General features: G+C 57.6%; 107 protein-coding genes, 1 tRNA gene and 6 pseudogenes (2 of these 114 only partly in view). 49 read left to right on the forward strand and 65 right to left on the reverse strand.

What is annotated here, in order from left to right; translation table 11 throughout:
• From ACOERD_RS23870 to ACOERD_RS23920, 11 genes and pseudogenes are all read right to left on the reverse strand, one after another.
• Positions 1-564 carry the 5' portion of a bifunctional DNA primase/polymerase gene (locus ACOERD_RS23870; RefSeq protein ID WP_419740709.1) on the reverse strand. The gene continues 1,794 nt to the left of window position 1, outside the view, so only the first 564 of its 2,358 coding nucleotides appear in the window; its start codon is at positions 562-564; its stop codon lies off the left edge, out of view.
• Positions 565-752: 188 nt separating this feature from the next.
• Entirely contained in the window at positions 753-1,484 is a 732-nt protein-coding gene (istB, locus tag ACOERD_RS23875; RefSeq protein ID WP_419737606.1) for an IS21-like element helper ATPase IstB, read from the reverse strand.
• Entirely contained in the window at positions 1,471-2,979 is a 1,509-nt protein-coding gene (istA, locus tag ACOERD_RS23880) for an IS21 family transposase (protein WP_419737605.1), read from the reverse strand. Before istA (ACOERD_RS23880) ends, istB (ACOERD_RS23875) begins: the two co-directional genes overlap by 14 nt.
• Positions 2,980-3,091: 112 nt before the next feature.
• Positions 3,092-3,295 (reverse strand): annotated as a pseudogene (locus tag ACOERD_RS23885) (SulP family inorganic anion transporter); the annotation flags it as partial.
• Positions 3,296-3,318: 23 nt separating this feature from the next.
• Positions 3,319-4,998 carry a TIGR01244 family sulfur transferase gene (locus tag ACOERD_RS23890; RefSeq protein WP_419740710.1) on the reverse strand — a complete coding sequence of 560 codons (1,680 nt, stop codon included), beginning with the start codon at positions 4,996-4,998 and terminating at the stop codon, positions 3,319-3,321.
• Between the two features lie 21 nt (positions 4,999-5,019).
• Complete coding sequence (locus ACOERD_RS23895; protein ID WP_419740711.1) at positions 5,020-5,904, reverse strand: MBL fold metallo-hydrolase; 885 nt, start codon at positions 5,902-5,904, stop codon at positions 5,020-5,022.
• A 24-nt stretch (positions 5,905-5,928) separates the two neighbouring features.
• Positions 5,929-6,366: a DUF6691 family protein gene (locus tag ACOERD_RS23900; protein WP_419740712.1), complete on the reverse strand. Its 438-nt coding sequence runs from the start codon at positions 6,364-6,366 to the stop codon at positions 5,929-5,931.
• Positions 6,367-6,369: 3 nt separating this feature from the next.
• Positions 6,370-6,804, reverse strand: coding sequence for a YeeE/YedE family protein (locus tag ACOERD_RS23905; RefSeq protein WP_419740713.1), 435 nt, complete (start codon positions 6,802-6,804; stop codon positions 6,370-6,372).
• Complete coding sequence (locus tag ACOERD_RS23910; RefSeq protein ID WP_419740714.1) at positions 6,804-7,013, reverse strand: YgaP family membrane protein; 210 nt, start codon at positions 7,011-7,013, stop codon at positions 6,804-6,806. The genes ACOERD_RS23905 and ACOERD_RS23910 overlap by 1 nt, the downstream gene beginning before the upstream one ends.
• Positions 7,014-7,115: 102 nt before the next feature.
• Complete coding sequence (locus ACOERD_RS23915) at positions 7,116-7,790, reverse strand: Crp/Fnr family transcriptional regulator (protein WP_170681106.1); 675 nt, start codon at positions 7,788-7,790, stop codon at positions 7,116-7,118.
• A gap of 72 nt (positions 7,791-7,862) precedes the next feature.
• Complete coding sequence (locus ACOERD_RS23920; RefSeq protein ID WP_419738674.1) at positions 7,863-8,435, reverse strand: recombinase family protein; 573 nt, start codon at positions 8,433-8,435, stop codon at positions 7,863-7,865.
• 195 nt (positions 8,436-8,630) lie between these two features.
• On the opposite strand from ACOERD_RS23920, the gene ACOERD_RS23925 reads away from it, so the two are divergent.
• Entirely contained in the window at positions 8,631-11,537 is a 2,907-nt protein-coding gene (locus ACOERD_RS23925) for a Tn3 family transposase (RefSeq protein ID WP_419739318.1), read from the forward strand.
• A 307-nt stretch (positions 11,538-11,844) separates the two neighbouring features.
• Here the strand turns inward: ACOERD_RS23925 and ACOERD_RS23930 are convergent, their stop codons facing one another.
• A complete protein-coding gene (locus tag ACOERD_RS23930) occupies positions 11,845-13,587 on the reverse strand; it encodes an IS1634 family transposase (protein ID WP_419737624.1) in 1,743 nt (580 codons plus the stop codon).
• Positions 13,588-13,720: 133 nt separating this feature from the next.
• Between ACOERD_RS23930 and ACOERD_RS23935 the strand changes: the two are divergent.
• A pseudogene (locus ACOERD_RS23935) lies at positions 13,721-14,422 on the forward strand (Tn3 family transposase); the annotation flags it as partial.
• Between the two features lie 323 nt (positions 14,423-14,745).
• Here the strand turns inward: ACOERD_RS23935 and ACOERD_RS23940 are convergent.
• The 5 genes from ACOERD_RS23940 to ACOERD_RS23960 all read right to left on the reverse strand — a co-directional run bounded on the left by ACOERD_RS23940 (position 14,746) and on the right by ACOERD_RS23960 (position 21,007).
• Positions 14,746-15,114 carry a hypothetical protein gene (locus tag ACOERD_RS23940; RefSeq protein WP_419740715.1) on the reverse strand — a complete coding sequence of 123 codons (369 nt, stop codon included), beginning with the start codon at positions 15,112-15,114 and terminating at the stop codon, positions 14,746-14,748.
• Positions 15,115-15,688: 574 nt separating this feature from the next.
• Positions 15,689-16,420, reverse strand: a complete 732-nt coding sequence (istB, locus tag ACOERD_RS23945; RefSeq protein ID WP_419737606.1) for an IS21-like element helper ATPase IstB — start codon at positions 16,418-16,420, stop codon at positions 15,689-15,691.
• Positions 16,407-17,915 (reverse strand): IS21 family transposase, encoded by a 1,509-nt coding sequence (istA, locus tag ACOERD_RS23950; protein ID WP_419737605.1) that lies wholly within the window; start codon positions 17,913-17,915, stop codon positions 16,407-16,409. The genes istB (ACOERD_RS23945) and istA (ACOERD_RS23950) overlap by 14 nt, the downstream gene beginning before the upstream one ends.
• Before the next feature lie 271 nt (positions 17,916-18,186).
• The gene (locus ACOERD_RS23955) at positions 18,187-18,303 is read right to left on the reverse strand and encodes a hypothetical protein (protein ID WP_419740716.1); all 117 of its coding nucleotides are present in this window, start codon (positions 18,301-18,303) and stop codon (positions 18,187-18,189) included.
• 304 nt (positions 18,304-18,607) lie between these two features.
• Positions 18,608-21,007 (reverse strand): GcvT family protein, encoded by a 2,400-nt coding sequence (locus tag ACOERD_RS23960; RefSeq protein ID WP_419740837.1) that lies wholly within the window; start codon positions 21,005-21,007, stop codon positions 18,608-18,610.
• Positions 21,008-21,143: 136 nt separating this feature from the next.
• Here ACOERD_RS23960 and ACOERD_RS23965 point away from each other — a divergent pair, with 136 nt between their 5' ends.
• The 4 genes from ACOERD_RS23965 (at position 21,144) to ACOERD_RS23980 (ending at position 26,185) form a co-directional block, all read left to right on the forward strand.
• Positions 21,144-22,037: a MurR/RpiR family transcriptional regulator gene (locus ACOERD_RS23965; RefSeq protein ID WP_419740717.1), complete on the forward strand. Its 894-nt coding sequence runs from the start codon at positions 21,144-21,146 to the stop codon at positions 22,035-22,037.
• Between the two features lie 89 nt (positions 22,038-22,126).
• On the forward strand, positions 22,127-23,098 hold the full coding sequence (locus ACOERD_RS23970) for a TAXI family TRAP transporter solute-binding subunit (RefSeq protein WP_419740718.1): 972 nt from the start codon (positions 22,127-22,129) through the stop codon (positions 23,096-23,098).
• Between the two features lie 76 nt (positions 23,099-23,174).
• A complete protein-coding gene (locus tag ACOERD_RS23975; RefSeq protein ID WP_419740719.1) occupies positions 23,175-25,760 on the forward strand; it encodes a TRAP transporter permease in 2,586 nt (861 codons plus the stop codon).
• Entirely contained in the window at positions 25,757-26,185 is a 429-nt protein-coding gene (locus ACOERD_RS23980) for a universal stress protein (RefSeq protein WP_419740720.1), read from the forward strand. Before ACOERD_RS23975 ends, ACOERD_RS23980 begins: the two co-directional genes overlap by 4 nt.
• Positions 26,186-26,408: 223 nt before the next feature.
• Here ACOERD_RS23980 and ACOERD_RS23985 read toward each other — a convergent pair whose 3' ends face one another.
• Complete coding sequence (locus ACOERD_RS23985; RefSeq protein WP_419737963.1) at positions 26,409-26,558, reverse strand: hypothetical protein; 150 nt, start codon at positions 26,556-26,558, stop codon at positions 26,409-26,411.
• Here ACOERD_RS23985 and ACOERD_RS23990 point away from each other — a divergent pair.
• Positions 26,551-28,293, forward strand: coding sequence for an IS1634 family transposase (locus ACOERD_RS23990; protein WP_419737624.1), 1,743 nt, complete (start codon positions 26,551-26,553; stop codon positions 28,291-28,293). The genes ACOERD_RS23985 and ACOERD_RS23990 overlap by 8 nt on opposite strands.
• A gap of 277 nt (positions 28,294-28,570) precedes the next feature.
• Here the strand turns inward: ACOERD_RS23990 and ACOERD_RS23995 are convergent, their stop codons facing one another.
• The 15 genes and pseudogenes from ACOERD_RS23995 to ACOERD_RS24065 form a co-directional block, all read right to left on the reverse strand.
• A complete protein-coding gene (locus ACOERD_RS23995; protein ID WP_419740721.1) occupies positions 28,571-29,209 on the reverse strand; it encodes a TetR/AcrR family transcriptional regulator in 639 nt (212 codons plus the stop codon).
• Positions 29,209-30,201, reverse strand: a complete 993-nt coding sequence (locus ACOERD_RS24000; RefSeq protein WP_419740722.1) for a 3-hydroxyacyl-CoA dehydrogenase NAD-binding domain-containing protein — start codon at positions 30,199-30,201, stop codon at positions 29,209-29,211. The genes ACOERD_RS23995 and ACOERD_RS24000 overlap by 1 nt, the downstream gene beginning before the upstream one ends.
• Positions 30,202-30,211: 10 nt before the next feature.
• Positions 30,212-30,673, reverse strand: a complete 462-nt coding sequence (locus ACOERD_RS24005; RefSeq protein WP_419740723.1) for a thioesterase family protein — start codon at positions 30,671-30,673, stop codon at positions 30,212-30,214.
• Positions 30,670-31,566 carry a 3-keto-5-aminohexanoate cleavage protein gene (locus ACOERD_RS24010; protein ID WP_419740724.1) on the reverse strand — a complete coding sequence of 299 codons (897 nt, stop codon included), beginning with the start codon at positions 31,564-31,566 and terminating at the stop codon, positions 30,670-30,672. Before ACOERD_RS24010 ends, ACOERD_RS24005 begins: the two co-directional genes overlap by 4 nt.
• Positions 31,567-31,582: 16 nt before the next feature.
• Positions 31,583-32,359 carry an enoyl-CoA hydratase-related protein gene (locus tag ACOERD_RS24015; RefSeq protein ID WP_419740725.1) on the reverse strand — a complete coding sequence of 259 codons (777 nt, stop codon included), beginning with the start codon at positions 32,357-32,359 and terminating at the stop codon, positions 31,583-31,585.
• A complete protein-coding gene (locus ACOERD_RS24020) occupies positions 32,356-34,398 on the reverse strand; it encodes an acetate--CoA ligase family protein (protein ID WP_419740726.1) in 2,043 nt (680 codons plus the stop codon). The genes ACOERD_RS24015 and ACOERD_RS24020 overlap by 4 nt, the downstream gene beginning before the upstream one ends.
• A gap of 2 nt (positions 34,399-34,400) precedes the next feature.
• Positions 34,401-34,583: pseudogene (locus ACOERD_RS24025) on the reverse strand (acyl-CoA dehydrogenase family protein); the annotation flags it as partial.
• 196 nt (positions 34,584-34,779) lie between these two features.
• On the reverse strand, positions 34,780-35,511 hold the full coding sequence (gene istB, locus ACOERD_RS24030) for an IS21-like element helper ATPase IstB (protein ID WP_419737606.1): 732 nt from the start codon (positions 35,509-35,511) through the stop codon (positions 34,780-34,782).
• Positions 35,498-37,006, reverse strand: a complete 1,509-nt coding sequence (gene istA, locus ACOERD_RS24035) for an IS21 family transposase (RefSeq protein ID WP_419737605.1) — start codon at positions 37,004-37,006, stop codon at positions 35,498-35,500. Before istA (ACOERD_RS24035) ends, istB (ACOERD_RS24030) begins: the two co-directional genes overlap by 14 nt.
• 260 nt (positions 37,007-37,266) lie before the next feature.
• On the reverse strand, positions 37,267-38,229 hold the full coding sequence (locus ACOERD_RS24040; protein ID WP_419740727.1) for a DNA-primase RepB domain-containing protein: 963 nt from the start codon (positions 38,227-38,229) through the stop codon (positions 37,267-37,269).
• Positions 38,230-38,302: 73 nt separating this feature from the next.
• Positions 38,303-38,818 carry a hypothetical protein gene (locus ACOERD_RS24045; RefSeq protein ID WP_419740728.1) on the reverse strand — a complete coding sequence of 172 codons (516 nt, stop codon included), beginning with the start codon at positions 38,816-38,818 and terminating at the stop codon, positions 38,303-38,305.
• On the reverse strand, positions 38,815-39,033 hold the full coding sequence (locus tag ACOERD_RS24050) for a helix-turn-helix transcriptional regulator (protein WP_419740729.1): 219 nt from the start codon (positions 39,031-39,033) through the stop codon (positions 38,815-38,817). The genes ACOERD_RS24045 and ACOERD_RS24050 overlap by 4 nt, the downstream gene beginning before the upstream one ends.
• A 206-nt stretch (positions 39,034-39,239) precedes the next feature.
• Entirely contained in the window at positions 39,240-40,127 is an 888-nt protein-coding gene (locus tag ACOERD_RS24055; RefSeq protein WP_419740730.1) for a tyrosine-type recombinase/integrase, read from the reverse strand.
• A gap of 221 nt (positions 40,128-40,348) precedes the next feature.
• Positions 40,349-40,425: transfer RNA gene (locus ACOERD_RS24060), tRNA-Pro, on the reverse strand.
• Positions 40,426-40,529: 104 nt separating this feature from the next.
• Positions 40,530-41,645, reverse strand: a complete 1,116-nt coding sequence (locus ACOERD_RS24065; RefSeq protein WP_419740731.1) for a THUMP domain-containing class I SAM-dependent RNA methyltransferase — start codon at positions 41,643-41,645, stop codon at positions 40,530-40,532.
• 296 nt (positions 41,646-41,941) lie between these two features.
• On the opposite strand from ACOERD_RS24065, the gene ACOERD_RS24070 reads away from it, so the two are divergent.
• The 6 genes from ACOERD_RS24070 to nqrF are packed head-to-tail and all read left to right on the forward strand — an operon-like array spanning position 41,942 to position 47,814.
• The gene (locus ACOERD_RS24070) at positions 41,942-43,285 is read left to right on the forward strand and encodes a Na(+)-translocating NADH-quinone reductase subunit A (protein WP_419740732.1); all 1,344 of its coding nucleotides are present in this window, start codon (positions 41,942-41,944) and stop codon (positions 43,283-43,285) included.
• Positions 43,286-43,290: 5 nt separating this feature from the next.
• On the forward strand, positions 43,291-44,499 hold the full coding sequence (locus ACOERD_RS24075) for an NADH:ubiquinone reductase (Na(+)-transporting) subunit B (protein WP_419740733.1): 1,209 nt from the start codon (positions 43,291-43,293) through the stop codon (positions 44,497-44,499).
• Positions 44,492-45,319 (forward strand): Na(+)-translocating NADH-quinone reductase subunit C, encoded by an 828-nt coding sequence (locus tag ACOERD_RS24080; protein ID WP_419740734.1) that lies wholly within the window; start codon positions 44,492-44,494, stop codon positions 45,317-45,319. The genes ACOERD_RS24075 and ACOERD_RS24080 overlap by 8 nt, the downstream gene beginning before the upstream one ends.
• Positions 45,319-45,972: an NADH:ubiquinone reductase (Na(+)-transporting) subunit D gene (locus ACOERD_RS24085; protein WP_152460184.1), complete on the forward strand. Its 654-nt coding sequence runs from the start codon at positions 45,319-45,321 to the stop codon at positions 45,970-45,972. Before ACOERD_RS24080 ends, ACOERD_RS24085 begins: the two co-directional genes overlap by 1 nt.
• Entirely contained in the window at positions 45,972-46,580 is a 609-nt protein-coding gene (gene nqrE, locus ACOERD_RS24090) for an NADH:ubiquinone reductase (Na(+)-transporting) subunit E (RefSeq protein WP_170377273.1), read from the forward strand. Before ACOERD_RS24085 ends, nqrE begins: the two co-directional genes overlap by 1 nt.
• A 10-nt stretch (positions 46,581-46,590) precedes the next feature.
• On the forward strand, positions 46,591-47,814 hold the full coding sequence (gene nqrF, locus ACOERD_RS24095; protein WP_170659344.1) for an NADH:ubiquinone reductase (Na(+)-transporting) subunit F: 1,224 nt from the start codon (positions 46,591-46,593) through the stop codon (positions 47,812-47,814).
• A gap of 55 nt (positions 47,815-47,869) precedes the next feature.
• Here nqrF and tviB read toward each other — a convergent pair whose 3' ends face one another.
• Positions 47,870-49,153, reverse strand: a complete 1,284-nt coding sequence (gene tviB / locus ACOERD_RS24100) for a Vi polysaccharide biosynthesis UDP-N-acetylglucosamine C-6 dehydrogenase TviB (protein WP_419740735.1) — start codon at positions 49,151-49,153, stop codon at positions 47,870-47,872.
• Positions 49,154-49,168: 15 nt separating this feature from the next.
• On the reverse strand, positions 49,169-50,182 hold the full coding sequence (locus tag ACOERD_RS24105; RefSeq protein ID WP_419740736.1) for a GDP-mannose 4,6-dehydratase: 1,014 nt from the start codon (positions 50,180-50,182) through the stop codon (positions 49,169-49,171).
• Between the two features lie 167 nt (positions 50,183-50,349).
• Here ACOERD_RS24105 and ACOERD_RS24110 point away from each other — a divergent pair, with 167 nt between their 5' ends.
• Positions 50,350-51,051, forward strand: coding sequence for a metallophosphoesterase family protein (locus ACOERD_RS24110; protein ID WP_419740737.1), 702 nt, complete (start codon positions 50,350-50,352; stop codon positions 51,049-51,051).
• A 43-nt stretch (positions 51,052-51,094) separates the two neighbouring features.
• Here ACOERD_RS24110 and ACOERD_RS24115 read toward each other — a convergent pair whose 3' ends face one another.
• Complete coding sequence (locus tag ACOERD_RS24115; protein WP_170481434.1) at positions 51,095-51,619, reverse strand: CBS domain-containing protein; 525 nt, start codon at positions 51,617-51,619, stop codon at positions 51,095-51,097.
• Positions 51,620-51,731: 112 nt separating this feature from the next.
• Between ACOERD_RS24115 and ACOERD_RS24120 the strand changes: the two genes are divergently transcribed.
• The 4 genes from ACOERD_RS24120 to ACOERD_RS24135 all read left to right on the forward strand — a co-directional run bounded on the left by ACOERD_RS24120 (position 51,732) and on the right by ACOERD_RS24135 (position 54,995).
• The gene (locus ACOERD_RS24120; RefSeq protein WP_170377287.1) at positions 51,732-51,917 is read left to right on the forward strand and encodes a hypothetical protein; all 186 of its coding nucleotides are present in this window, start codon (positions 51,732-51,734) and stop codon (positions 51,915-51,917) included.
• Between the two features lie 66 nt (positions 51,918-51,983).
• Complete coding sequence (locus tag ACOERD_RS24125; RefSeq protein WP_419740738.1) at positions 51,984-53,009, forward strand: FAD:protein FMN transferase; 1,026 nt, start codon at positions 51,984-51,986, stop codon at positions 53,007-53,009.
• A 15-nt stretch (positions 53,010-53,024) separates the two neighbouring features.
• Complete coding sequence (gene nqrM, locus ACOERD_RS24130) at positions 53,025-53,261, forward strand: (Na+)-NQR maturation NqrM (RefSeq protein WP_170377292.1); 237 nt, start codon at positions 53,025-53,027, stop codon at positions 53,259-53,261.
• Between the two features lie 93 nt (positions 53,262-53,354).
• Positions 53,355-54,995 carry a sulfatase-like hydrolase/transferase gene (locus ACOERD_RS24135; RefSeq protein WP_419740838.1) on the forward strand — a complete coding sequence of 547 codons (1,641 nt, stop codon included), beginning with the start codon at positions 53,355-53,357 and terminating at the stop codon, positions 54,993-54,995.
• Here the strand turns inward: ACOERD_RS24135 and ACOERD_RS24140 are convergent.
• Both ACOERD_RS24140 and ACOERD_RS24145 read right to left on the reverse strand, forming a co-directional pair.
• Positions 54,992-56,413 carry a pyridoxal phosphate-dependent decarboxylase family protein gene (locus ACOERD_RS24140; protein WP_419740739.1) on the reverse strand — a complete coding sequence of 474 codons (1,422 nt, stop codon included), beginning with the start codon at positions 56,411-56,413 and terminating at the stop codon, positions 54,992-54,994. The genes ACOERD_RS24135 and ACOERD_RS24140 overlap by 4 nt on opposite strands.
• A gap of 3 nt (positions 56,414-56,416) precedes the next feature.
• Positions 56,417-57,550 carry a DUF819 family protein gene (locus tag ACOERD_RS24145; RefSeq protein ID WP_419740740.1) on the reverse strand — a complete coding sequence of 378 codons (1,134 nt, stop codon included), beginning with the start codon at positions 57,548-57,550 and terminating at the stop codon, positions 56,417-56,419.
• Positions 57,551-57,763: 213 nt separating this feature from the next.
• Between ACOERD_RS24145 and gpmI the strand changes: the two genes are divergently transcribed.
• Genes gpmI through ACOERD_RS24160 form a run of 3 tightly spaced genes read left to right on the forward strand, consistent with a single transcriptional unit; the run spans position 57,764 to position 61,749 of the window.
• The gene (gene gpmI, locus ACOERD_RS24150; RefSeq protein WP_419740741.1) at positions 57,764-59,278 is read left to right on the forward strand and encodes a 2,3-bisphosphoglycerate-independent phosphoglycerate mutase; all 1,515 of its coding nucleotides are present in this window, start codon (positions 57,764-57,766) and stop codon (positions 59,276-59,278) included.
• Positions 59,275-60,405, forward strand: coding sequence for a murein hydrolase activator EnvC family protein (locus ACOERD_RS24155; protein WP_419740742.1), 1,131 nt, complete (start codon positions 59,275-59,277; stop codon positions 60,403-60,405). The genes gpmI and ACOERD_RS24155 overlap by 4 nt, the downstream gene beginning before the upstream one ends.
• Before the next feature lie 6 nt (positions 60,406-60,411).
• Positions 60,412-61,749: a S41 family peptidase gene (locus ACOERD_RS24160; RefSeq protein WP_170377303.1), complete on the forward strand. Its 1,338-nt coding sequence runs from the start codon at positions 60,412-60,414 to the stop codon at positions 61,747-61,749.
• 47 nt (positions 61,750-61,796) lie between these two features.
• On the opposite strand, the gene ACOERD_RS24165 is transcribed toward ACOERD_RS24160, so the two are convergent.
• From ACOERD_RS24165 to ACOERD_RS24175, 3 genes are all read right to left on the reverse strand, one after another.
• A complete protein-coding gene (locus ACOERD_RS24165) occupies positions 61,797-63,323 on the reverse strand; it encodes an MFS transporter (RefSeq protein ID WP_419740743.1) in 1,527 nt (508 codons plus the stop codon).
• Between the two features lie 77 nt (positions 63,324-63,400).
• Positions 63,401-63,760 (reverse strand): hypothetical protein, encoded by a 360-nt coding sequence (locus tag ACOERD_RS24170; RefSeq protein ID WP_419740744.1) that lies wholly within the window; start codon positions 63,758-63,760, stop codon positions 63,401-63,403.
• Positions 63,761-63,771: 11 nt separating this feature from the next.
• The gene (locus ACOERD_RS24175; RefSeq protein WP_419740745.1) at positions 63,772-64,533 is read right to left on the reverse strand and encodes a DUF6478 family protein; all 762 of its coding nucleotides are present in this window, start codon (positions 64,531-64,533) and stop codon (positions 63,772-63,774) included.
• A 204-nt stretch (positions 64,534-64,737) separates the two neighbouring features.
• Between ACOERD_RS24175 and ACOERD_RS24180 the strand changes: the two genes are divergently transcribed.
• From ACOERD_RS24180 to ACOERD_RS24195, 4 genes are read left to right on the forward strand one after another with little or no spacing between them, the layout of a single operon-like run.
• On the forward strand, positions 64,738-67,845 hold the full coding sequence (locus ACOERD_RS24180; protein ID WP_419740746.1) for an ABC transporter transmembrane domain-containing protein: 3,108 nt from the start codon (positions 64,738-64,740) through the stop codon (positions 67,843-67,845).
• Entirely contained in the window at positions 67,832-68,728 is an 897-nt protein-coding gene (locus ACOERD_RS24185) for a CPBP family intramembrane glutamic endopeptidase (protein ID WP_419740747.1), read from the forward strand. Before ACOERD_RS24180 ends, ACOERD_RS24185 begins: the two co-directional genes overlap by 14 nt.
• 60 nt (positions 68,729-68,788) lie before the next feature.
• Positions 68,789-69,721 carry an acetyl-CoA carboxylase, carboxyltransferase subunit beta gene (gene accD, locus ACOERD_RS24190; protein ID WP_170377315.1) on the forward strand — a complete coding sequence of 311 codons (933 nt, stop codon included), beginning with the start codon at positions 68,789-68,791 and terminating at the stop codon, positions 69,719-69,721.
• On the forward strand, positions 69,718-70,992 hold the full coding sequence (locus ACOERD_RS24195) for a bifunctional folylpolyglutamate synthase/dihydrofolate synthase (RefSeq protein ID WP_419740748.1): 1,275 nt from the start codon (positions 69,718-69,720) through the stop codon (positions 70,990-70,992). The genes accD and ACOERD_RS24195 overlap by 4 nt, the downstream gene beginning before the upstream one ends.
• A gap of 73 nt (positions 70,993-71,065) precedes the next feature.
• Here the strand turns inward: ACOERD_RS24195 and zapE are convergent, their stop codons facing one another.
• The gene (gene zapE, locus ACOERD_RS24200) at positions 71,066-72,124 is read right to left on the reverse strand and encodes a cell division protein ZapE (RefSeq protein WP_170554999.1); all 1,059 of its coding nucleotides are present in this window, start codon (positions 72,122-72,124) and stop codon (positions 71,066-71,068) included.
• Positions 72,125-72,273: 149 nt separating this feature from the next.
• On the opposite strand from zapE, the gene ACOERD_RS24205 reads away from it, so the two are divergent.
• Complete coding sequence (locus ACOERD_RS24205; protein WP_419740749.1) at positions 72,274-73,515, forward strand: MFS transporter; 1,242 nt, start codon at positions 72,274-72,276, stop codon at positions 73,513-73,515.
• Positions 73,516-73,599: 84 nt separating this feature from the next.
• On the opposite strand, the gene ACOERD_RS24210 is transcribed toward ACOERD_RS24205, so the two are convergent.
• The 5 genes from ACOERD_RS24210 to ACOERD_RS24230 form a co-directional block, all read right to left on the reverse strand.
• The gene (locus tag ACOERD_RS24210) at positions 73,600-74,055 is read right to left on the reverse strand and encodes a YaiI/YqxD family protein (RefSeq protein WP_170640178.1); all 456 of its coding nucleotides are present in this window, start codon (positions 74,053-74,055) and stop codon (positions 73,600-73,602) included.
• Positions 74,052-75,509, reverse strand: a complete 1,458-nt coding sequence (gene sthA / locus ACOERD_RS24215; protein ID WP_419740750.1) for a Si-specific NAD(P)(+) transhydrogenase — start codon at positions 75,507-75,509, stop codon at positions 74,052-74,054. The genes ACOERD_RS24210 and sthA overlap by 4 nt, the downstream gene beginning before the upstream one ends.
• Before the next feature lie 3 nt (positions 75,510-75,512).
• Positions 75,513-76,346, reverse strand: coding sequence for an S-formylglutathione hydrolase (gene fghA, locus ACOERD_RS24220; protein ID WP_419740751.1), 834 nt, complete (start codon positions 76,344-76,346; stop codon positions 75,513-75,515).
• Positions 76,347-76,451: 105 nt separating this feature from the next.
• Positions 76,452-77,381: an AEC family transporter gene (locus ACOERD_RS24225; protein WP_419740752.1), complete on the reverse strand. Its 930-nt coding sequence runs from the start codon at positions 77,379-77,381 to the stop codon at positions 76,452-76,454.
• 229 nt (positions 77,382-77,610) lie between these two features.
• On the reverse strand, positions 77,611-78,792 hold the full coding sequence (locus ACOERD_RS24230) for an ISNCY family transposase (RefSeq protein ID WP_419737631.1): 1,182 nt from the start codon (positions 78,790-78,792) through the stop codon (positions 77,611-77,613).
• Positions 78,793-78,943: 151 nt separating this feature from the next.
• Between ACOERD_RS24230 and ACOERD_RS24235 the strand changes: the two genes are divergently transcribed.
• Complete coding sequence (locus tag ACOERD_RS24235) at positions 78,944-79,561, forward strand: TetR/AcrR family transcriptional regulator (RefSeq protein WP_419740753.1); 618 nt, start codon at positions 78,944-78,946, stop codon at positions 79,559-79,561.
• Between the two features lie 77 nt (positions 79,562-79,638).
• Here the strand turns inward: ACOERD_RS24235 and ACOERD_RS24240 are convergent, their stop codons facing one another.
• Positions 79,639-80,613 carry an HlyD family type I secretion periplasmic adaptor subunit gene (locus ACOERD_RS24240; protein ID WP_419740754.1) on the reverse strand — a complete coding sequence of 325 codons (975 nt, stop codon included), beginning with the start codon at positions 80,611-80,613 and terminating at the stop codon, positions 79,639-79,641.
• Positions 80,614-80,900: 287 nt separating this feature from the next.
• Positions 80,901-82,643 carry an IS1634 family transposase gene (locus ACOERD_RS24245; protein ID WP_419737624.1) on the reverse strand — a complete coding sequence of 581 codons (1,743 nt, stop codon included), beginning with the start codon at positions 82,641-82,643 and terminating at the stop codon, positions 80,901-80,903.
• On the opposite strand from ACOERD_RS24245, the gene ACOERD_RS24250 reads away from it, so the two are divergent.
• From ACOERD_RS24250 to ACOERD_RS24265, 4 genes and pseudogenes are all read left to right on the forward strand, one after another.
• Positions 82,636-82,848 (forward strand): hypothetical protein, encoded by a 213-nt coding sequence (locus tag ACOERD_RS24250; RefSeq protein ID WP_419740755.1) that lies wholly within the window; start codon positions 82,636-82,638, stop codon positions 82,846-82,848. The two genes, ACOERD_RS24245 and ACOERD_RS24250, sit on opposite strands and share 8 nt — an antisense overlap.
• Before the next feature lie 85 nt (positions 82,849-82,933).
• Positions 82,934-84,442, forward strand: a complete 1,509-nt coding sequence (gene istA, locus ACOERD_RS24255; RefSeq protein WP_419737605.1) for an IS21 family transposase — start codon at positions 82,934-82,936, stop codon at positions 84,440-84,442.
• Positions 84,429-85,160 (forward strand): IS21-like element helper ATPase IstB, encoded by a 732-nt coding sequence (gene istB, locus ACOERD_RS24260; RefSeq protein ID WP_419737606.1) that lies wholly within the window; start codon positions 84,429-84,431, stop codon positions 85,158-85,160. The genes istA (ACOERD_RS24255) and istB (ACOERD_RS24260) overlap by 14 nt, the downstream gene beginning before the upstream one ends.
• A 196-nt stretch (positions 85,161-85,356) precedes the next feature.
• A pseudogene (locus ACOERD_RS24265) lies at positions 85,357-86,337 on the forward strand (aldehyde dehydrogenase family protein); the annotation flags it as partial.
• Between the two features lie 565 nt (positions 86,338-86,902).
• On the opposite strand, the gene ACOERD_RS24270 reads toward ACOERD_RS24265, so the two are convergent.
• Genes ACOERD_RS24270 through ACOERD_RS24290 form a run of 5 tightly spaced genes read right to left on the reverse strand, consistent with a single transcriptional unit; the run spans position 86,903 to position 91,565 of the window.
• The gene (locus ACOERD_RS24270) at positions 86,903-89,053 is read right to left on the reverse strand and encodes a hypothetical protein (protein WP_419740756.1); all 2,151 of its coding nucleotides are present in this window, start codon (positions 89,051-89,053) and stop codon (positions 86,903-86,905) included.
• Positions 89,050-89,919 (reverse strand): flagellar motor stator protein MotA, encoded by an 870-nt coding sequence (gene motA, locus ACOERD_RS24275; protein ID WP_419740839.1) that lies wholly within the window; start codon positions 89,917-89,919, stop codon positions 89,050-89,052. The genes ACOERD_RS24270 and motA overlap by 4 nt, the downstream gene beginning before the upstream one ends.
• Before the next feature lie 45 nt (positions 89,920-89,964).
• On the reverse strand, positions 89,965-90,549 hold the full coding sequence (locus ACOERD_RS24280; RefSeq protein ID WP_419740757.1) for a MotE family protein: 585 nt from the start codon (positions 90,547-90,549) through the stop codon (positions 89,965-89,967).
• Positions 90,546-91,058, reverse strand: coding sequence for a hypothetical protein (locus tag ACOERD_RS24285; RefSeq protein WP_419740758.1), 513 nt, complete (start codon positions 91,056-91,058; stop codon positions 90,546-90,548). The genes ACOERD_RS24280 and ACOERD_RS24285 overlap by 4 nt, the downstream gene beginning before the upstream one ends.
• A 9-nt stretch (positions 91,059-91,067) precedes the next feature.
• Positions 91,068-91,565: a flagellar basal body-associated FliL family protein gene (locus tag ACOERD_RS24290; protein ID WP_419740759.1), complete on the reverse strand. Its 498-nt coding sequence runs from the start codon at positions 91,563-91,565 to the stop codon at positions 91,068-91,070.
• A 119-nt stretch (positions 91,566-91,684) separates the two neighbouring features.
• Here ACOERD_RS24290 and ACOERD_RS24295 point away from each other — a divergent pair.
• Positions 91,685-92,308: pseudogene (locus ACOERD_RS24295) on the forward strand (flagellar M-ring protein FliF); the annotation flags it as partial.
• On the opposite strand, the gene ACOERD_RS24300 reads toward ACOERD_RS24295, so the two are convergent.
• Positions 92,253-92,453 carry a hypothetical protein gene (locus tag ACOERD_RS24300; RefSeq protein ID WP_419740760.1) on the reverse strand — a complete coding sequence of 67 codons (201 nt, stop codon included), beginning with the start codon at positions 92,451-92,453 and terminating at the stop codon, positions 92,253-92,255. The pseudogene ACOERD_RS24295 and the gene ACOERD_RS24300 sit on opposite strands and share 56 nt — an antisense overlap.
• On the opposite strand from ACOERD_RS24300, the gene ACOERD_RS24305 reads away from it, so the two are divergent.
• From ACOERD_RS24305 to fliP, 5 genes are all read left to right on the forward strand, one after another.
• Positions 92,446-94,188 (forward strand): IS1634 family transposase, encoded by a 1,743-nt coding sequence (locus tag ACOERD_RS24305; protein ID WP_419737624.1) that lies wholly within the window; start codon positions 92,446-92,448, stop codon positions 94,186-94,188. The two genes, ACOERD_RS24300 and ACOERD_RS24305, sit on opposite strands and share 8 nt — an antisense overlap.
• Positions 94,189-94,285: 97 nt before the next feature.
• Positions 94,286-95,323, forward strand: a complete 1,038-nt coding sequence (locus ACOERD_RS24310; protein WP_419740761.1) for a flagellar M-ring protein FliF C-terminal domain-containing protein — start codon at positions 94,286-94,288, stop codon at positions 95,321-95,323.
• The gene (locus tag ACOERD_RS24315; RefSeq protein ID WP_419740762.1) at positions 95,323-95,919 is read left to right on the forward strand and encodes an ABC transporter ATP-binding protein; all 597 of its coding nucleotides are present in this window, start codon (positions 95,323-95,325) and stop codon (positions 95,917-95,919) included. Before ACOERD_RS24310 ends, ACOERD_RS24315 begins: the two co-directional genes overlap by 1 nt.
• Entirely contained in the window at positions 95,912-96,190 is a 279-nt protein-coding gene (locus ACOERD_RS24320) for a FliM/FliN family flagellar motor switch protein (RefSeq protein ID WP_419740763.1), read from the forward strand. The genes ACOERD_RS24315 and ACOERD_RS24320 overlap by 8 nt, the downstream gene beginning before the upstream one ends.
• Positions 96,190-96,921, forward strand: a complete 732-nt coding sequence (gene fliP / locus ACOERD_RS24325) for a flagellar type III secretion system pore protein FliP (RefSeq protein WP_419740764.1) — start codon at positions 96,190-96,192, stop codon at positions 96,919-96,921. Before ACOERD_RS24320 ends, fliP begins: the two co-directional genes overlap by 1 nt.
• 183 nt (positions 96,922-97,104) lie before the next feature.
• On the opposite strand, the gene ACOERD_RS24330 is transcribed toward fliP, so the two are convergent.
• Both ACOERD_RS24330 and ACOERD_RS24335 read right to left on the reverse strand, forming a co-directional pair.
• A complete protein-coding gene (locus ACOERD_RS24330) occupies positions 97,105-97,713 on the reverse strand; it encodes an ABC transporter substrate-binding protein (RefSeq protein ID WP_170379430.1) in 609 nt (202 codons plus the stop codon).
• Complete coding sequence (locus tag ACOERD_RS24335) at positions 97,703-98,473, reverse strand: VacJ family lipoprotein (RefSeq protein WP_170473255.1); 771 nt, start codon at positions 98,471-98,473, stop codon at positions 97,703-97,705. The genes ACOERD_RS24330 and ACOERD_RS24335 overlap by 11 nt, the downstream gene beginning before the upstream one ends.
• A 333-nt stretch (positions 98,474-98,806) precedes the next feature.
• On the opposite strand from ACOERD_RS24335, the gene ACOERD_RS24340 reads away from it, so the two are divergent.
• From ACOERD_RS24340 to ACOERD_RS24355, 4 genes are read left to right on the forward strand one after another with little or no spacing between them, the layout of a single operon-like run.
• On the forward strand, positions 98,807-99,262 hold the full coding sequence (locus ACOERD_RS24340; protein WP_170459597.1) for a RidA family protein: 456 nt from the start codon (positions 98,807-98,809) through the stop codon (positions 99,260-99,262).
• Positions 99,259-100,026, forward strand: coding sequence for a glycerophosphodiester phosphodiesterase family protein (locus tag ACOERD_RS24345; protein WP_419740765.1), 768 nt, complete (start codon positions 99,259-99,261; stop codon positions 100,024-100,026). Before ACOERD_RS24340 ends, ACOERD_RS24345 begins: the two co-directional genes overlap by 4 nt.
• A gap of 45 nt (positions 100,027-100,071) precedes the next feature.
• Complete coding sequence (locus tag ACOERD_RS24350) at positions 100,072-101,259, forward strand: GNAT family N-acetyltransferase (protein ID WP_419740766.1); 1,188 nt, start codon at positions 100,072-100,074, stop codon at positions 101,257-101,259.
• Positions 101,256-101,549 (forward strand): 4a-hydroxytetrahydrobiopterin dehydratase, encoded by a 294-nt coding sequence (locus ACOERD_RS24355; protein WP_170379422.1) that lies wholly within the window; start codon positions 101,256-101,258, stop codon positions 101,547-101,549. The genes ACOERD_RS24350 and ACOERD_RS24355 overlap by 4 nt, the downstream gene beginning before the upstream one ends.
• Here the strand turns inward: ACOERD_RS24355 and ACOERD_RS24360 are convergent.
• The 3 genes from ACOERD_RS24360 to ACOERD_RS24370 all read right to left on the reverse strand — a co-directional run bounded on the left by ACOERD_RS24360 (position 101,546) and on the right by ACOERD_RS24370 (position 103,061).
• Complete coding sequence (locus ACOERD_RS24360; protein WP_419740767.1) at positions 101,546-101,857, reverse strand: hypothetical protein; 312 nt, start codon at positions 101,855-101,857, stop codon at positions 101,546-101,548. The genes ACOERD_RS24355 and ACOERD_RS24360 overlap by 4 nt on opposite strands.
• Before the next feature lie 14 nt (positions 101,858-101,871).
• Complete coding sequence (locus tag ACOERD_RS24365) at positions 101,872-102,216, reverse strand: hypothetical protein (protein WP_419740768.1); 345 nt, start codon at positions 102,214-102,216, stop codon at positions 101,872-101,874.
• 359 nt (positions 102,217-102,575) lie between these two features.
• On the reverse strand, positions 102,576-103,061 hold the full coding sequence (locus tag ACOERD_RS24370; protein WP_170379412.1) for a peroxiredoxin: 486 nt from the start codon (positions 103,059-103,061) through the stop codon (positions 102,576-102,578).
• Positions 103,062-103,160: 99 nt separating this feature from the next.
• Between ACOERD_RS24370 and ACOERD_RS24375 the strand changes: the two genes are divergently transcribed.
• Genes ACOERD_RS24375 through ACOERD_RS24390 form a run of 4 tightly spaced genes read left to right on the forward strand, consistent with a single transcriptional unit; the run spans position 103,161 to position 105,635 of the window.
• Positions 103,161-104,372, forward strand: a complete 1,212-nt coding sequence (locus ACOERD_RS24375) for an NAD(P)/FAD-dependent oxidoreductase (protein ID WP_419740769.1) — start codon at positions 103,161-103,163, stop codon at positions 104,370-104,372.
• Entirely contained in the window at positions 104,369-104,935 is a 567-nt protein-coding gene (rsmD, locus tag ACOERD_RS24380; RefSeq protein ID WP_419740770.1) for a 16S rRNA (guanine(966)-N(2))-methyltransferase RsmD, read from the forward strand. The genes ACOERD_RS24375 and rsmD overlap by 4 nt, the downstream gene beginning before the upstream one ends.
• A 49-nt stretch (positions 104,936-104,984) precedes the next feature.
• Positions 104,985-105,413: a hypothetical protein gene (locus tag ACOERD_RS24385; protein WP_419740771.1), complete on the forward strand. Its 429-nt coding sequence runs from the start codon at positions 104,985-104,987 to the stop codon at positions 105,411-105,413.
• A 42-nt stretch (positions 105,414-105,455) separates the two neighbouring features.
• Complete coding sequence (locus tag ACOERD_RS24390) at positions 105,456-105,635, forward strand: hypothetical protein (protein ID WP_419740772.1); 180 nt, start codon at positions 105,456-105,458, stop codon at positions 105,633-105,635.
• Here the strand turns inward: ACOERD_RS24390 and ACOERD_RS24395 are convergent.
• A pseudogene (locus tag ACOERD_RS24395) lies at positions 105,623-105,790 on the reverse strand (type I methionyl aminopeptidase); the annotation flags it as partial. The gene ACOERD_RS24390 and the pseudogene ACOERD_RS24395 overlap by 13 nt on opposite strands.
• Positions 105,791-105,902: 112 nt before the next feature.
• On the reverse strand, positions 105,903-107,645 hold the full coding sequence (locus ACOERD_RS24400; protein WP_419737624.1) for an IS1634 family transposase: 1,743 nt from the start codon (positions 107,643-107,645) through the stop codon (positions 105,903-105,905).
• On the opposite strand from ACOERD_RS24400, the gene ACOERD_RS24405 reads away from it, so the two are divergent.
• The 3 genes from ACOERD_RS24405 (at position 107,638) to ACOERD_RS24415 (ending at position 108,594) form a co-directional block, all read left to right on the forward strand.
• Positions 107,638-107,865, forward strand: a complete 228-nt coding sequence (locus tag ACOERD_RS24405) for a hypothetical protein (RefSeq protein WP_419740773.1) — start codon at positions 107,638-107,640, stop codon at positions 107,863-107,865. The genes ACOERD_RS24400 and ACOERD_RS24405 overlap by 8 nt on opposite strands.
• 78 nt (positions 107,866-107,943) lie before the next feature.
• Positions 107,944-108,372, forward strand: a complete 429-nt coding sequence (locus tag ACOERD_RS24410; RefSeq protein WP_419740771.1) for a hypothetical protein — start codon at positions 107,944-107,946, stop codon at positions 108,370-108,372.
• Positions 108,373-108,414: 42 nt separating this feature from the next.
• Positions 108,415-108,594 (forward strand): hypothetical protein, encoded by a 180-nt coding sequence (locus ACOERD_RS24415; protein WP_419740772.1) that lies wholly within the window; start codon positions 108,415-108,417, stop codon positions 108,592-108,594.
• Here the strand turns inward: ACOERD_RS24415 and map are convergent.
• A complete protein-coding gene (gene map / locus ACOERD_RS24420) occupies positions 108,582-109,394 on the reverse strand; it encodes a type I methionyl aminopeptidase (RefSeq protein ID WP_419740774.1) in 813 nt (270 codons plus the stop codon). The two genes, ACOERD_RS24415 and map, sit on opposite strands and share 13 nt — an antisense overlap.
• A gap of 190 nt (positions 109,395-109,584) precedes the next feature.
• Here map and ACOERD_RS24425 point away from each other — a divergent pair, with 190 nt between their 5' ends.
• Positions 109,585-110,412 (forward strand): tetratricopeptide repeat protein, encoded by an 828-nt coding sequence (locus ACOERD_RS24425; protein ID WP_419740775.1) that lies wholly within the window; start codon positions 109,585-109,587, stop codon positions 110,410-110,412.
• Between the two features lie 132 nt (positions 110,413-110,544).
• Here ACOERD_RS24425 and istB (ACOERD_RS24430) read toward each other — a convergent pair whose 3' ends face one another.
• Positions 110,545-111,276: an IS21-like element helper ATPase IstB gene (istB, locus tag ACOERD_RS24430; protein WP_419737606.1), complete on the reverse strand. Its 732-nt coding sequence runs from the start codon at positions 111,274-111,276 to the stop codon at positions 110,545-110,547.
• A protein-coding gene (gene istA, locus ACOERD_RS24435) for an IS21 family transposase (protein ID WP_419737605.1) crosses the window boundary here: on the reverse strand, positions 111,263-112,109 show its 3' portion. The gene runs 662 nt beyond the window's last position; only the last 847 of its 1,509 coding nucleotides appear in the window; the start codon falls outside the window, past its right edge; the stop codon is at positions 111,263-111,265. Before istA (ACOERD_RS24435) ends, istB (ACOERD_RS24430) begins: the two co-directional genes overlap by 14 nt.

Genomic DNA, 112,109 nt, shown 5'->3' on the forward strand with positions numbered 1-112,109 from the left:
ACCTGCCCGAACAAGTACTCCGGACAAGATGAGGCAAACTTCATCGCGCTGACCGGCAACCTTTGGATATGCCAGTGCGATTGCAGATAGAGATGCGATCAATCCACAGCGGCGGATCAATTCGTCACCGTCGAGAATTGGAAGCGTTCCTGCCCCTTTGTGCCACTGAACCTTTTCACCACTGGGATGAATGGAAGGCGGAAACATTGTTTGGTGACCGGTTCCGCGAACTTCCAGAAGCATTGCGCGCTCCACGGCTAGGAATTGTGCAACCTTGGTCGGTAGCTCGAAATTGTAGCGTCCCTTTTCCAACTCGGCCAGCACCAGACGGTGACTGCGCGGAGACGAAGCGCGGCCAAAGCTGGGAAGACCACCAAGAATTAGGTCTGCCAGTTCCGCAGCTTCGCGGCAGTCGAAGTCTATATCAATCAAGCCGCCAGAGCGTTTTCCAAGGGCTACACCCAGATTGTCGTTTGATTTGAATTCGGATTGAATTTCGTTTTTAGTCCAGGACCTTGCTTCTCCCCACTTAACGGCTGGCGACTTTTTCGAAGGGGGTGTCAATCGGCATTGAATAATGACCCCCCATCGGCGTCCAAATTTGCCCCCCTTGGAGCTAAGAGGGGCGTTGAGGGGGTCGTGTTTAGGTTGATTCAGGAGGGGGTGGACAGCAGGTCAAACCGAAAAGAGAGCGTAGCTCGACTGAAGGTTTGACCTGCTGTCTGTTTTGAATTTATTCCCCGATTTCGAGGTTAGTCGCGGTGGTTAATTCGCCAGCTTTCGTTCCCGGTTTCGATGATATCGCAATGGTGTGTCAGTCGATCCAGGAGAGCAGTGGTCATTTTGGCATCTGTGAACACACTCGGCCATTCAGCAAATGCGAGGTTGGTTGTTAGCAGAATAGACGTTCGCTCGTACAGTTTGCTGATGAGATGGAAGAGTAATCGTCCACCAGACTCTGCGAACGGCAGATAACCGAGTTCGTCTATAATCACGAGGTCGACGCGGATCAGCTGCTCGCTGAGCCGCCCGGCGTTGCCTTCGCGATGTTCAGCCTCCAGCTTGTTCGCGAGATCCACAGCGCTGAAGAACCTGACCCGCCGGCGGTTATTGACCGCGTGGCCCCCGATCGCTGTTGCGAGATGCGTTTTGCCCGATCCGGTTCCACCGACCAGCACGCCATTCCTGGCCTGGTCCATAAAATCGCCGTCATGAAGATTGCGCACGACTTCCTCGTTGACGGGGCTGACCGTGAAGTCGAACTCAGGTAAGGACTTGCAGACCGGGAACTTTGCGGCACCCATCTGATACCGGATCGAGCGCGCAGTCTTTTCGGCCAGTTCGGCCGTGAGGAGTTCGGCCACGACCTGTTGGGGCCGCCAGTTGTTTTTGGCTGCGGCCTGCATCACTTCGTCAAAGCAGTTGACGATGCCTGGCAACTTCAGTTGACGGGCAAGTTCGAGAATTTCCTTACGCAGTTGCATGGGAGCCTCCAAGCCTGTCATAGCGAGCGCAATCCGCGATCGGTGCCATTTTCAGCTGCAGGTGGGCAGGCGGCTCAATCGCCTTTGGCGGCGGGGGATTGGTGCGCCGAGAGACAATGTTCAGGATCGCATCGGCCTTGCGCAGGCCAGATTTTAGAGCTTCTTCGCAGGCAGCCTCGACCACATCAATGTCGTGCTGGTAAGCAGCGAAAAGAATATCGGCAAGTTGCCGGTCTCCGTCGGATGTGCCCCGCAGATGGGTCCAGATCTGCGTCATTGCCGGTGGTAGGTCCCAGTCACGGAACGGTGCTCCATTGCGCAGAGCGCCAGGCTTGCGCTTGAGGACGGGCACATAGTGCCAAGGGTTGAAGATCGTTTTTCCTCGGCCGAAGCACCGTTCGTGCTCTCCGACAATCTCACCGTCTTGGCGCAGGACAATCCGCGTGGCGTAGACCTGCAACTGGACCTGACGTCCAACAGCTCTTGCCTCAACGCTGTATTTGTTTCTTTCGAAGTTGATCAGGCAGGTTCGGCTCACGGCGACCGTCTTTTCACGGAACCCGACGAAGGGCTTCTGCAGATGCGTCAGCAGCGGCTTTTCCTGCTGGAACTCCTCCCAGACCGTCACCTCCAGGTTTTCCGGATGCCGCAGTTCTTTTGCGCGTTTGATCGCGTCTTTTTGCAGCCGGGCATTCAATTCATCGAAGTCGGCCACCTCCAGACGCGGTGTAAAACTATAGGCGCGGCTCTCCTTGACCAGATTCTCAACCTGACCCTTCTCCCAACCGGCCGCGCGCGTACAGGCGATCGGGTTCACCAGATGATGAGAACACATCCGGGAGAATGCCTTGTTGAACTTTCTTTCCTTGCCCGACAGGATCGCATCGACGGCGGTCGTCATGTTATCGTAGATCCCGTTGATGCAGCCTCCACCAAAGAATTTGAAGGCCTCGTCGTGGGCATCAAAGACCATCTCCTGCGTCTCGCGCGGATAGGCAATGGAGAATGGCATGCGGCTATGGCAAAGTTTGAAATGGGCAACCTTCACGGTCGTGAGTGCACCGTCCATCAAAACCGTCTCCACACTCCAGTCGAACTGGTACGCCTCCCCAGGATCAAAGATCAGCGGGATGAACGCCTGCGCCTGTTGTCGGCCGTGCGCAATGCGCCAATTCTTTGTGTAGCGTCGAACACTGTCATACCCGCCGCCAAAACCATCATCGGAGAGTTCCTTCCAGATTTTGGTCATCCGCTTGCGGTGTTTCTTCGGAAGCGCCTCGTTCTCCTCAAGCGTTTCATCCAGACGCGCGCGCCAAGGCCCGAGCACCGGGTATGGCTGCGATTTGCGCTCATATTTGAACTCCGTCACTCCCGATCGGATTATCTTTCGAACCGTTGCACGGCTCAAATTGAGCGAACGGCAAATTTCCTTGATGCTCTTTTTTTCGATCAGGTGTAAGCGACGCACTTTTCTAATAGTTTCCACGCAAATCATCCCGCTTGCCTCTCCATCGACTGCTCAATGAAAAGGATGTCTACAACCATAGGGAGGGGTCAAATTTGGACGCCGATTTCCCCGCTTAGGGGGTCAAAATTGCACGCTTTTCTACAGCATAAAGCACAATCGGAACAATCGACGCGTAGATGCCAGCCTCGGGCGGCAATCCCGCCAACAGAGCGTAGGCAAGCGATTGCGGGATCAACATAATCGTCACGATCAAGGCCGCAATCAGGTCGTTGGAAAATGAGCCGCGCGTATAATTCCGGCCCCAATCCAGAACGGGGACCAATCGGCGAAGGTGGTTGATCATCTGAGGTCTTCCGATGCGCAGGACTATTCCGGGACCACGCTCAGTTTTTCAGGATGCGCCATCCATTCCTTGCCACGCAGCATTGCCTTCCAATAGACCGGCGGCAGCACGCTTTCCTTCAGAAACCACGCCAAACGACTGGGTTTTGTGCCATCTAACAGAAAGCGGGGAAAACTAGGCTTGAGTGCTCCGCCATAACCGAACTCTGCCAAAACGATCTTGCCGCGCTCGACGGTCAGCGGGCACGAGCCATAGCCGTCATATTGCGCCATAGCAGACCGACCTGCGATGTCAGCCACGATGTTATCCGCCACGGTGGGCGCCTGCTTACGTGCTGCCGCCGCTGTTTTAGCGTTCGGTGCATTCATCACATCGCCCAGGGACCAGATATTGTCATAGCTTTTGTGCCTTAGCGTGGCCTGATCGACATCGACCCACCCAGCCGCATCTGCAAGCGGTGACACCCGCACGAAATCCGGAGCGGTCTGCGGTGGACAGACATGGATCATGTCGAATCCCACTTCGACCCTGCGCGGCTCATTGTCTGGTTGGGTCACCTCGAACACCGCCGTCTTTGCGGGTCCGTCGATGGCAAAGAGATTGTGGAAGAAGTTCAGCGAGGCGTCGTATTTTTTAACATAGTCCTCCAGCGCCGGGACATAGTCCTTGACGCCGAACAGCACTCCGCCCGCGTTCATGAACTGGATGTCAATGTCGTTCAAAACGCCCCGCCGAGACCAGGCGTCGCCGGATAGGTACATGGCCTTTTGCGGCGCACCGGCACATTTGATTGGCATCGGAGGCTGGGTAAAAATTGCCCTGCCCTTTTGCATCTCACGCACTAACTGCCACGTATATGGGGCAAGATCATAGCGATAGTTCGAGGTTACGCCGTTGCGGCCAAGAGTTTCCTCTAACCCCTCGACCTTGCCCCAATCCAGCTTCAGACCCGGGCAGACGACAAGTCGGTCATACTTCACCACTCGGCAAGCATCCAAAACGACTGCGTTGCTTTCCGGCTCAAACGCGGCGACAGCCGCCTTGATCCAATGCACGCCTTTGGGGATCAGACTGCCCATGGTCTTGGCCGTCGTCTGGGCATCAAAGATACCGCCGCCCACCATGGTCCAACCGGGCTGATAGTAGTGAACATCTGCTGGATCAATGACGGCAATATCCAGATCGGGTTGCCGCGATTTTAGACTGGCAGCGACCGAGATACCCCCTGCCCCCGCGCCGACAATAACAACCTGAAAATGGGCGTCGCCCGTATCTGTTGGGGTCTTGCCGCCATTTGCGATCCGGCGGGCCACGCCGTTCATGTCGTAGCCCGCTGTCTTGGTGGCTGTCAGGATTTCGGCAATCGGTCGTTTTATAGCCTCATGAAAAGACCATAGCGTGGCCGAGCGTGTCCCGGTGCGACAATAGGCAAACACCGGGCGTTGCAGGTCCTCAAGCGCTGTGCCAAACGCCTCTACATCCCCATCTTTCACCATTCCTGATTGCACGGGAACATAGCGGGCCTCGATCCCTGCGGCCTTGGCTGCGGCGGCGATTTCTTTGAATGAGGGTTGATCCACCCCTTCGCCATCCGGCCGGTTACAGATTATCGCGCGGAAACCCTGCGCAGCGATTGTCCCGACATCCTCGACCGAGATCTGAGGGCTGACGGCGAATTTGGGTGATAACGTGCGAAACTCCATCTCTGTTCTCCTTCTGGCCTGTCAGAGGGCGTTTACAGGCACTTTGAGCATCGGGTTGCCGTCGGGATCCTTGGGCACCTCGCCTGCTCTCATATTGACCTGCAGTGAAGGGATAATGAGGTTTGGCATTGCCAGCGTTGCATCACGTTCGGTGCGGAACTTGACGAATTCTTCTTTCGTCTTGCCGCCGCCAACATGGATATTGTGGGTCTTTTCCTCGGCTACGCTGGTTTCCCAGGCAATGTCGCGCCCGTTCGGCCCATAGTCGTGGCACATGAACAAACGCGTTTCATCCGGCAATGCCAGGACTTTCTGGATCGAGTCATATAGAACACCCGCGTCGCCGCCCGGAAAATCGGCCCGGGCAGAGCCGCCGTCGGGCATGAACAACGTATCCCCAACAAAGGCCGCATCACCCATGACATGAACCATGCAGGCTGGCGTGTGTCCGGGCGTGTACATGGCGTAGGCCTGCATATTCCCAATCATATAGGTGTCGCCATCTTCGAACAGCGCATCGAATTGCGAGCCGTCACGTTGAAACTCGGTCCCTTCGTTGAAGACCTTGCCGAACGTGTCCTGCACCACGGTGATCTTGGAGCCGACCCCGATCTTGCCCCCAAGTTTTTCCTGAATATACGGCGCGGCGGACAGATGATCGGCATGCACATGGGTTTCGATAATCCACTCCAGCTGCAGGCCCTTGTCGATCACAGTCCGGATCAGTTCATCCGCGTGGTCGAAAGTGATACGCCCGGCCGCGTAGTCGATATCCATGACACTGTCGACGATCGCGCAAGCGCTCGAATCCGGGTCTTTCACGATGTAGCTGATCGTGTTCGTTGCAGCGTCAAAGAACGCAAATACGTCTGGCTTGATCGCCATGTTTACGGGGTAAGTGGCCATATCTTGTCTCCTCCGGGTCTAATTTCAGGTACGTGTTTGCCAATCAGGAGCCAGCGCCGCCTGCAGGGCTTTGGCGAGGGCAATGCCCACAACCAAGGCACCGACGAAGGCGAAGACCTCCCAGCGACCCGTGCCCAGTGCGGGCAATGCGCCACCCGGGCAGAATCCGGCGATGCCCCAACCGACACCGAACAAGGCAGACCCACCGACGAGCTTGGCGTCGATCTTTCGCGCCGATGGCAAATCAAACGCAGGTTCAAGCACGGGCGCGGCGCGGCCGAAGACCATCTTGTAGCCGACAAAGGTTGTTATCAGCGCGCCTCCCATGACAAAGATCAGGGACGGGTCCCAGGCACCAAACAGGTCGAAGAAATTCAGCACCTTGGCTGGGTTCGCCATGCCGGAAAGCGAGATTCCGACACCGAAGACCAGACCGATCAGATAGGTTGCGATAAGTTTCAAGCTTTATCCTCCGAAAACGTGGCGTGTGACGAAAACGGTGGCAAAGGCGAACAGCATGAACGTTGCTGTGGCTGCGATCGAGCGAACGCTTAGCCTGGCCATTCCACACACGCCATGGCCCGAGGTGCAGCCCCCACCCAGGGTCACGCCGACACCGACAATCACTCCGCCCAGAACAAACGCGGCAGTGGAGACTGGCACCTGTACCTGAGGCATCTGCCCAGACATCAACCACACCACCAAGGGGCTGGTCGCCATGCCGGCCAGCAACGCAGCGCGCCAAGCAAAATCACTGGACGATGCCGGCCGCAATAGCCCGGCCAAAACACCGGTTGCCCCCATCATGCGCCCAATCAGCAACATCAGCAGAACCGAGGCCGCTCCAATCAGAACGCCGCCTGTCAGCGACGCCCAAGGGGTAAAAGCCGTCTCGATCATCAGCAGTCCTGACAGGTATTGAGGCCAATGATGCGGTAAAGGGGACAGTTGCCGACAAAGGCCGTGAGGGTGAACACACCCGCCACGATCAATGCCAGCCAGAACAGGAGTCCGGCCCCCAGCACGCTCGTGCCCAAAGCCATGTATAGAAGCATAGCAGCAATCAGAATGCGCAATGCGCAGTCAAGTTTGCCCATATTTGTGGTCATGTCACACTCCATCGGGAATCGATGAAATGACAATTGCACAGCGCAGCTCACAGCTTTGGTGACATGGTCACCAAACTGCCGAAGCAAATACAAAGTTTGTATTCAGACCTCGGGCGTCGCCGATCTTGCCAAGCGTTCCAGCCCCTCGCGGTCGGTCAGGCAGACTTCGCCACGCGATTGTTCCACCCAGCCACGGCGTTGGAATTCAGCCAAAGTACGCGAGATCACTTCGCGCGCCGTGCCAAGCTCTGTACCCAACACTGCATGCGTTGCGTGTACGGTTTCGCCTACCCCTGCCAGCTCTAGCAACCGAGAAGCCAGCCGTACGTCCATACGCTTGAACACGATATCGTCGATCAAAGTAAAGAGATCGGTGATCCGGCGTGAGTAAGCTGAAAAGACGAACTCGCGAAACACAGGGGATTTTGCAACCAGATCGTCGAACGTTTGGCGCGGGATAGCCACCGCTGAAACGTCTGTCTCGGCAATGCCGTCGGCGGAATAGTCTTCAAAAGCCAGCATACATGCCGTGGTCAGCACACAGCTTTCACCGGCGTGAACACGGTAGAGGAACACCTCGCGCCCGGTCTCAGATTTCTGCTGAACCCGGACGGTTCCCTCCAGCAGAAGCAATAGGTTGTCAGCCGTTTGGCCAGGCGCGAATATCTGCGTGCCAGCGGGAACGTTGACGATCTGACTGCCGCTGATGAGGTCGGCGCGCACAGTATCCGGTAAGCGGCTGAGACCTTTGAACTTATCAATCCAAGAGTGTTGCATAGCCGAAAATCCTACCATTTTGCTTGCCGCAGCAATTGTGGGGTCGATTACGGCTCAGTGATAAATCGTACGCTAAGCGCTCTGGTCTCTCTGCAATGTGCGATAGACGGTAGCCCTTGAAACGGAGAATATCTCGGCGAGATCGCTGATCGAATGGTCTCCGGTTTTGTGCATCTTGTGAAGCTCTTTCTGTTGTTTTTCAGTTAGTTTTGGCTTCTTTCCTCGCATTTTCCCCTTTGCCTTGGCGATGGCCATGCCTTCACGGGTGCGCATTTTGAGCAGATCTGCCTCGAACTCGGCGAATGTGGCGACGATGTTGAAAAACATCTTCCCCATCGGGTCACTGGGATCGTAGATAGCTGCTCCCAGGGCAAGTTTCACGCCTTTAGCTTCGAGTTGATCGCTGATGGCCCGAACATCCGGAACAGATCGGGCAAGACGATCGAGCTTCGTCACGACCAGAGTGTCGCCTTTTCGCACGGCGGCCAGCGCTTGTTCAAGTCCGGGCCGCTCCCGATTGGTGCCGGTCAATCCGTGATCCGTGTAGATGCGGTCCTTGCGAACCCCGAGGTCACTCAACGCTTGCCGCTGCGCGGTCAAGTCCTGACTGTAGGTCGAGCAGCGCGCATATCCGATTTTTTCCATTGCTCGACTGTACGTTTGAACCCCCTTCACTGCAACTTTTATCGGACGGGTTATTTGCGACACTCTGAGACCTTGTTTTCATGGGTGCGGATTCCGAGGTCTGAGTTGTGCGCTGAAGGTAGGTCTATCGAACAGGCAAAAACATAACGAAGGCCCGGGATCTGACCCTCAACACTCTCTCTGAAAAGGTAACACATGGCCCATAGAACTGTTCTGACGAAACGTCAGCGTGATACTCTCTTCGACCTGCCCACTGACCGGGCATCGCTGGAATACCACTACACGCTCGCAGACGATGACATCGCGTACATCAAAACGCGCAGGCGCGCGCAAAACCAGATCGGCTTTGCGCTCCAGCTTTGCGCGTTGCGATATCCTGGACGTCTTCTGAAACCGGGAGAGGTGATCCCGGAAGCCGTATCCAATTACATCGCAGCCCAACTCGGGCTGAAACCTGAAGATCTCTTGCCCTACGCTGTCCGCGATGTAACCCGTCGAGAACATCTCGGTGCCTTGCGCAAAATCTACGGCTACAAGCCGTTCGCTGGCAAGCGCGCGAAGCAGATGCAGTCCTGGCTCGGTCAGCAGGCCGAGGCCGCCGAAACCGGCGAAGGGCTGGTGCGGGTCTTTGTGGAGGAATGCCGAAACCGGCAGATCATTCTGCCGGGGATCACGACCATTGAGCGGCTGTGCGCCGATGCCCTTGTGGCGGCCGAGCGGCGGATTGAGGGCCGGATTGCCGCGCGCCTGGACAGCCGGATGCGCCGCCGCCTAAATGATCTGCTGGGCGCGGCGGAGAACGGCTGGCAGAGTGTGTTCTTGTGGCTGCGCGGTTTCGAGGTTGGCAAGAACACGGCCGATATGAACCGCCTGCTTGATCGGGTGGACGCCCTCAAGGCAATTGAGCTATCGCCTGACGTCCTCAATGACATCCCGCCACACCGGATCAAAATCCTGCGCCGCCAGGGCGAGCGGTACTTCACGGGCGGCCTGCAGGACATCAGCGGCAATCGTCGCCTTGCCATTCTGGCCACCTGCGTGGTGGAGTGGTCGGCCTCCATCGCAGATACCGTTGTCGACACCCATGACCGGATCGTAGTCAAGATGTGGCGGGAGGCGAAGAAACTCAGCACGCTACACTTCGAACAGGCGCAGGCAGATATCGCCAACACACTGGTCGGGTTCCAATCATTGGGAACGACCTTGCTGATGGCCCGGGGCGATGAGGCGGCCCTGCGCGGTGCCGTCGATGCATCCTGCTCATGGGATGGATTGGAAACACTCGTGGCGATGGCGACCCAGTTGATCAAGCCCGCCATGGCCGAGCCAATGGATCACATCGAAAAGGCTATTCACTGTTTCAAACTCTATGGCAAACGCATGTTGAGAGCGCTGGATATCAGGGGTGCCACCGTGGCCCAACCGCTGCTCGACGCTGCGACGGTCATCCGGGAAGACGCAGATATCCCGACCAAATCCCGGGCCTTTCTTCCAGCCCGCTCAAAGTGGGACAAACAGCTGCGCAAGCCGGAAACCAACGAGCAGCGGCTTTGGATCGTGGCGGTGATGTGCCGCTTGCAAGAAGCCTTCCGGTCCAACGATATCTGGCTGGATCATGCCCGCCGATATGCCGATGACAGGAAAGTCCTGGTGCCGCTGGAAGCGGCGAAGACGATGCCAGGTCTTGATCTTCCGCTGGATCCCGAGGTCTGGCTTGAGGATCGCAAGCATCGGTTGCAGGTTGGTCTGGAGCGGCTTGCGGAGGCTGTCAGGGACGGCACCCTTCCCAACGGCCTCATCGAAGCCGGTGAGTTGCGCATTGAACGCCTCAAGGCGGATGTTCCGGCGGAAGCTGCCGATCTGGTTCTCGATCTCTATCGGCGCCTGCCCCCTGCGAAAATCACCGATATCCTTCAGGACGTGGCCGAAGCCACAGGCTTCACGGACGCGTTCACCCATCTGCGCACAGGCGCACCGTGCAAGGACATCATCGGACTGCTGACCGTGCTTCTCGGTGAGGGCTTGAACGTTGGTCTGAGCAAGATGGCCGCCGCGACCGCCGACCATGAGTATTCCCAGCTCTCCCGTCTGTCGCGTTGGCATGTCGAAAGCGATGCGATCAACGAGGCGCTGGCCATCGTTCTCGACGCGCAGTCCAGGCTTCCCATGGCCCAATACTGGGGTTCGGGTCAGACCTCATCCAGCGACGGGCAGTTCTTCCCGACCACGCGCCAGGGCGAAGCAATGAATCTCATCAACGCCAAGTACGACACGCATGTTCCGGGGCTGAAAGCCTACGCCCATGTGTCCGACCTGTACGGGCCGTACTGGATCAATTCGATCCCGGCCACTGTGAACGAGGCACCATATATTCTGGACGGATTGTGCCTGAGCGAGATCGGCAAGAAGATCAAGGAGCACTACGCCGACACGGGTGGGTTCACTGATCTCGTATTCGCCGCCTGCGCGCTGCTGGGCTATCGCTTCATTCCCCGGATCCGCGATCTGAAATCCAAGCGGTTCTACGTCTTCGATCGTAAAAGCGTTCCCAAGGAACTCAAGTGCCTGGTCGGGGGCAAGGTCCGGGAACAAACCTTCATCGACAACTGGGGCGATGTGCTGAGATGCACGGCCACGATGCGGTCCGGGAAGGTACCGCCAAGCCAGCTGCTGAAGCGATTGTCAGCCCGGCCGCGCAAGAACGATTTGGCCATCGCGATGCGGGAAATCGGACAGATCGAACGGACACTGTTCATCATCGAATGGACCCTTGATATGGACATGCAGCGCCGCTCTACTGTCGGGCTCAATAAAGGCGAAGCGCACCATGCGCTGAAGAATGCCTTGTGGATCGGCCGTCGGGGCGAGATCCGCGATCGGACCACGGAAAGCCAGCATTTCCGCCTGGCTTGCCTCAATCTGCTCACGGCGATCATCATATTCTGGAATACGGACCAGATCGGCAAAGCCATCCTGCAGCGGCAAAGCGAAGGCCTGGACACGCCCGAACACCTGCTCAGGCACATATCGCCCTTGGGATGGGAGCACATTCTGCTCATAGGTCAGTACATCTGGCGAGAAATGAGGCACAAAATCGCTTAGCGTACGATTTATCACTGTCCCGTAATCGACCCCTTGATCGCGAGTTGGGCCTGCATACGACGGTTGTCGGTAGCCCAACACGATCAAGCCCCGTGACATCCGCGATACGCGTGATGCCAAAAACTGGAAACAGGTCCCGCAAAAGCTCAACCGTCTGCTTGGGCGAGCGAATGCGATGTGTCCCATCAAAGTATTCCTGACTTCCGACATTTTTTCGTATAAGTCATTGATATTATTATGCCTTGGTTGCCAAAAGGCACTACACGGACTTTTTTCGCCAGCGATTGTTTCGGAGTGTTGAGGGAGCTCAGGCTTTGGTCTGGCCAGTTTTTCGGGTGCGCCCGGGGGGTATCTTGAAAGGGGCTTCGTTCCAGGTCAGGCCGACGCAGGTGAGGATGCGTCTGGCATCGACCGTGGCATGGCTTGGCATGCCGTAGCGGTCAGGGGTGCCTTTGTGGCGCAGGATCGAGAGCTGCAATGCGTTCAACTCGTTGCGGATACGAGCCGGGCTCATCGGGTGTCCGAGCAGGTCCAGATGCTTGCGCAGGTGCTGCAGGCAGCAGAAGGCCATGTAGCAGATGGCGATATGGGCCCGGACCCGACGCGGCGACCAGTGATAGATGGGCCGGATTTTCAGATCGTGCTTGTTGGTGCGGAAGCAGGCTTCGATCTCCCACAACTGGTGATAGCGGGCAATGACGTCCTGTGCCTCCAGTTCGTCCGCACCATGAACAACAATGGCATGCAGCCCGTCCCATTGTGCCGCTGCCTTGATCTTTGCATCATCCAGCGTGACGTCCCCGCTGTCGGGGAAGGCCAGGAAGCGGCCATATCCCCGGCTGCTGAAGCTGCCGGGTTTGCGAGAGCGCTTGAGCTTCTTGTGCAGCTTTTCGATTGCCTTGTCGCGCTTGTGGGCATCATTGCGTGCCCGGGTGGGTGACCAGGTCACAATGACCCGCGCTCCCTCCTGGTCGATCACCTTGTACCAGCCCTTCTCGGTTGCCTCTTCAGAACCGTGTCCAGCCCAAGGCTGGCGTCCCTCCGGGCTCAAAATGTTCGCCTTCACGGCGGCCGGGGCGGACTTCATGCGATAGCCGAGGATGTAGGGCAGACCCTTGTTCTGCAACATCTGCTGGTTGTCCTTGCTGAGCATGGCGGCATCGGCCACGAACGTGACCCTGGCCACGTCGAAGCGTCCCTCCAACGCCTTCAGCGCAGCTTCCAGCGTATGACCTTCCCAGGTGTTTCCCGGGAAGAGTTCATAGCCCACAGGCAGCCCATCGGAGGTGACGATCAGCGCCAGCATGACCTGAGCGCGGTGATGCTTGCCATCCTTGCTGAAGCCCTTGGCCAGAAGATGATCCTGCTCGACCCCGTCCGCATCCTCGGCCGGGTCCTCGCGCTCGGTGTCAAAGGCCAGGGTCGTGCAATCGTAGAACAGCACGGTCACTGGCCCGCCCAGCAACTTCTCTGCCGCCGCGTGAGAGGTTTTGCAAATCCCGTCTATCACCGGCGTATTGATGTAATCCATGCTCCGATAGACCACGTCCAGATTGAGCGTGATGCCTGCCTGGTTCTCCAACGCCTCCACGGTCGCGCGCTTGCTCTCGGGCTGTGCGATCCGCGCCATAACCAGCTCTTTCACAATGCGATTGGCACTTTTACGCGCCGCCCCCAGAAGGGCCCCCCAACCCAGTTGGTCATACATCGTCCCCATGACATCCCGCAGACCCAGAGAGACCCGCGCCTCCTCACGGCACTCGGCAAGATCAACGCCAAGCTTGTCCGGCCGCGGAGCGCGGCGCACCAGCGCCTGCAGATCGGCATATTCCGTGGGCGTGAACAGTTCCATTTGCGGCGAGCGATCAATGCGTAATTGCTCCATCAAGCGGCCCGCCAGACGCTTGATATCCTCAATCTCGCTGTCGTTATGGGCCACACCCACATGGCGCAGGATCTTCTGGCGTACCTTGGAGCCGGTGCGGACGGATTCAACGATCTGGATCCGTGTGCGGTTGAGCTTTGCGTCATGTTTGGTGCGGATGAACATGGGCGAAGAGGTTAGCCATCTGAAGGCCCATGTCAATACTTTTTATAATAATGGGGCACTACAACGCGCCTCTGAGCAACCACACCTGAAAACAAACCAAAAACCCAGTCAGATCAACAAAAAGGTCGGAAGTCAGGAGAAGATCAAGGAGCACTACGCCGACACGGGTGGGTTCACTGATCTCGTATTCGCCGCCTGCGCGCTGCTGGGCTATCGCTTCATTCCCCGGATCCGCGATCTGAAATCCAAGCGGTTCTACGTCTTCGATCGTAAAAGCGTTCCCAAGGAACTCAAGTGCCTGGTCGGGGGCAAGGTCCGGGAACAAACCTTCATCGACAACTGGGGCGATGTGCTGAGATGCACGGCCACGATGCGGTCCGGGAAGGTACCGCCAAGCCAGCTGCTGAAGCGATTGTCAGCCCGGCCGCGCAAGAACGATTTGGCCATCGCGATGCGGGAAATCGGACAGATCGAACGGACACTGTTCATCATCGAATGGACCCTTGATATGGACATGCAGCGCCGCTCTACTGTCGGGCTCAATAAAGGCGAAGCGCACCATGCGCTGAAGAATGCCTTGTGGATCGGCCGTCGGGGCGAGATCCGCGATCGGACCACGGAAAGCCAGCATTTCCGCCTGGCTTGCCTCAATCTGCTCACGGCGATCATCATATTCTGGAATACGGACCAGATCGGCAAAGCCATCCTGCAGCGGCAAAGCGAAGGCCTGGACACGCCCGAACACCTGCTCAGGCACATATCGCCCTTGGGATGGGAGCACATTCTGCTCATAGGTCAGTACATCTGGCGAGAAATGAGGCACAAAATCGCTTAGCGTACGATTTATCACTGTCCCGTAATCGACCCCTTGATCGCGAGTTGGGCCTGCATACGACGGTTGTCGGTAGCCCAACACGATCAAGCCCCGTGACATCCGCGATACGCGTGATGCCAAAAACTGGAAACAGGTCCCGCAAAAGCTCAACCGTCTGCTTGGGCGAGCGAATGCGATGTGTCCCATCAAAGTATTGTTTCAAACCAAGTTCTCACGCGACTGGGAACAACCTATCAGCGCGCGCAATGACGATTCATACTGCGCGACACGAATGTTGGCTCAAAGGCTTGAGCCAACACTCAAATACGTTGCTTGGACTGACTTTAAGCAGTTGGTTGAATCTTCGCCCCGACTTGGGCCGGATCAATCTTTGCTCCCAGTTGAGATGGGTCAATTTTAGCTCCGTGTTGGCCCGGGTCAATCTTGGCACCAATTTGGCCTGGATCGATCTTGGCCCCGATTTGGCCCGGATCAATCTTTGCACCCAGCTGAGACGGGTCAATTTTGGCTCCATACTGACCGGGGTCAATCTTGGCACCGACCTGCGAAGGGTCACCGTGGCATACGTTTTCGGCAGCGATCGCGGAGTGGCGATGTGCAGAATTGGTTTCAGGCTGAGCAAAAACTCCGGATTGATCGATAGTGATCAGACGGCCATCAGGCACACGAACAGTTCTTTTGTTTTCAAACATTTAATTTCTCCCTTTGTTGGAATCGTCGTTCTAATTTGTTTTGCACTTCAAGAACCAGAGCGCGCCTTTCACTAACATAGAATTTGCATGATCACCAAGGCGCTTGACGGGCGCCATCCCAGATGAGTTGGAATGAGAACCTACGTCCAGGCCAATAGGAAAAGCATCGGTTTGACAGACTTTGGAGCTGTAAGCCTTCTCAAACCTAAAGCAAAACTTGTTGTTTGGTGCTCCTTCATTGCGTGACGAATTTCGGCACTATCGGCCGAAACGGGGCCGTCAAAATTGGGCCGGGCGTGACCTAGTTTTCTGGCATTGGTCGCTGTCTGCGCAACTGTCGATTGACTCGCTGTCACCTCTCCAGGCACAAACTCGAATGTGTCAATCGGCATTGAATAATGACCCCCCATCGGCGTCCAAATTTGACCCCCCTTGGAGCTAAGAGGGGCGTTGAGGGGGTCGTGTTTAGGTTGATTCAGGAGGGGGTGGACAGCAGGTCAAACCGAAAAGAGAGCGTAGCTCGACTGAAGGTTTGACCTGCTGTCTGTTTTGAATTTATTCCCCGATTTCGAGGTTAGTCGCGGTGGTTAATTCGCCAGCTTTCGTTCCCGGTTTCGATGATATCGCAATGGTGTGTCAGTCGATCCAGGAGAGCAGTGGTCATTTTGGCATCTGTGAACACACTCGGCCATTCAGCAAATGCGAGGTTGGTTGTTAGCAGAATAGACGTTCGCTCGTACAGTTTGCTGATGAGATGGAAGAGTAATCGTCCACCAGACTCTGCGAACGGCAGATAACCGAGTTCGTCTATAATCACGAGGTCGACGCGGATCAGCTGCTCGCTGAGCCGCCCGGCGTTGCCTTCGCGATGTTCAGCCTCCAGCTTGTTCGCGAGATCCACAGCGCTGAAGAACCTGACCCGCCGGCGGTTATTGACCGCGTGGCCCCCGATCGCTGTTGCGAGATGCGTTTTGCCCGATCCGGTTCCACCGACCAGCACGCCATTCCTGGCCTGGTCCATAAAATCGCCGTCATGAAGATTGCGCACGACTTCCTCGTTGACGGGGCTGACCGTGAAGTCGAACTCAGGTAAGGACTTGCAGACCGGGAACTTTGCGGCACCCATCTGATACCGGATCGAGCGCGCAGTCTTTTCGGCCAGTTCGGCCGTGAGGAGTTCGGCCACGACCTGTTGGGGCCGCCAGTTGTTTTTGGCTGCGGCCTGCATCACTTCGTCAAAGCAGTTGACGATGCCTGGCAACTTCAGTTGACGGGCAAGTTCGAGAATTTCCTTACGCAGTTGCATGGGAGCCTCCAAGCCTGTCATAGCGAGCGCAATCCGCGATCGGTGCCATTTTCAGCTGCAGGTGGGCAGGCGGCTCAATCGCCTTTGGCGGCGGGGGATTGGTGCGCCGAGAGACAATGTTCAGGATCGCATCGGCCTTGCGCAGGCCAGATTTTAGAGCTTCTTCGCAGGCAGCCTCGACCACATCAATGTCGTGCTGGTAAGCAGCGAAAAGAATATCGGCAAGTTGCCGGTCTCCGTCGGATGTGCCCCGCAGATGGGTCCAGATCTGCGTCATTGCCGGTGGTAGGTCCCAGTCACGGAACGGTGCTCCATTGCGCAGAGCGCCAGGCTTGCGCTTGAGGACGGGCACATAGTGCCAAGGGTTGAAGATCGTTTTTCCTCGGCCGAAGCACCGTTCGTGCTCTCCGACAATCTCACCGTCTTGGCGCAGGACAATCCGCGTGGCGTAGACCTGCAACTGGACCTGACGTCCAACAGCTCTTGCCTCAACGCTGTATTTGTTTCTTTCGAAGTTGATCAGGCAGGTTCGGCTCACGGCGACCGTCTTTTCACGGAACCCGACGAAGGGCTTCTGCAGATGCGTCAGCAGCGGCTTTTCCTGCTGGAACTCCTCCCAGACCGTCACCTCCAGGTTTTCCGGATGCCGCAGTTCTTTTGCGCGTTTGATCGCGTCTTTTTGCAGCCGGGCATTCAATTCATCGAAGTCGGCCACCTCCAGACGCGGTGTAAAACTATAGGCGCGGCTCTCCTTGACCAGATTCTCAACCTGACCCTTCTCCCAACCGGCCGCGCGCGTACAGGCGATCGGGTTCACCAGATGATGAGAACACATCCGGGAGAATGCCTTGTTGAACTTTCTTTCCTTGCCCGACAGGATCGCATCGACGGCGGTCGTCATGTTATCGTAGATCCCGTTGATGCAGCCTCCACCAAAGAATTTGAAGGCCTCGTCGTGGGCATCAAAGACCATCTCCTGCGTCTCGCGCGGATAGGCAATGGAGAATGGCATGCGGCTATGGCAAAGTTTGAAATGGGCAACCTTCACGGTCGTGAGTGCACCGTCCATCAAAACCGTCTCCACACTCCAGTCGAACTGGTACGCCTCCCCAGGATCAAAGATCAGCGGGATGAACGCCTGCGCCTGTTGTCGGCCGTGCGCAATGCGCCAATTCTTTGTGTAGCGTCGAACACTGTCATACCCGCCGCCAAAACCATCATCGGAGAGTTCCTTCCAGATTTTGGTCATCCGCTTGCGGTGTTTCTTCGGAAGCGCCTCGTTCTCCTCAAGCGTTTCATCCAGACGCGCGCGCCAAGGCCCGAGCACCGGGTATGGCTGCGATTTGCGCTCATATTTGAACTCCGTCACTCCCGATCGGATTATCTTTCGAACCGTTGCACGGCTCAAATTGAGCGAACGGCAAATTTCCTTGATGCTCTTTTTTTCGATCAGGTGTAAGCGACGCACTTTTCTAATAGTTTCCACGCAAATCATCCCGCTTGCCTCTCCATCGACTGCTCAATGAAAAGGATGTCTACAACCATAGGGAGGGGTCAAATTTGGACGCCGATTTCCCCGCTTAGGGGGTCAAAATTGCACGCTTTTCTACAGCTCACGGCTGAAGTCACCTTCCGTTACGCGGGCGATGTAAGCATAACACGCTAAATTTGAAATCGTCGGGCCATCTCCAACCAACCAATCGTTACTAGAAAGGTGCGGCTCTGCAAGTTTATCAAAGAGCGCGACTGTTCTGGTTTTAGCGGCTTCATAGTTCATTGGACATAAGGTCGACGTTGATGGTCTCAAAATCCACACCCAAGATGCTCAATAGCGTTCGAACGCGGTGAGCGTTTCCGGAAAACGGGTGACCGTATACTTTCACTTTAGCACCTACTTGCTTGAGTTGAGAAGTTTCTTAAACGGCTTGGCAATCGAAAACCGACCACCGAGACATAGGTTTCGATCTGGTAGTGGTTGTGTCGCCAAAATTCGGAACGCCAATCATCAGCTGTGTTCAGAACACATTTTTGGGTCGAAAACTAAACGGTGCACAAATTGCTCTACGTCGCGACGCGTGCGACTGCTGAGACACTTTCTTCACTTACAAGTGTTGAAATAACAACTGACAGGGATACTGATACTTCCGCCAATCCGACCCAAGGCATCGTCTTCCGTTGCCGAACGGCCTAGGGAGCAGCTTCTTTCATACGTAGACCATGTGGGTCGAACAACGGACCACGTGTGACAGTAGCGTCATAGAGAACCCGTGCGATGTCGACTGTAACCTTTTCTCCGTCACCAACCTCGTTGGAAACATGCCCCAGCGCAATCGGTTTGCCAACGCGATAGCCAAAGGCGCAAGACGTGGTTTGGCCTATGATTTTGTCGCCCAGATATATCGGCTCATGTCCCAACGGCACGGCATTTTCGTCATCCAGAATGAGCGAAACGACATGGGGCACTGCGCCCTCCGCGCGGCGCTTCTCCATTGCTTCGAAGCCGATAAACCCACCAGTCTTGCGGGTTGCGAAGTCCAATCCGGTTTCAATCGGTGTGACATCCCCGTCCAGCTCGTGCCCCATGGCGCAGAAGCCCTTTTCGATCCGCATTGATGTCTGTGCAAACAATCCTGCCGGAACTGCCCCAGCTGCTGTCAGAGCCGAGTATATGGCACTCACGTTTTCAGCACGGCAGGTGATTTCCCATCCCGCTTCGCCCACATACGAAAGACGGGCCGCGCGGACGTGATGACCTGCGATATGCGCTTCGCCATGCTTGAAATACCCCAGATCATTCAACTCAGCTGCACCGACTTCCGTCGCAATCCGCGGGGCCTCGGGGCCCATCAGGCCGAGAACGGCATATTCCTCGGTGCTATCGGTAAGTTTGACGTCCAAGCCTTCGGAAAGGCGGCGGAACCATGTTAGGTCACGTTTGATCGCAGCTGTGCCCACAAAAAGACGATAGTGATCTTCGGTAATCCGCTGCGCCGTAATGTCGGATTCAAATGTGCCACGTTCATTGAGAACCGAGGTGTAGATAACAGAGCCGGGTTTACGCCCCATGTATCCAGCACAAGTCTTCAACATGAACGCTTCGGCATCGGGGCCCTTGACCTCGATCTTACCGAAAGGAGATGCATCAAAGATCGCGGCTTTTTCATTGGCTGCAGAGACCTCAGCTTTTACGTTCTCGAACCAGTCCGGTCGGTCAAAGCGCAGTTTCGGCTCAGAAGTCTTGCCAAAGAACAGAGGTCTTTCCCAACCGTAGAATTGACCAAAATGCGCGCCTGCCTCTCGGTATTCTTTGTCGAGAGGCAGGGCGCGCAGATTCCGGGCTGTTGAGAGCTGTTTACCCGGATAAGCAATGTCGTAATGCGTGCCGAGGATCTCGGGTGCACGAGCCATCAGGTGATCGACCGAGTTAAAAATCGGTGCAAAACGTTTGGCATCGGCTTCACCCAAATCATAGGCGGTGTGACCATGCACGATGCAATGGGCTAGGTTCATCCCTGCACCCCCACCAGAGGCGATACCGACCGAATTCATGCCGCACCCCAAGAACAGGCCTTTGGTTTCAGCCGTTTCACCCAGCATGAAGGTCCCATCCGGTGTGAAACTCTCCGGCCCGTTCAGCAACATCTTGACCTCCGCCGTCTCAAGCGCAGGCAGACGATGCAGGGCGTTCATCATCATGGGTTCGAAATGGTCCCAATCTTCGGGCAGCAGACCGAACTCAAAGCTTTCATCCAGTACGCCAGGTTTGATCGGTTTACCCATCGGCTCAAAGCAGCCGACTAGCAGGCCGCCGCTGTCGTCACGAATATAGAGGTGATTGTCATGATCGCTGAGTGTGGGGGTGTTGCCCACAATTCCGTCGATGGGCTTGGTCAGAAGATAGAAATGCTCACAGGCCAGAGCAGGAACTTCCGCGCCTGCCATCGCACCGACCTCGCGCGACCACAGACCCGTGCAAAGCGCAATCGCGTCGCATTTCACAGTGCCTTGTGTTGTCTCAACACCGACAACTTTTCCATTTTCGGTCAGGACGCCGGTTACACCGGTTTTCTCAAAAAGCTTCGCGCCCATCCCTTTGGCGGCCTTGATCAACGCCGCACATACATCACTGGGCGAAACACGCCCATCATCCGGTGACCAAACTGCACCAAGAACATCGTCACCATTCATCAGGGGCCAACGTTCTTTGGCCTCTTCCGGAGAAACCGAATACGCCTCTATCCCGTAGGCATGAGCCAGAGCCTCTTGCCGCTTCACATGGGTCAGCCGGTCGGGGGTCGTCGCAATGGAAAGTGAGCCCTTCTGAATCCACCCAACATTCTGGCCAGTCTCCTTCTCGAGTTGGCTGTATAGGTCCACTGAGTACTGGATCATGCGCGTCAGGTTCTGCGAGTGGCGCAGGGCACGCACTTGGGCAGCCGAATGCCAAGTCGTACCTGATGTAAGCTGATTACGCTCAAGCAGAATGGCATCGCTGACACCCATTTTTGCGAGGTGGTAGAGGGTTGAACACCCCATGATCCCGCCACCGATAACAACAACGGAGGCTTGTGAAGGTAGGTTTGCCATTTTTCTGAGCGCTTTCTGACCGACTGGAAAAGACTGCGAATACAATTGAGGGTTCAGCAAATTACAAAATTGGTCAATATTGTTGAAAATAAAACATTGGTTTTATTTTGTGTTGCCGGCAAAGGACGCGAATCACATGGACCCGACATTAAAAAACAAAGTAATTTCAAAGCTAAAGAGCGAACTGACGGAATACACACCGCGAATGAAAGTCGCGGCGAAGTATATCTTGGACCACCCAGGAGACTTTGGCCTAGATCAGGTTCGAGACAGTGCGAGGAAGTGTGGAGTCAGCACAAACACATTTATTCGCCTTGCCAAAATCTCAGGGTTCGACAGCTTCGAAGCGATGCGCGAACCGTTTCGGTTCGCGTTAGTTGCGACGCCACATCAAGAAGAAACGGGATGGACCAGAGAACTTCGTCAGTCCGGTTTTCTTGGAGAAATTCAGGCTGAGGCTGCAAAGAACGCCCTCGCTATTGTGCACAGGTCTTTGGAACGGCAAACACCCGAGCAATTGGAAAGAGTTGTTCGGTCACTCCTGGAGGCCCGAAACGTTTATCTGACCGCGGTCCGCGCAAGTTACTCTATCGCACACAACTTTCAGTATGTTGGTCGTATGATACTGCCATCATTGAATTTAATTCCAAGACATATGAATGGAACGCTCGACGAACTCAACTTTGCGGATGAGCATGACGTTATGGTCGCAATTACCTTCAATCCCTATTCGCTGGAAACCGTTGAAGCATGCAAATTTGCCAAGTCGAAGGGCGTAAAACTCATACTTATTTCGGATAGCGATGTTATTTCTCCTGAATTTGTCGCGGACGAGACGCTCGTGGTGTCAGTGATTTCCACACATTACTTTTGTTGCTACGCGGGCGCGACGGCTTTGGTGGAGACACTTTTGGCCATGCTCGTCAGATTGGGGGGCGATGACGCATTGCGGCGAATCAAGTCCTACGAAGATTTGCGGAAGAAAAACAAAACCTACTGGACCTCAAATAAAACAACCGTTTTTCCGTGACATGATAAATCACAGTTGTAACATTTTTCTTACGTCGAAAACGACGACGGCTGAAAGCGTGTTTGAGCGCGTTCCCAAGGGAGATGAATATGACTATCCAAAACAAACTGCTCGGGCTGCTTTCGGCAGCTGCACTTGGAGTTGCAGGTGGAGCCCTTGCAGCAGACAAGCAATTTATAACCATCGGCACGGGCGGGGTAACTGGCGTCTACTACCCAACTGGCGGTGCAATTTGCAGGCTTGTGAACAAAGATCGCAAAGAACACGGAATTCGTTGTTCTGTGGAGTCTACTGGTGGCTCGGTCTACAACACCCGAACGATCCGTCAGGGCGAGCTCGACTTCGGAGTCGTACAGTCGGACGTACAGGCAGCAGGACTTGCAGGCACCGGAGCTTTCACCGAAGATGGCCCATATCCCGAATTGAGAGCACTCTTTTCGGTTCACCCGGAACCAATGCACCTGATGGCCCGCGCGGATAGCGGCATTGAGACGGTAGAGGACCTGAAAGGTAAGAAGGTCAATATCGCGAACCCGGGTTCAGGGACACGCGTTCTCGCTGAAACTCTGATGCGCTATGCAGGATTGTCGAACGAGGACTTTTCTCTGGCCGCCGAGCTGAAGTCGTCCGAGCAAGCAGCGGCATTGTGCGACGGAAAAATCGAAGCAACAATCTGGGCGGCCGGCTTGCCAAATGGTTCTAGCCAAGAGGCTACCTCGTCATGCGACGTCAAAATCATTCCTCTGGATGGTGAACCTATTGCAAACCTTCTCGCCGAGAATACCGCCTATGCGGCCGCAACCATTCCTGGCGGTATGTATCCAGGAAACCCGGATGACATTCCATCCTGGGGCCCGAAGGCAACCTTTGTGACCTCTGCAGAAACACCAGATGAGGTCGCCTACGCCGTTGTCGCCGCAGTCTTTGAGAACTTTGATGATTTCAAGAAACTGCATCCGGCTTTTTCGCGCCTGAAAGAAGAAGAAATGATCAAGGACGGGCTAACGGCTGATCTGCATCCTGGGGCGTTGAAATACTACCAAGAACGCGGCTGGAAATAACCCTCTAGCCTAACTCAAGCAACAACTCTGGCCCATGAACGGGCCAGAGAAACTTACTGTTTTGCAGGGGGCAGGAATGTCAGAGACTCAGGATAACGCGGTTGAAGACTATATAGCTGAAAGCGATACAGGTGGAAGACAACCAAAAGACGCTTTTGGTCGGGCCGCCCTTTGGTACATCCCCCTTGTATGGTCAATTTACCAACTTTGGATCGCCTCGCCTCTGCCGTTTCTGCTTAAGATCGGGGTTTGGAATGACACCCAGACCCGGGCCATCCATCTTGGCTTCGCCGTACTTCTTGCATTCATTGCGTTTCCGGCCTTCAAATCGAGCCCCCGTAGCAGAATTCCGCTGTTTACCTGGCTGATTGCAATTGTCGGTGCACTGGCTTCCTCGTACCTGTTTTATGCATATTCCGGGGTTGCAGCCCGCTCTGGCGCGCCAAACCAATTGGACGTTATCGTATCCGTGGTTGGTATCATTTTGCTTCTCGAAGCAGCTCGCCGTAGTCTTGGCGTCCCGTTGATGTTGGTGTCGCTGTTCTTTCTCGCCTACGTCTTTTTTGGCTCATGGGGAGGCCTACCAGAAGTAGTGCAATGGAAAGGCGCTTCTCTCAGCAAAGCCATGAGTCACATGTGGCTGACCACAGAAGGTGTCTTTGGCGTGGCCTTAGGAGTTTCCTCGGGTTTTGTCTTTCTGTTCGTTCTGTTCGGAGCACTCCTGAACCAGGCAGGTGCAGGAAATTACTTTCTGAAATTGGCCTTCGCCGCATTGGGCCATCTACGTGGAGGCCCTGCCAAAGCAGCGGTCATCGCCTCTGCGGCGACGGGTTTGATCTCTGGTTCTTCCATCGCCAACGTGGTGACCACCGGGACATTCACAATCCCTCTGATGAAGAAAGTCGGCTTCCCTGCCAACAAGGCTGGGGCTGTCGAGGTATCCTCATCAATCAACGGTGTTCTAACCCCGCCTGTTATGGGGGCCGTCGCGTTTCTGATGACGGAATATGTCGGCATTTCTTACGTGGAAGTCGTCAAGACAGCCATCGTTCCAGCCGCAATCTCATACATTGCGCTTGTCTACATCGTGCATCTTGAAGCACTTAAGATGAACATGCCAGGCACCAGCCGAATGCACCCGGTGAAATTCATGCTGGGTGCCATCTTTATCATCGCAATCTCGATCGTCATCGCTGGCGGCACTCTGATGCTTTGTGGCGTAATCGTCGATACGATTGAGCGCCTGTTTGGAGCAGCCTCTGTCTGGGTTATTGTTGCGATCATGGCGGTGGTCTATTTGGCTGCGGTTCGGTTCGCAGCACAACAACCAGATCTTGAGATGAGCTTAGAATCCATGCAGCACCTGCCCCCGGCACGTGAAATTTTCAAAACCGGAATGCACTATATCCTGCCGATCCTGCTTCTGATGTATCTGCTGATGATCGAGCGAAAATCACCCGGATTGTCGGCCTTCTGGTCGTCTATCGCGATGTTGGTGATCCTGCTGACGCAAAATCCGCTGAAGGCGTTCTTTCGCAATACCGGAGATGTTAGCACACAGCTTCGCCAAGGCGTGGCAGACATCAATGAAGGTCTGATCACAGGCGCACGCAACATGATTGGTCTTGCCTGTGCGATGGGTGTTGCTGGCATAATTGTCGGTGCCGTCACTCTGACAGGCATCGGTCAGGTCATGGCCGAATTCGTCGAATTCCTGTCGGGTGGCAACCTTCTTGCCATGTTGTTCTTTGTTGCCCTGATCTCAATTGTGTTGGGAATGGGGTTGCCAACAACCGCAAACTATATCGTCGTGAGTTCACTCATGGCTGGCGTTGTTGTCGAACTGGGCGCACAGAACGGACTGATTGTTCCGCTGGTGGCAGTTCACATGTTTGTCTTCTATTTCGGCATCATGGCAGACGTGACGCCTCCAGTTGGGCTTGCCTCATTCGCGGCGGCCGCAATTTCCAAAGGCGACCCACTACGCACTGGCTTTCAGGCTTTCTTCTACTCGATCCGCACAGCGTTGTTACCGTTCCTGTTCATCTTCAATACGGATTTGTTGCTGATCGATGTAGGCCCTGTTCAAGCTGTCTTTGTCTTTGTCGTGGCTATGATCGCAATGCTGTTGTTTGCGGCCGGAACTATGAACTATTTCATGGTGCGCTCTAAGATCTGGGAAAGCGCTGCCTTACTTTTGGTCGCCTTCACTTTGTTCCAACCGGGTTTCTTCCTGAACCGATTGCAGTCCGAGTTTGAAACCCGACCGGCCGCCGATGTGTTCGAACTAGCTGAGGCTGCAGCTGAAGATGCTTCACTACGCGTTCGATTTGTAGGCGAAGACCTGAACGGAGACCCTGTCGATGCTCGCTATCTATTGCCCTTGGAGGCGGCTGGCCAGGATGGCGAAACCCGGCTGCTTGAAGGGTCTGGCATTGAGTTCCGCGACAAAGCCGGAACCCTCTATGTCGACAACCTGAATTTTGGAGGTCCGGCCGAACAATTGGGCATCGACTTTGATTGGGAACTTAAGGAACTGGAAGTAGAGGCCGATCGGCTGCCTGAGGAGGTCTTCTATATCCCGGCCTTCCTATTGTTGGGTCTGATTTTCTTGCTTCAGATGCGCCGCAAGCGAGTCCAGACAGAAGGAGTGAGCGCATGACCAAACATATCCTTTGCGCTGTTGATTTGACACATCCCGGGTCTGACGGGGACTTACTTGCTGAAGCAGGCGGTCTTGCCAAGTTTCATGGTGCAGCCTTGAGCGTCGTCACTGTTATTCCAGATTATGGAATGTCAATCGTTGGGTCCTTTTTCAAAGAGGGGACCCTGAAATCCGCAGCGGATACTGCGAATGAACAGCTCCATGCTCTTGTTAAAGAGGTGTTGCCAGATACGGCTAATGTTCAACACATTGTCGAAATTGGGTCGGTTTACGAGAGTATCCTGGAAGCTATTGAATTGTCCAAAGCCGATCTGGTCGTTGTCGGGGCCCGTAAGCCTACCTTAGCGGATAAACTTCAAGGTCCCAACTCGAGCTGGATTGCGCGCAACGCACCCTGTTCAGTATATGTTGTGCGCCCTTAGTTTAAGGTATCGATCAGAGGTTAAGCGAGCGATCAAATGCGCTTTTTTGGCACTCGCCTCTCGCTGAGAACACTAGTCACAACCGTGGATGCGTTCACCATCGTTACCCTACGACGCACTTTCTCCCCGTGCGTCGTGTTCCATGGCAGCTGCTTTCTGGGCAGCAGCCGTGGAACGAAACCTTTTTGCGTTCATCAAGCCTCGAGTTGTGTTCTACAGACTATCATTCCTGACTTCCGACCTTTTTGTTGATCTGACTGGGTTTTTGGTTTGTTTTCAGGTGTGGTTGCTCAGAGGCGCGTTGTAGTGCCCCATTATTATAAAAAGTATTGACATGGGCCTTCAGATGGCTAACCTCTTCGCCCATGTTCATCCGCACCAAACATGACGCAAAGCTCAACCGCACACGGATCCAGATCGTTGAATCCGTCCGCACCGGCTCCAAGGTACGCCAGAAGATCCTGCGCCATGTGGGTGTGGCCCATAACGACAGCGAGATTGAGGATATCAAGCGTCTGGCGGGCCGCTTGATGGAGCAATTACGCATTGATCGCTCGCCGCAAATGGAACTGTTCACGCCCACGGAATATGCCGATCTGCAGGCGCTGGTGCGCCGCGCTCCGCGGCCGGACAAGCTTGGCGTTGATCTTGCCGAGTGCCGTGAGGAGGCGCGGGTCTCTCTGGGTCTGCGGGATGTCATGGGGACGATGTATGACCAACTGGGTTGGGGGGCCCTTCTGGGGGCGGCGCGTAAAAGTGCCAATCGCATTGTGAAAGAGCTGGTTATGGCGCGGATCGCACAGCCCGAGAGCAAGCGCGCGACCGTGGAGGCGTTGGAGAACCAGGCAGGCATCACGCTCAATCTGGACGTGGTCTATCGGAGCATGGATTACATCAATACGCCGGTGATAGACGGGATTTGCAAAACCTCTCACGCGGCGGCAGAGAAGTTGCTGGGCGGGCCAGTGACCGTGCTGTTCTACGATTGCACGACCCTGGCCTTTGACACCGAGCGCGAGGACCCGGCCGAGGATGCGGACGGGGTCGAGCAGGATCATCTTCTGGCCAAGGGCTTCAGCAAGGATGGCAAGCATCACCGCGCTCAGGTCATGCTGGCGCTGATCGTCACCTCCGATGGGCTGCCTGTGGGCTATGAACTCTTCCCGGGAAACACCTGGGAAGGTCATACGCTGGAAGCTGCGCTGAAGGCGTTGGAGGGACGCTTCGACGTGGCCAGGGTCACGTTCGTGGCCGATGCCGCCATGCTCAGCAAGGACAACCAGCAGATGTTGCAGAACAAGGGTCTGCCCTACATCCTCGGCTATCGCATGAAGTCCGCCCCGGCCGCCGTGAAGGCGAACATTTTGAGCCCGGAGGGACGCCAGCCTTGGGCTGGACACGGTTCTGAAGAGGCAACCGAGAAGGGCTGGTACAAGGTGATCGACCAAGAGGGAGCGCGGGTCATTGTGACCTGGTCACCCACCCGGGCACGCAATGATGCCCACAAGCGCGACAAGGCAATCGAAAAGCTGCACAAGAAGCTCAAGCGCTCTCGCAAACCCGGCAGCTTCAGCAGCCGGGGATATGGCCGCTTCCTGGCCTTCCCCGACAGCGGGGACGTCACGCTGGATGATGCAAAGATCAAGGCAGCGGCACAATGGGACGGGCTGCATGCCATTGTTGTTCATGGTGCGGACGAACTGGAGGCACAGGACGTCATTGCCCGCTATCACCAGTTGTGGGAGATCGAAGCCTGCTTCCGCACCAACAAGCACGATCTGAAAATCCGGCCCATCTATCACTGGTCGCCGCGTCGGGTCCGGGCCCATATCGCCATCTGCTACATGGCCTTCTGCTGCCTGCAGCACCTGCGCAAGCATCTGGACCTGCTCGGACACCCGATGAGCCCGGCTCGTATCCGCAACGAGTTGAACGCATTGCAGCTCTCGATCCTGCGCCACAAAGGCACCCCTGACCGCTACGGCATGCCAAGCCATGCCACGGTCGATGCCAGACGCATCCTCACCTGCGTCGGCCTGACCTGGAACGAAGCCCCTTTCAAGATACCCCCCGGGCGCACCCGAAAAACTGGCCAGACCAAAGCCTGAGCTCCCTCAACACTCCGAAACAATCGCTGGCGAAAAAAGTCCGTGTAGTGCCTTTTGGCAACCAAGGCATAATAATATCAATGACTTATACGAAAAAATGTCGGAAGTCAGGAGTTGTGTTCTACAGACTATCATTTGGTTGCGGTCGCGAGCTGCATGCAATTCGCTGCCTCAAAGAACTTTGCGGCGGCCGGTTTGGTACAAGTGAGAGTAGGTGGACAGAGCCAGCGTTGTTCACAAGGCTACAAATGGTAACACTATGCCGATCGCCTCAGCGTCAATGGGAGTTCTGGGCGTTACGCGGGATCGCGTTCGGCTGTGCATTCGACCAATCCCGAACCAGATCCAGTTGCATGCGCAGCTGGGTGCGCAGGACTGTCTTGGGCCAAGTTGTGGGGTTGACGATGCCGCCCGCGCTGAGACCGAACAAGCAGGTTACAACCGATGTAAGCGCCGCATCGAAAACCTCGTCAGGCCATTCTGCACTTTCCGGCCAGGCCGTCAGCATGGCACGTTTGTAGGTCTGCAGCCCTTCTTTGTGCAGCGTTTGGTTCAGCTCCCGCAATTCGGGATCCGCAGAAAGCATCCCCCAAAAGTTAATCCAGACCGCCACGTCTGCCCTGTCGTCATCGGAGGAGCCGATAACGGGTTCCAGCATGGCAAAGAGATTGGTTGTCTTCTGGTCCTGTGTGCGTTCCGCAATCTTGGCTTCAATATTGCGGAATGCCAGACGCAACGCGGCGGCGATGATTTCGTCCTTTGTGTTGAAATAGTTAACGATCATGCCAGTCGTGACATTGGCCTCGGCGGCAATGTCAGCCATGCGGGTGTTGGCGACGCCTTTGGCAACCACCACTCGGCATGCGGACTGTGCGATCAGGTTCCGCTTCTCATCAACATCGACGATTTTTGGCATCAGCGCCCCTGTTTGTCTTGCATCAGTTGGGCGAAATTGTTGAGCGTCGCGCCCGAAGCCATGTCATGTTTTCTGAGAACCTTCTGGATTGCAACCAGACACTCATCCCGGATCCTCTCCATGTCGCGAATGGATTGACCCTCTGCCTGTTCGGTTGTGCCATCAACATAGCGATCAATGATTTCGTCTGACAGCTCTGGTGCTTTCAGATGGGACCAAGGCCAGTCGAGCGCCGGTGCAAACTGCTCCAGAAAGTGACCCGCACCGCCCTCTCCGCCGGCCATCATGTAAATCTGGTTCATGCCCATGATCGCCCACCGAAGCCCCGGCCCATATACAATGGAGGCGTCCAGTTCGGTCGTGGTTGCAATGTCGTCGTTCAGCGCATGCAGGATCTCGCGCCACATCGCTTCTTGCAGGCGGTCCGAGATATGGCCGGGCACTTCCTTCCGGACCATCAGCGCGTGCATGCCGATCCCGGTGTAGAATGTCTTGGCCGCCTGTTTCGCGGCATCAGAGGTTTCCTTACCGCCAACGACTTCAACCAGTGGACACAGATAGACCGGGTTGAACGGGTGGCCGACCAACAGGCGTTCGGGGTGGGTCATGCCTTCTTGCAACTCGGAGGGCATAAAGCCCGATGTGCTTGACGAGATGATCACATCGGCTGGCGCGACGTCGGCAATAGAGGCCAACGCGCTCCGTTTCAGATCCAACTGTTCAGGTACGTTTTCCTGAATGAAATCCGCAGCTTCGGCCATCTCGCGCGAGTCAGTGGTGAAGCTGAGCGTGCCCTTGGGCGGCATCGCCATCCCTTCGGTCAGATCGTCTAGTGCAGGCGCTGCGGTTTCCACAGCTCCCCGAATCCAGTCTTCCATCTTGGGGTTGAGGTCAGCGGCGACCACATCGATGCCACAATGCAAGGCGCGGGCGGCCCAGCCGCCGCCAATGACACCGGTGCCAAGTAGGCCGAGGGTTTTTATGTTTCGCATATTGTTGGTCCTATCTGCGCTTCAGGTGGAGGGTCAGGTTTGGAAGATCATTTTCAGAGGCACGGAAATCGTCCAGTCTCTCAAGGATATGCTTAGGCAGACTGGCGACTCGTGGCTCGGGTTTTTGCACGACGTGCAATTGCAGAGCCTCGCAAGTGGCCGACGGTTTTTCTGTCCCTGGCTCGAGCAGTTCTTGCAGGAGGATCGTGCGTTTATCGTCGTTTTGGGCGACGCGCGTGCGCACGATCAGCGGGCAGTCTTGCGCCGTGACCTCGCTCAGGTAGCAGCGGTGGTCCTCGACCACGTACCAGGTGCCGCCGGTTTCCTTGCGATACTGCGCGTCGATGCCGATCTCGATCATGAAGGCATCCACCGCATAGCTGAACGCCAGCCCATAATAGGCATCACGCAGATGCCCATTATAGTCGATCCAATCCGGCTTAACCGCGCATTCGTGCAGATGCGCGCTCACAGGGCAAGCCGCTCGCGGGCATAGTCGGCACCCCGTACCGTGGCGCCCATGTTTTCAATGATGGACCGCGCTTTTTCAACGAGTTCCGCATTGGTCGCATAAACGCCGCGCGACAGGTAAAGATTGTCCTCCAGCCCAACGCGGACATTGCCACCCAGGAGCACCGCTCCCGCAACCATGGGCATCTGCATGCGACCGATGGCGAACATGGACCAGAAGCTGTTTTGGGGCAACATCGATATCAAGCTGGATTGTAGCGCCATATTCATCGGCATGCCCCAGGGGATATTGGTGCATATCTGCGACATCATCGGGTCCTTGATCAGCCCCTCGCGGTGCATCTCGAGGCAATGCCAGAGGTTGCCGGTATCAAACATCTCAAGCTCAATACGCACGCCAAGGTCGCGTGCAATCTCTAGCCCCTGACGCAGATAACCGGGCGGTGAAATGTAAGTGCGGTTCTCGTTCCCAAAGTTCAGGCTGCCGCAATCCAAAGTGGCGATTTCCGGCGCGTAGACGCCCTCTTCATAAAGCTCAATGATATGCTTCATTCGGGTTCTTTGGCTCACAAAGTCGGTGCCTTCTCCAAGGCCGCTTTCTATACCGTCATCGTTGAGGCACATATAGCCGCCCATACCAGCGGTGAGGTTGATCACCGGGTTCACGTCGCTTTCGCGGATGCGCTTGACCACCTCGCGGTAATATTTGGTCTCGGGGCTGAAGTCTCCGGTCTCGGGATCGCGCACATGGATGTGCACGATTGCAGCCCCCGCCCGTGCCGCCTCGATCGCGCTGTTGGCAATCTCTTCCGGCGTCACCGGGCACTTTGGGTTGTTCTTGACCTTGCGGTCATCGCCTGTAATGGCGCAAGTGATGACGACATCCTTGTTCATGTTCATGCTCCTGTGTTCAACGGCCAGTCCAAACTGGCTTGCGTTTTTCAGTGAAGGCCTGCGTTCCTTCTTTGAGGTCCTCGGACTCAAAACACCTCTGCGTGCTGTGAAGTGCGCGTGCGAATTCGAGTGCCTGCTGCTCCGGCATGGTTTCGACCCGCCGGGCAATGTCTTTGATCGCAGCAAAAGCCAGTGGTGGCCCGTCGGCCAACAGCCCCGCAAGTTCGCGGGCGCGTGACATCAGATCGGCAAGAGGCAACACCTCATTCACGAGGCCATGATGCCGGGCCTCTTCGGCAGACATCCTGCGGCCGGTCAGCATGAATTCCATCCCCACGGCCCAGGGAACACGGCGCATCAGCGAAACGACTGCAATGTTTGGCACGACGCCGATGTTGATTTCAGGCAAGGCGAAGGTCGCGTGGTCGGCCGCCAGAACGATATCTGCGCCGATCATGACCTCGAAGCCCCCGCCAAAGCAGAGTCCGTTCACGGCGCAGATGACCGGCTTGTTCAGATTGGGTAGCTCGATAAATCCGCCCCAACCGCCGACACCGTAATCGGAATCCGCATCTTCACCCTCGTTGGCGGCTTTCAGATCCCAGCCCGGGCAGAAAAACTTTTCTCCCGCCGCCGAAATGATGGCGACGCGCAGGCTGTCATCGTCGCGAAACTCGCGAAAGACCTCGCCCATGGCGCGGGACGTGGCAGCGTCGATGGCGTTTGCCTTTGGCCGGTCCAGGATAATCTCCAGAACCGCACCATTGCGTGTAACTTTCAGGGGATGGGTCATGTTGGATCACCTTCGTTCAGTTTCCGGATCAGAGCATCGGCAGCAAAGGCGCCGCTCCCCTTAGGCCGTACTATCAGGGGATTGATGTCGAGTTCGCAAAGGTCGGCGCGCTCCAGCGCAAAGCGACCCAGCGCCACAACTATGTCGACCACGGCCGAAACATCAGCAGCGGGCTGCCCACGAAATCCTTTCAGGATCTGGCTGACCTTTAGGGTTTCCAGCGCGTTTTCGACATCTCGACGCGTAAAGGGTGGTAACAGAACGGCGCTGTCGTCCAGCAGTTCGGCCAGGACGCCACCGGCACCGATCAGGACCACGGGGCCAAAACTGGCATCCACATCAACGCCAAGGATCAATTCGGCCACCGCGTCAGGGATCATCTCTTCGATCAGGACGCGGTCGGCGATCTGTCCCAGCTCCTGCGCGGCGCTTTCGACAGCCGTCGCGTCTTTCAGGTTGAGCCGCACTCCCCCCACTTCGGTCTTATGGGCCAGTTCAACGGAAGAGGCCTTCATCACCAGCGGAAAGCCAATCTGTCTGGCGGTATCAGCCGCCAGTGATACTGGCACTTCCGTGCCGCGCGGCACCGGAATACCGGCTTTGGACAGGAGGTCTTTGGCCGCATGTTCGCTCATGGTCTGAGACACGCCACCAAGATCACGAGCCCGGAGTTCCGGAAGCGCGGCGCTTTCTCCCGCACGCCCAACTCGAGAGGCTTGGGCAATCGCCTGAAACGCCTCCGACATCCCTTGCAACGGTGCAATTCCATGCTCCAGCGCCAACTCTCGCATGGCTGATCGGTTGGATTCAGGTAGCGAACTAATGGTGACCGCCGTCGCACCGGTGTCCTGCGCAGCAAGACAGAAGGCGCGCGTTGCGCCCTCAAAAAGCTCGCCGTCAATCACATCCGGATCGGGATGATCGGCCAGAAAGGCAAAGGTTGCGTTGCTGTCCTGCATCACAGCTGCAAACATGGCGCGCATTGCCACGGGATCGTGCCAGTTGAAGGTCTGGAAGTCGAAAGGATTGGAGAGGACAACCTGATCACCCATCTGTTCACGCAGCCTGACGCAGGTTTCTTCCGGAAGCGGTGGCAGCGACAGATCCATCGGGTTCATCACATCCGCCGCCATTGCCATATCGCCGCCCGACGCCCCCATGAGCACAACCTGATTGGTGGGCAGAGCGCCTTTGATGTGCAGAAGTTTCAGCGTTTCCAGCAGCTCTGCCAACGTCTCGCAGCGTGCGACGCCGGTACGGCGAAACATCTCGTCGAAATACCGTTCTTCCCCAGCCAGCGCGCCAGTATGGCTGAGAGCTGTGCGCTTTGCTGCCGCCGAACGCCCCGATTTGAAGATCGCAATCGGGATGCCCTTGCGCCGCGCGGCGACCGCCGCCGCGGCAAATTCAGGAAGCTGCGTGATGCTTTCGGCATAGATGCCAATGGCCGAAACTCGAGGATCGTCAATAGCGGCAAGGATCAGATCGTGAATGCGTAGGCCAAGCTCATTCCCGACGGTCCACAGATAACCGATGGGCAGCGACCGGTTGGCGTACATCATGTTGCAGGCAATTGTGCCGGATTGCGAAATCGCCGCAATGCCGCGCTCCGGTTTGTCCGGCATAACCTGGTCGGGGAAGAGTGCGACGCCATCAAAGAAATTCGCCATGCCATAGCAGTTTGGCCCCAAAAAGGGCACGTCGCTTGCCGCTTCAGACAACTGCGCCGACAAGGTATGTCCTTCTTCAGTGCCCTGTTCAAAAAACCCCGAAGCCATACAGACCGCGCCGCCTGCGCCAACCTCGACCATTTCGGCCAGAACGTCGATTGTGGCCCTACGGTTGACGCCGACAAAAACAGCATCCGGCGCTTCAGGCAGATCGCTGAGACTGCGATAGGCTCCGTCGCGCTTGGGATGAACCCGGTAAATGGCGCCTCCAAAGCCCAGCCGGTGGCACTGGTCGGTCACTGTGTCAGCCCAGGCGCCACCCAGAACGGCGACGGATTTTGGGCGTATCAGTCTGCTCAAGTCAGGCATTGTCAGGCTCCATGAGGGCGCAGCATCGCGCGCGAAATGATGTGTCGCTGGATTTCGCTGGTGCCGTCCCAGATCCGTTCGATCCGCGCGTCACGCCAGATACGTTCCAATGGCATATCGGTCATCAACCCCATACCACCAGCGATCTGCAGCGCCTGGTCCGCGACGCGCCCCAAAGCTTCGGAGTGTCAATCGGCATTGAATAATGACCCCCCATCGGCGTCCAAATTTGACCCCCCTTGGAGCTAAGAGGGGCGTTGAGGGGGTCGTGTTTAGGTTGATTCAGGAGGGGGTGGACAGCAGGTCAAACCGAAAAGAGAGCGTAGCTCGACTGAAGGTTTGACCTGCTGTCTGTTTTGAATTTATTCCCCGATTTCGAGGTTAGTCGCGGTGGTTAATTCGCCAGCTTTCGTTCCCGGTTTCGATGATATCGCAATGGTGTGTCAGTCGATCCAGGAGAGCAGTGGTCATTTTGGCATCTGTGAACACACTCGGCCATTCAGCAAATGCGAGGTTGGTTGTTAGCAGAATAGACGTTCGCTCGTACAGTTTGCTGATGAGATGGAAGAGTAATCGTCCACCAGACTCTGCGAACGGCAGATAACCGAGTTCGTCTATAATCACGAGGTCGACGCGGATCAGCTGCTCGCTGAGCCGCCCGGCGTTGCCTTCGCGATGTTCAGCCTCCAGCTTGTTCGCGAGATCCACAGCGCTGAAGAACCTGACCCGCCGGCGGTTATTGACCGCGTGGCCCCCGATCGCTGTTGCGAGATGCGTTTTGCCCGATCCGGTTCCACCGACCAGCACGCCATTCCTGGCCTGGTCCATAAAATCGCCGTCATGAAGATTGCGCACGACTTCCTCGTTGACGGGGCTGACCGTGAAGTCGAACTCAGGTAAGGACTTGCAGACCGGGAACTTTGCGGCACCCATCTGATACCGGATCGAGCGCGCAGTCTTTTCGGCCAGTTCGGCCGTGAGGAGTTCGGCCACGACCTGTTGGGGCCGCCAGTTGTTTTTGGCTGCGGCCTGCATCACTTCGTCAAAGCAGTTGACGATGCCTGGCAACTTCAGTTGACGGGCAAGTTCGAGAATTTCCTTACGCAGTTGCATGGGAGCCTCCAAGCCTGTCATAGCGAGCGCAATCCGCGATCGGTGCCATTTTCAGCTGCAGGTGGGCAGGCGGCTCAATCGCCTTTGGCGGCGGGGGATTGGTGCGCCGAGAGACAATGTTCAGGATCGCATCGGCCTTGCGCAGGCCAGATTTTAGAGCTTCTTCGCAGGCAGCCTCGACCACATCAATGTCGTGCTGGTAAGCAGCGAAAAGAATATCGGCAAGTTGCCGGTCTCCGTCGGATGTGCCCCGCAGATGGGTCCAGATCTGCGTCATTGCCGGTGGTAGGTCCCAGTCACGGAACGGTGCTCCATTGCGCAGAGCGCCAGGCTTGCGCTTGAGGACGGGCACATAGTGCCAAGGGTTGAAGATCGTTTTTCCTCGGCCGAAGCACCGTTCGTGCTCTCCGACAATCTCACCGTCTTGGCGCAGGACAATCCGCGTGGCGTAGACCTGCAACTGGACCTGACGTCCAACAGCTCTTGCCTCAACGCTGTATTTGTTTCTTTCGAAGTTGATCAGGCAGGTTCGGCTCACGGCGACCGTCTTTTCACGGAACCCGACGAAGGGCTTCTGCAGATGCGTCAGCAGCGGCTTTTCCTGCTGGAACTCCTCCCAGACCGTCACCTCCAGGTTTTCCGGATGCCGCAGTTCTTTTGCGCGTTTGATCGCGTCTTTTTGCAGCCGGGCATTCAATTCATCGAAGTCGGCCACCTCCAGACGCGGTGTAAAACTATAGGCGCGGCTCTCCTTGACCAGATTCTCAACCTGACCCTTCTCCCAACCGGCCGCGCGCGTACAGGCGATCGGGTTCACCAGATGATGAGAACACATCCGGGAGAATGCCTTGTTGAACTTTCTTTCCTTGCCCGACAGGATCGCATCGACGGCGGTCGTCATGTTATCGTAGATCCCGTTGATGCAGCCTCCACCAAAGAATTTGAAGGCCTCGTCGTGGGCATCAAAGACCATCTCCTGCGTCTCGCGCGGATAGGCAATGGAGAATGGCATGCGGCTATGGCAAAGTTTGAAATGGGCAACCTTCACGGTCGTGAGTGCACCGTCCATCAAAACCGTCTCCACACTCCAGTCGAACTGGTACGCCTCCCCAGGATCAAAGATCAGCGGGATGAACGCCTGCGCCTGTTGTCGGCCGTGCGCAATGCGCCAATTCTTTGTGTAGCGTCGAACACTGTCATACCCGCCGCCAAAACCATCATCGGAGAGTTCCTTCCAGATTTTGGTCATCCGCTTGCGGTGTTTCTTCGGAAGCGCCTCGTTCTCCTCAAGCGTTTCATCCAGACGCGCGCGCCAAGGCCCGAGCACCGGGTATGGCTGCGATTTGCGCTCATATTTGAACTCCGTCACTCCCGATCGGATTATCTTTCGAACCGTTGCACGGCTCAAATTGAGCGAACGGCAAATTTCCTTGATGCTCTTTTTTTCGATCAGGTGTAAGCGACGCACTTTTCTAATAGTTTCCACGCAAATCATCCCGCTTGCCTCTCCATCGACTGCTCAATGAAAAGGATGTCTACAACCATAGGGAGGGGTCAAATTTGGACGCCGATTTCCCCGCTTAGGGGGTCAAAATTGCACGCTTTTCTACACTTCAGGCGATAGAACCCCGGCACTAGCCCTGGCATCGCTCTCTGCGGCATCGGCCATCTTCCGTAGCCAAGCGGCCTGTTTGCTATTCTTGGGCAGCTGGTCCAAGTACGAACGAACCTTGCCGCACAATCGTCCTGCCGGCCTCATAAGCTTGCCTCCTTCTGACCTATTGCCCGATAGGCAGCATCGACAGTTGCAAATACATACCCCGGTCGCCCCATTGCCTTGTCGCTTAGCGCGCCTAGCCATGCTTCGACGGACGACCTTGGCTCGCGCGCTCGCAGCAACGTGCAACAGAACGCGAAGTCAGCGACGGAGCGATCCTCAGCGTGCTCATCCATCAACTCAGAGTGCAGCATGCGGACGGCTTGCGGCATTTGATCGGCTGTTATGCCGCTCTCTATCTTCAATCCCGTTCGTTGGACGGTAGGTGCAGCTTCGGACTTGCCGACAGCGCTCGTAGCGAGTTCGAGCAACGCTCTACAAGCTGTGAACTTGGCATGGCGCTGGATCACCAACGGGGGAGGCGTGGTGAACCGCCAAGGCTTCGAGCACGTGGTCGCAGGCATATGTAAGCTTGCGCCTACGTGTGCGCTGCCAGTATCGCCGCAGACGCGATCGGCCAACCAACGGGCAGCAGCCTTGTGCACTTCAGGTGGGTGGTTCCGACCGGGCAATGTGAACATCAAGTGATGCCGACCGGGCGACGTCTCGTGGATTACAGCAGGTCGGACACGGTCGAGAGCCAATAAGTTCAGCGCTTCGTCCAGCGGCGTGTCGTCCAAGTCCAGCAGCACGTGTGTTATCGCGCCGATAGGCTGCATTAGCACCTCGCGCCCATAGCGAGACTGTTCGGTTATGGTTGAGAGTAATGACCGTTTGGCTCGCTTGCCCTGAGGGTGCGTGTTCACCACCATCTTGTGCAGGAGATCGTGCGAAGAGACGGTATCGTCGAAGTGGCATCGACTCCGATTAGCACTGTATGTTGTACGGCCTTGCTTGTCGGTCTGTTCTTCAGTCCAGCGGCCGATTACACGGATACGCCATGCATCGGCGGGTAGTGCCTTGAAGAGTTGGTCAAGCAGGTAAGTGTGGTGACGCGCCATTAGACGACCCGCCTGTGGTAATGCGCCTGCATCCAATCCCCAAGGGGCGGCTTCTTCTGTGCACTTGGTTGCATCATGTCATCTCGTCGTACACGTGCCGCCAAGTGACGCCGTTCAAGATGTTGCTGATGGTCGTTGTGCTGACCCGGAACCGGTCTGCAATGCGCGCCTGCTTCATACTGCTGGCAAGTCGATGCACCTCTCGCACATCGTCATGGGTCAATCGGGCGTTGGGGGCACGTTCGCCAATCGGAGCGGTTCCCTGTGCGTATCGGTCGAGCGCGTTGTCTTGTCTGGTTCCCGACAAGAGGTGGTCCGGGTTCACGCATGCTCGAACGTTGCACGTATGTCGCGTGTCCCACTCACCAAGCATGTCGAGTTCATCGCGTACGGCCACAATGAAGCGAGCGATGCGCATCTTGGTATAGTTTACACCGATTTGTGGCCTGCCGTTGCTGTGATTGCCGCCAGTCACGAACAGGCAACCACGCGCATCTGAGTGCGAGTATCGCGAGGCAATCTTGTCTAGCAACTTACGGTCTTCGGGGTGGGCTTCAAACGTAGCCAAGCGGGTTGCAAGCGGGTTCACTGGCGATCCTCCGGGTCGGCTGACTCATATGCTCGATTGTTGATCCATGCCTCGACGTCGCTGACACGGAACCGCCATGTGCGTTCGCTAATCTTGTGTACTCGTGGACCGCGTCCTTGGCGCACGAGACGACCGAGTGAGCCGCGCGCGATGCCGATCCGGGCTGCGGCTTGGGCCGTCGTTAACCAAGTGCTGTTGATAGACGAAATGGACACTGTACCGCGCCTCCTTCTCGGGTAGCGCGGCCACGGCAGATGCCGTCTCGGTCCGACTTCTCATGATACAAGGGGCCGATGGCGCCTCAGATCAATCTTGGCACATTGGAGACTATGGGTCAAGCTAATCCGCACCATATATTGTGCATTGAGGTTCGGATTGCCCTGCAATGCACAACATGCAGTGCATGCGCATGTGCACTACATCACTCAGTTGCGTGCATCCGCTTGACGACATCCGATGCTCGCAGTCTTGCGTAGCGTTCGAGCAGCACACCCGCATCGCGGTGTCCCGTCAACACTTGTACCTCCGCCACCGACCAGCCCGCCAGCAGCTTGTCTGTGGCTGCTTGAGCACGTAGATCGTGCAACCTGATATCCTCGACCTGTGCCCGTGTACGCAGCCGCTGCCAATTGAGCCTCACCGCGTTCGTGGTAGTGGGCAGAACTCGGTCATCGGTGCGCGGCAACTGGTGCAGCACTTCAACGGCGGTGGGTGACAGCGGCACGAACCGTGCATGTCCGTTCTTCGTCTTCGGTAGCAGGATCGTGCAGGCTTCTAGATCGACATCTCGCCACTTCATCGACAGCAACTCGCCACGTCGCATCGCGGTCTCACGGGCCAACAACAACAGCGGTCGCATCAGTGGGTTCAAGCACTCTCCTGCGGCCCACAACAGGCGCTGCCACTCATCGTCTGTCAGCCTGCGTTCGCGTCTGTGGTCAATACGTGGCCGCTTCACGTGCCGCAGTGGGTTCGCTTCGCTGCTTGCGTTGTTGCCACGCGCTCGGTCGATTGCGGTCTGCATAAGCGACAACTCACGCACGACCGTAGATGGCTTCGCACCTTGAAGCCTCTTGTCGCGCCACTTCGACACATCATCCACCGTAATTGCTTCGATGCGCAACTTCGCCACCTTCGACCGACCGAGTGCCAACAATCGCCAACGCTCAACTGTCATCTCGTCAGCCAACTGGCGTAAGGCATCAGCAAGTGTCATCGCTTGTAGCGCATCGGCTTGCTGCTGTGCGCGTGATGGCAATGCACCGCCAACCGCATCTGCCTGTGCCTCGACTGAGTTCCCCCACTTCACAGCATCTCCACGCCTGCCGAACGACTTGCTTGCCGTCCTGCCGTCACGTCTGACGATGCACTGCCACTTGCTTCCACGCTTCCTAATTGTCGCCATCTCGCTTGCTCCATTGATGGGGCAACGCGGTGTTGTGAGTGACGAGAGAGTGACAGACACGTGCACGCCAGTGCGTGCTCTTGTGAGCAACTGCAGAAGATGTGTGTCACATCAAGCAGTTGATCTGGTCGGAGTGAGAGGATTCGAACCTCCGACCCCTGCCTCCCGAAGACAGTGCTCTACCAGGCTGAGCTACACTCCGACCGTGGCGTCGGGTCTATACGCGTGGGTTGGGATGCGCAAGGGGGTTCTTGTGCGTGAAATTGGAAAAGTCTTGGCGCGCTCAGCCGGGTTGCACTGAATGCACTATTGTAGAATCTCGGTTCTATAAAGACGAATTTTCGTGCCGCCGTGATCGACGAACGGACCAGTCGGCAGAAAAGGCAGGCGCGTCGCGCGGGCGAGGGCAGGGGCGCTGGTGATGACGCCGACGCGCCACCCCTGAAAGCGGTTCATCAGCGTTTTGCCAAGGCTGCCATATAGCGAACGTAGTCGTTTTTCATCGCCAATCCGTGCGCCGTATGGGGGGTTCACGATGACCAGGCCAGCGGGCCCATAGGGTGGTTTGATATCGCTTACGGCGCGATGCTGAAAACGGGTATGCTCTGCCACACCAGCCTGTTCGGCGTTGGCAGAGGCGGCCTCGACGGCGCCTGTGTTTCGGTCGGAGCCGTAGAACTGAAGGGGGCTTTCGGATGGGTGGCAGGCACTCTGCATTGCCTGCCATGCCGCTTTGTCGAACCCGGACAGCTGCTCGAAAGCGAAGGATCGCGAACGTCCCGGTGCCAGCCCAAGGGCGATCTCGGCCGCCTCAATCACAAACGTCCCCGAGCCGCACATAGGGTCAAGAACCGGCTCTGTCCCCTCGAACCCGCAGTCTCGCAGAAACATCGCGGCCATGGTCTCGCGCATGGGGGCCTTGGCGACAGCGGTTTTGTGGCCGCGCTTGTGCAGCGGCTCGCCTGAGCTGTCGATCGACAGCGTGCAGAGATCCTTTTCGATGCGCAGCAGAACGCGCAGATCAGCCTCGGAAGAAATCGCTGCGCCCAAGGTGTCAGAGATTGCGCCCTCAATGCGCTGGCGCGCAGCCCCGGCATGGTAAATGCGAGACTTGCGACTGGTGGCTTCGACCTTGACGGGAACGTCGGGGCGAAGAAAGTCCGACCAGGGAAACTTGCGCGCGCGTTTATCCAGTTGGGCCAGATGGACGGCAGGAAAGCTGCCGATGCGCACCAGAACCTTGTTGGCACCGCGTAGGACAAGATTGGCCCGCCAGACCTCTGACCAATCACCCGTACAGCTGACGCCGCCGGGCACGACGCGTGCGCCTGCGAATCCGTGCTGCGTGGCCTCGGCGCAGAGCGGGGTTTCGAGGCCCGGTGTTGCCACCAAGAAGATATCAAACTCGTGGGTCATGCTCATTTTTGTTGCTTACACCGGATGCGGCAGAGGTGCGACCGGCAAAATATCGGTGTGTTAGCGCCAATATGAACATTCGATTAAGACAAAGTGACAAACAATAGATAATTTCGAGCCTAACGGGTTTGCGTTTCTGGTCGTCGGCGCGTAAAGGACCGACATCAGACACACGCCTGCGGATTCCGACCAGCAAATAGCTCTTTGCGACCCGGTCGGTTTATCATCCGCGCTATCAGATGCCTCTTCCAATTGGGCGATGATAGCTGGCGCAGGAGAGAGGCTTGGAAGACAGTAGCGAGATGCAAACTTTCAAACTGAAAAAAGGGCTGGAATTGCCGATCGAGGGTGCCCCGGATCAAACGATCCAGCCAGGGCCGGAATTCAGCCAGGTTGCGGCTTTGGGCGGCGACTATTTGGGGTTGAAGCCCCGCATGCTGGTGCAGGAAGGCGATGAGGTGCAGCGTGGCACTCCGCTGTTCTGCCACAAGGACGTCCCCGAGGCGATGATGGTTGCCCCGATGACCGGCAAGGTCATTCAGATCAACCGGGGTGCGCGCCGCGTTTTGCAAAGCGTTGTGATCGAAATCTCCGACCCAAATGACGCGGGTGTTGATTTCTCGGGCGTGGGCAATGGCGACACGGCCGAGGGCGTGGCAGAAAAACTCTGCGCGGCGGGTCTTTGGACGGCGTTCCGCACACGGCCCTATTCGAAGATGCCGGCGCCCGACACCAAACCTGCGGCGATCTTTGAAACGGCGATGGACAGCGAGCCTCTGGCCGCTGATGCCGCCGTAATCATCGCCGATGCAGGGGACGCCTTTGCCGCCGGTCTGGCGGCGGTTGCCAAGCTTTCCGATGGCAAGACCTACCTGTGCCACAAAGATGGCGACGCAGTTCCAGGCGCAGATGTTGCCGGAGTGGAAGCGGCGGCCTTCGCAGGCCCGCACCCTGCCGGTCTGGCGGGTACTCACATTCATTTCCTGGAGCCGCTCGCAGGCGACAAACAGGTTTGGACCATCGGATATCAGGACGTCATCGCGATTGGCCGCCTACTGCAGTCCGGCCATCTGGACCCGAACGTCGTGATCGCTCTGTCCGGACCAGGCGCACGTCAGCCGCGTTTGATCCGCACCGCCATGGGTGCCTCGACAGATGAGCTGACGAAGGATGAGATCAACTTGGACGGAACACCCCGGATTATTTCGGGCTCGGTTCTATCGGGTACTCAGGCTGAAGGGCCGACGGCCTATCTTAGCCGGTTCGCACGTCAGATCACCATCATCCGGGAAGACCACGATCAGATTCCGATGGGCTGGATTCGTCCGATGCCGTCGAAATACTCGGTCCAACCGGTTCTGGGTTCGGCATTGTCCAACAAACTGTATAATCTGACCAGCAACCTCAACGGTGGCCGTCGCGCGATGGTGCCGACAGGTGTGTTCGAACGGCTAATGCCGCAGGACTACTTGCCCACGCAGCTGCTGCGGGCCTTGCTGGTGATGGACACCGATACCGCTCAGGCACTGGGTGCACTGGAGCTGGACGAAGAGGACCTGGGCCTTGTGGGCTTTGCCTGTCCGGCGAAATATGAATATGGGCTGGCGCTTCGCGACTGCCTCGCCAAGATTGAAAAGGAGGGCTGATCCAAATGGGTTTGCGCAGCTTCTTTGATCGGATCGAGCCAAACTTTACCAAGGGTGGCAAGTACGAGAAGTACTTCCCCATCTACGAGATGGTGGAAAGCTTCATCTACACTCCGAAAACTGTAACCACCGCCGCGCCGCATGCTCGGTCGTATATCGACATGAAGCGGATCATGACCTACGTCGTGATCGCGACGATCCCATGTATCCTGTGGGGGATGTACAATACCGGCTATCAGGCGAACTCGGCCATTGCGCTGCTGGGGCCTGAATCGGCGACCGGATGGCGTATTGCTCTGCTGCAGATGTTTGGTATCTCGCTGGACCCCTCAAGCGTCTTTGCCAACGTGATGCACGGGCTCACTTATTTCCTGCCGATCTACATCGTGACACTTGTCGCGGGTGGTATCTTTGAGGTCATCTTTGCCACTGTGCGCGGCCACGAAGTAAACGAGGGTTTCCTTGTTACTTCAATGCTTTATACGCTGATCATGCCCGCAACCGCGCCTCTTTGGCAGGTGGCGTTGGGCATCATCTTCGGCGTTGTAATCGGGAAAGAAGTTTTTGGCGGCACCGGCAAGAACTTCCTGAACCCGGCTCTGGTTGGTCGTGCGTTCCTGTACTTCGCCTATCCGGCGAGCATGTCCGGTGACACGGTTTGGACACCGGTTGATGGCTACTCGGGCGCAACCGCTCTGTCCGTCTCGGCGTCGCAGGGCTTTCAGGCGCTGGCCGCTGATGGCATCACTTGGTGGAACGCGTTCTTCGGCTCGATCCAAGGCAGTTTCGGTGAGACTTCGACCCTTGCCTGTATGATCGGTCTGGCCTTCCTGCTGGCCACTCGGATCGCCAACTACCGCCTGATTGTAGGCTGTTTGGCTGGCACGATTGGCTTTACCCTGCTGCTAAACCTGATCGGTTCGGAAACAAACCCAATGTTTGCGATGCCTTGGTACTGGCATGTGGTAATTGGTGGGTATGCCTTCGGTCTGGCCTTCATGGTGACCGAGCCTGTTTCGGCCAGCCACACCAACATGGGTCGCTACATCTATGGCGCGCTGATCGGTATCATGGTTGTGATGATCCGTGTCATCAACCCGGCTTTCCCAGAAGGCATGATGCTGGCCATTCTGTTCGGTAACGTCTTTGCTCCGCTGATCGACTACTTCGTCGTCCAAGCCAACATCAAACGGAGGGCGCGTCGCCATGTCTGATACGCAATCCCCAGATCAAAACGAGGCACCAAAAGGCGCGATTGCCAAGTTTCTGGCAGCTTCGCCGGACTCTGTCGGCAAGACGATTATCATCGCGGTTGCTGTCTGTCTGGTCGCCTCGATGGTCGTGTCCGCAGCCGCCGTTAGCTTGCGCCCGGTGCAGGAGACCAACCGCCTGAAGGACAAGCAGGTCAACGTTTTGCAGGTGGCGGGCGTTTATGAGCCCGGCATCGACGTGACCGAAGCTTTCGCAGCGTTTGAACCTCATGTGCTGGAGTTGGCGACCGGTGAGTTTGTCGACGATCGGTTTGACCCGGCCACATTCGACGATATCGCAGCCGCTAGCGACCCTGAGCTGAGCGTCGCGCTGGATGATGATCCGGCGGGCATTGGCCGCAAGTCGAACTACCGCGTGATCTACCTGCTGCGTGACGCTGCAGGTGATCTGGACAAGGTGATCCTGCCTCTGCACGGCTATGGCCTGTGGTCCACGCTCTATGGCTTTATCGCGCTGGAAAATAACGGCAACGATATCTATGGCCTGCAATTCTATCAGCACGGCGAAACCCCGGGCCTTGGGGCCGAGGTGGACAACCCACGCTGGAAGGCTCTGTGGAACGGTAAGAAGCTGCGCGACGACAATGGTGATCTGCAAATCACCGTGTCGAAATCCCAGCCGGCCGCCGGACCCGACTTCTATATCGACGCGCTGGCGGGGGCCACTTTGACCTCGGTCGGTGTCGATAACCTGGTGAAATTCTGGATGGGCGATGCGGGTTACGCACCGTTTCTGGCCAAACTGCAAGCAGGAGAGCTCTGATGTCCCAGACCAAGAAAGAGATGCTGGTCGACCCGCTTGTCGACAATAACCCGATTACCTTGCAGGTGCTGGGCATTTGTTCCGCGCTGGCGGTGACCTCGTCGCTGCAGGTGTCGATGGTGATGGCGCTGGCGGTGATCTTCGTGACCTCGTTCTCGTCCTTCTTTATCTCATGCCTGCGCAACCAAATCCCCGGTTCGATCCGGATCATCGTGCAGATGGTGATCATCGCCTCGCTGGTGATCCTGGTGGACCAGATCCTCAAGGCTTATGCGTTTGAGATATCGAAAACCCTGTCGGTTTTCGTTGGCCTGATCATCACCAACTGTATCGTGATGGGCCGCGCCGAGGCGTTTGCTATGAAGAACCCTCCGGTTGCGTCCTTTATCGACGGCATGGGCAACGGTATGGGCTACGGCCTGATCCTGCTGCTGGTGGGCTTCATTCGTGAGCTGTTCGGTGCCGGGTCGCTGTTCGGTGTCACCATTCTGGAGACCGTCAACAACGGTGGTTGGTACGTGCCCAACGGCATGCTGCTTCTGCCCCCGTCGGCGTTCTTCATCATCGGTCTGATCATCTGGGCCTTCCGCACATGGAAGCCGAACCAGGTGGAAGAGCGTGAATACAAAATTCAGCAGGTAGAGGCCCACTGATGGAAGGTCTGATCTCACTAGCCGTAAAGGCCATCTTTGTCGAAAACCTTGCGCTCAGCTTCTTTCTGGGGATGTGTACGTTCATCGCCGTGTCGAAGAAGATCTCGACCGCGCTGGGTCTGGGAATTTCGGTCATGGTCGTGCAGGCCATCACCGTTCCTGCCAACAACCTGCTGCTGAACTACCTGCTGAAACCGGGTGCGCTGTCCTGGGCCGGGTTCCCGAATGTGGACCTGACCTTCCTTGGCCTAATCTCGTATATCGGGGTGATTGCGGCGATGGTTCAGATCCTCGAGATGGTTTTGGATAAGTATTTCCCGCCGCTCTACAACGCGCTGGGGATCTTCCTGCCGCTGATCACGGTGAACTGCGCCATCCTGGGTGGTTCGCTGTTCATGGTGGAACGTGATTACAACTTTGCAGAGGCGACCACTTATGGCCTGTCTTCGGGCTTTGGTTGGGCACTGGCGATCACCGCAATGGCGGGCGTTCGTGAAAAGCTGAAATACTCGGACATTCCCGACGGCCTGCAAGGTCTGGGGATCACCTTCATCACCGCGGGTCTGATGGCGATGGCCTTCATGTCCTTCTCTGGCGTGAAACTGTAAGGAGGGCAAAATGGAAACTTTTGGTTTAGGCGTTGCCCTTTTTACAGTAATTGTCATCGCGCTGGTGACGATCATTCTGGCGGCCCGTTCGAAACTGGTCTCGACCGGTGACGTGAACATCACGATCAACGGCGAAAAGACCATCTCGGTCCCTGCCGGCGGCAAGCTGCTTCAGACCTTGGCGGCCGAGAAGCTCTTCGTTCCGTCTGCTTGTGGTGGCGGTGGTACCTGCGCGCAGTGTCGGGTGAAGGTACATTCGGGCGGTGGGTCGATCTTGCCGACCGAGGAAAGCCACATCACCAAGCGTGAAGCGGCCTGTGGCGACCGTCTGTCCTGTCAGGTTGCGGTCAAGCAGGACATGGACATCGAAGTCCCGGAAGAGGTCTTTGGTGTCAAGAAATGGGAATGCACGGTTCGTTCTAACGAGAACGTGGCGACCTTCATCAAGGCTCTGACCCTGGACCTTCCCGAAGGCGAGGACGTGAACTTCCGCGCTGGTGGCTACATCCAGATCGAGGCCCCTGCGCACCAGTTGAAATACACTGATTTCGACGTGGAAGAGGAATATCGCGAGGACTGGGATCGCTTCAATCTGTGGCAGTACGAGTCTGTCGTCGCTGAACCGATTGAGCGTGCCTATTCCATGGCTAACTATCCGGACGAAAAGGGCATGATCATGCTGAACGTCCGTGTGGCCTCGCCCCCTCCGGGATCCGATGGCATCCCTCCGGGTCAGATGTCGTCCTACATCTTCAACCTGAAACCGGGTGACAAGGTCACCATCTCGGGTCCGTTCGGTGAGTTTTTCGCCCGCGAAACCCAAAAAGAGATGGTTTTCATCGGCGGTGGTGCGGGTATGGCCCCCATGCGCAGCCACATCTTCGACCAGCTCAAGCGTCTTGAGAACCGTGATCGCAAGATCAGCTTCTGGTACGGTGCGCGGTCGAAGAAAGAGATGTTCTTTGTCGAGGATTTTGACCAGCTGGCCGAAGAGTTCGACAATTTCGATTGGCACGTCGCCTTGTCGGACGCGCAGCCCGAGGACGATTGGAAGGGCTATACCGGCTTCATCCACAACGTTCTGTTCGAAGAATACCTCAAGAACCACCCCGCGCCCGAGGATTGCGAGTTCTACATGTGTGGTCCTCCGATCATGAACCAGTCGGTCATCAATATGCTGCTGGATCTGGGTGTGGACCGCGAAGACATCATGCTCGACGATTTCGGCGGGTAAGAGACAAAAAAGCCGGCGTATGGTGCGCCGGCTTTTTTTTGGACTCCAGACCGCGTCAGAGCCTCAAGTCACTCGCGTCCCTCGGCAGGCAGGATTTGATGTCGAATACTACGCTGTTGGGTTTGCCGTAAGCTCGGAATGTTGACGGATCAGCGTCTTTGTATTCCTGATGCGCGACGGCCAGAACGACTGCATCATAAGTTCCGTCCTGAGGGGAACTTGAAAGCGAGAGGCCGTATTCAGCCTCGGCTGCGGCGGGGTCGGCATGGGGATCGTGGACATCAACGCTGATGCCGTAGCTCTGCAATTCTTCAATGATGTCAACGACGCGTGTGTTCCGCAGGTCAGGACAGTTTTCCTTGAAGGTCAGGCCGAGAACCAGAACCCGCGCCGCTCCGACATTGATGCCGCTGCGGGTCATGCGTTTCACCAGTTGAGACACCACATAGCTACCCATCCGATCGTTCAGCCGCCGACCGGCCAGAATGATCTGAGGGTGATGGCCCACGGCCTCGGCCTTGTGGGTCAGATAGTAGGGGTCCACGCCGATACAGTGCCCGCCGACCAGACCGGGGCGGAAGGGCAGGAAGTTCCACTTGGTTCCTGCGGCGCGCAAAACGGCCTCGGTGTCGATCTCCATCCGGCCGAAGATCATCGCCAGCTCATTCACCAGCGCGATGTTCAGGTCGCGCTGGGTGTTTTCGATCACCTTTGCAGCCTCCGCCACGCGGATGCTTTCAGCTTTGTGCGTTCCGGCTGTGATGATCCGTGCATAAAGCGCGTCGACCAGATCCGCCACCTGCGGGGTCGAGCCCGAGGTCACCTTGCAGATATCCGCAATCCGATGGGTCTTGTCGCCGGGATTGATCCGTTCGGGGCTGTAACCGGCAAAGAAATCAGTGTTGAAGCTCAAGCCCGAGGTGCGTTCCAGCACTGGCACGCAGTCTTCCTCGGTCGCGCCGGGATAGACGGTGGATTCGTAGATCACCAGATCGCCGGGTTTCAGGACCATTCCCACGGTTTCCGAGGCCGCGAGTAAAGGCGACAAGTCAGGTTGTTTGCCCGCGGTGATTGGGGTGGGGACCGTGACGATGAAGGTGTCGCATGCCGCAAGGTCGGAGGCTTGCGTCGTGAAACTCAGGCCCGATGCGGCGGCAAGGTCTTCGGGCTCGACCTCTTGCGTTGCGTCCTTGCCATCGCGCAAGGCGTCGATCCGTGCGGCGTTGATATCAAACCCGACCACGGGGCCGATTTTTCCAAAAGCGACCGCCAGCGGCAGGCCGACATAGCCCAACCCAATCACGGCGATTTTGCGGGCGTCAGGATTGGTTTCCAGCATTCCGGTCTTGGCCCTCTACTTGCCGTGATAGTCGCGGAACCACGCAACAAATTGCGCGATCCCGTCTTTGAAATTGGTTTCCGGACGGTACCCTGTCAGGCGTTGCAACAGATCAGTATTGGCCCATGTGGCGGGGACGTCGCCCATTTGCATGGGCATGTAGTTGCGGATGGCCTTTTTCCCGATCGCCGACTCAATGGCTTCGATGAAATCCATTAGGCGCACCTTGTCACCATTGCCGATATTGACGACACGGTAGGGCGCGACGGGGGACAGGCTGTCGCTGTCCTCGATCTCATCCGTGCTGGCGGGCCGCACCGGAGGCACGTCGATCAGCAAGCGGATGCCACGGACCAAATCCTCGACATTGGTAAAGTCGCGATACATGTCGCCGTGGTTGTAGATATCAATCGGGCGGTCTTCGAGGATCGCGTCTACGAACTTGTACAGCGCTAGATCTGGCCGCCCCCAGGTGCCATAAACCGTGAAGAAACGGAACATGGTGGTCGGCAGGTCCCAAAGATGGGCATAAGAATGGGCCATCGCCTCATTGGCCTTCTTGGTCGCCGCGTAGATCGTCAGCTGCGTGTCGGCCTTTTCAACCTCGGTAAACGGCATGTCCTCATTGGCGCCATAGACAGAAGAGGTGGATGCCATCAGAAGGTGCTGTACCTTGTGCTGACGCGCGACTTCCATCACGTTGAAGGTGCCGACGACGTTCGAGTTGATGTAGCTGCGTGGCTCTTCCAAGCTGTAGCGCACGCCGGCCTGTGCGGCGAGGTGGATGATCACCTGGGGCTGGAACTCATCCGCGACCTGCATCAGCCGTTCGTGGTTTTCCAGCATGTCCTCGGTGGTGGTAAAGCCGGGATTTTGCAGCAACAACTGGTGGCGTCGTTGCTTGAGGGCGACGTCGTAATAGTCGGTCATCCCGTCATAGCCATGCACACGGAACCCTTCGGACAGCAACAGCTTCGCCAGATGAAAGCCAATAAATCCGGCCGTGCCCGTGATCAAAACCCGCTTCATACATCCCTCACGCTTCGGCGACCCGTCTGCAATGTCTATCAAGGTTGCGCGGCCATTGGTCAACCGCCCGTTTCCGGGCCGATTGCCGATTGTCCGTCGTAGCCGGTCAGAGTAGAGGTCATTGGATGGTGACGGGTTGGATCAGAGGGCTACTTGGACCGGGCGGAATGCGCGGCGCGGATGTGTCGGGCATAAGACCTGAGGCGCGTTTCGTGGCGGTCGGAGATATCCACGGACGTCTGGACCTGTTGCAAGCCCTGCTGCCGAAGCTTGATGAGGGCCTGCCCTGGGTGTTTGTCGGTGACTATATCGACCGGGGCGATTACAGCGCGCAGGTGTTGCGGCAGTTGAAACATCTGAGTTTGACCTCGAACGGGCGCGTAACCTGCCTGCTGGGCAATCATGAAGAGATGTTACTGCGGTTTCTTGAGGATCCGTTCGGAATTGGCCCGCTGTGGATGAACAACGGGGGCGTCCAGACGCTGGCCTCCTTTGGCATTAAGGATATCCACGCCGATAGGGGCGATCTGGCAGAGCGTTTGCGCCTTGCCATGGGCGAGGCGCTCGTGGACTGGCTGACCGAGAGGCCCTTGATGTGGAACAGCGGCAATGTCTCTGTCGTTCATGCCGCTCTGGACCCTCGGGTATCAGCGGAAAAACAGGACCGGAGAACCTGTCTTTGGGGCCACCCCAAGTTCCGACAGCAACCGCGCCGAGATGGTCAATGGGTGGTGCATGGACACACAATCGTTGATCAGGCCGAGGTTCGGGACGGGGTCATTTCGATCGACACCGGCGCTTTCGCGACCAACTGCCTGACCGCTGCTGAGTTGTACCCCGGAGGGGTCACGTTCACGGCAACGGCTTAGGTCGTTTGGCCCGAGCCGAAAGATCGCCGCGGGCCGAGTTGCTCTAGCCTACGATCATCTGCTTCATACGCAGCGCTTCGTATTCCAGCTCTTTCAGACGGAAATGCACGACGTCACCGATGGTGATCATACCGCATAAAAGGCCATCGCGGACAACCGGCATATGGCGGAACCGGCCCTCGGTCATGGTTTTCAGAACCGCATTCAACGTATCGTCGGGCGCGCAGCTCTGAACCTCTTTGGTCATCAGATCTTCGACCGATTGTGGCAGGGTCTGGCCGGGCGTATCAGCCATCCGGCGCACGATGTCACGCTCGGACAGGATGCCCTGCAGCGCGCCATTCTGGTCGGTCACCAGAACGGCACCGATGTGTTTTTCCTTGAGAATATTCACCACCGTGTGGATCGTCTCGTTCGGACGGACCGAGAACACCGCGTCGCCTTTCCCCTCAAGCAGTTTCGCCACGGTCGTCTGCGACTGCGACAGGTTCGATCCCGTCGACTGGCTGTAGGTGGACTTGTCCTGCTTGTCGCCGCGTGTGGGGGCCTGGTATGAGGTTGGGGCCATGGGTAATCTCCTTTTTGGTTCTTGCAAAGTCTTTCCCTTTCACCTTAGCGCAGCTAAATGGCCTGTATAGGGTGCAAATGCCCGCATCGGCGAAAACCCGGAGTCCAAGTCTGTGAGTGACATCTATCTGACACCCCCCATTGCTGCGCTGATTTTCTTTGTTGTGGTGGTCTGCGGCCATAATTTCCGGATGGTGTGGAAACAGCAGCCGGACGGGTGGCAAAAGCGGGCGTGGCTGTTCGGACTTCCAGCTGGGATCGGCCTTTTGATGTTGGGTTTTTTGCCGCTAAAGCTGTGAAGCCGGTTTGACTCTGACCGGGGTCGCTGGCATATGCCGGGCACTGCTTTTCCCGGAGACTGATCCATGCGTCTACTGCCTGCGCTGGCCCTTGCCACCCTTTTGACTGGCTGCCTGTTCGACAAGGAACCCGATGTGGTGCGCCTGTCGGGTGAGACCATGGGTACGACCTTCAATGTCACTGCGATTGGCGAGGATCTGGACGAAACCGCGTTGGCTGCATCGGTCGAAGAGACTCTGGCCGCAGTCAACGCCAAGATGTCGAACTGGGATCCGAATTCCGAGGTTTCGACCTTCTCGGCGTCCACCAGCACCGACCCTGTTGCGGTATCCGACGAGTTCGCGCTGGTTCTGGCCGCTGCAAATGACGTTCACGACAAAACCGATGGAGCCTTTGACGTCACCCTCGGCCCGTTGATCGAGCTGTGGGGCTTTGGCCCGCGCAAGCCCGAAGACCCTGTGCCATCCGATGCTGATATCGAGGCTACTCTGGCGGGTGTCGGGCAAAAGCGGCTTTTGACGCTGGATGCTGAGGCAGGAACGCTGACAAAATCCGAACCTGGCGTTGGGATCAATCTATCGGCCATCGCCAAAGGCTATGGCATTGACGCCGTCGCCGAGACCCTGCGGGACGCAGGCATCGAAAACTATCTGGTCGAGATCGGCGGTGATCTGGTCTCAAAAGGCCAGAATGACAAGGGCGAAACATGGCAGATCGGAATCGAAAAGCCTCAGGCCGGGTCCCAGAGCTTGCAGCTGATCGTGTCGCTGGACGATCGCGGCATGGCCAGCTCGGGCGACTACAAGAACTACTTTGAACAGGATGGCGTGCGCTATTCGCATATCATCGACCCTACAACCGGGCGCCCGATTACGCACCGGACGACCTCGGTCACGGTTCTGGCGGAAAACGCCATGATGGCGGATGCCTGGGCGACTGCAATGCTGGCGCTTGGTCAGGAAAAGGGTATGCAACTGGCCGAAGAGCATAAACTTGCCGTGTATTTCATCTCGCGGGATGTGACAGGCGGCGATGATGCCTATATAACGTCGCACAGCAGCGCGTTCAAAGACGCCCTGGGCACCAACTGATTGGTAGGAACCGAGATGAGCACCTTCATTCTGGCCTTTATTCTTCTGTCTCTGGTCATGGTCGGCATGTCGCTGGGTGTGATGTTGATGGGTAAAACCATCAAGGGCAGCTGCGGCGGTCTGAACGCGATCTCGGGCGCGGATAAATGCGTGGTCTGCCAAAAGGACATCGACCCGGACAGCCCTCTGCGGGATCAGCTGCAATGCAAGCGCGCCAAGAAGATGCTGGAGCAGATGGAGCGTCAGGCCTAATCGGCATTTGCACTGCCCATCGGGAATTGGCTAGATAGCCTCCGGACCAGATCGGAGGCGCGTGTGGCCAAAGCCAAGAATATCCTGTTCATCATGTTCGACCAGCTGCGCTGGGATTACCTGAGCTGCTACGGGCATCCGCACCTCCACACGCCGAATATCGACCGTCTGGCCGCCCTGGGTGTGCGGTTCAATCGCGCCTATATCCAATCGCCGATCTGTGGCAGTTCGCGCATGTCGACCTATACGGGTCGGTACGTACATCCGCATGGTGCCTCGTGGAACGGGATCCCCTTGAAGGTTGGCGAGATGACCATGGGCGACCACCTTCGTAAGGCGGGGATGGAATGCTGGCTGGTTGGCAAAACCCATATGCGCGCAGATGCGGAAGGCATGGCGCGGCTCGGCCTTGAACCGGATAGCCTGATTGGCGCCCGTGTGGCGGAATGCGGTTTTGACGTGTTCGAACGCGATGACGGCATGCGCCCTGAAGGGCCGGACGGGTTTTACGACCCCGATGGGGCCAAGGCCTACAATGAGTATCTTCGAGACAAAGGGTATGAAAGCGACAACCCCTGGCATGACTTCGCAAATTCCGGTTTGGATGCGGACGGCAATGTTCTGTCTGGCTGGTTCCTGAAAAACTCGTCCGAAGCTGCGAACATTGCCGAAGAAGACAGCGAGACTCCCTATCTGACCGGGCGCGGGATTGAGTTCATGGAGACCCATGACGCCCCATGGTGCTGTCACCTAAGCTTCATCAAACCGCACTGGCCCTATATCGTGCCAGAGCCCTATGCCTCGATGTACGGGCCTGAGCATGTGCTGCCGGTGGTGCGATCTGACGAGGAACGCCAGAACGCGCACCCGGTTTTGAAAGCGTTCATGGAGACCAAAATCGGTGAGACCTTCTCGCGCCAGGATGTGCGTGAGGCGGTGATCCCGGCCTATATGGGCCTAATAAAGCAGGCCGATGATCAAATGGGCCGGTTGTTCGACTGGATGGAGCAGACCGATCGGATGGACGATACGATGATCGTCCTGACTTCGGATCACGGGGATTTTCTGGGCGACCATTGGATGGGCGAGAAAACGTTCTTCCACGATACCTCGACCAAAATGCCGCTGATTATCTATGACCCTTCGCCCGAGGCCGACGCGACCCGAGGCACGGTGAGCGATGCGCTGGTTGAATCCATTGATCTAGCTCCGACATTCGTCGAAGTGGCCGAAGGCGACGTCGCCAATCATATCCTCGAAGGTCATTCCCTACTGCCGATCCTGCATGGGCAGGCGCAGGAGCTGCCTCGTGATGTTGTGATCTGCGAATACGACTATTCCGCGTCGCCAATTGCCGAGCGCATGGATGCCTCGGTCCGCGATGCGGTGATGTTCATGGTCGCCAACAAACGCTGGAAGCTTATCCATTGTGAGGGCGGGCACTGTCCGATTCTGTTCGATCTTGAAAACGACCCGGAGGAGTTGGTTGATCTGGGCAACAGCGAAGATCATTCCGAGGTGATCAGTGAAATGTATGACCAACTGTTTGCATGGGCGCGCCGCCCGTCACAGCGCACAACGCGGTCTGAACAGCAACTGATCGAGATGCGAACCAAAAGCCGGGGCAGGGGGATCGTGTTGGGGATCTACGACGAAAATGACATGCCGCTGGAACTGACGGTCAAATACCGAAACCGCAAAGCCAAGCCTTACAAGAGTTATCTGAAGGACTAACTGCGCCGCGCTTTCCACTGAACATATCGGGCCATGCCGCGCTCCAACAGGTTCGGGGTCTTGCCGTCATCCAGATGCAAATCTCCTCCACCAGCCCGGTACATCTCGGCAAACACATCCAACACCTTGGATTTCACCATGCCGCGCAGCGGGACATGGGCCATCATGCCATAGGTCGCAGCCCCTCCGGTTTTGGCGAGCTCAGGGTTGGCGCGAACGGTCGCGACCGCCTGGGCGAGATCGCTCAGGTATTCATCGGTTACATGCCGGTGTTTGGCAGTGACCATGCAATGGATGCCATCTGGGTTTTGAACGCGATTGATGCTCCAACCGGCGCGCTCCAGTTGATCCGCCACGGCATAGATGTTGAGCTTCGGATCAGTTGAGCCATAGGCCAGCGACGGCCCCTGCGGGTTCCCCAGAATGCGCAGGCCGTCTATCGCGACTATGCCTGCCTTCAACGTCTCGACCGCTTCGGTCGTGTCTTTCGCCAACCGGCAGTAGCCGTCTTCGCCCAGTTTCTGCATCACCGCCCAGGCGGCGGCATAGGCTCCGCCCGGTCTGGTGCCCAGCAGGGCGGGTGAGGCAAAAACTCCTCCGGGCCAATCCTGGCAGACGAACATCTGGTGCTTCAGCAGGTCCAGATTGCGATAGAGGATGGTCGACGCCCCCTTGGCCGCATAGCCGTATTTGTGCAGATCAGCCGAGATGGACGTCACCCCCGGCACCCTGAAATCCCAATCGGGCAGGTCAACGCCGTTCCGCTCCATGAAGGGCAGGATCAGCCCGCCGACGCAGGCGTCGATATGCAAGGGAATGCCTTTGGACTGTGTGATCGCGCCCATCTCGGCGATTGGATCAATCGTCCCATGCGGGTATTCCGGCGCAGAACCGAGTACCATCACCGTGCCCGCGTCAATCATCCTCGCAAACTTGGAGATATCGGTGGCGTAGTCCGGGGTCATCGGCAAAAGGCGCGCCTTGACTCCGAAGTATTCGGCCGCCTTGAACCAGGCGACATGGGCGGTCTTGGGCAGGATCATGTTCGGACGGGTCACCTTGCGCATTTTGCGCGCCATGTCCCGGTAGGTTTTGACCGCCATCAGACAGCTCTCGGTGCCGCCCGCAGTGACCACGCCACAGGTGTCCGGCCCGCCCTTCAGCAACCCGGCCAAGGTTGAGATGATCTGCGTCTCCATCCGTTTGAGGCTTTGGAACGCGGCCGGATTCAATCCGTTGGCTGATGAGAAAGCGCTATAGGCCTTGGCTGTGAAAGCGTCGTGGTCATCGTCCAGATGATAAACAAGGCTCCACGTCCGGCCCTCACGGTAGTTCGGGTCGTTTTCGGCAAAGGATTTTAACTGGTCCAGGATCTCGCCCTCGGGGCGGCCTTTCTCCGGCAATTTCTGATGATCCACGTCCTATCCCTTTCCTGCCAGCAGCAGCGCCAGTGAAATGCCCAGATAGTTCCCGATGGCAAAGCCAAGAATGCCGGTTGCTATGCCTGACATCAAAATCGCAGGGTTTCGCAAGCTGCGCGCGACCATGGGCACAAAAGCAGGCGACATAACGGCAGCGACCGAGGTGATCAGGAACGTATCCCGGTCGACCCCCGCAACGCGTGCGAGCAGGGCATGCAAACCGAAGCTGCCGAAGGTGGCGATCAGCACAAAGCCAAGAACGGACAGGTCCATATCGCGCAACTCCGCCAAATCCATTGATGCCGCAACGCTGAAAGAAAACGCGTAAAGCAGGTACATGCCCATATGAGGTGCGGCCCGGTTCTTGCGCAACGACGGCGTGACTGAGCCGAGCAGACCCATCGATGTCAGAAGAACCACAGTCATGACCTGCGAGGGCGCAAAGCTGAACAGAGGGGTCAGAAGCACGGCTGCGGCCACGCAAAATGAACCAGCCAGAAAGGCCACCACCCCCTGGTGGAGCATATTCGGCGCGTTGGCCTCGTTCGAGTCGGGCGCCTGCGTGTCGCGATCACCCGGGAAAGGCTTCAGAAAGCGGGCGAAAACCAACGGGGCCAGAGTCATTACAAACAACAGGTATCCTGCGCCGACAACAGTATCGACGGTTGCAAACAGCAGATATCGGTTCTCGGGGATATCCAGCGCTAGTTTGATCGCGCCCATATTCGCAAGGCCGCCGGTATACATCCCCACAGCCATACCGGACAGCTGCTCACTCTGCGCTGTACCGCCTGCTTGAAACGCAAAGAAAAGGCCCGTCGCAACAAGCGTGACCGAGACAACGGCCAGTGCCATCGACAAAAGCGCAGAACCTGCGATCCGCCCCCAAGCCCCAAGGTCGACCCCAAACAGCAGCAACGGTAGGGCAAGTCCCAAACTGGCCTCCATGACCACGTCACGGACCTGACCAGCCGCGTCAGGTTGCAGACCAGATAGCCCCAGCGCCAATCCGGCCATATAGCACAGCACAATCGGCCCCAGCCGTCCGGCCAAAGTCGAATGCCGCGCTAGCAGCACCATCGCGGCGGGCGCCAAAAGGTATATCAGTGCGAAGACTGCGATCTCTGGCTGCATAGGTTCCCTCTCCCTGAAGGTAAGACTAGGCAGCGCGACGCCGTTCGCACAAGGTGGTCTGACGTAAGGTTCACGTTCCTTTCGGGTAAGGAAATCCGGGTGTCTGGGTCGGTTTACGAAACGATTAAATCTGCGCTGATGGGCGCAAAGGCGGTTCACCCCAAAGCGGTCAGGCGATAGAAGGTTCGCCAAGAGCAGTTACCGGAGACCAAAATGGCCATGCCCAAACCCGTAGTTCTGTGTATTCTTGATGGTTGGGGATTGTCCGAAGACACTCAGGCCAACGCGCCATATTTGGCCAATACACCTACATTCGATGCGATCATGCAGGGCCCGCATGCCACGCTGATAACGCATGGGCCGGATGTGGGTTTGCCCAGCGGTCAGATGGGAAATTCCGAGGTTGGGCACACCAATATCGGTGCGGGCCGTGTGGTGGCGATGGACCTAGGCCAGATTGATCTGGCGATCGAGGATGGCTCATTTTTTAACAACGCCGCGCTGCAAGCTTTCATTGCTAAGGTGAAAGCGACGGGCGGGACGGTGCATCTGATGGGGCTAGCCTCGGATGGCGGTGTCCATGGGCATGTGAACCATATCGTTGCAGCGGCCAAAGCGATCACGGATGCCGGCGTTCCGGTGGCTCTGCATGCAGTGACCGACGGGCGCGATGTCGCTCCGAAATCTGCTTTCACCTACATCTCCGAGCTTGAGGAACGTCTGCCAGAAGGCGCGCGTATCGTCACCGTTTGCGGGCGTTACTTCGCCATGGACCGCGACAACCGGTGGGAGCGTGTCAGCCAAGCCTACAACGCCATGATCAAAGGACAGGGCCGTGCCGGTACCGCGGTGCATGCGGCAGTCGATCACGCTTACAACCAATCCGAGACGGATGAGTTCATCGTGCCGACCGTGCTGAAAGGTTATGACGGTGTCAAAGATGGTGACGGGTTTTTCTGCCTGAATTTCCGCGCCGACCGCGCGCGGGAAATACTGCGCGCGATTGCCGAGCCGGGCTTTGACGGTTTCGACACAGGCCCGCGTCCGGTTCTGTCCGCATTGTTGGGCATGGTCGAATATTCCGACGGCCACAACGCCTATATGACGACCGTGTTCCCCAAACGGGCCATCGCGAACACTCTGGGCGAGTGGGTGGCCAAGCAGGGATTGCGCCAGTTCCGTCTGGCCGAAACCGAGAAGTATCCCCATGTCACCTTCTTCCTGAACGGCGGCAAGGAGGTCCCCGAAACTGGCGAAGATCGCTTCATGCCCAAGTCGCCCAAAGTGGCCACCTACGATCTACAGCCCGAGATGTCCTCGGCCGAGGTGACGGACAAGTTCGTTGAGGCCATCGAAGCGGGCTATGATCTGATTGTCACAAACTATGCCAACCCCGATATGGTCGGCCATACCGGAGACCTTGGCGCTGCAATCAAAGCCTGCGAGGCCGTGGATCAAGGTCTGGCTCGCGTGGTTGCCGCGCTGGAAAAAGCCGGGGGGGCGATGATCGTCACCGCCGATCACGGCAATTGCGAAGTGATGATAGACCCGGAGACAGGCGGCCCGCATACCGCGCATACATTGAACCCGGTTCCGGTGGCTTTGGTTGGCGGTCCTGAGGGGGCGACGCTCCGTACCGGGCGTTTGTCGGACCTTGCGCCCACTTTGCTGGCACTGATGAACCTGCCCAAACCGCCTGAAATGACTGGGGAAAGCCTGCTGTCATGAGGGTCCTGGCCGCAGCCTTGGCGGTGGTCCTGTGTGGCCCGGCGGAGGCGCAGAACACGCCGTCTCAGGCGGCACTGGCGGCAGCCGAGATGTTGGAACAGGCGTCCATCTCGCTGTCTGAGGCGGAAAGCGCACGCGACCGGGTGCGCGCTCTGACCGAGACGATCCAAGCTTACGAGGCCGGGTTGTCCGCCATGCGGGACGGGTTGCGCATGGCCGCCACGCGCGAGGCGCAGCTGTCGGCGGAGCTGCGTTCACGGGAACAGGATGTGGCACAGTTGCTGGGTGTATTGCAGACCATTGAAACGACCACCCCGCCGGTGCTGATGTTGCACCCTTCGGGCCCCTTGGGGGCTGCGCGAGCCGGGATGATGCTGTCCGAAGTGACACCGGGCCTGAATGCCAAGGCGCAGGCTTTGGCACAGGATTTGCAAGAGGTTCAGACCCTGCGCCTGTTGCAGCAGGATGCAGCGGAAACCTTGACCGAAGGTCTGACCGGGGTGCAGTCCGCCCGCACCCGCCTGAGCGAGGCCATCGCGGATCGCACTGGGTTGCCGCAGCGCTTTGTTGAAGACCCGATCAAAACGGCGATCCTTATCTCTTCGACAGAAACACTGGATGGGTTTGCTACAGGCCTGTCGGAAATCTCGGAAGGGGAGATCGCGGAAAGCGACGACAATATTCAAAGCCGCAAAGGCGAAGTGCCACTGCCGGTCCAGGGCGTTCTTTTGCACCGGGCCGGGGAAACAGACGCAGCAGGCGTAACGCGGCCGGGGCTCGTGCTTGGTGCACGCCCCCGTGCCCTGGTGACGACGCCCACGGCGGCTACAATTCGCTACCGGGGGCCGCTTCTGGACCTTGGCAATCTGATCATTCTAGAGCCCCAGCCCGGCCTTCTGTTTGTCTTTTCGGGCTTGCAGGAAGTCTACGGAGACATAGGTCAAGTGATACCAGAGGGCACTCCGGTCGGTTTGATGCCCGGTGAAACGCCGGAAATCGGTGCTATTTTGTCAACTCGTGGTGATGGCACTGGAACTGACCGGTCAGAAACGCTCTATATAGAGGTCAGAGAAGATAACAGCCCCGTGGACCCCGAGTCGTGGTTTCGGACCAGCAAGGATGGATAAACGAGTATGAAGAAATTTGTGATGGCCGGACTGGCCGGAACGGTTGCAGGCATCATTGCAACAACTCAGATCGCAGGACCGCTGCTGGCGCAGGAGGCCGAGAGCAAGGCCGATGTTTACCAGCAACTCGACCTGTTCGGTGACATTTTCGAACGCATCCGCGCGCAATACGTCGAAGAGGTTGAGCCGGAAGAGCTGATCGAAGCCGCGATTGACGGCATGTTGACCTCGCTTGATCCGCATTCCAGCTACCTGTCGCCTGACGACGCCGAACAGATGCGCGTTCAGACCCGGGGTGAGTTTGGTGGTCTTGGTATCGAGGTCACGCAAGAGGAAGGCTTTGTCAAAGTCGTCTCTCCGATAGACGACACGCCCGCTGATGAGGCCGGGATTGAGGCCGGAGATTTCATCACCCATGTGGACGGCGAAAGCATTCTGGGCCTGACGCTGGACAAGGCGGTTGAACTGATGCGCGGTCCTGTCGGCTCGGAAATCGTGATCACCGTTGTGCGTGAAGGTGAGCCTGATCCGTTCGATGTCACCATCATTCGTGACACGATCAAACTGACAGCTGTACGCGCGCGGACCGAGGGCACCAGCGTTGTCATGCGGGTGACCACCTTCAACGACCAAACGTTCCCGAACCTGCAGGCCGGAATGGAAGAGCAGATCGAGGAAGCAGGCGGGATCGACAAGGTCAACGGCTTTGTATTGGACCTGCGCAACAACCCCGGCGGTCTGCTGACGCAGGCGATCAAGGTCTCGGACGCGTTCCTGAACGAAGGTGAGATCGTCTCGACCCGTGGGCGTGACCCGCAGGACGGCGAGCGTTTCAACGCGACCCCCGGTGATCTGGCCGAAGGCAAGCCGATTGTGGTGCTGATCAATGGCGGCTCCGCCTCGGCCTCGGAAATCGTGGCCGGTGCCCTGCAGGACCACCGTCGCGCAATTGTTGTTGGCACGAAGAGCTTTGGTAAAGGCTCGGTGCAGACGGTGATGCCGCTGCGCGGTGACGGTGCGATGCGTCTGACCACATCGCGGTACTACACGCCGTCTGGCCGCTCGATCCAGGCGTTGGGTGTCAGCCCGGACATCATCGTGGAACAACCGCGCCCGGCTCCGGAAACCGAAGAAGAGGATGATCGTCCGGCACGCTCGGAAGCGGATCTGCGCGGCAGTCTGAACAATGACAGCCTCAGCGAGGATGAAATCCGCCAGATCGAAGAAGATCGTGCCAAGGCCGAAGCCACGGCTGAGCTGCGGGAAGAGGATTACCAGCTGGCCTATGCCATCGACATCCTCAAAGGCCTGTCGGCGTTCAATCCTGACGGCCCGTCTCAGTAAAATCGAGGCTCAGTAAAATCCAAAGGGTCGCGCCAGGCGCGGCCCTTTCAGCTTTCGATCTTGTGCAGCTTGGCTTCATCTAGCATCAGCGCCAGAAGAATGCCCACGGACACCGAGATCGTGGAAAAGATGAACGCCATGCTCATGCCGCTGTCAAAGGCAGTTGTGAGCGCGGATTTGACCGCCTCGACCTGATCCGCGCTCAGCTTTGCCATAACTGCATGTGCTGAATCGGTGCTGAGCGTGCCTCCGTTGATGGCCCGTTGTTCGGCATCGGTCAGATCAATGCCAGCGGCGGCAAGTTTGTCCCGCAATGTAGACAGCGACACCGCATACATGATGGCCGTCGCACAGGCGACCGAGATTGCCCCGTAGACAAGATGCGTCATGAAGCTTAGGCCACCCACCAGCCCGGCGCGTTCAGGTTTGACTGCGCAAACCGCAGCGGTTCCGGACGGCCCGACCGTCAGGGTCGCGCCCAACCCGATCATCGCCATGCCCGGCAGGATGTGGAAATAGCCCAAACTGCTGGGCAGGATCACGATACTGGCCGATCCGACAGCCGCCAGAACATAGCCACAAAACAGCAGGCGTTTAGGCCCGAAATCATTGTAGAGCGTGCCGGAGACAATCGACCCCACCGCCAACAGGATAGTCAGAGGGGCCAGCCCAAGCGCCGATTGGAAAGTCGTCCAGCCCAGCACCTTTTGCATGTATTGCGGAAAGTACAACAACGCGACGAAGGCGGCTGAGACGTTGAACATATTCAGGCCAAGCGTGATCAGAAATTCTCTATTATGCATTAATTGCGGCAATAGGAGCGGCTCTTTCACCCGCTTTTCAACGCGCGGAAACAGCAGGAACAGAACGGCGCTGACAAAGAAAAGCAGCAAAAGCGGGATTGACGACCAGCCCCAATCAGCCCCCACATCCAGCGCGTAGAGGAGAAGAAGCACAGCAAAGGACAGGATTCCCATACCGGCAAAGTCGATGTGTTCGCCCTGTTTGTGCTGGGTCTCCCGCTCCATCAAAATCAGTGCGGTTGCCATCGAGATGCAGGAGAACACGACGTTGGCGAGGAAGAAGTATCGCCATTCGCCTAAACTGACGGCAAGTCCGCTGATCATTGGGCCAAACACATTGCCCGTGGTCACGCCCGCCAAGATCAGACCCATGACAAGCGCGCGGTGTTCCTGTTTGGAGACTTTGGTGGCCCCAAAGGCCAAGGTACAGGGCCAGACGCATCCTGCGCCAATGCCTTGCAAGGCGCGCGCGCCGATCAGGAAATCGAGGCCGGGCGCGAAGAAGCACATCACCGAGGCAAACAGAAAGATCGACAAGCCGATGATCATCACGCTGCGGTGTCCGTACATGTCGCCCAAACGTCCTCCGGCGACCATGGTCATGGCGAAGAACAGTGCGTAAATGTTCAGAACCCACTGGGTGCTGGTGATATCGCTGTCAAAGCTGCTTTCGATTGACGGAACCAGCATCAGAGCCCCGGTAAAGTCGATGCCGATGCCAAATGCGGTCACCATCAAGGCAATGACTTTGATGATACTTTTGCGATCCATGGCGGCTTCCGGAGTGTTGCGGCTGCCTCAATGATGCATGTAAATGGCGAAAAAGATAGGAAAACCCGGGTAGCGGCTCAGCTCGGGTCCCGGCAAATTCTGCGAAAAGCTCGCTTGAGCATGTCAAGCTCACCGCGCAATAGCTCGACTTCGGCGCGTAGGTCGTCGGCGGCAGGTTCGCCCGCGATCACCGTGAAATCACCGAGTTTCTGGGCCGTTGAGCGCTCGGATATGACAAAGCTATGGACCCCGTCCGACAGCGCCGCGATCGGCACCGGGATGGTCACGGACCAGCCGCCCTCGACATCCGAGAGTGTAACACCATCGACGTCCTCCCCCCGGTACAGCACCTGAATATCCGGCTGGGTCAGGGCGCGCAGATGCCCTTGCCAAGTTCCGTTCTCAAACCGGGTCCGGGTCAGTAGTGGCTCAGTCATTCCCAAGGACCTCACAAATCAGCGCGATGGTGGCGGCACAAAGTCAGGTCGCGCATAATGACGCTGTTCATGCCGGGGTTTTCAAGGATTAGGTCCAACCAGACCTTCTCGATCCGTTTCTCATTCAACGGCAGATGGGCCAGATCGAAATCGACGCTGGGCGACGGGCTGGCCAGATTAAGCTTGCGCAGAACCTGTTCGGTATTCGGACCGCTGAGGATGTTGAGCCTGGCAAAGAGGTCGATCTCCTGTTCCGCGTCAATCTGCGTATCCAGACGGATAAGGTGCTGCAGGCTCAGACCCTGAGAGGCATCGCTTGGCAGTTGGATCGAAAGCGAGAGGAAGCTGCCTTCGAAGCCAAAGACCTCGACTGCCATATTGAAAGGTGCCAGATCGTTGGACAGACGGTTGCGGTTTTGGCTCAGGGCGATCTCGGCCTGTGGGCAATCGTGAAACACCTGTACCTGATCATTAAGGGACGCTTTGCGCGGAGGGGAGGCAATGCCGGGCGTCGCAAGAGGCCAGCGCCACAGATCGGGGCGCCAGCTCCAATCCGTGCCGATCGGTTTGGGAAACTGGTTCGAGCCTATTTGAGGGTCGCGCAGCCGCATATCCGCCGTGTCAATCACCTGCCTAAGCTGTGTTTGCAGGGCGCGCGCGCTGTCGCGCTGGCGTCGCAGTTCGGCCTGAGGGGCGTCACCCGCCATCTGCGCGGCCTTGCGCCAGCGGTCCAAAACCCTGCGGTGAAAATAGCGTTCGAGAATCCTACCCATGGTCCCTTCGTCCGACGTAGGACCTCTTTAGTCAAAGACCGGTCAAGGGACAAACCCGGAATTTGGATCTGTCGGTTTTCGGCGCGTAAGGCCACCGTCGGTTCTTGCATTACGTCGGGTCTGTGCTTAGGGTCGGGCCTCTTGAAAAAGCGGGTCGCCAGCAACCACGCCACGCATCAGTTTTTCATTCGACAAGGCCCGGCCATGGAACCCACCCTGTTTTCGTTCATTTGGAAACACTCCAAAAAACAACAGCTTGTGCTGTTGGTTCTGACGGTTCTTTCGTTTCCGTTCCTTTATGCCTCGCTTGAGCTGCCCAAGCAGATCATCAACGATGCCATTGGTGCGCCCGCGGATACGGTCACGATCTGGGGGGTGACCGTCACGCAGATTCAATACCTTATGATCCTGTGTTTTGTCTTTCTGGCCACTGTGATCGCCAGCGGCCTGATGAAGATGCGCATCAACACGATGAAGGGCGTTCTGGCGGAACGGATGCTGCGTCGCTTGCGATTTACGCTGATCAACCGGTCGATGCGCTTTCCGAAATCGTATTTCGCCACCACCAGTCAGGGTGAGCTGGTGTCGATGATCACTTCCGAGGCCGAACCTATGGGTGGTCTGATGGGCGACGCTATCGCTCAGCCGGTGTTCCAGTTCGGTCAGATGATGACCATCGTCACCTTTCTGTTCATGCAGAGCGTCTGGTTCGGGCTGGCCAGTATCGCCCTCATCCCGTTGCAGGCGTGGTTGATCCCGAAACTGCAACGTCAGATCAACCTGCTGAACAAAGAACGCATTCAGGAGGTCCGCCACCTGAGTTCCGAGATCGGCGAAAGTGCCGCTGGGATCAGCGATCTGCGCACCAATGGCGGCTGGCGCTACCGGTTGGCGCAATTCAGCTACCGTCTGGGGAACTTGTTCGAGATCCGCTTCAAGATCTACAACAAAAAGTTCTTCATGAAGTTCCTCAACAATCTGATCACTCAGATGACCCCGTTCTTGTTCTACTCGGTCGGAGGTTATCTGGCGATCACGGGTGAGGTGACTGTGGGTGCTCTGGTGGCGGCCTTGGGGGCCTACAAGGATTTGAGCGGCCCGTGGAAAGACCTGCTGACCTACTACAATCAGGTGCAGGACATGTCGCTGCGTTGGGAGATCGTGACCGAACGCTTCGCCCCGTCCAACATGATCCCGGAACATCTGTTCGAAGGCCGGCCCGAGGTCATTCCGCACCTCACCGGTGATATCGAACTGCGGAACATCACCGTGCGCGATGATGACGGCAAGACCATTTTGGAAGATATCGATCTGAGAATTCCCAAGGGCGCGCGGGTGGCGATTCAGTCGACAAACGCGGCCGAACGCACCGCTCTGGCGCAGCTTCTGACGCGTGAGGTGGTGCCAGTTCAAGGTGAGGTCCTGCTGGCCGGGCATAATCTCAACGAATTACATCAGGCGGTGATTGCTGCTCGGATTGGGTATGCGTATTCGCGCCCCTACCTGTTCGATGGAACTCTGGGTGACAACCTGCTGATGCCGCTGCGCCCTTATCCTCAGCACGGAACTGAGGCCAAGAAGGCCCCGAGCCGCCGCCAGATCGAGGCCGTGCGGTCCGGCAATCCGATAGATTCGCTCGAGGATGAGTGGGTCGATCCGGGGCTGGCCGGGCTGGACGATATCGACGACATCCGTGCGTGGTGGTTCCAACTGGTTGAGGCGATGGGCATTGACGAGTTCATGTTGCGCCGCACCCTGCGCACGCAGTTTGATCCAAAACTGCATCCGGGTCTCGCGCAAGAGCTTGTCAAACTGCGCGAGACAGTGGCCCAGAAATTGCACGACAAGGGCCTCGATCGCTATGTCTACCGGTTCGACCCGGATCAGTTCAATCCTGCGGTGCCTTTGGGTGGTAACTTGCTATTTGCAACGCCCGCGCGGGATATCACACCCGAGTCTCTGGCTGGTGATCAGCGGTTCCGCAACATGTTGCGCAGCCATGATCTGGCCGAGGAAGCAATGAACATGGCCAGCACCGTTATCGAGACGTTGGACCAGGCCTTTGGTCGCGATGGCACCGATCACCCGCTTTTCCTGCGGTTGGGCATGTCCAAAGACATGTATCACAGGCTTTTGGACATCAAGGATCGCCTGAAAACCAAAGGGGCTGATTCGGTCTCAGAACCGGATTGTGCGTTGATGCTGACGGTGCCGTTCCTGTTGACGGCCGAGCAAATTGGCCCCGACTTTCCGGATGAATACAAGGACAAGATCCTTGCGATCCGAAAACAGCAATCCGCCGCCATGCATGAGGCGCTGGATGGGATGTTCGTTCCTTTGTCGCCTGACGCCTATTTCCCGCGCCTGACCGTGATCGAGAATGTCCTTTACGGACGCGTTTCCCTAATGGCGGGTGCGCACGCCGAAGAGATTGAGGATCTGGTTGCCCAGGCCGTGAATGAGGCCGGTCTGCGCCGCCGCGCTGCAGCTACCATGTTCGACCTACCCTCGGGCTTGGGGGGGAACAACCTGCCTACGGTGTTCCAAGAACGCGCGTCGTTCTCGCGTGCGGGTATCAAGCGCCCCGATATCCTGATCCTCGATAAGGCGCTGGCCAGCCACGATTCGGAAAGTCGCCTGCGCACCCGGCTGCGCCTGCGGGAATTACTTCCCGAGTCGATCATGATCTTCATGGAGGATCACTTTGCTCATCCCGAGGCCTATGACCTGTTCGTCGAGGTCAAGGATGGCCGCGTCGACGGTGTCTCACGCACGCCTGTTCTGCATCAGGAGGGGGCTACTGCCGACCTCAGCAGAAAGCTCGAAATCATCTCGACCACCGAGCTTTTCTCAGGTATCGACGCGCGGAACCAACGGCTGCTTGCGTTCTCGGCGCAATGGTACGACGTCTCCGCGGGGCAGGTGATTTTCTCGCGCGGGCAGACGGCGGACGCAGCCTATCTGTGCATCCGGGGTCAGGCCCGGTTGGACTGGTCGGATGAAGATGGCAACAAACGCCCCATATCGATTGTTGAGCCGGGTCGCTTGATCGGGGATCTTTCGATCATCACCGGTGACCGCCGTCAACTTGATCTGGTTGCTAACACAGATTGCGCCTTCCTGCGTATCGGGGCCGAAGAACTGCGCGCCGTAGTCGAAAGCGACGCCTCGGTCGCGACGCAGTTGCTGCAGACCGTTGCGGGATATTTGACCACGCTCGCCACGCGGGTCAACACAGTTGCAAACCCGGCGGATGTCTTCCCGGACGTGGTGCAGGAAACCATTCTTGACGAGGCCGATGACGATGATTGAACCCGCCGCCTATGCCGCGCATGAGCATCTGGTGCGCGACGCCCGCGTGCGCCCTGACTTGTGGCGGTTGCTAGTCGGGCTGGTGATTGTTTGCGCGCTCTATTTGGCGGCGAACACTGTTCTTTTTGCGGCTATAGGAGCCCTCATCCCGCCCACTCAGGCCCAGGGGTTTTTGCGAGGCACGTCGCCCCTAGCGACATTTGTCCTGCTGGCCAGCTTTGGGTTTCTGACGATTGGAGTCGCTGTCGCAGCAAAACAGATGCAGCAAAGGTCACTCTGGGCGATTCTCGGAGAGCGCCGCCTGGCGATCAGTCAATTCATACGGGTTTTGGTGGCCCTGGTGGTTCTCGGTCTGGCACTGGCAGCCCTGCCGCCCTACGGAATGGGGGATCCGCTGACCCAGAACCTTGCCTTCTCGACCTGGATTGTGCTTCTGCCTTTTGCGGCAGGCGCCGTGCTGATTCAGACCAGCGCCGAAGAGATCCTGTTTCGCGGCTACCTGCAGCAATCCTTAGCCGCGCGGTTCCGGTCGCCGCTGATCTGGGTAGGGGTGCCTTCGGCCTTGTTTGCAGCGGGTCACTATGCGCCGGGGATTGCTGGCGACAACGCGCTGCTGGTTGCGGTCTGGTCCTGTGTGTTCGGCGTTCTGGCGGCTGATCTGACGGCTCGCTCTGGCACTTTGGGTCCGGCTATCGCTTTGCATTTCTTCAATAATGTGATCTCTCTCCTGATTATCTCATTGCCCGATACGCTCAGTGGTCTGGCCCTTTTCGTGTTGCCCTACGATATGTCGGATGGTGGGGTGTTGCGGCAGTGGTTGTGGGTGGATTTCGGCTCGATGATGGTTTGCTGGCTGACAGCACGACTAGTCATCAGGCGCTGATTGCATTTCTTTCCGTAGCGTCTTATTTGACGTCAACGCCGCACAATCCAAGGCTCTGATATGAACTGGATCACAAACTACGTCCGCCCCCGGATCAACTCGATCTTCTCGCGCAGAGAAGTGCCAGAAAATCTGTGGCACAAATGCGGTGAATGCGGAACGATGCTGTTCCATCGCGAATTGGCCGAAAACCAGAACGTCTGCACCCAGTGCGGCCACCACATGGCAATCACGCCGCGCGACCGGTTCGGTCACCTGTTCGATGGCGGGATTTTCACCGAAGTTGCGGTGCCTGCGCCCAAAGATGACCCACTGCAGTTCCGTGATCAGAAGAAATACCCTGATCGTATGAAGGCGGCCCAGAAGAAAACCGGCGAGAAAGAAGCCATGCTTGTTGCCACAGGCGAAATCGGGCGCACCCCGATTGTTGCCGCCGCGCAGGATTTCTCCTTCATGGGTGGGTCCATGGGCATGTATGTCGGCAACGCGATCATCGCCGCCGCGCAAGAGGCGGTTAAGCTAAAGCGCCCGCTGATCCTGTTCTCGGCCGCCGGCGGTGCCCGGATGCAGGAAGGCATCCTGAGCCTGATGCAGATGCCGCGTACCACCGTGGCCGTCGAGATGCTGAAAGAGGCGAACCTGCCCTATATCGTCGTTCTGACCCACCCAACCACCGGTGGTGTGACTGCATCTTACGCGATGCTGGGCGACGTGCATATCTCGGAACCCAACGCGCTGATCTGTTTTGCGGGTCCCCGCGTGATTGAGCAGACCATCCGTGAAAAGCTGCCCGAGGGGTTCCAGCGCGCCGAATACCTGCTGGATCACGGCATGCTGGACCGCGTGACTAAACGCACCGAGCTGCGTGAAGAGCTGATCACCATCACGCGCATGCTGATGAACCAGCCTCCGGCGATCAAAGGCGATCTGCCCGCACCGGAACCGGAAGAGGCTGCGGCAGACGCACCTGCTGAAGATACGGATCAGAAATGACCACCCAAACATCGGACGCCATCCTCGACCGGATGATGGCGCTGCACCCCAAGATCATCGACCTGACCTTGGACCGCGTCTGGCGTTTGCTAGAGGCATTGGACAACCCGCAAGACAAGCTGCCGCCGGTGATCCATATCGCCGGAACCAACGGCAAAGGTTCGACCCAAGCGATGATCCGAGCCGGGCTTGAGGGGGCAGAGCTGTCGGCCCATGCTTATACCTCACCGCATCTCGCTCGGTTCCATGAACGTATTCGTCTAGCCGGAGAGCTGATCTCCGAACCCGACCTGACGGCGGTGCTCGATGAGTGTTACGCGGCCAACGGCGGCGAGAACATCACCTATTTTGAGATTACGACCTGCGCGGCCCTTTTGGCCTTCGCACGAGCCAAAGCGGATTACACCCTGCTCGAGGTCGGCCTCGGCGGACGTCTGGATGCGACTAACGTGATCGAGAAACCCGCCGTGACGGTGATCACCCCGATCTCGATCGACCATGAACAATTTCTGGGCAATACGCTGGCGAAAATCGCCGCTGAAAAGGCCGGTATCATCAAACGCGGCGTGCCCTGCATCGTCGGCCCGCAACCTGATGAGGCGATGGAGGTGATCGAACAGACCGCCGCACGTCTCGGCGCGCCTCTCATTGCATATGGTCAACATTGGCACGTCACCGAAGAAAATGGCCGCCTGATTTATCAGGACGAAACAGGCTTGCGTGACCTGCCACTGCCCAACCTCTTGGGTGCCCACCAGATCCAGAACGCAGGCGCGGCCCTTGCCGTTCTGCGCCACCTCAACCTTGGTGACGCCGCTTATGAGGTCGCCATGAGCAAGGCTGAATGGCCCGCGCGGATGCAACGCCTTAAAACCGGCCCGCTCGTGCAAGCCGCAGGGCAGGCCGAACTTTGGCTGGACGGAGGGCACAACGCCGCAGCCGGGATCGCTCTGGCCGAGGTTCTGTCGAACTTGCCGAAGCGCCCGACCCATATGATCTGCGGTATGCTGAATACCAAAGATGTGACGGGCTACCTCGCGCCGCTTGCCAAACAGGCCCAAAGCCTGACCGCCGTTTCCATCCCAGGTGAGGCCGCAACCCTCAGCGCGGATGAAACAGCCGCCGCTGCCGCCAAGGTAGATCTGCCCGCATCAACTGCCAACAGCGTGACCGAGGCGCTCGACACAATCGTCGCCAAAGACCCGCGTGCACGTATCCTAATCTGCGGGTCCCTCTACCTTGCGGGCAATATCCTGCGCGAAAACGGCTAAGATCCGCCCGCAGGGCTTCATCTGGCTAAAAATATCCCGGGGGAGCCGCCAGCGGCGGCGGGTGCGGAGCCCCCTATTTCCCCCAATCCTGATCCTGCATTTCCCGTAGCCGAGACGCGGTGCGCTCAAACTCAAAAGTCCCTTCGCCCTCGACATACAGCATCTCGGGCTCAGCCGCCGCAGAACAGATCAACCGAACTTTTGCCTCATACAACGCGTCGATCAAGGTCACAAAGCGTTTGGCCTCATTGAAGTTGTTGCGGGACAGACGGGGAATATCCTCCAATACCAGAACCTTGACCGTTTCGGCGATAGCCAGATAGTCCCCGGGACCCAGCATCCGACCGCATAGGTCATAGAAGGATGCCCGTGCAACCCCATTGCGAAAAGCTGGCAGCTCAACAGCGCGACCTTTGACCTGCAAGATCAAGGGCTCTGCCGTGCCGCCGGACAGATCCGTCCAAACGGCGCGTATCTTCTCACGCGCTTCCGGGCCAATTGGCGAGAAATAGACCGGCGCGCCCTCAAGGCGGTTTTGGCGGTAGTCGGTCGGCGAGACCAGCTCCCATACCTGAAGCTGCTCTTTGATATGGGCGATGAAAGGCAAAAACAGCTGTCGGTTCAAACCGTCCTTGTACAGATCATCCGGATGCCGGTTCGAGGTCGTGACGATGACCACGCCCCCCGCATGCAGCAGATCAAACAGGCGTCCGACGATCATGGCATCGGTAATATCGGTGATCTGCATTTCATCAAACGCCAGCAGCTTGACCGATTTCACGACCTCCTGCGCGACCGGGGCTAGCGCGTCTTCGACACCATCCTTACGCGCCTTGTGCATACCCGCATGGATTTCCTGCATAAACGCGTGAAAATGCACCCTCCGCGCCGGTATATCTTCCAGCGCATCGACGAACATATCCATCAGCATGGATTTCCCACGCCCAACCCCGCCCCACAGGTACAGCCCTTTGGGCGGAGGTGGCGCCTTGCGAAACAAACCCCGCTTCACCGGTGCGCTCAATTCGGCCCGGATACGTTCGAAATGCGGCAGAACGGCTTCCTGCGCATCATCCCGCGTCAGGGACCCATCGGAGATACGTTCGTTATACAGCGAAATCAGATCCGTCATGGGTTTGAGCCATAGCGCCCGCACTGCGCGTTGAAAAGCGGGCAATTTCAGGCACGCATCAATTTTCCTTATGTCGAACCGCAAATCTACTGAATTGACGCGCCGAAGAAAAACAGTAGCGTCGCAAAACTTGTTTGTCTGAGGTCCCGATGCCGCACTCCGCACGTCTGCTGAATCCAATTCTGATCGTGGGCTGTATCATCATTACAGTCAGTTTCGCTGTGCGCGCGTCGTTCGGGGTGTTCCAGATCCCGATCGCCTCTGAGTTCGGCTGGCTGCGCACCGATTTCTCAATGGCAATTGCGATCCAGAACCTGGCCTGGGGTATTGGGCAGCCGATTTTTGGTGCAATCGCTGAAAAGATCGGCGACCGAAAGGCCATTGTTCTTGGCGCGCTGACTTATGCCGCCGGCATGGTGCTCTCAGCTTGGTCCGTCACTCCGTTTGAACACCAGATCTACGCATGGTTGGTCGGGTTCGGCATTGCAGGGACCGGCTTCGGCGTGGTTCTGGCTGTGGTTGGGCGGGCGTCCTCTGATGAAAACCGATCCATGTCTTTGGCCATCGTCACGGCTGCGGGCAGTTTCGGTCAGGGTCTGGGTGCGCCCACGGCCGAATGGATGTTGAACTTCCTGCCATGGCATCAGGTCTATATCGTGTTTGCCGTCGCCATTCTTTGCCTCGTGCTGATCCTGCCCTTTATGCGCGCGCCTCAGCAAAGCAGTAAGGCCGAGTTGGAAGAAAGCATGGGTCAAATCCTGGGGCGTGCCCTCCGAGATCCGTCTTACACGCTGATCTCACTTGGCTTTTTCAGCTGCGGTTATCAGCTCGGCTTTATCACAGCTCACTTCCCAGCATTCGTGACCGAGATGTGCGGCCCCATCCAGCCGGGTGGCGTGCTGCATTCGATAGGCATTACGACCACGTCCGCCTTGGGTGCGTTGTCCATTTCGCTGATCGGACTGGCCAATATCGGCGGCACGCTTTTGGCAGGCTGGGCGGGGAACCACTTTCCCAAGAAATACTTGCTGGCCATCGTATATACGGCGCGTACGCTGGCTGCTGTCGTGTTCATCATGTTTCCGATCAGCCCAATTTCGGTCATCGTTTTTTCGTTGGCTATGGGCTCTCTCTGGCTGGCCACAATACCACTGACATCCGGTCTGGTCGCGCATCTCTACGGTCTGCGCTACATGGGTACGCTGTATGGAATTGTCTTCCTCAGCCACCAACTTGGGAGCTTCCTTGGCATCTGGCTGGGCGGGCGGATGTATGACGTCTATGGCGACTACACGATGGTTTGGTGGATCGGTATCGCCGTGGGCGCGTTCAGCGCGATTGTCCACCTGCCCATTCGCGAGAACCGAGGTCCAACCCCCGCCGCTGCATAGTTGGGCGCACCCGCAGCGCGGCACGCGCTGCCTGGCCCAACAGGCGAGGGCGCATCTTTGATGCGACGTCAACTGGCGGGAGGGTTAGCCGCGCAGCGCCGCTCGCAGTTCCCGCTCCAGAGCGTCCAAGAACCGCGAGCGATCGGCTTTCCCAAACGGTTTGCCGCCACCCCCTGCGCCCAGAGGGTTAGCCGCGCGCAAATCCGCCATCAGGTCGCGCATCGCCAGTTGCTGGCCGATATTCGCAGCGGTGAAAGCCTCGCCATTGGGCCGTAGCACACGGGCACCGGCCTCGACACACTTGGCGGCCAGCGGGATGTCCGAGGTGACCACCACATCGCCGGCACCGCAGCGCTCGGCGATCCATTTGTCGGCCTCATCCGCGCCCTCTGCGACAATGACGACCTGCACCAGAGGGTTTGCCGATGGCCGCAACCCGCCATTCGACACCAGCGCCATGGGCACCTTGTGTCGGGTTGCGACCCGCTCAGCCTCAGCTTTCACCGGGCAGGCGTCCCCATCGACATAGAGCGTTGTCACGCCTTCTTTGCCTCTTTCTTGGCGGGTCCAACAGGCTTTTTCTTGACCTTGAACTCTTCGGGGATCGGCATCCGATTGAAGGCATCCAAACCCGCGATCTTATAGGCCTCCGCCAGCGTCGGATAGTTGAACGTGTTTTGCACGAAGTAATCTACGGTGCCTTTCAGGTTTAACACGGCTTGGGCGATGTGGATCAGCTCCGTCGCACCTTCGCCCACGATCTGCACACCAAGCACCCGGCGGGTTTTTAGGGAAAACAGCATTTTCAGCATACCATGTTCCAATCCCATGATATGTCCGCGCGAGGTTTCGCGGAATCGCGCTACGCCGACCTCATAGGGGATGCCGCGCTCCTGCAACTCTTCCTCGGACATGCCGCAGGTCGAGATTTCCGGCACGGAATAGATCCCGTAAGGATACCAAGGGCTTTCCGGTAGGGTCGGGGTTTCAAGCGCATGACAGGCCGCCACGCGTCCCTGTTGCAACGAGGTTGAGGCCAGCGAAGGGTGCCCGATCACGTCTCCCGTAGCGTAGACATGCGGCACTTCGGTCTGGTAGGTCTTGCGATCCACGCTGATCCGGTTGCGGTGATCGGTTTCAACACCAACAGCCTTCAGATTCAGTGTCGAGGTCGCGCCCATGCGTCCGGCAGCAAACAACAGCATCTCGGCCCGGACGTGACGGCCGTTCTCAAGGGTGACCTCGACATGCTCGCCCGCATCTTCGATCTTTTCGACGGTTGAGCCGAGCCGAAGATCCACTCCATTCTCACGGATTTGATGGGTGAAATCGTGGATCAGGCGTTTGTCGATGAAATCCAGGAAGGTGTCGCGCGGCTCGATCAGGGTGACACGGACATCCAGGGCCGAAAACATGGTGGCGTATTCCACGCCAATCACCCCGGCACCGATAACGACCAGCGACCGAGGGATCTCGGCCATTTCAAGGAATTCATCGCCATCCACAACGGTTTTGCCGTTGAAAGGCACATAGTCCGGGCGATAGGTTTTTGTTCCGGTCGCAATCAGGAATTTTGCGGCGGTCAGGCGGGTTTTCTCACCGCTATCCGTCGCCACCTCGATCTCATGCGGGCCCGTGAACGAGGCCAACCCGTTCAGAGTATCCACATGGTTTCGGTTGAACTGATGCTCCAGCACGTCAACTTCGTGGTCGAGTGTCATGTGCAGCCGGGCCTTCAGGTCCTCGGCGCGGATCTGCTCTTTGACCCGGTAAGAGCGGCCGTAAATGCTGCGCTCGCGCCAGCCCGAAAGGTTCAGCACGGTTTCACGCAGGGTTTTGGACGGGATCGTGCCGGTATGCACCGATACGCCTCCGAAACGATCGTGCCGGTCGATCACCAACACCCGCCGCTTCAATTTGCCCGCCTGAATCGCCGCCGACCGGCCCGAGGGGCCAGACCCGATGATGATCAGGTCATAGTCATACTTGCTCATGCCTCAGTCTCCGTACAGCGCTTCGGCGTGGAACGTGATGTGGTCTTCCATGAAGGTAGACACGAAGAAATAGGAATGGTCATAGCCCGGTTGGAGACGATAGGTCGCCTGCTGGCGGCGCTCGGCGATGGCCGAAGCCAAAGTTTCGGGGCGCAGAAGGTCGATGAACTGGTCGTTCGCACCGGTGTCGATCAGGACAGGGCCGTCAAATCCGACCTCTTTCATCAGGAGCGATGCGTCGTGCTTGCCCCAAACGGCCTCATCATCGCCCAGATAGGCGCTCAGCTGTTTGCGGCCCCAATCTGCGCCGGTCGGGTTCGAGATTGGCGCAAAGGCCGATACCGAGCGATAGCGCCCCGGCAGGTTCATCGCCAGTGTCAGCGCACCATGGCCGCCCATCGAATGGCCGGTGATAGCCTGACGGTCCGTGTCGATGGCAAAATTCTCAGCGATCAACGCGGGCAGTTCCTCGGCCACATAGTCCCACATGTTGAAATGTGGGACCCACGGGGTTTGCGTTGCGTTGACGTAGAAACCCGCGCCTTGGCCAAGATCATAGTCTTCGTGGTCCGCGACGCCTTCGCCGCGGGGCGATGTGTCGGGGAACACGATGGCGATGCCCTGTTCGGCGGCCCAGGCCTGTGCACCGGCCTTGGTCATCGCGTTTTCATGGGTGCAAGTCAGGCCAGACAGGTACCACAGGACCGGAACGGGGCCGTCCATGGCCTCGGCAGGCAGGAACAGGCCAAAGGTCATATCGCATTGGCAGGTGGTCGAGGCATGGCGGTAGACACCTTGCACACCACCAAAACAGGCATTTTCCGAAAGGGTTTCCATCTGGTCGAGTCCTTAGTCTAGGGTCGCGCCATGGCTATCGCCCTAAGGACGCCGCGTAAAGTGCGGCAGTCACCCTGTGCATGACTTTTTGGTGGGGTTGCGCGCTCACAAAGCGGTAAGCCATCCGATGATCAGCGGAACCGTCAGAATACTGGCCGCCGTAGACAGCAGGATCGCCGCTGAGGCGCGATGAGGCGCAACACCGTAATGCGCGGCTAGCATGTAGACATTGCCCGCAACCGGTAGTGCAGCGGCGGCAATCGCAACCGTGGCAGAGAAGGTATCGACTGGAACCAGCCAAAGCAGGGCGACGGCGACACAGGCGGGGTGGACGATCAGCTTGCAAAAGCTCAGCCAGCCCGCGATTTGGACCCGTTCGGCCGATTTCCCAGCCAGCGAGGCGCCGATTGCGAATAGTGCTCCGGGCGTTGCGGCCCCACCCAGAATGGTCAGGAAATCATTCATCGGGCCGGGCACCGGAATCTGCAGCGCCGACCAGGTCAATCCGGCTGAGATCGACACGATCATCGGATTCTTGAGCAACCCAACGCCGATCAATCGCAGCGTTTTGACCGTTAGCTTTCCGTCCCGGCCGCCATTGATCAGGATCACAATGAGCGAGGAAAACACCACCAGATCCACCGCAAGGATCAGCATGACAGGCCCGATCGCGGCCTCAGACAGCAGCATGGCCAACATAGGCAGGCCGAGAAACCCGACATTGCCGATGGCGGCACACTGGGCCTCAACCGCTGCGGTCGGGATGTCGAGGCCCCGTATCCACGCAACCAGTGAAGCCAGAGCATAGACCGCAAGTGTGCCGATCAGATAACCGATGATCAGCCGCCCATTGAAGATCTCGGCAAACGGCAGGGTGGCGGCAAAGCGAAACAGCATGGCCGACAGGGCAAAGAAAAAGACGAATTTCGTCAGATAGGCGGTGGCTTCCTCTGTGAAAAACCGCGTGCGCCCGGCCCAGTAACCCAGGCCGATGATCACGAAGAAGGGAAGGGTGCGCAGAAAGATCTCGACCATGGGTACTCTCCTAACATGGATCGCGCGACCTGCAAGTCACGGATCGAACGGCGTTTTGGGTGACGGCCCGTCAGAAAACACCAAGAATCCTGTCGAGAACATTCTGAATTGTCCGGTGTAGGTAACATGCCAATTGTCCGCTTCAGTTGATTGCGCGGTGGCCCAATTCGGAGGGAGCCGTAGGCGACCGTAGATTTGGGCCACCGCGTTCGCGCCACGTCGAAGCGGGTCACGCGACTTTGTGTTTGCTATCCTCCTGTGTGATGGGTGATCCGTCAGGCTGGTAGCGGCCAATGCATCTCGGGCCGTGGAAGATGACCAGTTGACCATCGGGGTATTCGTGGACCCTGACCTTCGCCTTGACGAAATGATGACGGTGCCTGTCTGCCGCGATCTGCATGACCAGGCCCTTGTAGCGCACCGTATTGTCGTTGCCGACGACGCGGTCTTCCTGCACACACAGGGTGTCGCGCACATTGCCTGTAAACGGCACGAAGGCCGAGGTCGTATCCTCCGGCTCCTTTGCAAACAGGGCATTGTGTTCGGGAAGATAGACCTCTTTCAGGAACTGATTGGCCTCTTCAATGGTTGTGATCCCATGGGACCGCAGTTCCTGCGGCAATCGGTTCTGGAACGTGCCAAACATGCGTTCAGACCGTCCACGGGCCTGCGGTGAATAGGCCGGGATCAGCTCAATGCCGAGTTGCTGCAAGGCGCGCCCGACCTGGGTCAGATTGTCCTTGTCCACTTTGCCGCCCGCTTCGGGCGTATGCCAGTAATGAGAGCCCCGATCGGCATAGAGCGAGCAAAACAGACCTTGCGCCTCGATCACCTCTGTCAGCCCCTGAAAACTGCTCATCGTCCCTTCTTCCTCGACAAAGAATGCCGAATAAACCCGGTTGGTGGCATCGTCCATGGTGACGATCAGATCCCACCACTGACCCGGAACCCATTCATGGCTGGAGCCGTCCTGATGCAACATCATGCCAACCATCGGACGGCGGGGCCGCTTGCGCCGATGGGCACCTCGTCGGGGTGCTGCCTGAACCCGGCCGTGGCGCTGCAGTGTAAGCCGCACCCAGTTGTAGCTCTGTGTGAAACCATGGTGGGCCACCAGCTTCTCGTGGAAATGCTTCGGCGTGTAATCCCAGTACTTGGTATCAAACAGTTCAAGCATCTCCATGACCTTATCCGTGGCAACACGATTGTTGGCCAGTTTGCCAAGCCGACGGTCGTACAGACCTTCTGCACCATCCGCCTCAAATCGATCCTCCCAACGCCTGACGGTGCGCACGGATACACCCAGTATCTCAGCCGCCTGTTCTTGCGTCAGCTTGTTCGCGCTTCGCCGCGAATACACATCTTCAAACTTCATCAGTCGAACTTCCTGTAACACTTCTGCTCGGTTCATAACGCCTCCTCTCAGAGACAGAATAGAACCGGACAGATCGCATGTTACATACACCGGACATATCGCGTGTTAGCGACAAAAACACCAAGAATCCTTGTGTCTGAACAGATCGGTTTATAAATTCGATCCACAACCCGCTGAAGGAGCCATCATGACCCAATCCGCCACCATCCTGCGCACTGGCCGAAAATTCGACCAGGTTCTGCGCGGGGCCCGAGAAGTTTTTCTCGCGGATGGGTTCGAGGGGGCCAGCGTGGATGACATCGCGCGGGCGGCGGGTGTCTCAAAAGCGACGCTGTATAGCTATTTCCCCGACAAGCGCCTGCTGTTTATTGAGGTGGCGCAAACCGAGTGCCGCCGCATGGCCGCGCGTGTGATCTCGATGATCGACGAAACCAAACCCGTGCGCGAAGTTCTGACGATTACCGCGACGCAGTTGGTCAGCTTTTTCGTGTCGGACTTCAATCGCCAGATTTTCCGCGTTTGCGTGGCTGAACGGGATCGTTTCCCGGAACTTGGACGCGTTTTTTACGAAGCTGGGCCTCAGAACGGTCAGCGCAAGATGGTCGAGTATCTGCAAAAGGCCGTCGCCAAGGGCGAATTGGTAATCGAGGACGTGACGATCGCGGCCGAGCAATTCGCCGAGCAGTGCAAAGTGCGCCTATGGCTGCGGGCCGCCTTTGGCATCCAGGAAGAGTTCTCCCAGGCGGAGATCGACGAGGTTGCCCTGCAAGCTGTCGACATGTTCATGGCCCGCTACGGCGTTTGACAAAGTGAAATGGCCTGCAGCCCCATCTGCAGACCATTCCCACTGGCTAAAAATCTACTCGTTACCTGAGTACCCACTCACTCGATAAAGGTTTTGGCCAACCGGTCACTGATGGGCTGTGACAGATAGGCGATCACGGCCCTTTCGCCGGTATTGACGAACAGATCAGCCGGCATGCCGGGCACGAGATCCAGCGCGGCCACCGCTTCGGGCTGCTGGGCGTCCAGTTTGACCCGCGCCTTGTAGTAGGGCTCGCCCGTGCGTTCATCTTCCAAAGCATCGGCGGAGATGTCGAAGATCTTGCCGCTGGCCTCGGGGACGTCTGCCTGTGCGAAGGCCGACAAGCGGATGCGGGTGGACTGGCCGATCCGCAGCTTGTCAATATCACCGGTTTTGACCCGCGCCTCGACAATCAGCGCCTGATCCGCCGGGACAATGTCCATGATGTGTTCGCCCGGACGAATGACGCCGCCCGTGGTCGAAGCCGCCAGATTGACCACCCGCCCGCTAGTCGGTGCCAACAGCTCGATCCGCTTGCGACGCTCGGCGGTGCCTGCATATTGCGGGCGCATGAGATCAAGTTGCGCTTCGACCAATGCCAGCTCGCCCGCGATCACCTCATCCCGCAGCTTTTGCTGGCTGATTAGCGTCAGTTCCAGTTCTCTGACCTGATTTTCCGCCTGCGCGATCTGGGTGCGCAGTGAGGCATCGACACCGTAGAGCCGCTGCAGCTCAATCTGGCGCGAGCTGACGCGGGTGGCTGCAACGAGCCCTTTGTCCAGCAGGGTCTGCAAGTTGGTCAGTTCGGTCAGCGTGATCTCGATCTGGTTCTGGGTCCTGACACGCTGTTCGGCCAGCCCTTGCGCTTCGTCTTTAAGGCCCAAGATCCGCTGTTCGTTGATCCGGGTTTCTGTCTGGCGGGCGCGGGCTTCGGCGTAAAACAGCTGTTTCTGCGTCAGATAGGCGGAGGTCCAGTGAAGCCGCTCCATTCCCGCCTGAAAACCATCCATGGCCAAGGCCTCATCAAACCGGTCCTGTAGAAAAGCGTGCAATTTTGACCCCCTAAGCGGGGAAATCGGCGTCCAAATTTGACCCCTCCCTATGGTTGTAGACATCCTTTTCATTGAGCAGTCGATGGAGAGGCAAGCGGGATGATTTGCGTGGAAACTATTAGAAAAGTGCGTCGCTTACACCTGATCGAAAAAAAGAGCATCAAGGAAATTTGCCCCTGACTTCCGACATTTTTTCGTATAAGTCATTGATATTATTATGCCTTGGTTGCCAAAAGGCACTACACGGACTTTTTTCGCCAGCGATTGTTTCGGAGTGTTGAGGGAGCTCAGGCTTTGGTCTGGCCAGTTTTTCGGGTGCGCCCGGGGGGTATCTTGAAAGGGGCTTCGTTCCAGGTCAGGCCGACGCAGGTGAGGATGCGTCTGGCATCGACCGTGGCATGGCTTGGCATGCCGTAGCGGTCAGGGGTGCCTTTGTGGCGCAGGATCGAGAGCTGCAATGCGTTCAACTCGTTGCGGATACGAGCCGGGCTCATCGGGTGTCCGAGCAGGTCCAGATGCTTGCGCAGGTGCTGCAGGCAGCAGAAGGCCATGTAGCAGATGGCGATATGGGCCCGGACCCGACGCGGCGACCAGTGATAGATGGGCCGGATTTTCAGATCGTGCTTGTTGGTGCGGAAGCAGGCTTCGATCTCCCACAACTGGTGATAGCGGGCAATGACGTCCTGTGCCTCCAGTTCGTCCGCACCATGAACAACAATGGCATGCAGCCCGTCCCATTGTGCCGCTGCCTTGATCTTTGCATCATCCAGCGTGACGTCCCCGCTGTCGGGGAAGGCCAGGAAGCGGCCATATCCCCGGCTGCTGAAGCTGCCGGGTTTGCGAGAGCGCTTGAGCTTCTTGTGCAGCTTTTCGATTGCCTTGTCGCGCTTGTGGGCATCATTGCGTGCCCGGGTGGGTGACCAGGTCACAATGACCCGCGCTCCCTCCTGGTCGATCACCTTGTACCAGCCCTTCTCGGTTGCCTCTTCAGAACCGTGTCCAGCCCAAGGCTGGCGTCCCTCCGGGCTCAAAATGTTCGCCTTCACGGCGGCCGGGGCGGACTTCATGCGATAGCCGAGGATGTAGGGCAGACCCTTGTTCTGCAACATCTGCTGGTTGTCCTTGCTGAGCATGGCGGCATCGGCCACGAACGTGACCCTGGCCACGTCGAAGCGTCCCTCCAACGCCTTCAGCGCAGCTTCCAGCGTATGACCTTCCCAGGTGTTTCCCGGGAAGAGTTCATAGCCCACAGGCAGCCCATCGGAGGTGACGATCAGCGCCAGCATGACCTGAGCGCGGTGATGCTTGCCATCCTTGCTGAAGCCCTTGGCCAGAAGATGATCCTGCTCGACCCCGTCCGCATCCTCGGCCGGGTCCTCGCGCTCGGTGTCAAAGGCCAGGGTCGTGCAATCGTAGAACAGCACGGTCACTGGCCCGCCCAGCAACTTCTCTGCCGCCGCGTGAGAGGTTTTGCAAATCCCGTCTATCACCGGCGTATTGATGTAATCCATGCTCCGATAGACCACGTCCAGATTGAGCGTGATGCCTGCCTGGTTCTCCAACGCCTCCACGGTCGCGCGCTTGCTCTCGGGCTGTGCGATCCGCGCCATAACCAGCTCTTTCACAATGCGATTGGCACTTTTACGCGCCGCCCCCAGAAGGGCCCCCCAACCCAGTTGGTCATACATCGTCCCCATGACATCCCGCAGACCCAGAGAGACCCGCGCCTCCTCACGGCACTCGGCAAGATCAACGCCAAGCTTGTCCGGCCGCGGAGCGCGGCGCACCAGCGCCTGCAGATCGGCATATTCCGTGGGCGTGAACAGTTCCATTTGCGGCGAGCGATCAATGCGTAATTGCTCCATCAAGCGGCCCGCCAGACGCTTGATATCCTCAATCTCGCTGTCGTTATGGGCCACACCCACATGGCGCAGGATCTTCTGGCGTACCTTGGAGCCGGTGCGGACGGATTCAACGATCTGGATCCGTGTGCGGTTGAGCTTTGCGTCATGTTTGGTGCGGATGAACATGGGCGAAGAGGTTAGCCATCTGAAGGCCCATGTCAATACTTTTTATAATAATGGGGCACTACAACGCGCCTCTGAGCAACCACACCTGAAAACAAACCAAAAACCCAGTCAGATCAACAAAAAGGTCGGAAGTCAGGAAAACCATCCATGGCCAAGGCCTCATCAAACCGGTCCTGTAGAAAAGCGTGCAATTTTGACCCCCTAAGCGGGGAAATCGGCGTCCAAATTTGACCCCTCCCTATGGTTGTAGACATCCTTTTCATTGAGCAGTCGATGGAGAGGCAAGCGGGATGATTTGCGTGGAAACTATTAGAAAAGTGCGTCGCTTACACCTGATCGAAAAAAAGAGCATCAAGGAAATTTGCCGTTCGCTCAATTTGAGCCGTGCAACGGTTCGAAAGATAATCCGATCGGGAGTGACGGAGTTCAAATATGAGCGCAAATCGCAGCCATACCCGGTGCTCGGGCCTTGGCGCGCGCGTCTGGATGAAACGCTTGAGGAGAACGAGGCGCTTCCGAAGAAACACCGCAAGCGGATGACCAAAATCTGGAAGGAACTCTCCGATGATGGTTTTGGCGGCGGGTATGACAGTGTTCGACGCTACACAAAGAATTGGCGCATTGCGCACGGCCGACAACAGGCGCAGGCGTTCATCCCGCTGATCTTTGATCCTGGGGAGGCGTACCAGTTCGACTGGAGTGTGGAGACGGTTTTGATGGACGGTGCACTCACGACCGTGAAGGTTGCCCATTTCAAACTTTGCCATAGCCGCATGCCATTCTCCATTGCCTATCCGCGCGAGACGCAGGAGATGGTCTTTGATGCCCACGACGAGGCCTTCAAATTCTTTGGTGGAGGCTGCATCAACGGGATCTACGATAACATGACGACCGCCGTCGATGCGATCCTGTCGGGCAAGGAAAGAAAGTTCAACAAGGCATTCTCCCGGATGTGTTCTCATCATCTGGTGAACCCGATCGCCTGTACGCGCGCGGCCGGTTGGGAGAAGGGTCAGGTTGAGAATCTGGTCAAGGAGAGCCGCGCCTATAGTTTTACACCGCGTCTGGAGGTGGCCGACTTCGATGAATTGAATGCCCGGCTGCAAAAAGACGCGATCAAACGCGCAAAAGAACTGCGGCATCCGGAAAACCTGGAGGTGACGGTCTGGGAGGAGTTCCAGCAGGAAAAGCCGCTGCTGACGCATCTGCAGAAGCCCTTCGTCGGGTTCCGTGAAAAGACGGTCGCCGTGAGCCGAACCTGCCTGATCAACTTCGAAAGAAACAAATACAGCGTTGAGGCAAGAGCTGTTGGACGTCAGGTCCAGTTGCAGGTCTACGCCACGCGGATTGTCCTGCGCCAAGACGGTGAGATTGTCGGAGAGCACGAACGGTGCTTCGGCCGAGGAAAAACGATCTTCAACCCTTGGCACTATGTGCCCGTCCTCAAGCGCAAGCCTGGCGCTCTGCGCAATGGAGCACCGTTCCGTGACTGGGACCTACCACCGGCAATGACGCAGATCTGGACCCATCTGCGGGGCACATCCGACGGAGACCGGCAACTTGCCGATATTCTTTTCGCTGCTTACCAGCACGACATTGATGTGGTCGAGGCTGCCTGCGAAGAAGCTCTAAAATCTGGCCTGCGCAAGGCCGATGCGATCCTGAACATTGTCTCTCGGCGCACCAATCCCCCGCCGCCAAAGGCGATTGAGCCGCCTGCCCACCTGCAGCTGAAAATGGCACCGATCGCGGATTGCGCTCGCTATGACAGGCTTGGAGGCTCCCATGCAACTGCGTAAGGAAATTCTCGAACTTGCCCGTCAACTGAAGTTGCCAGGCATCGTCAACTGCTTTGACGAAGTGATGCAGGCCGCAGCCAAAAACAACTGGCGGCCCCAACAGGTCGTGGCCGAACTCCTCACGGCCGAACTGGCCGAAAAGACTGCGCGCTCGATCCGGTATCAGATGGGTGCCGCAAAGTTCCCGGTCTGCAAGTCCTTACCTGAGTTCGACTTCACGGTCAGCCCCGTCAACGAGGAAGTCGTGCGCAATCTTCATGACGGCGATTTTATGGACCAGGCCAGGAATGGCGTGCTGGTCGGTGGAACCGGATCGGGCAAAACGCATCTCGCAACAGCGATCGGGGGCCACGCGGTCAATAACCGCCGGCGGGTCAGGTTCTTCAGCGCTGTGGATCTCGCGAACAAGCTGGAGGCTGAACATCGCGAAGGCAACGCCGGGCGGCTCAGCGAGCAGCTGATCCGCGTCGACCTCGTGATTATAGACGAACTCGGTTATCTGCCGTTCGCAGAGTCTGGTGGACGATTACTCTTCCATCTCATCAGCAAACTGTACGAGCGAACGTCTATTCTGCTAACAACCAACCTCGCATTTGCTGAATGGCCGAGTGTGTTCACAGATGCCAAAATGACCACTGCTCTCCTGGATCGACTGACACACCATTGCGATATCATCGAAACCGGGAACGAAAGCTGGCGAATTAACCACCGCGACTAACCTCGAAATCGGGGAATAAATTCAAAACAGACAGCAGGTCAAACCTTCAGTCGAGCTACGCTCTCTTTTCGGTTTGACCTGCTGTCCACCCCCTCCTGAATCAACCTAAACACGACCCCCTCAACGCCCCTCTTAGCTCCAAGGGGGGTCAAATTTGGACGCCGATGGGGGGTCATTATTCAATGCCGATTGACACGCCTGCTGGAAGGGTGCGCCGGCGTTGGCCTGCGGTAATACGATGGTGTTCAAGCCGTCCGAGACGACTCCGCTCTCCGCACTAAAGGTGGCCGAGATTCTCATCGAAGCAGGCGCACCCAAAGGCATTTACAACGTGATTCAGGGCTATGGCGATGTGGGTGCATCGCTGGTGACCGATGCGCGCGTTGCCAAAGTGTCTTTGACCGGCTCGGTGCCGACCGGCCGCAAGGTCTATGCCGCGGCCGCCGATGGCATGAAGCACGTGACCATGGAGTTGGGCGGCAAATCCCCCATGATCGTGTTCGACGACGCCGATATCGAAAACGCGGTCTCAGGCGCAATTCTGGGCAATTTCTATTCCTCAGGTCAGGTCTGTTCGAACGGAACTCGTGTGTTCGTCCAAAAAGGTATCAAAGAGGCGTTTCTGACCCGCTTGGCCGAACGTATGGCAACCGCCAAGATCGGCGATCCGCTGGATGAAGAGGTCAATTTTGGCCCCATGATCAGCGAAAATCAGATGAACATCGCGCTGGGCTATGTGGAAAAGGGCAAGGCCGAAGGCGCGCGTCTGGTTTATGGTGGCGCGCGCATCGAGGGCGAAGGATTCTACATGCAACCCACCGTATTCGCGGACGTGACCGACGACATGACCATCGCCCGCGAAGAGATCTTTGGCCCGGTCATGTCCGTTCTGGATTTCGACACCGAAGACGAAGTTCTGTCCCGCGCCAATGACACTGAATTCGGCCTCGCGGCTGGAGTGTTCACAAACGACCTGACTCGAGCCCATCGCATCGTCGCCGGTTTCGAGGCCGGGACTTGCTACATCAATACCTACAACCTCGCCCCGTTTGAGGCACCGTTCGGCGGCTCCAAGATGTCGGGTGTCGGTCGCGAGAACTCGAAGCTCGCAATCAACCATTTCAGCGAGATGAAAACCGTCTACGTCTCGATGAACGACGTCGAGGCACCTTACTGATCAACCGCTTCCTTGGCGCTCTGCTCTTCTCAATACACGAGTGGCAGAGCGCCGTTCTATCGCGATCTGGAATCTTGGTTTCTCCGAGTATCGCCATGGGGTGCAATCGCGCTTTTCGTGGGTTTCGCAGACCTCCGATGTTCATTCTTTTTCAAAACGACTAAGCGCGCCTGAGACCCATTTCCCAAATCGCACGTGATGTAGGCTCAGGGTTCCAACCCAGTAGATGCCGGTCACGGCGAGAGCAACGGCTTAGAGATAAACAAGTTTAGACATCGGCCTTTACCTCATTTTCCAAGCCGTGAACCATGCACAGGCTCGGAAAGCAAAATGTCTTGTGCCGAGGCGCTTTTGGGAAAATCTTGTTATCGGAACCTCTCAGCAAGTCGCCAACTTCCTTGGTCGGCGGTGAAAAGTTGGTCATGTTTCTTTGTGGCAAACGGTCGAAAGAACGCGCGAAGTCCTGTCAGAATTTTCATCAAGGTATTTACCCAGCTTTGCACTAAGGGGAACTAAGCCATTAGAGTAGAATTAAATTATCGGAATCTGCGCTAGACCTTTGGTATCATTGGTTGGGATCTGCTCCCTCATCGGGCGCGCGTTCTGGGTCGGAGAGTAAACCGAAAAGGTCGGCAATATGCGCTCGGGTCTCTTCGCTGTTGGCCAGTAGACTGTTGGCATCGGCCAGAGGCGTCTCAAGAAGACGACGAGGCGCCAAGGCAAGCTTGCCCGAGATCTCAGCCAGGTTCGCAAAACGCCCTTCAGGTTCAATATTTTCGGGCAATCCTGCCAACCAGAAATACCTGTTCGCATCCTCAGTTTCGCCGAGGTCTCGGTACAAGTCAGCCGTCGCAGTTAGATCACCGATCGCCGCCAGCGCCTGAGCGCGCAGGGTATCGGCGGCCGCTGAGGCATCATCGGATAGTTCCAGCATCGCTTTGTGCGGTTTTTCGTCCAACAGTGCGGCGCGCGCGCGCAATCGTGCGCGTTGGGATCGGTCTGTCGTGTCATGCGTGCGATTGGCAAAGGCAGAACTTTGAGCCGCAAAGCCCAAAGCGCCCAACCGATCTGACACTGCAATAGCGGCTTGCGTGGTCAAAGCCGTCGAGTCGCTCTCGGACATGGACAGCACTTGTTTCAGAAAGGTTACATCGTTTGATCGTTCTTGCAGCAGATGTATGTGGCGGTTTAGGACATCCGCCCGATCAACACCCTCGGGCAGGCCTTGGATCAGATCGTAGGCTGCATCGAACTCATTGTTCAAACTCAACGCCACAATATGTGCGTGCTGCATCATTGGTCCGGTTTCAGATCCACGAAACTCCAACGCGTAGGCAGCGGAAAGGGCAACGTCCTGCGGGGATACGGCGCCCCGCTCTGCCCAGCGTTTCTCTATCAAGCGCGCCAAGGCCAGAGGGGCATCTGTTGCAGTTTCCGGCGTAGAAATGACCTCTTCCAAGATGGCATCGGCCACCTCAGAGTCGCCTTCGGCCTGAGCGATCTGAGCCTTGGCTACACCGGGTTGCTCCTCCGTTTCAACGCGATCAACGGAACGCATCACCCGCCGCGCCGCCTCCAACCTATCGGCTTCGACCAGAATCGATGACAGTCTTGAGCCCAAACTGCGACGCAAGTGTTGGGGGAGGCTAGAGAAAGACTGCTCAATTGCGTCCAGATCGGCATCCGGGCTCAGCGTTTGATCGCTGAGTGCTGACCAGAAAGACGCATCGCTACTGCAGCGTTGAAGACCCCGAAACGGACTATCTTCTGCGGGCTCACGGTGATCCACAAGCCCGGCTATGGCTTGCACCCAGTTTTTCTCTTCGGAATGGTCTTCAACCAGAGCAAGCGTGGAGACAGCTTCCGCTCCGAACCCGAAATAAGCGTAGAGTTTCGCCAGGTTGAAGGCCTGGTTGGTGTCCACGCGGTCAAACTCTTGATACAAGCCAGAGCGCAGATCGGCGATCTGTTGGTCGAACGGGCGCGCGTCGGACCATGTGTCGAATCCCAGCCGAGCGCTGCTGATGCAAGCGGGACGTTTTTCAATTTGAGGGATATCGGGGCCAAGAAGACCTTCCAACTCGTCTACAATCGTTGAGACATTCATATTCGCTGCAAAATTCGGCAACATGTCCATGTCGCTCGGCGAAGTTGAAGTGCGGGGTCCAATGGCGGCCAGGTCCAGGTCAAGGACCTCTCGGTCCGCACCTTGCAGTAGCCTAGCTGAGAGTTGATCTCTGAAGCCCTGTTGGTTCAGCGTCAAAAGCGGTAACGCCAAGGGTTCAGGTGGATCTTCTGCCTCCAACGGCGGCAGGGTCGGTGGCAGAGGGATGTTGGCCGTCAAAGGCGGAAGCAAAGTGGCCTGCGAAATATCCACGACGATCATTGACTGTTGAAACAGAAAAGCTGTGGCCACGCAGTCGCAGCCAAATTCCAAGTCAAGTGCTGCACCTGGTTCCGATTGTGATAGGGCTGACAAGCGATTTGATGTCAGTCGCCCGAACACGCCTTCTGTTTGAAACAGGACGTCGTCGATTGAAACGGTCAGCCTCGCCCCGTTTTTTCGGCGTGCAAGAACCCATCCGGTGCCCGGCGGAACCTTTACGACGAGGCGGGTATGGCTGTCATGTTCTCCTGACCGGACAACCAGCGTTTCAGCAGTGGCCGAGGTTGCCACTGCGATCAGGATCGATGTGAAGAGAGCTATGCCTTTCATGCCGCCGCCTGTTTGAGTTCCTTGAGAGCATCCTCAAGTTCCGAGAAACTAGGCCGGTTGTGGGTTGGTGTGTTCTGGCGGCCGACTTCGATGCACATGGCGGCATTGTGGTTGTGCAGGTTGGCGACCAAAACCTCTTTGATCAGCTGGTAGAAGTGATTGTCTTCTTCCACGACGGTTTTCAGCTTGCCCGCAAAGGGCCCCACCAGACCATAGGCCAGAAACACCCCTAGAAATGTCCCGACCAGAGCTCCCCCGATCAGCTTGCCCAGAACCTCGGGTGGCTGGTCAATTGATCCCATCGTTTTGATCACGCCCAGAACGGCAGCGACAATCCCGAGGGCGGGCAAGCCGTCGGCGACGGTTTGCAGCGCATGCCTGGAATGCATGGCGTGATGAAAATTGGCCTCCATGCGCTTTTCCAGAACTTCTTCGACCTGATGGGGGTCATCATAGTTCAGTGCAGCCGAGCGCATCGTGTCACAGATCAGATCCACAGCTTCTTTGTCGGACTGGATTTTCGGGTAGGCAGAAAACAGACTCGAGTTTTCGGGGTCTTCAATGTGCTGTTCAACCTCGACCGGGTTTGCGCGTGCGATCCGTATCAAAGAGAATAGAAGGCACAGAAGGTCCCGGTAGTCTTCGGGTTTCCATTTCGCCCCCTTGAAGACCTTACCCATGTCTTTGATCGTATGTTTGATCCCACCCATATCGTTGCTGATCAGAAAGGCGCCGACAGCGGCACCGCCGATCATCATCATCTCAAACGGTAGGGATTTCATGATAATCGTCATCTTGCCGCCCGCAGCCAGATAGCCGCCGAACACCATTACAAAGATGACAACAATTCCAACAATTCCAATTATTTGCGATCTCCGACAAGTGTCCAAATAGCCTTGATAAGCATGCGATTATTCCTGTGGCGCATTGGCATTTCGACCCGCCATGACGACACTGATCGTATAGGCGGCTTCGGGGCTGAGGCCGGCCAGAACGCCCGCTGCGGCATCGGCGGGCATGCGTGACAGGAAACCGGCCGCAAAGCTGGGATCCATCGTCTCAAACAGGGCGGCGGCATCTTTGGGTTTCATGTTTTGGTAGACGTCCGTCAGCCGGGTCAGATCCGTTTCAGCGGCCTTGTTCGCCAGCGCCAGTGTTTCCCGCAGGTCTTCCTCGGCTTGCTGTAGTGCAGCCAAGCGCGTTTCGATGGCCGCGCGGGCAATCTCAACCGCCTTTTCCTGTTCTTCCAATGCTTCTTCCCGCTGTTTCAGGCGTTTTTCACGGCGCAGAAGTTCGGTCAGAAGCACCTGCAGATCCGGAGCGAGTTTTGACATTGGCGGCTTTTCAGCCTTTGTTGGCTCAACTGTCTTGGCCAAAGCGGGCCCGGCTTCCAGCCCAAGGCGAATCGCGGCGGATCCGATCATCAGCAGAGCAATCACCGCCAACACGCCGCCGCGGGGTCGCGCCCTGCCTTTCTGCGTGCCAGAGCGTTTCATTCCGCGGCCTCCACACCCTGCCGTTTGTGCCGGAAGAACATCAAACCTTCAGGTGCTTTTGTTGGCTGCTCGGGCGAGTTGTCCTCGGAGGGCGTGTTGTCTTCATCCGATTCCTGAGCGTCAGAGGTCTCTTCCGCCTCTGACCCTTCCTCAGTCTCTTCATTGGGCTCTGACTGTACGTCCGACACGTCCAGCATGGGCGGTTCAGGCGCTGCCTTTTCCTCCGGAATGACGTCATGCATTGACGCCATCATCAGCTCGAGCCGCTGCGCAACCGATTGCGCGCGTTCCGTCAGCTCTTTCAGCTCATTCCCGGATTCGTCCGAGGCTGCCCGCGCGCTGTCCAGCGATTTTTTCAACTCTTCCGCCTGGGTGGACAGCACTGCTACGGCCCCACCCACGCCTTGCTCCAGATCCGTAAACCGTTTCAGGCGGCGTGACAGAACAAAGCAATACAGACCGGCGCCCAGCGCGCCCGCGACCAGCAAAATATCTGCAATAAGCTCCAATTTCGCCTCCTAATTCAGAACAAATTCCATCACCAGAACGTCGCGCACACGACCCTCTCCGACGACGATTTCAATGCGCCGCAGCAGATGCCCCCGGATGCGCACCAGCGCCAAGGAGTCCTCAAGATCCGAAACCTCCAGCGCGCGAAGGTACCCGTTCAGCACATCCATGATTCGCGGCTGCATTTTTTCCACATCACTGATGTAGGCCGAGTTAACTTCGAGCTGCGCGTGAAATTTCAGATGCCGTGACTCACCCGCATTCACCGACAGAATCACGGGCGGAAGATCGACGAATCCCACATCTGGCAGGGCCTTGGCCGGTTTGTCTTTTTCAGCATCCATCGATTCCGCCTTTTCGGGTTTATCCCCAAAGGGCAACAGCCCGGACGTGGTCGCGTAATAGCCGCCGCCCGCCCCGACGAGCGCCAGAATCACCCCGATGATCAGACCCGTTTTCCCTGATTTCTTAGGGGCTTCTGCCTCTTCTGCTGTAGCGTCAGTCATGACGTCCTCACTCATTCGATCTGAAGCTGTCATAACCCCGCAGGGACTAACCGATTGTTAAGGGCAATCGTTCAAACAAGGGATGCGCCGGGCAGAATGTCGGCGAGTCGGAGGTGAGCGTGCAGCAGATCGGAACTGTCTGGGCAAGTTTGGACAGGCGAAAGCAAATCATAGTCGTCGGCGCGGTTGCGCTGGTGTTTCTGGGGGTTCTCGGGATGTCCCGTCTTGTGACGGCACCCTCTATGACCCTTCTTTATGCAGGGCTGGAAAGCGGGGCCGCGGGCGATATCGTGCGTGCGCTCGATCAGCGCGGCGTCACGTATGAGATCAGAGGCGGCTCGATCTACGTGCCCGGTTCGCAGCGGGATGAGCTGCGCATGACCCTGGCCAGCGAAGGCCTGCCTGCCAATGGCAATCGCGGCTACGAGCTGCTCGATTCGCTGAGCGGGTTTGGCACCACGTCGCAGATGTTCGATGCCGCCTATTGGCGCGCAAAAGAAGGTGAGCTGGCGCGCACTATCGTCGGAGGTCCTCATGTCAGTCAGGCGCGGGTGCATATCGCGAATGGCTCGGCCAATCCGTTTCAGCGCAGCGTTGCGCCCACGGCCTCGGTCTATCTGGTTCCATCGGGCGCGCAGATGACGGGCGATCAGGCCAAGGCGATTCGCTTTCTGGTCGCCTCGGCGGTCAGCGGGCTTGCGCCGGAAAACGTGACGGTTGTGGATTCGAACGGCGCCGTGATTCCTGACTTCCGACCTTTTTGTTGATCTGACTGGGTTTTTGGTTTGTTTTCAGGTGTGGTTGCTCAGAGGCGCGTTGTAGTGCCCCATTATTATAAAAAGTATTGACATGGGCCTTCAGATGGCTAACCTCTTCGCCCATGTTCATCCGCACCAAACATGACGCAAAGCTCAACCGCACACGGATCCAGATCGTTGAATCCGTCCGCACCGGCTCCAAGGTACGCCAGAAGATCCTGCGCCATGTGGGTGTGGCCCATAACGACAGCGAGATTGAGGATATCAAGCGTCTGGCGGGCCGCTTGATGGAGCAATTACGCATTGATCGCTCGCCGCAAATGGAACTGTTCACGCCCACGGAATATGCCGATCTGCAGGCGCTGGTGCGCCGCGCTCCGCGGCCGGACAAGCTTGGCGTTGATCTTGCCGAGTGCCGTGAGGAGGCGCGGGTCTCTCTGGGTCTGCGGGATGTCATGGGGACGATGTATGACCAACTGGGTTGGGGGGCCCTTCTGGGGGCGGCGCGTAAAAGTGCCAATCGCATTGTGAAAGAGCTGGTTATGGCGCGGATCGCACAGCCCGAGAGCAAGCGCGCGACCGTGGAGGCGTTGGAGAACCAGGCAGGCATCACGCTCAATCTGGACGTGGTCTATCGGAGCATGGATTACATCAATACGCCGGTGATAGACGGGATTTGCAAAACCTCTCACGCGGCGGCAGAGAAGTTGCTGGGCGGGCCAGTGACCGTGCTGTTCTACGATTGCACGACCCTGGCCTTTGACACCGAGCGCGAGGACCCGGCCGAGGATGCGGACGGGGTCGAGCAGGATCATCTTCTGGCCAAGGGCTTCAGCAAGGATGGCAAGCATCACCGCGCTCAGGTCATGCTGGCGCTGATCGTCACCTCCGATGGGCTGCCTGTGGGCTATGAACTCTTCCCGGGAAACACCTGGGAAGGTCATACGCTGGAAGCTGCGCTGAAGGCGTTGGAGGGACGCTTCGACGTGGCCAGGGTCACGTTCGTGGCCGATGCCGCCATGCTCAGCAAGGACAACCAGCAGATGTTGCAGAACAAGGGTCTGCCCTACATCCTCGGCTATCGCATGAAGTCCGCCCCGGCCGCCGTGAAGGCGAACATTTTGAGCCCGGAGGGACGCCAGCCTTGGGCTGGACACGGTTCTGAAGAGGCAACCGAGAAGGGCTGGTACAAGGTGATCGACCAGGAGGGAGCGCGGGTCATTGTGACCTGGTCACCCACCCGGGCACGCAATGATGCCCACAAGCGCGACAAGGCAATCGAAAAGCTGCACAAGAAGCTCAAGCGCTCTCGCAAACCCGGCAGCTTCAGCAGCCGGGGATATGGCCGCTTCCTGGCCTTCCCCGACAGCGGGGACGTCACGCTGGATGATGCAAAGATCAAGGCAGCGGCACAATGGGACGGGCTGCATGCCATTGTTGTTCATGGTGCGGACGAACTGGAGGCACAGGACGTCATTGCCCGCTATCACCAGTTGTGGGAGATCGAAGCCTGCTTCCGCACCAACAAGCACGATCTGAAAATCCGGCCCATCTATCACTGGTCGCCGCGTCGGGTCCGGGCCCATATCGCCATCTGCTACATGGCCTTCTGCTGCCTGCAGCACCTGCGCAAGCATCTGGACCTGCTCGGACACCCGATGAGCCCGGCTCGTATCCGCAACGAGTTGAACGCATTGCAGCTCTCGATCCTGCGCCACAAAGGCACCCCTGACCGCTACGGCATGCCAAGCCATGCCACGGTCGATGCCAGACGCATCCTCACCTGCGTCGGCCTGACCTGGAACGAAGCCCCTTTCAAGATACCCCCCGGGCGCACCCGAAAAACTGGCCAGACCAAAGCCTGAGCTCCCTCAACACTCCGAAACAATCGCTGGCGAAAAAAGTCCGTGTAGTGCCTTTTGGCAACCAAGGCATAATAATATCAATGACTTATACGAAAAAATGTCGGAAGTCAGGAGCGGGCTTGCGCCGGAAAACGTGACGGTTGTGGATTCGAACGGCGCCGTGATTGGTGGGCAGGACACGGCAGTTGCGGCTGATGCCGCGGATGACAAATCCCGTCAGTTGCGCGAACGCGTGTTGCGCCTTGTCGAGGCGCGCGTGGGTACTGGCAACGCGGTGGTTGAGGTCAGTGTGGACACGGTAACCAAAACCGAATCCATCCGCGAACGCCGCTTTGATCCCAAAGGACGGGTCGCGATCAGCACGGATGTCGAGGAACGGTCGGACAGTGCGCGCAATCAGTCCGGCGATGTGACGGTCGCCTCCAACTTGCCGGATGGGGACGGAGCGGGCGGGGACGAATCGAACTCGAACGCGACGCAAACCCGCGAGCGCGTGAACTATGAGGTCTCAGAAACGGAGCTTGAGGTTCACAACGCACCCGGAGCCATCAAGCGCCTGACAGTCGCGGTGTTGGTCAATGGCCTCCGATCGGTAGATGAAAACGGGGCGGAAAGCTTTGAGCCCCTGCCTCAGACCGAGCTTGACTCGCTTGAGGAGCTGGTGGCCTCAGCCGTTGGCTTCGATGCAGCTCGGGGCGATGTGATCACGTTGAAATCGCTTGATCTGCCGGTGGTAGAGCCGCAGGGAACGCTGGTTTCATCCTCAATGTGGCAGAATATTCATCTGGACGCGATGTCTCTGATCCAGATGGCTGTGCTTGCCGCGGTTTCGTTGGTTCTGGCCTTGTTCGTCATTCGCCCGATCCTGATGAAACCGGCTGCCGCCCCCGCCTTATTGCCTGCAGGTGGTGGTGAAACTGAAGATACCCAGGTTTTGGTCGGTGAGATCGCGCCAGATGAGTCGGCCGAATTCACGGCTCTGCCAGGACAGGCGCAATCGGCTGGCGTTCCGGCGCTTGGGTCGGACAGCAACGTAGACCCTGTGGATCGGTTGCGGGCGATGATCGGTGACAAGCAGGAAGAAACGGTCGAGATTCTGCGCAGTTGGCTTGAAGAAGGCGAGGAGCGGGTCTGATGTCGATTGCGCACCTTCTTGAGGATTTCACAGGGCAGGTCGAAGGCGGCAAGCTGCATCTTCTGGACGAAGACGCGCTGGAGGAACAGCGCCTGGCTGCCTTCGAACAAGGTTACGGGGCCGGATGGGAAGACGCCGTTCAAGCGCAGGAGCAGAACCGGGGACAGGTCTCGGCGGAACTGGCCAAGGCGTTGGAAGATATGTCCTTTACCTATCACGAAGCGCTGACACGTATGACCCTGTCGCTGGAGCCGATGTTCCAAGGCCTGGTGAACTTGGTGCTGCCGGATTTTATCGACCGGGGCTTTGCTCACCGCCTGTCGGAACAGCTGCAAGACATGGCACGAACCCAGATCGACCAACCCATCCAGATACTTGTGCCCGAAGGGCGCGCAGCCGAGGTCGAAGATTTGCTGCCATCGGATATGCCACAGCCCCCGCGCGTGATTGAGGATTCCTCGCTGCAACCCGGACAAGCGCGGCTGCAGGTCGGTATCTCGCGGTGCGAGGTGGATTGCATGGATCTGCTGTCCTCGGTGCAGCAGGCATTTGACTCCTACATGTTTGAGGCGAAAGAGGCTTTGACCCATGACTGATACCCAATCCCCAAAAACCAACCCTTTTGATGCTGTCCCGATCGAAGTCACAGTGTCCGTCGGCCGCGCCCGCCCGTTGATCCGGGACCTACTGAATATGGGTGAAAACGCGGTGCTGACGTTGGACAAACGGATCGAAGACCCCGTGGACCTCTATGTCGGCGACCAACTGGTTGCCCGTGGCCTTCTGGAAGAGATGGATGGCGATCAGGCCGGTCAACTGGCCGTGCGTCTGACCGAAATCGCGGATTTGCAGAACGGGATCGGCTGATGCGCCTGTGGCTCTGGCTGATTGTGGCGGTGGTGGCTACGCTGCCCTCGCTGGCTGCGGCTCAAGACGTGACTCTGTCGCTTGGGGAAGGAGGGTCCATCTCGGCCCGGACGATCCAGTTGATTTTGCTGATCACCGTTCTCAGCCTTGCGCCCGGGCTGGCGATCATGATCACCTGTTTTCCGTTTCTGATCACGGTTCTCGCGATCCTGCGACAGGGCATCGGGTTGCAGCAGTCGCCGCCAAACATGCTGATCGTCAGCCTTGCGCTGTTCCTGACCTATTTCATCATGGAGCCGGTTTTTACCGAAGCCTGGACCATTGGTATCGAGCCTTTGATCAACGAAACGCTTGAGGTTGAAACGGCCCTGGAACGCGCCCTGAATCCGTTCCGAGAGTTCATGGCAGCGCGACTGGATGTGGAGACGTTTCAATCCATGGTCGCTCTGCGCCCGGGAGGCGAGGGTATGGTCCTGTCTCCGGATGCCCCGCTTTCGGTTCTGATGCCGTCCTTCATGCTGTCGGAAATCGCCCGGGCGTTTCAGATCGGGTTCCTGATTTTCCTGCCTTTTCTGATCATTGACCTAGTTGTGGCTGCCGTTTTGATGTCGATGGGCATGATGATGGTGCCACCTGCAATCGTCTCGCTGCCGTTCAAGCTGGCGTTTTTCGTGATCGCAGATGGATGGGCTTTGATCGCCAGCGCGTTGGTCCGAAGTTACATGCCTTAGAGTGTCCGCGGGCTGGGCGTGGAGTGGGTAAAAGCTTAGTTTTAGTGAGAACTTTGGAAAACGGCGCGTCAACTTCGGCGTGTGCGAGGTCCTAAAGTAAAATGACCTTCTCGCGGTTGTAGAAACGAAGACGCCTCCGACGCACAGAGTGCGGAGGCGTCTTCATCACACAAAAAGGCGGTGCTACCCGGTTCTGTTGAGGTCTTTGATCAGTTGGTTCAAGTTGCCTTTACGCGCATCCAGCATCGCCCCGATTTCGGTTCGCTCGGTCAGCAGCAAATTCACACCCTCAATGAACATGTTGTAGAACTTGTCGCGACCGGATTTGTCAGAAACCAGGAAGGTTACGTCAAAGGGCGACGATCCCCGCAGCTTGACCGAGGTGCGCACTTCATAACCGGCTTTGATTCTACGCGCATTTCGCACATCCACCTGGCCGCCAATGAATTCGCGGAACCGGCGTCCGTATTTGCGCGAGATATAGCCTTGGAACGCCTTGGTGAATTGTCTCAACTGCGCCGGAGAGGCAGAACGGGCGTCCGCCCCAAGCGCATAGCGCGCCATGATCGGAACGTCAGCGTATTGCACGAAAATCTTTTCGAAATCGCGCAGCATGGCTTTTTCCGACTTGCCCGAGGCGATCACGCGGTTGATATCCGCGACAACACTGTTGACCAGCTGTTTGGCGCCCGCCTCGGTCAGGGCCAGAGCGGGCAAGGGCAGGGCAACAATAGCTGCTCCGGCCACAGAGGTTTTCAGGAAATGTCTTCGGTTTAAAGCGTTACTCAGCATAAGGGTCCTCGTAGGGGTCGAGAAGGGGATCACTAACAGGGTCGGTTCCGGCGTCGGCATATGGATCGTTGTAGAGATCCAGGAAGGCGTCCTCGTCGTCGCGTGCCAATTCGAAGCGGCGGTTTTGCAGGTAGATCAGTCGGGCCTGCGCATAGCTGTCGGCACTTTCGTAGAGAATCGAGTCCACTGTATCAGAAAAACGACCCCTATCCCCCATCCGACGTACGACTTCGGCATAAACCCCCAGATTGTCCGCAGGGCGTACCGGCGTGAAGTTGATCGGGTTCGAGAACAGGTTGATAACGACACCTACAGCGTCACGGGTGGTCGATGGGCCATAGAACGGCAGTTCAACATAGGCGCCTTCCCCAACACCCCAGACGTGCAAGGTTTCGCCGAAATCCGTATCGACGGGGGGCAGGTTCAGCTCATCTGCCGGAGCCGACAAGCCAAAGCCACCCACAGTCATGTTGATCACGAACCGCAACAAGGCGTTGCCCATTTGCTTGGGGTTTCCCTGCAGCAGGTAATCCACCGCCTGACCGGGCAGAGAGATGTTTTCCGCAAAGGTACTGAAGCTGGTCACCATCGGATCAGGGACGATCTTCACATAGCCCTTCGAGGCCGGGCGAAACAGAAACCTGTCGACGCCAAGGTTGAACTTGTGAATGCCCCTGTTGGCGTTCTCATAGGGGTCGAAAATCTCACCTCGGGCAGCCTGTTCCGGGGGTTGCGTCGCACAGGCCGACAACACAGCCATAAGTGACAGAACAACAAGATGTTTGAAGCCAAATTTGCTCAACACGGTCTTAGCTACTCCAATACGGCCCGGCACGACGCTTGGGCGATCAATCAATACCTGCGTGTCCAACCGACACAAGTTGTTGTCACATAGAGGTTTCAGAGCTTGAATGAAACACATAGCGTTAAACCCGGTAAATCAACGAAGGTAAAGTGACACGACTTCAACAGTTCCAAATAGGACAGGATATGCCCACTGAACGCGACGGTCAGAAAAATCGGTTTCCGGCTTTCCCAGCGGCATCATCCCGGTTAGCGTCCGCCCGAGTCGATTTAGGGTGAGGACAATCACATGAGCATCTCGGAAAAACTGCAAAGCCTGGGCGTATCGCTGCCAGACGCACCGGCCCCGGCCGCAAACTATGTGCCTTTCGTGCGCGTGGGCAACATTGTCTATGTCTCGGGTCAGATTTCCAAAGCCGACGACCTGATCACCGGCAAATTGGGCGATGACATGGACGTCGACGCGGGTGCGGCGGCGGCAAAGGTCTGTGCGATCAACTTGCTGGCTCAGGTCAAAGCGGCCTGTGACGGGGATATCGAGAAACTGGTGCGGGTGATCAAGCTGACCGGTTTTGTGAACTCGACTGCTGATTTCACCGCGCAGCCGCAGGTGATCAACGGTGCTTCTGATTTCCTGGTTGAGGCGCTGGGCGAGGCGGGTCGTCATTCCCGCTCGGCGGTTAGTGCTGCATCACTGCCGCTGGGTGTTGCTGTCGAAATCGAAGGTATTTTCGAAGTCCAATGACACCTGCTCTGCCGCCCGCGTTTCTTGAGGCCCCGATCTCGCACCGGGCGCTGCATGACAAAACAGAAAACCGCCCGGAAAATAGCCGGGCGGCCATTCGTGCCGCGATCGATGCCGGTTACGGGATCGAGATTGACCTGCAGCGGACCTCGGACAACCGTGCGATGGTGTTTCATGACTACGACATGGCGCGTCTGACCGGGCAGTCTGGACCGATCCAGCAGGTCTCGGCCGCGCGCGCGCAGGCCACGCAGCTGCTGCATGCCGGGGATGGCATTCCCACCCTCGACGATGTGCTTGAGATGGTCGCAGGCAAAGTCCCGTTGTTGATCGAACTCAAGGATCAGGATGGAGCCATGGGCACCAATGTCGGCCCGCTTGAGGCGGACGCTGTGCGGGCGCTAGAAGGCTACGACGGTCCAGTGGCGTTGATGTCATTCAACCCCAACAGCATGGCCGAGCTTGCCCGCCTGGCCCCGCATCTGCCGCGCGGGATCGTGACTTGTTCCTATAAGCCGAGTGTCGAGCTGCTGCCGCAATCGGTGTGCGATCACCTGCGCGACATTCCCGATTTCGACCGGGTTGGGGCCAGTTTCATCAGCCATGAGGTTCATGATCTGGACCGCCCGCGCGTGGCCGAGCTGAAAGCGCGCGGTGTGCCGATCCTGTGTTGGACGGTAAAGTCGCCTGAACAAGAGGCAGAGGCCCGCGCCGTTGCCGACAATGTGACCTTTGAGGGGTATCTGGCCAAGCATCCGGGTTGAACCTGTCGCACCTCGTCACAGATAAAGACCAGACGCGGAGGGCACATGGATCAGGCGCAGATCGAAATTCAGGTACTCGGATCACTCTCGCAAATCTCTGCGGCCGAGTGGGATGCCTGCGCTTGCCCCGAAACAGCAGATGGCGGGCATCCGCTGGATCCCTTTACCACGCACCGGTTTTTGCTGGCCCTGGAAAATAGCGGCTCGGTTGGGCGGGGCACCGGGTGGCAGCCTCAATATCTGACGGCCTATCTGGATGGGATGTTGATCGCGGCGGCGCCGATGTATGCCAAATCGCACAGTCAGGGTGAGTATATCTTCGACCACAGCTGGGCCCATGCGTACGAAAACGCGGGCGGGCGGTACTATCCCAAACTACAGATTGCGGCCCCTTTCACGCCCGCCACCGGGCGGCGCTTTCTGGTGCGCCCGGGATATGAAGGGATTGGGATGTCTGCGCTGGTGCAGGGCGCTGTGCAACTGGCGGCAGACAATCAGGTCTCGTCGCTTCACGCGACCTTCTGCACCGAAGACGAGGCGCTGGCGGGTGAGCAGATGGGCCTTATGCTGCGAAGCTCGCAGCAGTTTCATTGGCTGAATGACGACTACGCGGATTTCGACGGTTTTCTAGCCGCGCTGTCCTCGCGCAAGCGCAAGAATATTCGCAAGGAGCGTGCTCAAGCCAACGCATTCGGAGGTGAGATCCGCACCCTGACCGGTGATGACCTGCGGCCCGAGCATTGGGATGCCTTCTGGCGGTTCTATCAGGACACCGGCGCGCGCAAGTGGGGATCACCTTATCTGACGCGCCAGTTCTTTGATATCGCGCAGCAGACGATGGCCGGTGATATGGCCTTGATGCTGGCAGAACGCGATGGGTATCCCATTGCGGGGGCGCTGAATTTCATCGGGCGTGAGACGCTCTATGGTCGCTATTGGGGCTGTGTGGAACATCATGCCTGCCTGCATTTCGAGCTGTGTTACTATAGGGCCATCGACTTTGCCATCGCGCTTGGCATGCAAAGAGTCGAAGCCGGAGCGCAAGGCGAACACAAGCTCGCACGTGGCTACCTGCCAACACGCACGCATAGCCTTCATTGGATTGCCGATCAGGGATTCGCCGATGCCGTCAAAAAATATCTAGACGCTGAAGGCCGCGCGGTGGGAGAAGAGATTGAGATTCTGACGGATTACGGTCCGTTCAGAAAATCGAACCCGGAGGAACAGCAATGACCGAGCTTTTGTCGACCGAGACCCGTGGCCCCCTTCTTGATCCGCTGTTCAACAATGGCTGGACCATGGTTGAGGGCCGGGATGCGATCACCAAGACTTTCATCTTTGACAATTTCGTCGCGGCTTTTGGATGGATGACCCAAGTGGCGATCTGGGCCGAAAAATGGAACCACCACCCCGAATGGTCCAACGTCTACCGCACGGTCGAAGTGGTGCTCTCCACCCATGACGTCGGCGGGTTGTCTTCGTTGGATGCGAAACTGGCGCGCAAGATGGACGGACTGGTCTAGTCGCGATCCTGTCCGGACCCGATGCCGCCAGCCAAGGATGCCGTGATCGCCATCTGGCGGAACTCATCCGGCGTGACCGTGCCACTACTGACGTCGATATTGCCCGGAATGCGGGTCGTTTTGTTGCCGATAGACCGGACACTGCGCGCCGCTGGGTTGATGTCCAGACACCGCCTCTCATAGCAGGTCAGCCCGCTGGTGTTGATCTGGATGCGGGCCTGCCCGTCTGGGCCGGTCACAACCGGGGCCTGCGGTACGTCACAAGCCGCCAATGCGGCCAGCGCGCCGATCCAGATCCATCTGTTCATCTCACCCTCCGGGGTTAGTCCAACCGACCGTTTCCATCCTTGTCCGCAGAGTCGAAATCGTTGCTCATCTGCGCATCGTATTCCGCCCTTGAGATAAGGCTGTCGCCGTTCCGGTCAACGTCCTGAAATTGCTTTATGTCCAGGAAGGGTTTGGCCTCGGACAGGCCGAGCGTGCCGTTCTTGTCTTCGTCCATCGCCTGAAAGGCGTAGTCTGAAAAGGCATTGAACTCTTCCTTGGACAGGAAGCCATCATTGTTCGAGTCGATGGCTGTCAGCTCTTTTTCATTCAACTCTGCCACGTCGTCCGCAGCTGCGGCATTGGCCATCACAAGCGCGGCGATACAGAATATTCTTTTCATAGCCGTCCCCCTCAACATGCGAATCTTGCGCCACTGATACTTCCGGTAGCCGCACCTGCACCCGTCAGAATGGACTTGCCTGAACCGCCTCCGAACTGATTGCCGATTGCACCTCCGATCAACGCGCCGCCTAGGGTACCGCTCAGGCAGGCGATTTCATGTTGCCGTGCCGCTTGTTGCTGTGGTGTCGGGGCCGGGCCGCAAGCTGCAAGAAGACCTGCGCCGCCCAGAATGAGTGAAATGGCTTTGAGATACATAAACATACTCCCCAGCTATGTGCCTCTGATAATCGCACACTGGGGAGTTGTATCAAGTCAAGTTGGGTTCGGACGGCCCGATTTAGCCGGGGCCGAACAGCGTCAGATTACTTCGAGCAAGCCTTCACCGGCTGAAATCTCGCAAGCGCCGGGGCTTTCTTCCAGGTTTAGCGCAGTGACCTTGCCGTCTTCGACCAGCATCGCGTAACGCTGCGAACGCGCCAGCAGCCCGGCTGGTGGGGCGTCAAAATCCATGCCGATGGCCTTTGTGAACTCAGACGCGGCGTCGCCCAGCAGGGTCAGGCCGGCCTCGGTTGCGCCGGTCGCTTCGCCCCAGGCTTTCATCACGAAGGGGTCGTTGACGGAAATGCAGATGATCTCATCCACGCCCTTGGCTTCGAACTGATCTTTGGTGCGCATGAAGCTGGGCACATGGGCCGAATGACAGGTTGGCGTGAACGCGCCGGGAACGGCAAAGATCACCACTTTGCGGCCCGCGGTTTTGTCGGAAATCCGAACCTCTTCGGGGCCTTCCGCACCCATTTGGGTCAGCGTGGCGTCGGGCAGCATCTCACCTGTTGTAATCATTTATCAGCTCCTGTCGTTTGGATTTGCAGAGTCGGGCTATGCCGCAATATAGGTGGTCGGACAGAAGTAACCATTAGAATTCGACAGGGTGTGATGAACATGAGCCATATTGTCGTGATCGGCGCCGGGCAGGCCGGATCGTCGCTTGTTGCGAAGCTGCGCAAGGATGGGTTTGAAGGGGATATCACCCTGATCGGGGCCGAGACGCATCTGCCCTACCAGCGCCCGCCCTTGTCCAAGGCCTATCTGTTGGGCGAGATGGAGATGGAGCGTCTATTTTTGCGCCCCGAAAGCTTCTATGCCGACAACAACATCACCCTGCGTCTGGGGCAGCGTGTCACTGCGATTGACCCCAAGGCCAAGACCGTAACCGTTGGAGATGAAGTCATCTCATACGATGAACTGGCGCTGACCACCGGGTCGGATCCGCGCTATCTGCCTGCCTCTATCGGCGGTGATCTTCAGGGCGTTCATGTGGTACGTGATCTGGCTCATATCGACGAGATGGAGCCTCGGGTCACCGAAGGCGCGCGCGCGCTGATTGTCGGGGGCGGCTATATCGGGCTTGAGGCCGCAGCCGTCTGCGCCAAGCGCGGGGTCAAGGTGACGCTGGTAGAAATGGCCGAGCGTATCCTGCAACGCGTCGCCGCCAAGGAAACCAGCGACTATTTCCGCGCGCTGCATACGGGTCACGGCGCGGACATCCGCGAGGGTGTGGGCCTTGATCGTCTGATCGGTGAAAACGGCAAGGTCGTCGGCGCGGTTCTGACGGATGGAACCGAAATCGAGGTTGATTTTGTGGTTGTTGGCGTTGGCATCGCGCCGTCCAGCCAACTGGCCGAGATGGCTGGGCTTGAACTGGACAACGGCATCAAAACCGACGCCCATGGCCGTACATCTGATCCGTCGATCTGGGCTGCGGGGGATTGCGCCTCCTTCCCGCATGGTGAGGGGCGCATTCGTCTGGAAAGCGTGCCCAACGCTATTGATCAGGCCGAGATCGTGGCTCAGAACATGCTAGGGGCAGCCAACGACTATACAGCAACGCCGTGGTTCTGGTCGGATCAGTATGACGTGAAACTGCAGATCGCAGGTCTGAATACGGGTTATGATCGGGTTGTCACCCGTCAGGGCGAAGGTCAGACCGTGTCGTTCTGGTACTACAAGGGTGACCAGCTGATTGCAGTCGACGCGATGAACGACCCGCGCGCCTATATGGTTGGCAAGCGCCTGATCGACGCGGGCAAAACCGCTGATCCTGCCGTGGTGGCCGATCCGGCTGCGGATCTGAAACCGCTGCTCAAAGCGTGAGGATCATCGCCGGAGAATTCCGGGGTCGTGCCTTGGCCTCGGTCGGCAAAGGGGATGCGGGTGCCCATCTGCGTCCTACCACCGACCGAGTGCGTGAAAGCCTGTTCAACGTCCTGAGCCATCAGATCGATTTTGACGGTCTGCGTGTATTGGACCTGTTCGCAGGCACCGGCGCGCTGGGGCTTGAGGCGCTGTCGCGCGGGGCTGACCACATCACCTTTGTGGATGACGGGCGTGTCGCGCAGGGCCTGATCCGCAAGAATATCGACCTGACCCGCAGCTCTGACCGGACCGATCTGATCCGCCGGGATGCGACGCGCTTAGGTGAAAACCCGAACGCGCCCTACGACCTGATCTTTCTGGACCCGCCTTACGGCAAGTCTCTGGGCCAGAGAGCGCTGGCTAAGGCGTCCGAGGCTGGATGGATCGCCGAGGGGGCGTATATCGTGTGGGAAGAAAACGCCCCGATGCAGGTACCGGATGGATTCCAGTTGTTGGACAGTCGAAAATACGGCGACACGCATATCTCGCTGATGCTTCAATCACTTGATCATATGGGTTGATCCTGACCGCCCTAATTCGTTTTTAAGTTGAATTGAGGTGGCCAGCAATTTGACGTATCTCCGCCAAAATTGCGGCCAATTTTGCCTCTACGCGCCGTGGAAACGCGGAACAACCCTTAAAGGACTCTCTATGCTTTTCAGAGCTGCCCTGACCTCGGCCATCGTGCTGGGCTCCTCCCCTGTTGTTGCAGGGCAAACAAAACTCGATGCGAATGAATTTATGGTCAATTGCACCTCGTCTGTGGGTCAATCAAGCGTGACGCTGGCGCGTTCGGGCGGATCCAACAAAGGGCATATCACTGTCGGAGAGATGAAGGGCGAGGCGGACATTCTGCCGGGTTTGGACAACCTGACGTTTTTGCTGATTCAGGATGGTCAGGTCGTCAATTTTGCCGTTGATCTTGTGAGTCTCGAATATGACATGATGATCAAAGGCACTTCACAGCGATTTGACAGGGGTAGCTGTACGCCTTCGTGATCCGGTTTTGAGGCGCGGACCGGTTTGTGCTAGGCTTCTGGTATGGACCGCGCCCTACCGCCCTTGTTCTGGGGTTTGGCTCAGGACACTGACACAGAAACCGGCCCGCCGCGCAAACCTGCACGCGCGCCGGTGTTAATCCACGACGCGATCACGCCGTGGGGGGCTGAGACGATGCTGCTGAAAGTGCTACGGGATCAGGCTGCCGATCACGAAGAATAGGTCGGATGGAACTTGCCGCCGGGTGACAGGGTAAAGAGCTCAACCCCATTTGCGGTTACACCGACCGAATGTTCGAACTGTGCCGAGAGCGACTTGTCGCGGGTCACAGCTGTCCAGTCATCGGCCAGCGTTTTGGTCTCGGGACGCCCCAAATTCCTGACTTCCGACATTTTTTCGTATAAGTCATTGATATTATTATGCCTTGGTTGCCAAAAGGCACTACACGGACTTTTTTCGCCAGCGATTGTTTCGGAGTGTTGAGGGAGCTCAGGCTTTGGTCTGGCCAGTTTTTCGGGTGCGCCCGGGGGGTATCTTGAAAGGGGCTTCGTTCCAGGTCAGGCCGACGCAGGTGAGGATGCGTCTGGCATCGACCGTGGCATGGCTTGGCATGCCGTAGCGGTCAGGGGTGCCTTTGTGGCGCAGGATCGAGAGCTGCAATGCGTTCAACTCGTTGCGGATACGAGCCGGGCTCATCGGGTGTCCGAGCAGGTCCAGATGCTTGCGCAGGTGCTGCAGGCAGCAGAAGGCCATGTAGCAGATGGCGATATGGGCCCGGACCCGACGCGGCGACCAGTGATAGATGGGCCGGATTTTCAGATCGTGCTTGTTGGTGCGGAAGCAGGCTTCGATCTCCCACAACTGGTGATAGCGGGCAATGACGTCCTGTGCCTCCAGTTCGTCCGCACCATGAACAACAATGGCATGCAGCCCGTCCCATTGTGCCGCTGCCTTGATCTTTGCATCATCCAGCGTGACGTCCCCGCTGTCGGGGAAGGCCAGGAAGCGGCCATATCCCCGGCTGCTGAAGCTGCCGGGTTTGCGAGAGCGCTTGAGCTTCTTGTGCAGCTTTTCGATTGCCTTGTCGCGCTTGTGGGCATCATTGCGTGCCCGGGTGGGTGACCAGGTCACAATGACCCGCGCTCCCTCCTGGTCGATCACCTTGTACCAGCCCTTCTCGGTTGCCTCTTCAGAACCGTGTCCAGCCCAAGGCTGGCGTCCCTCCGGGCTCAAAATGTTCGCCTTCACGGCGGCCGGGGCGGACTTCATGCGATAGCCGAGGATGTAGGGCAGACCCTTGTTCTGCAACATCTGCTGGTTGTCCTTGCTGAGCATGGCGGCATCGGCCACGAACGTGACCCTGGCCACGTCGAAGCGTCCCTCCAACGCCTTCAGCGCAGCTTCCAGCGTATGACCTTCCCAGGTGTTTCCCGGGAAGAGTTCGTAGCCCACAGGCAGCCCATCGGAGGTGACGATCAGCGCCAGCATGACCTGAGCGCGGTGATGCTTGCCATCCTTGCTGAAGCCCTTGGCCAGAAGATGATCCTGCTCGACCCCGTCCGCATCCTCGGCCGGGTCCTCGCGCTCGGTGTCAAAGGCCAGGGTCGTGCAATCGTAGAACAGCACGGTCACTGGCCCGCCCAGCAACTTCTCTGCCGCCGCGTGAGAGGTTTTGCAAATCCCGTCTATCACCGGCGTATTGATGTAATCCATGCTCCGATAGACCACGTCCAGATTGAGCGTGATGCCTGCCTGGTTCTCCAACGCCTCCACGGTCGCGCGCTTGCTCTCGGGCTGTGCGATCCGCGCCATAACCAGCTCTTTCACAATGCGATTGGCACTTTTACGCGCCGCCCCCAGAAGGGCCCCCCAACCCAGTTGGTCATACATCGTCCCCATGACATCCCGCAGACCCAGAGAGACCCGCGCCTCCTCACGGCACTCGGCAAGATCAACGCCAAGCTTGTCCGGCCGCGGAGCGCGGCGCACCAGCGCCTGCAGATCGGCATATTCCGTGGGCGTGAACAGTTCCATTTGCGGCGAGCGATCAATGCGTAATTGCTCCATCAAGCGGCCCGCCAGACGCTTGATATCCTCAATCTCGCTGTCGTTATGGGCCACACCCACATGGCGCAGGATCTTCTGGCGTACCTTGGAGCCGGTGCGGACGGATTCAACGATCTGGATCCGTGTGCGGTTGAGCTTTGCGTCATGTTTGGTGCGGATGAACATGGGCGAAGAGGTTAGCCATCTGAAGGCCCATGGCAATACTTTTTATAATAATGGGGCACTACAACGCGCCTCTGAGCAACCACACCTGAAAACAAACCAAAAACCCAGTCAGATCAACAAAAAGGTCGGAAGTCAGGGGAAGAAAACGCCCCGATGCAGGTACCGGATGGATTCCAGTTGTTGGACAGTCGAAAATACGGCGACACGCATATCTCGCTGATGCTTCAATCACTTGATCATATGGGTTGATCCTGACCGCCCTAATTCGTTTTTAAGTTGAATTGAGGTGGCCAGCAATTTGACGTATCTCCGCCAAAATTGCGGCCAATTTTGCCTCTACGCGCCGTGGAAACGCGGAACAACCCTTAAAGGACTCTCTATGCTTTTCAGAGCTGCCCTGACCTCGGCCATCGTGCTGGGCTCCTCCCCTGTTGTTGCAGGGCAAACAAAACTCGATGCGAATGAATTTATGGTCAATTGCACCTCGTCTGTGGGTCAATCAAGCGTGACGCTGGCGCGTTCGGGCGGATCCAACAAAGGGCATATCACTGTCGGAGAGATGAAGGGCGAGGCGGACATTCTGCCGGGTTTGGACAACCTGACGTTTTTGCTGATTCAGGATGGTCAGGTCGTCAATTTTGCCGTTGATCTTGTGAGTCTCGAATATGACATGATGATCAAAGGCACTTCACAGCGATTTGACAGGGGTAGCTGTACGCCTTCGTGATCCGGTTTTGAGGCGCGGACCGGTTTGTGCTAGGCTTCTGGTATGGACCGCGCCCTACCGCCCTTGTTCTGGGGTTTGGCTCAGGACACTGACACAGAAACCGGCCCGCCGCGCAAACCTGCACGCGCGCCGGTGTTAATCCACGACGCGATCACGCCGTGGGGGGCTGAGACGATGCTGCTGAAAGTGCTACGGGATCAGGCTGCCGATCACGAAGAATAGGTCGGATGGAACTTGCCGCCGGGTGACAGGGTAAAGAGCTCAACCCCATTTGCGGTTACACCGACCGAATGTTCGAACTGTGCCGAGAGCGACTTGTCGCGGGTCACAGCTGTCCAGTCATCGGCCAGCGTTTTGGTCTCGGGACGCCCCAAATTGACCATCGGTTCGATGGTAAAGAACATCCCTTCTTCCAGAACGGAGCCGGTTCCGGGGCGGCCATAGTGCAGCACGTTTGGTGGCGCGTGGAACACTCGACAAAGCCCGTGGCCACAGAAATCGCGAACAACACTCATACGGTGCGCTTCGACATAGGACTGGATCGCATGGCCGATATCGCCGAACGTGTTGCCCGGCTTGACCATCTCGATGCCCTTGAAAAGCGCGTCATGGGTGACCTGAATCAGACGCTCGGCTTTTCGCGGCAGTTTGCCTGCGACATACATCCGCGAGGTATCACCGAACCAGCCGTCCACGATGACGGTCACGTCTATGTTCAGGATATCCCCATCCTTGAGCTTTTTCTCACCGGGAATACCGTGGCAGACCACGTGGTTCACGCTAATGCAGCTGGCGTGTTGATAGCCCTTGTAGCCAATCGTCGCCGAAGTCGCTCCTGCGTCCTCGACCATCTGGGTGATGATCCCGTCGATCGCACCGGTGGTTTGGCCGGGGAAGACATGTTGCGCGATGTCATCCAGTATCCGCGCAGCCAAAGCCCCTGCCGCATGCATGCCGGCAAAGTCACCTTGTTCGTAAATGCGGATACCGTCCTTGGTCAGGCGGCCACGGTGTTCTTTCATGGATGCGAGGCTCCAATTGTTTCGCGCAGTGCTCTATTTACGCTGCTTGTGCAGAAAGTTCCAGAGGCTGCAGCGTCGCAGGCTGTATCTAGGATGGTTGACGATCCGATCACAGGTGGACGCGCACAGCGATATAAACTAGCACGGATAAGATAGTTCTCGGGCGTTAAAATAGAAGAAGGGCAGTCAGATGCAGAAAGCCGACCAGCTGAGGGCCGAGATTGCCACCATCAGTGAAATGCTCAAGACCGGGCGCGCGGACAGGGCGCTGAAGCGTGCAGTCAAGGCCGGGAAGAAATGGCCCAAAATGCCCGCGTTTCCGCAGATGGCAGGTCTTGCGTGCATTCACCAGGGGGACTTCAAACAGGCACAGACCCATCTGGAGCGCGCCTGGAAGATGGAGCCGGAGAACCCCGACCTGATCCAGAATTTCGGGCTGAGCCTTGTTCAGGGCGGCGATGCTGGGAAGGCGCTGACCCTGATGAATAAAGTTGCGGCCAAGGCCCCGCTGACCCCGCCGCAACGCTATGTGCGCGCCATGGCCCTGTTGCAGGGACGTCAACTGAGCGAGGCGTTGGTGGATGTTGATGAGGTTCTGCGCCATCAAAACGGCAATCTACAGGCCCATTGCCTGAAGGCCGATATTCTGGATGAGATGCACCAGTGGGATCAGGCCATCGACGTCCTGTTGGCCGTGGCCGAGAAGCACCCGAAATTCCACTACGGTCAGCTACGACTGGCCAAGGGTCTGGTAGGTTTGGGGCGCATGTCTGAGGCGCTGACCCATGGCCGCGCCGCCTTTGCGCTGGCTCCCGAGGATCCCGAAACGCTGGAATTCGTTGCAACTCTGCCGAACTTGTCGGCTGAGGATCGGGCGGAATTGCAGGCTCAAACTTCTAAACTGCTTGAGGCGGGCAATGCCAACCGCGAGGCCGCAGCCACGGTGCATTTTGCCTGTCAATCGGCATTGAATAATGACCCCCCATCGGCGTCCAAATTTGACCCCCCTTGGAGCTAAGAGGGGCGTTGAGGGGGTCGTGTTTAGGTTGATTCAGGAGGGGGTGGACAGCAGGTCAAACCGAAAAGAGAGCGTAGCTCGACTGAAGGTTTGACCTGCTGTCTGTTTTGAATTTATTCCCCGATTTCGAGGTTAGTCGCGGTGGTTAATTCGCCAGCTTTCGTTCCCGGTTTCGATGATATCGCAATGGTGTGTCAGTCGATCCAGGAGAGCAGTGGTCATTTTGGCATCTGTGAACACACTCGGCCATTCAGCAAATGCGAGGTTGGTTGTTAGCAGAATAGACGTTCGCTCGTACAGTTTGCTGATGAGATGGAAGAGTAATCGTCCACCAGACTCTGCGAACGGCAGATAACCGAGTTCGTCTATAATCACGAGGTCGACGCGGATCAGCTGCTCGCTGAGCCGCCCGGCGTTGCCTTCGCGATGTTCAGCCTCCAGCTTGTTCGCGAGATCCACAGCGCTGAAGAACCTGACCCGCCGGCGGTTATTGACCGCGTGGCCCCCGATCGCTGTTGCGAGATGCGTTTTGCCCGATCCGGTTCCACCGACCAGCACGCCATTCCTGGCCTGGTCCATAAAATCGCCGTCATGAAGATTGCGCACGACTTCCTCGTTGACGGGGCTGACCGTGAAGTCGAACTCAGGTAAGGACTTGCAGACCGGGAACTTTGCGGCACCCATCTGATACCGGATCGAGCGCGCAGTCTTTTCGGCCAGTTCGGCCGTGAGGAGTTCGGCCACGACCTGTTGGGGCCGCCAGTTGTTTTTGGCTGCGGCCTGCATCACTTCGTCAAAGCAGTTGACGATGCCTGGCAACTTCAGTTGACGGGCAAGTTCGAGAATTTCCTTACGCAGTTGCATGGGAGCCTCCAAGCCTGTCATAGCGAGCGCAATCCGCGATCGGTGCCATTTTCAGCTGCAGGTGGGCAGGCGGCTCAATCGCCTTTGGCGGCGGGGGATTGGTGCGCCGAGAGACAATGTTCAGGATCGCATCGGCCTTGCGCAGGCCAGATTTTAGAGCTTCTTCGCAGGCAGCCTCGACCACATCAATGTCGTGCTGGTAAGCAGCGAAAAGAATATCGGCAAGTTGCCGGTCTCCGTCGGATGTGCCCCGCAGATGGGTCCAGATCTGCGTCATTGCCGGTGGTAGGTCCCAGTCACGGAACGGTGCTCCATTGCGCAGAGCGCCAGGCTTGCGCTTGAGGACGGGCACATAGTGCCAAGGGTTGAAGATCGTTTTTCCTCGGCCGAAGCACCGTTCGTGCTCTCCGACAATCTCACCGTCTTGGCGCAGGACAATCCGCGTGGCGTAGACCTGCAACTGGACCTGACGTCCAACAGCTCTTGCCTCAACGCTGTATTTGTTTCTTTCGAAGTTGATCAGGCAGGTTCGGCTCACGGCGACCGTCTTTTCACGGAACCCGACGAAGGGCTTCTGCAGATGCGTCAGCAGCGGCTTTTCCTGCTGGAACTCCTCCCAGACCGTCACCTCCAGGTTTTCCGGATGCCGCAGTTCTTTTGCGCGTTTGATCGCGTCTTTTTGCAGCCGGGCATTCAATTCATCGAAGTCGGCCACCTCCAGACGCGGTGTAAAACTATAGGCGCGGCTCTCCTTGACCAGATTCTCAACCTGACCCTTCTCCCAACCGGCCGCGCGCGTACAGGCGATCGGGTTCACCAGATGATGAGAACAC

This window comes from Ruegeria sp. (genome assembly GCF_965199275.1).
Taxonomy (GTDB): Bacteria; Pseudomonadota; Alphaproteobacteria; order Rhodobacterales; family Rhodobacteraceae; genus Ruegeria.

What these genes read in the sequence shown, in the direction of transcription:
- ACOERD_RS24405 (WP_419740773.1), top strand. Translation starts at nt 107,638, where the DNA reads ATGAACATGGGCGAAGAGGTTAGCCATCTGAAGGCCCATGGCAATACT.
- ACOERD_RS24335 (WP_170473255.1), bottom strand. Translation starts at nt 98,473, where the DNA reads ATGGCTGTGTTGTCGGCCTGTGCGACGCAACCCCCGGAACAGGCTGCC.
- ACOERD_RS24270 (WP_419740756.1), bottom strand. Translation starts at nt 89,053, where the DNA reads ATGAAAGGCATAGCTCTCTTCACATCGATCCTGATCGCAGTGGCAACC.
- ACOERD_RS23980 (WP_419740720.1), top strand. Translation starts at nt 25,757, where the DNA reads ATGACCAAACATATCCTTTGCGCTGTTGATTTGACACATCCCGGGTCT.
- ACOERD_RS24000 (WP_419740722.1), bottom strand. Translation starts at nt 30,201, where the DNA reads ATGCGAAACATAAAAACCCTCGGCCTACTTGGCACCGGTGTCATTGGC.
- sthA (WP_419740750.1), bottom strand. Translation starts at nt 75,509, where the DNA reads ATGAGCAAGTATGACTATGACCTGATCATCATCGGGTCTGGCCCCTCG.
- ACOERD_RS24015 (WP_419740725.1), bottom strand. Translation starts at nt 32,359, where the DNA reads ATGACCCATCCCCTGAAAGTTACACGCAATGGTGCGGTTCTGGAGATT.
- ACOERD_RS24065 (WP_419740731.1), bottom strand. Translation starts at nt 41,645, where the DNA reads ATGAGCATGACCCACGAGTTTGATATCTTCTTGGTGGCAACACCGGGC.
- ACOERD_RS23910 (WP_419740714.1), bottom strand. Translation starts at nt 7,013, where the DNA reads ATGACCACAAATATGGGCAAACTTGACTGCGCATTGCGCATTCTGATT.
- istB (WP_419737606.1), bottom strand. Translation starts at nt 35,511, where the DNA reads ATGCAACTGCGTAAGGAAATTCTCGAACTTGCCCGTCAACTGAAGTTG.
- ACOERD_RS24180 (WP_419740746.1), top strand. Translation starts at nt 64,738, where the DNA reads ATGGAACCCACCCTGTTTTCGTTCATTTGGAAACACTCCAAAAAACAA.
- ACOERD_RS23970 (WP_419740718.1), top strand. Translation starts at nt 22,127, where the DNA reads ATGACTATCCAAAACAAACTGCTCGGGCTGCTTTCGGCAGCTGCACTT.
- ACOERD_RS24145 (WP_419740740.1), bottom strand. Translation starts at nt 57,550, where the DNA reads ATGCAGCCAGAGATCGCAGTCTTCGCACTGATATACCTTTTGGCGCCC.
- ACOERD_RS24085 (WP_152460184.1), top strand. Translation starts at nt 45,319, where the DNA reads ATGTCCCAGACCAAGAAAGAGATGCTGGTCGACCCGCTTGTCGACAAT.
- ACOERD_RS24170 (WP_419740744.1), bottom strand. Translation starts at nt 63,760, where the DNA reads ATGACTGAGCCACTACTGACCCGGACCCGGTTTGAGAACGGAACTTGG.
- ACOERD_RS23905 (WP_419740713.1), bottom strand. Translation starts at nt 6,804, where the DNA reads ATGATCGAGACGGCTTTTACCCCTTGGGCGTCGCTGACAGGCGGCGTT.
- ACOERD_RS24160 (WP_170377303.1), top strand. Translation starts at nt 60,412, where the DNA reads ATGAAGAAATTTGTGATGGCCGGACTGGCCGGAACGGTTGCAGGCATC.
- ACOERD_RS24235 (WP_419740753.1), top strand. Translation starts at nt 78,944, where the DNA reads ATGACCCAATCCGCCACCATCCTGCGCACTGGCCGAAAATTCGACCAG.
- istA (WP_419737605.1), bottom strand. Translation starts at nt 2,979, where the DNA reads ATGATTTGCGTGGAAACTATTAGAAAAGTGCGTCGCTTACACCTGATC.
- istB (WP_419737606.1), top strand. Translation starts at nt 84,429, where the DNA reads ATGCAACTGCGTAAGGAAATTCTCGAACTTGCCCGTCAACTGAAGTTG.
- ACOERD_RS23975 (WP_419740719.1), top strand. Translation starts at nt 23,175, where the DNA reads ATGTCAGAGACTCAGGATAACGCGGTTGAAGACTATATAGCTGAAAGC.
- ACOERD_RS24425 (WP_419740775.1), top strand. Translation starts at nt 109,585, where the DNA reads ATGCAGAAAGCCGACCAGCTGAGGGCCGAGATTGCCACCATCAGTGAA.
- ACOERD_RS24165 (WP_419740743.1), bottom strand. Translation starts at nt 63,323, where the DNA reads ATGGATCGCAAAAGTATCATCAAAGTCATTGCCTTGATGGTGACCGCA.
- ACOERD_RS24280 (WP_419740757.1), bottom strand. Translation starts at nt 90,549, where the DNA reads ATGAAACGCTCTGGCACGCAGAAAGGCAGGGCGCGACCCCGCGGCGGC.
- ACOERD_RS24315 (WP_419740762.1), top strand. Translation starts at nt 95,323, where the DNA reads ATGTCGATTGCGCACCTTCTTGAGGATTTCACAGGGCAGGTCGAAGGC.
- ACOERD_RS23915 (WP_170681106.1), bottom strand. Translation starts at nt 7,790, where the DNA reads ATGCAACACTCTTGGATTGATAAGTTCAAAGGTCTCAGCCGCTTACCG.
- ACOERD_RS24135 (WP_419740838.1), top strand. Translation starts at nt 53,355, where the DNA reads ATGTTCGACCAGCTGCGCTGGGATTACCTGAGCTGCTACGGGCATCCG.
- ACOERD_RS24350 (WP_419740766.1), top strand. Translation starts at nt 100,072, where the DNA reads ATGGATCAGGCGCAGATCGAAATTCAGGTACTCGGATCACTCTCGCAA.
- ACOERD_RS24360 (WP_419740767.1), bottom strand. Translation starts at nt 101,857, where the DNA reads ATGAACAGATGGATCTGGATCGGCGCGCTGGCCGCATTGGCGGCTTGT.
- fghA (WP_419740751.1), bottom strand. Translation starts at nt 76,346, where the DNA reads ATGGAAACCCTTTCGGAAAATGCCTGTTTTGGTGGTGTGCAAGGTGTC.
- fliP (WP_419740764.1), top strand. Translation starts at nt 96,190, where the DNA reads ATGCGCCTGTGGCTCTGGCTGATTGTGGCGGTGGTGGCTACGCTGCCC.
- istA (WP_419737605.1), bottom strand. Translation starts at nt 37,006, where the DNA reads ATGATTTGCGTGGAAACTATTAGAAAAGTGCGTCGCTTACACCTGATC.
- zapE (WP_170554999.1), bottom strand. Translation starts at nt 72,124, where the DNA reads ATGACGGATCTGATTTCGCTGTATAACGAACGTATCTCCGATGGGTCC.
- ACOERD_RS24415 (WP_419740772.1), top strand. Translation starts at nt 108,415, where the DNA reads ATGGACCGCGCCCTACCGCCCTTGTTCTGGGGTTTGGCTCAGGACACT.
- ACOERD_RS23965 (WP_419740717.1), top strand. Translation starts at nt 21,144, where the DNA reads ATGGACCCGACATTAAAAAACAAAGTAATTTCAAAGCTAAAGAGCGAA.
- ACOERD_RS24390 (WP_419740772.1), top strand. Translation starts at nt 105,456, where the DNA reads ATGGACCGCGCCCTACCGCCCTTGTTCTGGGGTTTGGCTCAGGACACT.
- nqrM (WP_170377292.1), top strand. Translation starts at nt 53,025, where the DNA reads ATGAGCACCTTCATTCTGGCCTTTATTCTTCTGTCTCTGGTCATGGTC.
- ACOERD_RS23990 (WP_419737624.1), top strand. Translation starts at nt 26,551, where the DNA reads ATGTTCATCCGCACCAAACATGACGCAAAGCTCAACCGCACACGGATC.
- ACOERD_RS24345 (WP_419740765.1), top strand. Translation starts at nt 99,259, where the DNA reads ATGACACCTGCTCTGCCGCCCGCGTTTCTTGAGGCCCCGATCTCGCAC.
- ACOERD_RS24205 (WP_419740749.1), top strand. Translation starts at nt 72,274, where the DNA reads ATGCCGCACTCCGCACGTCTGCTGAATCCAATTCTGATCGTGGGCTGT.
- istA (WP_419737605.1), bottom strand. Translation starts at nt 17,915, where the DNA reads ATGATTTGCGTGGAAACTATTAGAAAAGTGCGTCGCTTACACCTGATC.
- ACOERD_RS23940 (WP_419740715.1), bottom strand. Translation starts at nt 15,114, where the DNA reads ATGTTTGAAAACAAAAGAACTGTTCGTGTGCCTGATGGCCGTCTGATC.
- ACOERD_RS24365 (WP_419740768.1), bottom strand. Translation starts at nt 102,216, where the DNA reads ATGAAAAGAATATTCTGTATCGCCGCGCTTGTGATGGCCAATGCCGCA.
- ACOERD_RS24105 (WP_419740736.1), bottom strand. Translation starts at nt 50,182, where the DNA reads ATGAAGCGGGTTTTGATCACGGGCACGGCCGGATTTATTGGCTTTCAT.
- ACOERD_RS24370 (WP_170379412.1), bottom strand. Translation starts at nt 103,061, where the DNA reads ATGATTACAACAGGTGAGATGCTGCCCGACGCCACGCTGACCCAAATG.
- ACOERD_RS24020 (WP_419740726.1), bottom strand. Translation starts at nt 34,398, where the DNA reads ATGCCTGACTTGAGCAGACTGATACGCCCAAAATCCGTCGCCGTTCTG.
- ACOERD_RS24305 (WP_419737624.1), top strand. Translation starts at nt 92,446, where the DNA reads ATGTTCATCCGCACCAAACATGACGCAAAGCTCAACCGCACACGGATC.
- ACOERD_RS23890 (WP_419740710.1), bottom strand. Translation starts at nt 4,998, where the DNA reads ATGGAGTTTCGCACGTTATCACCCAAATTCGCCGTCAGCCCTCAGATC.
- ACOERD_RS24400 (WP_419737624.1), bottom strand. Translation starts at nt 107,645, where the DNA reads ATGTTCATCCGCACCAAACATGACGCAAAGCTCAACCGCACACGGATC.
- ACOERD_RS24330 (WP_170379430.1), bottom strand. Translation starts at nt 97,713, where the DNA reads ATGCTGAGTAACGCTTTAAACCGAAGACATTTCCTGAAAACCTCTGTG.
- ACOERD_RS24175 (WP_419740745.1), bottom strand. Translation starts at nt 64,533, where the DNA reads ATGGGTAGGATTCTCGAACGCTATTTTCACCGCAGGGTTTTGGACCGC.
- istB (WP_419737606.1), bottom strand. Translation starts at nt 111,276, where the DNA reads ATGCAACTGCGTAAGGAAATTCTCGAACTTGCCCGTCAACTGAAGTTG.
- accD (WP_170377315.1), top strand. Translation starts at nt 68,789, where the DNA reads ATGAACTGGATCACAAACTACGTCCGCCCCCGGATCAACTCGATCTTC.
- ACOERD_RS23895 (WP_419740711.1), bottom strand. Translation starts at nt 5,904, where the DNA reads ATGGCCACTTACCCCGTAAACATGGCGATCAAGCCAGACGTATTTGCG.
- ACOERD_RS24320 (WP_419740763.1), top strand. Translation starts at nt 95,912, where the DNA reads ATGACTGATACCCAATCCCCAAAAACCAACCCTTTTGATGCTGTCCCG.
- ACOERD_RS24290 (WP_419740759.1), bottom strand. Translation starts at nt 91,565, where the DNA reads ATGACTGACGCTACAGCAGAAGAGGCAGAAGCCCCTAAGAAATCAGGG.
- ACOERD_RS24185 (WP_419740747.1), top strand. Translation starts at nt 67,832, where the DNA reads ATGACGATGATTGAACCCGCCGCCTATGCCGCGCATGAGCATCTGGTG.
- ACOERD_RS24155 (WP_419740742.1), top strand. Translation starts at nt 59,275, where the DNA reads ATGAGGGTCCTGGCCGCAGCCTTGGCGGTGGTCCTGTGTGGCCCGGCG.
- ACOERD_RS23960 (WP_419740837.1), bottom strand. Translation starts at nt 21,007, where the DNA reads ATGGCAAACCTACCTTCACAAGCCTCCGTTGTTGTTATCGGTGGCGGG.
- ACOERD_RS24230 (WP_419737631.1), bottom strand. Translation starts at nt 78,792, where the DNA reads ATGAACCGAGCAGAAGTGTTACAGGAAGTTCGACTGATGAAGTTTGAA.
- ACOERD_RS24125 (WP_419740738.1), top strand. Translation starts at nt 51,984, where the DNA reads ATGCGTCTACTGCCTGCGCTGGCCCTTGCCACCCTTTTGACTGGCTGC.
- map (WP_419740774.1), bottom strand. Translation starts at nt 109,394, where the DNA reads ATGAAAGAACACCGTGGCCGCCTGACCAAGGACGGTATCCGCATTTAC.
- ACOERD_RS24245 (WP_419737624.1), bottom strand. Translation starts at nt 82,643, where the DNA reads ATGTTCATCCGCACCAAACATGACGCAAAGCTCAACCGCACACGGATC.
- tviB (WP_419740735.1), bottom strand. Translation starts at nt 49,153, where the DNA reads ATGCTGGAAACCAATCCTGACGCCCGCAAAATCGCCGTGATTGGGTTG.
- istB (WP_419737606.1), bottom strand. Translation starts at nt 16,420, where the DNA reads ATGCAACTGCGTAAGGAAATTCTCGAACTTGCCCGTCAACTGAAGTTG.
- ACOERD_RS24080 (WP_419740734.1), top strand. Translation starts at nt 44,492, where the DNA reads ATGTCTGATACGCAATCCCCAGATCAAAACGAGGCACCAAAAGGCGCG.
- ACOERD_RS24115 (WP_170481434.1), bottom strand. Translation starts at nt 51,619, where the DNA reads ATGGCCCCAACCTCATACCAGGCCCCCACACGCGGCGACAAGCAGGAC.
- ACOERD_RS24355 (WP_170379422.1), top strand. Translation starts at nt 101,256, where the DNA reads ATGACCGAGCTTTTGTCGACCGAGACCCGTGGCCCCCTTCTTGATCCG.
- ACOERD_RS24250 (WP_419740755.1), top strand. Translation starts at nt 82,636, where the DNA reads ATGAACATGGGCGAAGAGGTTAGCCATCTGAAGGCCCATGTCAATACT.
- ACOERD_RS24225 (WP_419740752.1), bottom strand. Translation starts at nt 77,381, where the DNA reads ATGGTCGAGATCTTTCTGCGCACCCTTCCCTTCTTCGTGATCATCGGC.
- nqrE (WP_170377273.1), top strand. Translation starts at nt 45,972, where the DNA reads ATGGAAGGTCTGATCTCACTAGCCGTAAAGGCCATCTTTGTCGAAAAC.
- ACOERD_RS24375 (WP_419740769.1), top strand. Translation starts at nt 103,161, where the DNA reads ATGAGCCATATTGTCGTGATCGGCGCCGGGCAGGCCGGATCGTCGCTT.
- istA (WP_419737605.1), top strand. Translation starts at nt 82,934, where the DNA reads ATGATTTGCGTGGAAACTATTAGAAAAGTGCGTCGCTTACACCTGATC.
- ACOERD_RS24010 (WP_419740724.1), bottom strand. Translation starts at nt 31,566, where the DNA reads ATGAACAAGGATGTCGTCATCACTTGCGCCATTACAGGCGATGACCGC.
- ACOERD_RS24075 (WP_419740733.1), top strand. Translation starts at nt 43,291, where the DNA reads ATGGGTTTGCGCAGCTTCTTTGATCGGATCGAGCCAAACTTTACCAAG.
- gpmI (WP_419740741.1), top strand. Translation starts at nt 57,764, where the DNA reads ATGGCCATGCCCAAACCCGTAGTTCTGTGTATTCTTGATGGTTGGGGA.
- ACOERD_RS24040 (WP_419740727.1), bottom strand. Translation starts at nt 38,229, where the DNA reads ATGGCGCGTCACCACACTTACCTGCTTGACCAACTCTTCAAGGCACTA.
- ACOERD_RS23995 (WP_419740721.1), bottom strand. Translation starts at nt 29,209, where the DNA reads ATGCCAAAAATCGTCGATGTTGATGAGAAGCGGAACCTGATCGCACAG.
- ACOERD_RS23985 (WP_419737963.1), bottom strand. Translation starts at nt 26,558, where the DNA reads ATGAACATGGGCGAAGAGGTTAGCCATCTGAAGGCCCATGTCAATACT.
- istB (WP_419737606.1), bottom strand. Translation starts at nt 1,484, where the DNA reads ATGCAACTGCGTAAGGAAATTCTCGAACTTGCCCGTCAACTGAAGTTG.
- ACOERD_RS24195 (WP_419740748.1), top strand. Translation starts at nt 69,718, where the DNA reads ATGACCACCCAAACATCGGACGCCATCCTCGACCGGATGATGGCGCTG.
- ACOERD_RS24340 (WP_170459597.1), top strand. Translation starts at nt 98,807, where the DNA reads ATGAGCATCTCGGAAAAACTGCAAAGCCTGGGCGTATCGCTGCCAGAC.
- ACOERD_RS24070 (WP_419740732.1), top strand. Translation starts at nt 41,942, where the DNA reads ATGCAAACTTTCAAACTGAAAAAAGGGCTGGAATTGCCGATCGAGGGT.
- ACOERD_RS23925 (WP_419739318.1), top strand. Translation starts at nt 8,631, where the DNA reads ATGGCCCATAGAACTGTTCTGACGAAACGTCAGCGTGATACTCTCTTC.
- nqrF (WP_170659344.1), top strand. Translation starts at nt 46,591, where the DNA reads ATGGAAACTTTTGGTTTAGGCGTTGCCCTTTTTACAGTAATTGTCATC.
- ACOERD_RS23920 (WP_419738674.1), bottom strand. Translation starts at nt 8,435, where the DNA reads ATGGAAAAAATCGGATATGCGCGCTGCTCGACCTACAGTCAGGACTTG.
- ACOERD_RS24300 (WP_419740760.1), bottom strand. Translation starts at nt 92,453, where the DNA reads ATGAACATGGGCGAAGAGGTTAGCCATCTGAAGGCCCATGTCAATACT.
- ACOERD_RS24110 (WP_419740737.1), top strand. Translation starts at nt 50,350, where the DNA reads ATGCGCGGCGCGGATGTGTCGGGCATAAGACCTGAGGCGCGTTTCGTG.
- ACOERD_RS24310 (WP_419740761.1), top strand. Translation starts at nt 94,286, where the DNA reads ATGTCGGAAGTCAGGAGCGGGCTTGCGCCGGAAAACGTGACGGTTGTG.
- ACOERD_RS23930 (WP_419737624.1), bottom strand. Translation starts at nt 13,587, where the DNA reads ATGTTCATCCGCACCAAACATGACGCAAAGCTCAACCGCACACGGATC.